Consider the following 91,228-nt stretch of genomic DNA (forward strand, 5'->3'; position numbering starts at 1 on the left):
GGCAAACAGGTATTGGGCATCGCAGCCCGTGCCCGCGCCCATCGACAGCATGATGAGCGAGGTGCGCTCGGAGATCGCCTTCGCCACCTCGACCGGCACGACTTCGATCTCGGCGCCGATCGCGCCTGCCGCCTCCAGCTGCTTCACCGCCTCGAACACTTTGATCGCCGTGTCGGCGGTCTTGCCGACGGCCTTGAAGCCGCCGGTCCAGGTCGCGCGGGAAGGAATGAGGCCGACGTGGCCAATCACGGGAATGGCATCGTCGGCCATGCGCTTGATGGTAGCGTAGCCAGCGCTGCAATAGACGGCGTCGGCGCCGGCCTTGTAGAGCCGGAAGGCCCAGCGCAGGAAATCGTCCGCCGTGCCGATCTCATAAAAATTGTCGCCCGGCATGGTGAAGAGGCTGGGTGCCGCATCGCGGTATTGCGGATTGAGCACCAGTTCCAGCGGCACCGAGACAATGTCGATGCCGGCGCGCTCGGCGGCTTCCGCCTCTTCCAAGGTCAGCACGCGCAGCATGGTCAGCTGCCGCTTGCCCTTCATGGCGCGCAGATCGGCAACGGTCGGTCTCTTTCGGCTCATCGAACTCTGTTCCTTCGTAGCTTGGCGGGCGGCTGATCAGCCGATTTCGATCAAGACCTTACCGGCCTCGACCTTAACCGGATAGGTCTTGAGGTTGACGCAGACCGGCGCGCCCTTGGCCTCGCCGGTCTTGTAGTTGAAGCGGCCATTGTGCTTGGGGCATTCGATGATGTCGTCCATCACCAGCCCGTCGGCCAGATGCGCCTTTTCATGCGTGCAGAAACCATCGGTGGCGAAGAACTCGTCGTCAGGCGAGCGGTAGATCGCGAAGGTGCGGCCGGCATGATCGAAGCGGATCACGTCCTCCTCGTCCACATCGTCCACCGCGCATGCTTCGACCCATTCCGCCATCGTCTCTCTCCGGATTGATAGACGCAGCCTATTCGGCGGCGGCCGCCGTTATGTCGAGCTCGTGAAATTCGCCGCGATAAGGCTTGGCCGTCGGCGGGAGTTCGCGCTTGAGGTAATAGTCCTCGTATTTCAGCTGCCTGAGCAGCACCGGCCAGACCTCGCGATAGGCATGCCATATCGACGGGTTCGGCTCCGGCAGATCGTGCTTGATCAGCTCATGCAGTTTCGGCAGCGCGTGATAGGGCACCATCGGGAACATGTGATGCTCCACATGGTAGTTCATGTTCCAGTAGATAAACCGGCTGATAGGGTTCATGTAGACCGTGCGCGTGTTGAGCCGGTGGTCGGTGACGTTGTCGGCGAGCCCGACATGCTGCAACAGGCCGGTCATCACCATATGCCAGGTGCCGTAGAGCCGCGGCAGGCCGATCAGCACCAGCGGTATCCATGACCTGAGTGCGATCGCGGTAGCGATCGTCGCGGCATACACGACCATATGCCAGCGCGCCGCGATCACTGCCTTATGCTGCTCCATCTCCGGGATATAGCTCTTCTCGTCGTCCGACAGCTTGCCGAGGGCCTGGCGCACCAGCGTCGGCAGCGAATAGCGGAAGTCGAGGATGCCGGTGAAGGCGAGCGCCGCCTTCAAGAGGTCCGGCGGCCGCATCACCGCGATTTCGGCATCGCGGCCGACGATGATGGTGTCGGTGTGGTGGCGGGCGTGGCTCCAGCGCCACTGCACCGGATTGCGCATCAGCATGAACGAGGCGATGTGATAGACGACATCGTTCATCCAGCGTGTGCGGAAGGCGGTGCCGTGGCCGCATTCGTGCCAGCGCGAGTCGCTCGACGAGCCGTAGAGCACGCCATAGACGAACAGGAACGGCACGACCCACCACGTACCCCAGAACCAGACGATGCCGGCGGCCGAGCCCAGGATCGCCGCAATCCAGATCATGGTGTCGCGAATCGCCGGTCCGTCGGAACGCTGCATCAGCTCCTTCATGCCCTTGCGCGCCACGTCGGTGTGATACCACTCGGCCGAGGCAAGCCCGGTCTCGATCGCCTTACGCGTGCTTTCGCCGACAAGGCTGTAGTCGCGCTTCTTTGCCGTCACATTTGCCTCCAATCTTCGCGCACCGCTGGCGATCCGGTCCGCCGGCCGGAGGGCTCGCCATGGATAATTGTCGCGCTCATGCCCTCGCCCGCTAGTCGTGGAAACTTGCCGGAGGGCTGAGGATAATCCTGCGCGGGCTGGCGGGCGATGGCCGCGATCCTACCTTCGGCGCCGGCGATCGCCCCCTTGCCATCGAGGACGCGGAACACCGCGTCATAGGAACGGCTCTCGTCATGCTCCAGCCAGATCATCTCGCCACGCTCGCGCGCGGCAAGGTTGCCGAGCACATGGTGGGTCGAGGGCTCGATGCCGAGCGCATACTGGCCGGCCTGGAAATTCTGCCACTGATAGCAGCAAGGCAACTGGTCCTTACGGGTGACGACCTCGAAGCCGAGACCGAGGCGATCGTTGACAACCGCGACCGGTACCTCGCCGTTGCCGTCAGCTCCGAGTTCGTGCTGCCAGACCTGCTCGCTGAAGCCGAGCTGCGGCGCCGGCACGGTATGGTAGCCGACCTTCTGTGCTTGATAGCGCTCGTCGCCATGCGCGGCCCAGACGACGTCGCGGATCGGCGCCAGATAGCGCGAGCCCTCGTCGAGCAACGGGTGCCCGACATTGACGTGGTAGAAATACATGTGCGGGGTGCGGTGGAAGCCGTGATTGACGACGCGGTCCGAAAGCCGGATCTCGTTGCCGCCGACATCGGCCTCGATGCGACGGATGAGATGCAGGTCCTCGCCGAACACGCTTGCCTGCTGGACGATGCCTTCCGCCCACAGCACGCAGCGGTCGCCGTCCCAGGCTTCGCCATAGCCTGTAAGCCGCGCCGGAATGGTGCCGATGCGTCCATGCAGCGAATGCGTCACGGTCTTGCGGCCGGGATAATTGTAGTTCTCGGCCGGCACCTCGTTGCGGCCGAGAATGTGATCGAGGCCGCAGGTGACCAGCAGGCCGGAGAAGGATCGCCCCCAGGCAAAACCGTCCTCGCCCTCATAGTCGTGCAGACCGGGATGGCGGAAGCCGCTCGGCGAGTGCCAGCCGATCGCCTGGCCCTTGTACTCGCAATCGGCGATGTCGAGCGCGCGATCGACGAGCGCGGTGAAGCGCAGGCCCGATCCCGTGCGGAATTCGAGCATGCGGATGCCGCGCTCGACGCCGTCGCCAAGTGTCATCAGCCGCACGCCGGCGAATTGCGACAGCATGCCGGAGCGTTCAGCCACTTGCCTTCGCGACAACGTCTTGCCGTAGAGATCTACCATGCAGCGCTCGGGTTTCTGACTTTCAACGTCGGTGCCCCATGCCTGTCTCAGAGGCCGTTCTCGCGGAATTTCCCGTCGAGGAATTTCTTGGCGCGCGGCACGTCGTCTTCCGACAGATGCTCGATGATGACCGGGATGTTCGGATGCTTCTCGGCGAGCCGCTGGAGATAGAGGTCGTAGTTCAGCGAGCCGAGGCCCGGCGCCGGTAGCTCGATCTCGCCGACGCCGCGGAAGGTATGGCTTTCCATCGCGTCGTCGTCGCCGATATCGGCATGCTTTTCCGACTTGTCGCTGCCCGAACGCTTCACGTCCTTGGCATGCGCTATTTTGATCTTGTCGGTCAGCGTATCGAAGACCTGGTTGAGGATCTGGTCCATCCGGTCGATGTTGTGGGTCTCGAAATAGTTGGTCGGATCCATCAAGAGGCCGAGACCAGGATGGTCGACCTGCGCGAACATCTTCACCGTCTCCTCGACCGACCCGACGACGTTGTTGACATAGGTTTCGAGCAGGAAGACCGCGCCGTGGTCGTAAGCGGTCTGGGCGAGGTCCGCGATCACCTTGCGGCATTCCTCAAAGCCTTCCTCGGTCTTGTTCTTCGGGTGGTGCACCCAGTCGGACTCGGTGTTGTAGGTGCCGGTTTCCGAGATCACATACGGCGAGCCGAAATGGCGGGCGTTGCGGATGATCTCCTTGAGATAGCCGACGCGCTTCTCGCGCTCCGCCTTGTCCGGATGGATGATGTTCGTGTAGCCCGACACGCAGCAGACCGGCAGATTGTGGTCGCGGAAGGTGTCACGCACCTTCTTCGCCTTGTCCTTGGTGATCTGGCCGGCCGACAGGTCGATGTCCTTGAAATGCAGGTCGAGCTGCACCGTGTTGAAACCGAGGCCGCGGATCTTCTTCGCCGTCTCTTCGAGGCCATACGGGAAATAGCCCGTGAAAATGCCTGCCTGCATCATGGTGTGAATTCCTCCCTGTAAGCGATTCAGTTGATTGGTTGATTCAGTTGCCAGTGTTTTCAGGTGATCGAGATTTCGGAGAGCTTGACCGTGCGGCCCGAGGCGATGGAGCGGTAGCCCGCCTCCACCAGCGCCATGGTCTTGACGTTGTCGGCGACGGAAAGCGCCGGTGGCGTGCCTGTCTTCACGGCATGCTGGAGCTGCTCCATCACGCCGATGAAGGCCTGCGGGAACCACATGGTGCTCCAGCTCGGGCTCACCCATTCGCCGCCGGTCGTCTCGGTCGAAGCATAAGTCAATGTCGAGGCCGCCCCGGTCGGCCAGCCGATCGTGCCCTTGGCGACACCCTTGGTGCCGTCGACGCGCCAATTGATGTGCTGGTCGTCCTTGTAACCTTCCTGGCGCGGGCCCGACCAAACGTCCTCCAGCGAAACCGCAAGCACGCCCGACGGGAAGCGCAGCGTCGACACCGTGATGCCGTCGGAATGGTCGAAGCGCGTGCGCGGGTCCTTGCGCGTCAGCGTCGTGATCTCGTCGGGATCGCCGAACAGGAAGCGCAACACGTCGAGATGGTGCACGCTCATATTGGCGAGCGTAAGCCGGTCATAGTCCTCGAGGAAAGTCTGCCAGTGCGGGATCGCATGCATGTCGATCTGCGCAAAGACGATGTCGCCGAGCTCGCCATTGTCGATGATCTGCTTCAGCACCCGCATCGACTGGTCGTACCGCATGTTCTGGTTGACCGAGAGGATCTTGCCGGCCTTGGTCGCCTCGTCGCGCAGCTTGACCGCCTCCTCCACCGTCAGCGCCAATGGCTTCTGCGCCAGGATCGCCTTGATGTGCTTCTGCTTCAGCGCGTGGCGGATCAGCGCCGGCTGCTGGTCGGGCGGGAAGGCAAGGTCGATGATCTCGACTTGTTCGTCCTCGATCAGCTTTTCCGGCGTGTCGTGCACCGTCGGGATGCCCCAGCGGGTGGCGACCTTCTGCGCATTCGCCTTGGTGCGCGAGGCGATCGCCACCACCGGAAAGCCCGCTTCCTTGTAGGCTGCCAGATGGCACTCGGCCATGATCATGCCGGCGCCGACGCAGCCTATTTTGTAGTCCTTGGTGCGAACCTTAACGTCCGGCTCGAAGCCTTTGCTTGCCATGTCCTCCTCCCGAAATTCTGTCGTCGCGGCTGCCGTCACAAAGCGTCTCCGTCCTGGCCGAAATAGTGCACTCTGGCCGGCTCGCAGGATATCGCCACCATCGCGTCCGGCCGGACGTCGGGCTGGCCGCGCAACAGTGCCCGCAGCTTTGACTGCCCGGCGGCAAGAGTCACGACCGTGTAGCCACCAAGCGGCTCGACCTCGAACACCCGCGCCGGGCGGCCCGCGCTCCCTTCCGCCGGCTCGCTGTCCACCCAAGGCCGGACCTTGATGTCCTCCGGCCGCAGCCCGATCTCGATCGCTTCGGCCGGCGCCTTGTCGTCGGCAATGCGGATTGCGCCTTCGGCCGCCTCGACCCCGCCGGCGCCACGCACCGACGGCAGGATGTTCATCATCGGCGAGCCGAGCATCCGCGCCACATAGGCGCTAGCCGGACGGTCGTAGATCTCGGCCGGCGCGCCGATCTGCCTGATCCGGCCGTTCTCCAGGATGGCCATGCGGTCGGCGACCGACATCGCCTCCTCCTGGTCGTGCGTGACGTAGATCATCGTCTTGCCGAGATCGCGCTGGATGCGCTTCAGCTCGACGCGTGTTTCCTCGCGCAGCCGCGCATCGAGCGCCGAGATCGGGTCGTCCATCAGATAGGCAGCAGGGTCGCGCACCAGGGCCCGCGCGATCGCCACGCGCTGCCGCTCGCCGCCGGAAAGCTGCGCCGGCGGCTTGTGCAGGATATGGCCGATATGCAGCTTGGCCGCTACATCGGCGAGGCGCTTTTCGATCTGCACTTCCGCCACCTTCCGCTCGACCAGCGGGAAGCGCACATTGTCGCGTGCGCTCATATGCGGAAACAGCGCCAGGTTCTGAAACACCATGGCGACGTTACGCTCGGCCGGCGAGACGCTGCTGACCGGCTTGCCGCCGATCAGGATCTCGCCCTCGTCCGGCGTTTCCAATCCGAGCACCAGTCGAAGGATGGTCGACTTGCCCGACAGCGGCGGACCGAAGAAGCAGAAGAACTCGTTGTCGTCGACGGTGAACGAGGCGTCGTTGACGGCAAGTGTGGTGGCGTAGCGCTTGGTGACATTGCGGAAGACGATATCGGCCATGGGTCAGCCCGCCCTATAGGTTGCGGACAGACTGCCAACCTTGGCCCTGCCCCTCATCCGCCTGCCGGCACCTTCTCCCCGTATGGTGACGGGGAGAAGGGAGCTGGCCGCAACGCTGGCGCCCCCCTCTCCCCGTTCTTCACGGGGAGAGGGTAAGGGTGAGGGGCGGCGCTGACGTGGAGATAGTTGCACGGACATTTTCAGCCTCCCGCCCTCAAAGCGAGTCCGCTGGCAGCGTCGAAGACGCGCACCGACGAAGCGGGCGGCGCGACAATCGCGGTTTCTCCGATCGACAGCCCGACGTCGTTCTCGAACACCGCCTTCACGGCGCTCTCGCCTTCGCCCAGATGCACGATGGTGCGCGCGCCGATCCGTTCGACGAAGCTCACCAGTATCGACAGCCCACGCGCGGCGAGCGTCACCTGTTCCGGCCGGAAGCCGTAGAGCACCTCTCCGCGCGCCGCGCGCACCGCCGGGACAAGCTGCTCCGGCAAGGGCGGCGTGACGCCGAGCGGACCGAGATCGATGACCAGGCCGCGATCGCTTTCAGCCGGCCGGCCTTTGAGCAGGTTCATGCCCGGTGCGCCGATGAAGCGGGCGACGAAGACATTGGCCGGATTGTTGTAGACCTCGAGTGGCGTGCCCACCTGCTGCAGCACGCCGTGATCCATCACCGCGATGCGGTCGGCCATGGTCATCGCTTCAAGCTGGTCGTGCGTGACATAGACCATGGTCTGCTTGAACTGGCGCTGGAGCTGCTTGAGTTCGGTGCGCATCACCGCGCGGAACGCCGCGTCGACATTGGACAGCGGCTCGTCGAGCAGGAAGATCGCCCGCTCCATGATCGCCGAGCGGCCGATCGCCACGCGCTGCAGGATGTTGACCGAAAGCCTGTCCGCCTTGCGGTCGAGCAGCGGCGAAAGCTGCAGCATCTTGGCGATGGCGCCGACGCGGCGGTCGATCTCGGCCTTGCCGGCGCCGCGCATCCTCGGCCCGTAGGCGAGGTTCTGGCGCACCGTCATATGGGTGAAGATGGCATAGTTCTGGAAGACGAAGCCGACGCCGCGCCGCCCCATCGGCACGCCGGCCATGTCGCGCTCGCCGAACAGGATTTTTCCGCCGGTCGGCTCCTCCATCCCGGCGATCATGTTCATCGTCGTCGACTTGCCGCAGCCCGAGGGCCCGAGCAGGGCCATGAACTCGCCGTCGGCGATTTCGAGGTCCATCGTCTTCAGCGCGGTGAAGTCGCCGAATTTCTTGACCAGGTTCTTGAGGTGGATCGCGCTCATGCCGTCATCTCCCGGGTCTTCGCCATGCGCTTCATGGCGTAGACCGCGACGATCGAGAGCACGATGAGGATGGCGAGAGCGATGGCCGCGACATAGCCCCAGATCAGGTCCTGCGTGGTGACCTTGTAGATGTAGACGGAGATCGTCTCGGTGGCGACGCCGGGGCCGCCGCCGGTCATGATGTAGAGCGTGTCGAAGATCTTGAAGTTCTCGATCACCCGGATCGCCAGCGCGATGACGATGATCGTCTTCATCTTTGGCAGCACGATGGTGGTGAAGCGCTGCCAGGCATTGGCGCCGAGCAATGTCGCCGCCTTCATCTGATCTTCCGGCACGCCGACGCGGCCTGCAAGCAGGACGAGGAACATCAGCGGCGTCCACTGCCAGATGTCGGCGATCATGACGGCGATCAGCGCCAGGTTCGGATCGGAAAGCCAGGCGATGGTGACGGGCGCGCCGATGATCCTCGACAGGATGTCGTTCACCGGGCCGCCCGACTGGAACAGCATGAAGAACATGTAGCCGGCGACCGCGGGCACGACCATCATCGGCATCAAAAGGATCGAATAGAAGATGCGCTTGCCCGGAAAGTCGTCGGCGAACAGCGTTGCCAGCGCTAGGCCCAGCAGGAACTCCGCCGGCACGCAGACCAGCATGACGACCGCCGTGCGCTTCAGCGCGCTCCAGAAGCGCGTATCGGCGGCAAGATCGGTGTAATTGGCGAAACCGTTCCACATCTCCCAGGCGTTCCACCAGCCGACGCCCGAAAGCGGCGACCAGTCGGTGACGCTGATGTAGAGCTGCATGAGCAGCGGAAAGGCCGAGATGAACAGCACCAGGATCTGCGCCGGCAAGGTCAGCCGGAAACCCAGCCGCGCGCCCTCGTCCCGCTGGGCCGGCTTGCCGGTCGCGGCGTCCATCTTGCCCTTCGAAATCGTCGCGGTCACCGCGCTCATTGCTTGAGCGCTCCGAAGGTCAGCCCACGCACCAGATGGCGCTGGATGGCGATGCCCATGATGACCGGCGGCACCGCCGCGATCAGGCCGAGCGCGGCCTTGGCGCCATAGAGCTGCCCGGTCATCGATGACGACAGCGAGGCCATGTAGACGGGGATCGTCACCCATTCGCGCGTCGTTAAGAGCAGCGCGATCAGATAATCCGACCAGTTGAGGATGAAGACGAAGAGCGCGGCGCTCGCCAGCGGGGCGCGCATCATCGGCAGCGTGATGCGGGTGAAGACACGCAATCGCGAGCAGCCTTCGACCAGCGCCGCCTCCTCGATCTCGCGCGGCATGTCGTCGAAGAAAGTCTTCATCAGCCAGAAGGCGAAGGGCAGCGTGACGATGCCGTAGACCAGCGCCAGCCCCCACCAGCTGTCGGTGAAGTTCAGGAACGACCACATGATCATCACGGGGATCATGACGGCCATCGGCGGAAACAGCCTCAGCTGGATCAGCGCCAGCGGCAGGTTCTGGCCGGAGCCGAAGCGCGACAGGCCGTAAGCGGCCGCGGTGCCGGCCGACATGGCGATCGCGGTTCCGAACACCGCCGAGAGCAGCGAAGACAGGATCGGCTTCAGCGCCGTGTGATCCAGCGCGACGATCAGGTCGTTGGTGGATTCACCGAACACAAACTGGAAGTTGGCGAGCGTCGGATGCTTCGGCCACCAGGTCAGGTCGGTGCCCGTAGCCGACCACTCGCCGATCGGCTTGAAGGCCATCGACACCATCCACAGGATCGGCACCAACGTGACCGCGATCGCCGCGAGAATCGCGGCGTAGCGGAAGATCTCGAATGGAACGGAACGCTTCATCTGGCTGCTTTGCTGGTGGCGTTGCTTGCGGAGGGGAGGAGCAGTCGCCCCTCCCCTCCAGTACTGATCCAGGGAGACGGATCAGGCGATCGAATCGAGAACCGTGGGCCAAGCCTCCTTGTTGGTCTTGATGGCTTCGAGGAGCTTGTCCTCGCCGGTGCGCCGCGCGATCTTCTTCCACTCGGCCTCGGTGTCGGCCATGGCCTGCTCGGGCGTCTTGGCCTTGGTCAGCGCGGCGACGAGGTTCTCGTCGAGCGCGTTGTGGAAAGCCGTAGCACCGGGATAGTTGATGGTCGGCACGGTGCGCGCCACCGTCTCGCGCACCACGTCCATGTGGTAGGCGTGATAGGTCTGGCGGACCAGCGGATCGGAGAAGTCGGACAGCCGGAACGGATCGAAATAGCCGCCCGGATTGGCCGTCATCCAGGCATAGATGCGGCTCGATCCGACCCATTGCAGGAAGAGGTAGCAGGCTTCCGGATTCTTGGACTGCGCCGAAACCGAAGCCGACAGGTTGAGCCACAGCACCGAGCGGCTGACCAGCTTGCCGTCGATCTCGCGGCCGGGCGGCAGCATCGAACCGATCTTGCCAGTGACCAGCGAATCCTTGTTGCCGGCATTGTCGAGGAATTTCGGCAGGTTGGAGAAGGCGCAGGTCATCGCAGCACCCCCCTTGGCGAAGTTGCCGTACTGTTCCGGCCAGCCCCATGAGATCGCATCCGGCGAATGGTGCGAGAGCGAATCGACATATTCCTTCGTCGCCGCGATGCCCTGCTCGGAATTGATCAGCGGCTTGCCTGCGTCGTCGAACAGGTACTGGTTCGGCGAGGCCATCGAGACATAGCGCTGATACCAGTTGGTGTAGCCCCAGCCCTGGTTGCGCAGGTCGGTCGAGCCGAACAGCCCCTTGTCTGGGCGGTGGAAGAAAGCGGCGATGTCGCCGTGCTGCTTCCAGGTCCTGGGCGGCGCGAGATCGTAGCCATACTTGTCCTTGAAGGCCTTCTTCTCGGCTTCGTCGCCGAACAGGTCGGTGCGGTAGACCCAGGTCTGGAAATCGCCGTCGAGCGAAACACCATAGGTCGAGCCGCGATACTGGTTGAGCAGCGACACGCCCTTGGCGCCGTTGACGTAGCCGCGCGCCGGATCGTCCCATGCCGGCTTGTGCTGGGCGACGAAGTCGTCGAGCTTGATGATGCCGCCGGTCTCGGCGAGATCGCCGAGGCGGTTCCATTCCACCGCGTAGATGTCATAGGCCCCACCCTTGGTGGAGATATCCTGCATCGTCTTGGTGAATTCCTGGCCGTTCGGCACGCCGACGATTTCGAGCGGAATGCCGGTTTCCTTTTCCCAGAGATCCTGATCGACGGCGCGCCGGCCGGGAACGGCTGCGTCAGCTGGCCGATCGAACCGTCCGAAAGGCCGAGCACGATCTTGGCCGGCGCCTTGCCGGCACCCTTCATCGCCTTGATCGCTTCGATGGCGCGCCCTTCCGGTGTATCGGGCCCGTATTGGTAGCGCTCGGCGCCATCGAAGCCGGTCGGGCCGCCGATCATGCCGGGCGCCAGCGCGTCCGCCGCAAAGGCGCGGCCGGGACGAATGAATTGCGGGGCGATACCTGTCGCGGCGACAAACACCGCCGCCTTTCCTCCGGACGCCAGCAGGCGGCGCCGCGAGACGCGGATCAAATCAGTCATTGGAACTCCTCCCTCAAGGGCCTGTTCCTCCATGGCCCTTATGAGGGATATTGACGGAACCGCATCGAGCCTGTCAACATCATAAATACTCAAAACACGTCATAAGATCGCAAATGAGGGAGAGAATGCAGTTCGCCGAGCTTGTCACGTCGCGCCCATTGCTTGGATTTGAGGGGCTTTCGCATCGATCCGGCCAATTTTTCCGGACCTTCTTTGCCTTGTGTAACGCGTCGGCTTGCGTACGAGCCAAGGCCGGTTACATCATTTCACATCAGAATCGCGGTCGCCGCTGAGGCGTTTTCCGGAGCTGATTGGGAGCTGCGGATTTTGATGCTTGCGATGAGGTGCTCGACGTGCGGTCAACCCTGACAGACATAGCCCGGGAAGCCGGCGTTTCTCCCGCCACGGTCGACCGTGTGCTGAACAACCGTCCCGGAGTGCGGGCCCGCACGCGCGAGATCGTCATCGAAATGGCGCAGCGCCTGGGCTACATTGCCGAAAGCCCGAACGGCACCCCGCAGCGAACCGTCCCGGGCCAGACGATCAGGCTCGACTTCGCGCTGCCGGCCGGCACCAACTCCTTCATCAAGCTGCTGCATCGCCACATCGAGGCCCAGGCGCAGACGCGGCCCGATCTCGACGTGCGCGTGACCACCATCGAGGGCTTCAATCCCGACCGGCTCGCGCGCCTGCTTCAGGACCTGCATGGCCAGACGCAAGGTGTCGGCGTCATCGCGCTCGACCACCCGACGGTGCGCGAGGCGATCCGCTCGCTGTCAGCCAGCGACGTCAAGGTCGTCACCATCGCCTCCGACATCCTGCATGTGCCGAGGGTTGCCTATATCGGCATCGACAATCGTGCCGCAGGCCGGCTGGCCGGCTATCTGCTCAACCGCTTCATGGGTGCCGGCCGCCCGGGCAAGGTCGCGCTGTTTGCCGGCTCGCTTGCCTATCGCGGCCATGAGGAACGCGAGATGGGCTTTCGCCATATCCTCGCGGAGGAATCCCCGAACCTCGAAATCGTCGAGATGCGCGAAATGCTCGACGACCGCGAGAAGGCCTATTCTGAGGCCTCGGCCCTGCTTGAGCGCCATCCCGACCTCGCGGCCATCTACAATGTCGGCGCCGGCAACACCGGCATCGCCCGCGCGCTCAAGGAACGCGGCCGGGCGAAGGAGGTTCTCTTCCTCGGCCATGAGGTGACGGACGGCACCAAGGAGCTCCTGCTCGACGGCACGCTCGATGCCGTGATCGACCAGAACCCACGCGTGGAGGCGCGCGAGGCGCTCAACATTTTGTCCCACGCCGTCAGGGGGCTGCCTTACGAACTGCACCAGCCGCGGCTGCAGGTGATTTTTCGCGAGAGCATCCCGGAGATTTAGGCCTCTCCCAAAACTTCACCGATCGGCTAGTTCCTCGACACAAGATTTTGAAAGGTTGCCGTTTGTCGGCGGGCACGATTTTCACTGTTCAGTTCTGTGAAATCAGCGCAAACGCTGGGGATTGGCTGACGTCTCCCCAACCTCGTCATCCCAGGGCGGAGCAGCGCGAAGCGGCGTCGCGGAGACCCTGGGATAACGACGGGATAGGAGTTTCGGCCAATCTCCAAGGCATGCCGCCTCCGTCTACCGGTCAAAATTTCTGTACTGGGGAACTAGACTAGCTCAAGCGGCGATAAGCACCGTGCTTTCGGACGACCAGCTGAGAACCACCGGCTGGCCTTCGGCGAGGCGTTCGGCGCCCGAGTTCTGGACGATGACTTTCAGCGTCTGCCCGTCGTGGTCGACAAAGTAAGTGCTGTTGTTGCCGGCGAAAATGCGTTTCGAGACCCGCCCCTTCAGCACATTGGCAATGTCGGCACCGGCAGTGGCAGCGCCGGTCGAAATCCGGATGCGCTCCGGCCGCACCGCACAGCTTGCTTTTGTGCCCACCGCGACAGACGCACCCGAAGCGGCGGCGATCGCCGTGCCGTCCGGCAGCCGGATCCCGTTGCCCGTGGCATCGCCGCGAAAGATGTTGGCGTCGCCAAGAAAAGTCGCGGCGAACTCGCTTTGCGGCCGGTCGTAGATTTCCTCCGGCGGTCCTTCCTGCACCAGCCGGCCGTCGCGCAGGATGCCGATGCGGTCGCTCATCGTCAGCGCTTCTTCCTGGTCGTGCGTGACGAAGATGGTGGTGATGCCGATCTCGCGCTGGATGCGCTTCAGTTCGATCTGCATGTCGACGCGCAGCGCCTTGTCGAGCGCGCCGAGCGGCTCGTCGAGCAGCAGCACGCGCGGCTTGGTGACGATGGCGCGCGCCAGCGCAACACGCTGGCGCTGGCCCCCGGAGAGCTGATGCGGCCGGCGGCCGCCAAGCTTGCCGAGCTGGACGAGATCGAGCGCGCGCTGCACCTCGGCAGCGATCGTCGCCTTCGGCTCGCCGCGCACCGAAAGGCCGAAGGCGACGTTCTCGGCAACGCTCATGTTGGGAAACAGCGCATAGTTTTGGAACACCATGCCGATGCGCCGCTTCTCGACCGGCACCCGCTCGACGCTTTCGCCGCCGATGGCGATGCGGCCCGTGTCCGGAAAATCGAAGCCGGCTATCTGGCGCAGCAGCGTGGTCTTGCCGCTGCCCGATGGCCCGAGCAGCGCATAGAAGCCGCCGTCAGGGAAATCGATCGAGACGTCGTCCAGCGCCTTGTGCGCGCCGAAGCTGCGAGAGACGTTCGCTACCTGGACGCCTGCCATTATTTTTCTCCGCCGAATTTGAAGAAGCGTGCCGTGAGCAGCATCAGCGCCATCGACACCACGATGATGATCGTTGAGACCGCATTGATCTCCGGCGTGAACCCCTTGCGGATCGCGGCGTAGATTTCGACCGGCAGTGTCGTCTGGCCGGGCGTCGACAAGAAGTACGAGACCACGAACTGGTCGAACGAGACGGCGAATGCAAACAGCCCGCCGGCAATGACGCCCGGCATGATCCACGGCAAGGTGACGCGGTTTGTAACCTGCCACTGGTTGGCGCCGAGCGAGCGCGCCGCCTCCTCCAGTTCAGGTGCAAAAGTCTGCAGCCGCGCGGACACGACGACGATCACATAAGGCAGCGCCAGCGCGACATGGCCGAGCAGGATGGCGACAAGCCCGCGACCGATGCCGATGCCGAAGAAGAAGATCAGCATCGCCGTGCCGGTGATCAGCCACGGAATGGCGATCGGCGGGAACAGCAGCGCCTGCAGGAACTTCTTGCCGCGGAACTCGTAGCGATAGAGCGCCAGCGAAGCCATCGAGCCCAGCAGCGTCGAGATGATGGTGGTGATGATCGCGATCTCGATGCTGTTCCAGGTCGCTGATATCAGCTGGTCGTTCTGCCAGAGCGAGGCATACCAGTCCGTCGTCCATTCGAACGGCAGCTGATAGAAGGGCGAGGCGTTGAACGACATCAGCGCCATGATGATGATCGGCAGGTAGAGAAAGGCGAGCAGCAGGAAGATGTAGAAGCGCCCGAGCCATTCGAGGATGCGCGTCGTCGTCATCAGCCGGCCCTCCGCAAGACCGGAGCGGCCAGCGCTAGGATGATCAGCACGACGGCGAGCAGGATGAAGGACAGCGCAGCACCCAGCGGCCAGTTGAAGACGGCGACGAACTGATCCTCGATGACGGTGCCGTAGAAGGTGCCGGTGCGGCCGCCAAGGATGCGCGGCTCCATGAAGGAGCCGACGACCGGCACGAAGATCAGCGCCGCTCCCGCGATCAAACCGGGCATCGACAGCGGGATGATCACTCGCTTGAGCACCTGCAGCCGCGAGGCGCCGAGCGAGCGCCCGGCCTCGAGCAGCGAGTCGTCGATCGCCTGCAGTGTGAGATAGCAGGTCAGCACCATGTAGGGCACATAGGAGTGCACCAGACCGATGATGACGGCCGGATAGGAATACATGAGGTCGATGTTGATCTTGAACGGCAGCACGGCGTTGAGCGCCGTATCGAGAATGCCGCCCTCGCGCAGCACCATCGCCCAAGAGAAGATGCGCACCAGCCCATTCGACCAGAACGGCAGGATGACAAGCAGGAAGATCGCCTCGCGGCTTCGGCCTTTGAGCACCTTGGCCAGCACATAGGCCGCCGGATAGCCGACAACGACGCACCATAGCGTCACCTCGAGCCCGAGCCGCAGTGACGCAAGAAGAAGCGTCGAATAGAGGCTTTGCGAGAAGAAGGCCGCGTAGTTGCCGAGCGTGAACGCCCATTCCTTCCCGGCCAGCGGCAGGTCGGTCATGAAGGAGAAGAACACCATGGCCGACAGCGGCAGGAAGATCGCCACCGTCAGCCACAGATAGGCAGGGAGGAGAAGCGGCAGGGCGGGCTTAAGTCCGCGGCGCGAACCGGTCGCGAGCTGGTCACCCATCTTGCTTCTCCTCCCCGAAAGGCGCCGATTACTTCACGTTGACCTTCAGCTCCTGCCAGAGCGCCAGATACTTCTCGCGCTGTTCGTCGGTGATCGGCGCCTGGAACTGGATGCGCTTGGCGACCTCGGGGCTGCCCATGACCTTGCGGTTGAAGGCATCCGCGGGCAGTGCGGCGACCGCCTTGGTGTTGGCCGAGACCGGAGCGCCGACCTTGGTGACCCACTCGACGTAGAATTTCGGGTCGATCATGTAGTTGATGAAGGCCTCGGCGCCGGCGACGTTCTTCGAGCCGGCGGGAATTGAGAAGGCGTCGAGCCAGGCGACGGCGCCTTCCTGCGGGATGACCAGCGAGACCGGCAGCTTGAAATGCGTCTTGGCGCGATCGGCCGAGCCGCTCCAGTAGGTGCCGATGTCGATCTGGTTGGAGGCGACCATCTGGTTCCAGTCATTCTCCGAGCTCCAGAAGGTCTTGATCTGCGGCATCAGCGAGGTGAGCTTCGCCTTGACCGCGTCCATGTCCTTGATGTCGTTGATGTTCTGCCCCGATGCAATCGCCCCGAACTGCACCGCCTCGACGGCATCGTCGCGGATGATGACGCGGCCCTTGTGCGCCGGGTCCCACATCTCGGCGATGCTCGTCGGCGGCTTGTCGAAAGACTTTTCGTTGATGGCAAGAGCGGTCAAGCCCCACACCCACGGCACGCCATAGACCTTGCCGTCATGGTTGAGCATCGGCGAGCCGGCCTTGTCCTTGCTGACGTCGGCATAGTTGGAAAGCTTCGAAACATCGATCGGCTGGATCAGCTTGCCGGCCATCGCCTGGTCGTTAAAGGCGGCATTGATCATCACGACGTCGTAGAGGCCGGGATTGGTCCTCAGCTTCGTCAGCATCTCCTGCTCGGAGTTGAAGAAGTCGTTGACCACCTTGAAGCCGGTCGCCTTCTCGAAGTTGGCGACAGCCCATGGCTCGTCGGCGCCATAGCCCTTCCAATTGAGCACATGCACTTCTTCGGCGGCCTGGGCGGAGAGCGTGAATGCTGAAACGACGACGGCGGTCGCCGTCAGAAAAGCGGTCAGTCTGGGCATGCGCATGTTTCTTTCCTCTCATTGTTTGCCCGGTTTGCGGGCTTGTTAAGTTGTGGCCTCTTGTTCCCGGCAATGCGCGACCGCCGCTTGATCGCGCTGGGCAAGGAATTCCCGGATTTCGTTGTCGGTCGGCGCCGACGACCCGCCATGGCGGGTGACCGAAAGCGCCGCCGCCGCGTTGGCGTAGCGAGCTGCCTCGGAAGGCGGCATGCCACGTGAAAGGCCGCTGACGAACGCGCCAATGTGGGTATCGCCCGCGCCATTCGTATCGACGGCAACAACCTCGAAGCCCGCGATCGCCCGCGTGCCGCTTTCGGTCATCCGCAGCAGGCAGCCATGGGCGCCGGAACGGATCACCACACCTGCCGCCTTTGGACAATGCTCGGCAAGCAGCCGTACAGCGACAGTCTGTGCGTCACCGGCGCCGGCGATTTCTGCGGCCTCATCGGTGTTGCAGCTCAGCCATGTCGTGCGCGTGAGCACCCGATCCAGGATCGGCCGCGGAATCTCGGCGATCACCGGCGTCGGGTCGAAGACGAAAGGAATTTCCGGCGGCAGCGCCTCTACCCAATCGGCGAGCGCATCGCGGCTGCCGGGATAGCTTAGCGTGTAGCCTGACGCGAACACCCAGTCGCCGGGAGCGACCTTGACGGGAGCCATCATGTCGAGCGTGAGCCGGCTTTCGGCACCGGGCCAGGAGACGAAAGTCCGTTCGGCGTCGCCGCTGATCATCGCAACGCAATTGCCGCTGTCCATCGAGGGTGACGGCGGCGTCAGCGTCTCGATGCCTTCGGCTGCGAAAGCGGCGCGCAGGAAGTCGCCGTCAGGTCCCGTTCCCAACTGGCCACCGAACACCACCTTCATGCCGGTGCGGCTTGCCGCGACCATCATGTTGAAGCCACCACCGGGGACACGCGCGTAGCTCGACGCGCTCTTTTCGGTGCCGGGAGCCGGCAAGGCATCGATTCGGTAGACATAGTCGACCACGGCGCTGCCGACATGGACGAGCCGCGCGCTCATCAGGCGGCCTCCTTGCCCGAGCCAGCTTTTGCCGTCCGCACAGCGACGAGATCACTGGCCAGCGCGCGAACTTCGGCGAGGTCGATGCCCTTCAGTCCAGCAATGCGGTCCTGCGGCAGGCGTGACACGCCGGTGCAGGCGCCCGCCATGCCTGCTGTGATGGCGCCAATTGTGTCGGTGTCGCCGCCGAGATTGGCGCTGATGACGGCCGCCCGCCACGCATCACCGCCAGCGACCTCCAGCACGGCGAACGCCGCCGGAACCGATTCCTGGCTGGCGACACCGGTTCCGATCAGATCGACGATCAGCCGGATCGCCTCGTTCTCCGACTTGCCGCGCACGAGTTCCTGCGCCCAGGCGATTCGGGCGGCGATGTCGCCGCCGGTGACCCAGTGTCCCAACGTGGCACCTAAACGCGCTGCAGCGACAGCGCGCTCGGAAGCCGCGCGCCAGTCACTGCCGGCAACGCCGCTGCTGACGGCCGCCGCGACGGCGGCAGCCGAGGCAATGGCGATCGAAGTGTTGTGCGTGGCGCGACAGGTTTCCGCCACCTTCGCAACCAGAGCCTGAAGTGGCTCCAGCGGCATCATGATGCCGACCGGGCCAATGCGCATCGCCGCGCCATTGGTGTCGCCGCCACTTCCGGCTTCCTCAGGCGGCACACCGTCATTTATGGCGTCGATGGCGCGCTTTGTCGAAGGGCCAAGCAGGTCGTAGCTGCCGCGCGCCTTCACGTCTCTTTCCCAGTCAAGCAGCGCGTTGACCCAGCGAGCATGGTCGAAGCGATCGCCGGATTCGACAAGGATGCGGCCAAGCAGCAGCGCCTGCTCGGTGTCGTCGGTGATGGTGCCGGCCGGCAGGCCTTTCGACACCGGATGATCGGCGGCAGGCGCGACGAAATCTTCGACATGGCCGTAGAGCTCGGCGATGCAGGCGAGCGACAGAAGCTGTGTCGGCATGCCGAGCGCATCGCCAAGCGCCCCGCCGATCAGCGCGCCCATCGCCCGGTCGATGATCTCGGCCGCATCCGCCATGCTCAGAACTCCAGATGCAGCGCAAAGTGCGCCGGGTTGAGCAGGCTGGTGACGAATTCGATGGCACGTCCGTCGGCGGCGCGCGTCAGCCGCCGCGTCCTGAGGAAGGGCGTGCCCACCGCGCAATCCAGAATGGCCGCGTCGGCGGTGCTCAACATTTCGATGTCGACCCACTCCTCGCCATGGTCGGGCACCAGCCCTGCCGCGCGCAGCGTCTGGTGCAGCGAGCCTTCTCGAAGTCCGCGCAGCGGCACGTCTTCCAGTTCGGGCGACAGCGGCAAGCGGCTGCGCTCGATCGAAATGGCATGACCGTCATCGGCATTGGTACGCACACGATCGACGGCGATGAAGGATGCGCTCTCGACGCCGAGTCTTGCCGCTAGCTCGGCATCCTCGATGATCTCGAGCCGCAACGTGCGGGTTTCGGCGTTGGCACCTGCATTGGCGAGCGCGCGTGACCAGCCGATCGCATCATCGACCGGCGTGCCGTCGAAGGTGACGAAGGAACCGATGCCGACCTTGGTGGTGATCAGTCCGCGGCTGGAAAGCTCTTCCAGCCCTTTGCGAACCGTATTGCGGCTGACGGAGAAGCGCTGGACAAGCTCGTTCTCGCTCTGCAGGCGATCGCCGAAGCCGAGCACGCCGGAGCGGATCTCGTGCTCCAGAACCGTCGCAATCTGCTCGGGCTTGCCCGTGCCGGGAGTGAGTTGCGTCGCGCGGCGGGCCATATCAATACCTGTTCAATGAACCTGTATAACCCTGTTCAATATTGGATTTGAAGGGCGACGTCAATCGCTAAAAATTCGCGAGGGAACGACAATCTTCGATCCTGAGTCCGGAAGACGCGTCAGCGTTCTTCCGGCGGCTTCAGCTCCCGGAACTGCATCAGCAACAGCAAATCGTAGACGATCTTCAGCACCCCGCAGACGAGCAGTGGCCATGCTCGGAACGAAGCCGCGAAGAGAGCGCCCGCAAGCACAGGGCTGGCCGAGGCGGCCAGACTGCGCGGCACCGACGTGAAGCTCGCGGCGGCTGCCCGCTCCGCATCCGTGACAACGGCCATTACGTAGGACGAGCGGGTCGGCACATCCATCTGCGACAGACCGGCCCGGATCAACAGGAGGACAAGCACCAATGGGAGCGTTGGCGCTAGCGCCGCCAAAATCAGAGCGATGCTGGACGGAATGTGCGTGAACACCATTGTGTTGATCAGGCCAATGCGACGCGACAGTCGGGCGGCCACAGGAAACGAGAGCGCCGACAGCACGCCCGACCAGAAGAAGAAAACACCTGCCTGCGAAAGCGATAGGTTGAATTGCTCGAAAAGCCAAAGGGCGAGCAGCGATTGGACGACGAAGCCTCCCGCGAAGGCATCGAGACTGAACAGGGCCGCAAGCTTGAAGACAACGTAGCGCGAGGGGCCAAGCGCGGCGGCTGTGCCGGTAGCCAACGCCGGGCGGCGCGGGATGCACGCGTAGAGCGAACCACCGAGCAGACCGAGAAGCGCGTAAAGGACGAACATGGCCTTGATGCCGGCAAGTCGGTCGAGGCCAACTGGCGCCAGAAGGTCAGGTATTCCCGCAGCGAGTCCGCCTGCGGCGCCTGCGAACGCGCCCACGAGACTGTAGCGTGCGAACATCCTGGTGCGCTCGCGCTCCGTGACCTCGCGCGTGAGCACGGCGTGCTCCAGTGGCACGAACACACTGACACTGCCGGCCGAGGGATTGATCGTGCCGGCGAGCGCGACGACCAACAGCAAAGCGTAGTCATGGACGACGGCAAAGGCCACGCCAGTAGCAATCATCAGACCAGCGCCAGCCAGCAGGAGTTGACGATGATCGTGTCTGGCGCCGAGGAACCCGACACCTATGGTCAGCAGCGCGGAACCAAGCAGCGATGCCGTGGCGATAACCCCGACCTGCAGAGGCGTGAATCCGAGGGCGAGCAGGTAGACGGGCAATAGTACGGCCACGAAACCGTCGCCGAAATCCCGCAGGGCACGGGCTGCAAAGAGAAAAATCGCCGGATGTATCTGCTCCACCGGTCTGGTCTCTCAACGGTTTGCTTCCAGCATCAGCGTCATGGCTTTTGCAGCCAGGCGCGCAGTGGGATGAAGATATCATGCTGGATGAGACTCAAACGTGCCTGCGAGCGGTATTGGCCGCCGTCAAACGAAGAAGAATTCCTCGACGCGCCGCTTTGCCCATGGAAAACTTGTGTTCGCAATGCGAACTTTCTGAATCCCCGGAGCCGCCACGATGGTCAAGTTCCTGCCGCTGAAAGAGGCTGTCGCGGAAAATTTGCATGATGGCGACACGGTCGCTTTCGAGGGTTTCACCCATCTGATCCCGACCGCCGCCGCGCATGAGGCGATCCGCCAGGACTTTCGCGACCTGACGCTGATCCGCATGACGCCCGACCTGATCTACGACCAGATGATCGGCATGGGCATGGCGAAAAAGATCGTCTTCTCCTATGTCGGCAATCCGGGCGTCGGCCTGCTCAGGCGCGCCCGCGACGCCATCGAAAACGGCTTTCCGCGCGCGATCGAGGTCGAGGAGCACAGCCACGCCGGCATGGCCAACGCCTATGAAGCAGGTGCGGCCGGCCTGCCCTGCGCGGTGTTTCGCGGCTATCGCGGCGCGGGTCTTGCCGCGGTCAATCCGAACATCAAGTCCGTCACCTGCCCGTTCACCGGCGAGGTGCTTGCCGCCGTTCCGGCGATCCGGCCCGACGTCACCTTCATCCACGCACAGAAGGCCGACCGGAAGGGCAACGTGCTGGTCGAAGGCATCATCGGCATCCAGAAGGAAGCCGTGCTCGCCGCCAGGCACGCGGTGGTGACGGTCGAGGAAGTGGTCGACAATTTCGACGATCTGCACCCGAACCTTACCGTGCTGCCAAGCTGGACGATCGCCGCGATCTCGGTCGTTCCCGGCGGCTCGCATCCCTCCTACACGCATGGCTATTACGAGCGCGACAACGCCGCCTATCTCGAATGGGACGAGATCGCCGCCGACCGCGACCGCTTTCAGGCGTGGATCAAGAAGAACGTCATCGACAGCAGCGCGGGCGATTTTGCCGCCCGCGTCGAGCATTTGAGGAAAGCCGCATGAGCGAGGATCTGGGCTTCACCCCCAACGAGATGATGACGATCGCCGCCAGCCGTGCGCTGAGAAACGACGATGTCTGCTTCGTCGGCATCGGCGCGCCGTCGGCCGCCTGCAATGTCGCACGGTTGACGCATGCGCCGGACATCACGCTGATCTACGAGAGCGGCACCATCGGCACCGCGCCGGACGTGCTGCCATTGTCGATCGGCGACGGCGAATTATGCGAGACGGCGGTCACCACGGTCGCGGTGCCCGAGATGTTCCGCTACTGGCTGCAGGGCGGCCGCATCTCGATCGGCTTCCTGGGCGCGGCGCAGCTCGACAAGTTCGGCAACATCAACACCACGGTGATCGGCGACTATGTGCATCCGAAGACCCGCCTTCCCGGCGGCGGCGGCGCGCCGGAGATCGCCACCTCGTCGAGAGAGGTTTACATCACCATGGCGCAGTCGAAGCGCAGCATGGTCGAAAAGATCGACTTCTTCACCTCCTTCGGCCACGGCGAAGGCGGCGACCACCGCAAGCGTCTCGGCATCGACACGGCCGGTCCGACCTTGCTGATCACCGACCTCGCCATCTGGAAGCCTGACCCGGCGACCAAGGAATTCACCGTGGTGTCGCTGCATCCCGGCGTCACCCGCGAGCAGGTGCAGGCGACCTGTGGCTGGGTCGTAAAATTTGCCGAGGCGCTTGACGAAACGCCGACGCCGACGGAACTCGAGCTGAAGACATTGCGCGACCTGCAGGCCCGCACCAAGGCGGCGCATGCGGGTACCGCCAAAGGGAAAGCTGCTTAAATGACTGACGCCTTCATCTGCGATTACATCCGCACGCTCATCGGCCGCTTCGGCGGTTCGTTGTCCTCGGTGCGCGCCGACGATCTCGGCGCCATCCCGTTGCGAGCGCTCATGGAGCGCAATCAAGGTGTCGACTGGGCCGCGGTCGACGACGTCGTCTATGGTTGCGCCAACCAGGCCGGCGAGGACAACCGCAACGTCGCGCGCATGGCGCTGCTGCTTGCCGGCCTTCCCCAGGATATCCCTGGCTCGACCGTCAACCGGCTCTGCGGCTCCGGCATGGATGCCGTCAGCATTGCCGCGCGCGCCATCAAGGCCGGCGAGGCCGAGCTGATGATTGCCGGCGGCGTCGAATCGATGAGCCGCGCGCCCTTCGTCATGCCCAAGGCCGACACCGCCTTCTCGCGCAATGCCGAGATCTACGACACCACCATTGGCTGGCGTTTCATCAACCCGCTGATGAAGAAGCAATACGGCGTCGATTCCATGCCCGAGACCGGCGAGAACGTCGCCGAGGATTTCTCCGTCAGCAGAGCCGATCAGGATGCCTTTGCCGTGCGCAGCCAGGACAAGGCCGTGGCCGCCCAAACCAATGGCCGGCTGGCGAAAGAGATCACGCCGGTGACCATCCCGCAGAAAAAGGGCGAGCCGGTCGTTGTCGCCAAGGATGAACATCCCCGCGCCGGCACGACGATCGAGGCGCTGGCCAAATTGCCGACGCCGTTCCGGCAGGGCGGCACTGTGACGGCCGGCAATGCCTCCGGCGTCAATGACGGCGCTGCCGCCCTCATCGTCGCCTCGGAAGCAGCGGCGAGGAAACATGGGCTGACGCCGATCGCCCGCATCCTCGGAGGTGCTGTCGCCGGCGTGGCGCCGCGCGTCATGGGCATCGGCCCGGCACCGGCCACGACGAAGCTCTGCGCCCGTCTCGGCCTGACGCCTGACCAGTTCGACGTTGTCGAATTGAACGAGGCTTTCGCCTCGCAGGGTATCGCCGTGCTGCGCCAGCTCGGCATCGCGGAGAATTCCGCGCACGTCAATCCGAATGGCGGCGCGATCGCGCTCGGCCACCCGCTCGGCATGTCAGGCGCCCGCATCACCGGCACGGCCGCACTCGAGCTTCGCGAGCGCGGCGGCCGCTACGCTTTAGCCACCATGTGCATCGGCGTCGGTCAGGGCATCGCGATTGCGCTTGAGCGGGTTTGATTGCTCCAGTCGATTAATACGGCAGGCCGACGTAGTTTTCCGCCAGCGCGGTCGACGCAGCCTTGGAGTGCACGAGATAGTCGAGCTCGGCCTCCTGGATGCGCTGGCCGAATTCGCCCGTCTCGGGAAAGCGGTGCAGGATCGTCGTCATCCACCAGGAGAAGCGCACCGCTTTCCACACCCTGGCCAGCGCCTTGGCAGAATAGGCGTCGAGCCCCACCTCCGATTTGTCGGAAAAGAATTCGCGAAGCCCGGCAAAGAGATAGCGCACATCGCTGGCAGCGAGGTTGAGGCCCTTGGCGCCGGTCGGCGGCACGATATGGGCGGCGTCGCCGATCAGGAACAGCCGGCCGAAACGCATCGGCTCGGCAACGAAGGAGCGCAGCGGCGCGATCGACTTCTCGAAGGACGGACCGGTGGTGATGGCGGCGGCCGTCTGCGGCGGCAGGCGCCGGCGCAACTCGTCCCAGAAGCGATCGTCCGACCAGGCTTCGACGCGCTCGTCGGCGGGGACCTGCACATAGTAGCGGCTGCGGCGCAGCGAGCGCATCGAGCACAGCGCAAAACCCCGCTCGTGATTGGCGTAGATCAGTTCATGGTCGGCCGGCGGCACTTCAGCCAGCACGCCCAGCCAACCGAACGGGTAAGTCCGCTCGAACGTTTTCAGCGCGCCTTCCGGCACCGACCTGCGGCTGACGCCGTGATAGCCATCGCAGCCGGCAATGAAGTCGCAATCGACACGATGGCTGACGCCATCCTTGTCATAGGTGACGAAGGGCGCTGCACCGTCAAAGTCGTGAAGCGCGACGTTCGCCGCCTCGTAGACGCTGACAAGCCCCGCCGCTTCGCGCTTGTCCATCAAATCATGCGTCACCTCGGTCTGGCCGTAGACGGTGACGTGCTTGCCGCCGGTCAGGCCAGTGAGGTCTATGCGGTGCAGGCGCCCATCGAAGGCGAGCGAGATGCCGGAATGCGGCAGACCTTCGGCATGGAGCCTGTCCGCCGCGCCTGCCTCGCCGAGCAGTTCGACCGTGCCCTGCTCGAGCACGCCGGCGCGTATGCGGCCGAGCACATGCTCGCGGCTCGATCGTTCGAGGATGATCGTCTCGACGCCGATGGTCGCGAGAAGCTGGCCAAGCAGCAGGCCCGACGGTCCCGAGCCGATGATGGCGACCCGTGTGCGCATCAAATCCCTTCCTACATGTCGTTGTCCCAAAACCGCTGCGCACTTTTGGGCGACATGCGTTAGTGGCCAAGGCTCTCGATCTGTCCGGCGAGTTCGGCGGCGAGCCTGAGCGCGGCAGCGGTGGCTACCACCATCTGCGGCAGGATGAGCCATTCCAGCGTCCAGGCCGCGCCCGAGCGCTCCTGTTCATGCACCAGCGCCTGATGCATGCCGGAAAGCTGCGTGGCGTTGAAGCGTGCAAGCGCCACCAGCGCTTCGGCCTTAACGGGGTTCTGCTTGTGCGGCATGGCCGACGAACCGCCACCGCCCGAGAGTTCGATGTCGGCTCCGGCCTGCGCCATAAGCGCGACGTCCTGCCCGAACTTGCCGAGGCTGCCGGTAACGAGCGACAGCCAAGCGGCGAACTCCGCAAGCGCATCGCGCTGGCTATGCCATTGCGGTGCATCGCCGAGGTCGAGCTTGGCCGCAAGCGCCACGCGCACTGCCGGCGCCTTGTCGCCGAGCTTGTCGAACGTGCCGGCGGCGCCGCCGAATTGTACCACCAGCAGCCGGCCGGACAGTTCCTTCAAGCGCTGCTGGTGGCGCTCGAGCGGTGTCCGCCAGGAAGCGATCCGGTCCGCTGCCGTGATCGGTATCGCCGGCTGCATGCGTGTCATCGCCGTCAGCGCCCTGTCCCCGAATTCTTCCTTGAGCCCGGCGAGCCGCACGATATTCTCGCTGAGCAGCAGGCCGATATGGTCGATGGCTTGGCGCAGGCGCAGCACCAGCGAGGTGTCGATGACATCCTGGCTGGTCGCGCCGAAATGAACGAATTCGCCGTGCTGCGCACCGGCCGCCGCCCTGATCTGGCGCACCAGTTCCGGCACCGCGACGCCGTCCTTGGCGACGCCGGCGCGCAGCTTTGCGGTGTCCGGCCGGAAGGCGGCCAGTGCTTTGACGATCGCCGCCCCGGCCTCGTGCGGGATCGCGCCGCACTCGGCTTCCGCCTCGGCCAGCGCCCGCTCGAAGGCGAGCATCGCGGCGATATCGGCTTCCACGGAAAAATGCCTCGCCGCCTCGTCGTCGCCGAGAAAGCCGGAAAGCAGCGGATGATCGAACGGCGAAACGGTCATGTCGGCCACGGTCAGCTGTCGAAGAAGACCGTCTCCTTCTCGCCCTGCAAGTGTACATCGAAAACGTAAGCGTCGCCCTGGCGCTCGGCGATCAGCGTCGGCACCCGCGCGCGATGCTCGATGCGGGCGAGGATCGGATCCTCGGCATTGGCCTTCTCCTCGTCGGAGAAATAGAGCCTCGTGTTGAGGCCGATATTGATGCCGCGCGCCACGATCCACAGCGTGATGTGCGGCGCCATCAGCCGGCGGTCGCGGAACGGCACACGGCCGGGCTTGATCGTCCGGAACAGGCAGATTCCGGTTTCCATGTCGGTCGGCTGCCGGCCCCAGCCTAAAAAGCTCGGATCGGCCGTACCGCGCAATTCGGCGGGCGAATTGTAGAGCCCGGCGGCATCCGCCTGCCAGATCTCGATCAGCGCATCCTTGAGCGGTGTGCCGGTGCCGTCGAGCACCCGGACACGCAGCTCGATCCGCTCACCCTTGGTCTGATCGTTGACCATGGTCGAGCCAAGATCGCTTTCGTAGACGCCGCCGATATCGCAGAAATTCGGCGTCAGCCCGATATGGACATAGGGTCCGGCGGTCTGCGAAGGGCTCTCCTTCAGCCGGTCGAGCGACTGCGCCATCAATTGCCCTCCGGCCTGTTCTCGAACAGCGTCGAGCGCCGCCCGCGCAGCACGATGTCGAACTTGTAGGCAAGCGCATCCATCGGGATCGTCGACTGCATGTCGAGCGCGGCGATCAGCGCTTCGATGGCGGCCCTGTTGGAGATGCCGCCGACGATCGGGCAGCGCCAGATCAGCGGGTCGCCTTCGAAATACATCTGCGTGATCAGCCGCTGCGCGAAGCCGTGGCCGAAGAGAGAAAAGTGGATATGCGCCGGCCGCCAGTCGTTCGGACCGTTCGGCCAGGGGTATGGCCCGGGCCGGACAGTGCGAAAGGCATAGCCGCCGTCCTCGGCGGTGATCGTGCGGCCGCAGCCGCCGAAATTCGGATCGAGCGGCGCCAGATAGCCGTCCTTCTTGTGGCGGTAGCGACCGCCGGAATTGGCCTGCCAGAACTCGAGCAGCACGCCGGGCACGCCCCTGCCGCGCTCGTCGAGCACGCGTCCATGGACGATGATGCGCTCGCCGATGGCGCTCTCGCCTGGCTTGGCGAAATTGTGGATCAAGTCGTTGTCGAGCTCGCCGAGCATGGCATGGCCGAACACCGGACCGGTGAGTTCCGACAGCGTATTGTCGAAGGCGACCAACGCCTTTTGCGGCGAGCGCAGGACCGAGCTCTTGTAGCCCGGCGTGAATGCCGGCGGGTGCCATTGGCGGTCGCGCTGGAAGAAGGCGCCGGTTTCCGGCGTCCGGTTGGAGCCCGGCTCAGGCATGAGGGGCTCCGTCCATCTGCGAGAACACCTCCTTGGCGATTCTGAAGGCGCGGTTGGCCGCCGGCACCCCGGCATAGATCGCGACATGCAGGAAGGCTTCGCGGATGTCGTCGCGCGAGGCCCCCGTGTTCGCGGTGGCGCGCACATGCATGGCCACCTCTTCGTCGTGGCCAAGGGCTGCGAGCAGCGCCAGCGTCACGATCGAGCGCTCGCGTTTCGACAGGCCGGGGCGCGCCCACACCGTTCCCCAGGCAGCCTCGGTGATCAGCTGCTGGAACGGCCGATCGAAATCGGTTGCCGCGTCCACGGCGCGGTCGACATGCTGATCGCCGAGCACGGAGCGACGGACCTCCAGTCCGGTCCGGTAGCGGCTGGTATTCTTGGGGTCCGCGACGGACCTCCAGTCCGGTCCGGTAGCGGCTGGTATTCTTGGGGTCGTCATCCATGGGCATGCGTTCCCTCAGGCAACGAGGCGACGAAGTCGCGGATCAGGGTGGTCAGTGCGTCGGGCTGCTCGATGCAGGGAATGTGCCCAGCGCCGCGGATCACCTCGAAGCGTGCCCCGGGGATCAGGTCGGCCAGCGAGCGCACGAGATCGGGCGGCGTCGAGCCGTCCTGGTCGCCGACGACGCAGAGCGTCGGCACAGCGATGCGTGAGGCAGCATCGGTGAAATCAGCGTCGCGCACCGCCATGCATGTGCCGATATAGCCGGGCAGCGCCTGCCGGGTCAGCATGTTGCGGCAGCCGGCCAGTTCGGCAGCGCGATTCGTATGGAAATCCGGCGTGAACCACACTTTCAGCACGCCATCGGCGATCGCCTCGATGCCGTCGCGCTCGACGGTCGCGATGCGGCTGTTCCAGCTCTCGGCGGTGCCGATCTTGTGCGCCGTGTCGCTGAGGATCAGCGCCTCGACGAGATCTGGCCGCCGGGCATAAAGCCCCTGGGCGACCATGCCGCCGACCGAGAGGCCGAAGAGCACCGCCTTGTCGAAGCCTAGGTGATCGATCAGCGCGCTCAGATCGTCGACATGGTCGTCGATCGAGCGCACACCGCCGCCGATGTCGGAAAGCCCATGGCCGCGCTTGTCGTAGACGAGCATCGGCATCTCGCCGGCAAGCCGCGCCACGACGTCGTCCCAGATCCGGAAGTCGGTGCCCAACGAGTTGATGAAGATGATCGGGCGCGAAGTGCCGGTCGCTTCGATCGTGCGATAGTGCAGCGTGACGCCGCCGGTGCTGACGAATGGCACGGTTTCGGTCCTCCAAGGTGACATTGCACCAGTTGGTGGCTCAAGAAAATGATATTTGGCCGCGTTTCATTACCTTCGCCGTTCTGGCATTACCGAGAGCCATTCCGACGGATAGCAATGACCTCAAAACGCAACGTCCTTTTCATCATGTGCGACCAGCTGCGGTTCGACTATCTGGGCTGCGCCGGACACAGGAGCCTGAAGACGCCGAATATCGACCGGCTCGCCGACCGCGGCGTGCGCTTCACCAACGCCTATGTTCAATCGACGGTGTGCGGTCCCTCGCGCATGAGCGCCTCTACCGGCCGCTATGTCCGCTCGCACGGCTCGACGCATAACGGCGTGCCGCTGAGGGTCGGCGAGCCGACGCTGGGCGATCACCTGCGCGAAATCGGCGTGCGCTGCGCTCTCATCGGCAAGACGCACATGAGCGCCGACGAGGAAGGCATGGAGCGCCTCGGCATCGCCAGGGATTCCATCATCGGCGTGCGTGTCGCCGAATGTGGCTTCGAGCCGTTCGAGCGCGACGACGGCTTGCATCCCTCGACCAGCTACGACCCCGATCCGGCCTACGACAGCTATCTGCGCGAGCAGGGTTTCGACGCCGCCAACCCATGGGAGCATTGGGCGAATTCCGGCGAAGGCACGAACGGCGAGAATTTCAACGGCTGGCTGCTCGTCCATGCCGACAAGCCGGCGCGCATTCCGGACGAGCATTCCGAAACACCCTACATGACCCGCCGTGCCATGCGCTTCATCGAGGAGGCCGAAGCCAATGGCGAAGCCTGGTGCGCGCATCTTTCCTACATCAAGCCGCACTGGCCCTATATTGTGCCGGCGCCCTATCATGACATGTACGGCAAGGCGGATATCCAGCCGCCGATCCGCAGCGAGGCGGAGCGCGCCTCGCCAAATCCGATCTTCGAGGCCTTCCAGCAGGAGCGCTACTCGAAGAACTTCTCACGCGACGAGGTCCGCGAGACCGTCATCCCCTGCTACATGGGCCTGATCAAGCAGATCGACGACCAGCTCGGCCATTTGTTTGACTTCATTGAGAAGCGCGGCCTGTTCGAGAACACGCTTGTCGTGTTCACCTCCGACCATGGCGACTATCTCGGCGACCACTGGCTCGGCGAGAAATACCTGTTCCACGATGTCGCGGTCAAAGTGCCTATGATCGTCTACGATCCGCGCCCGGAAGTCGACGCCACGCGCGGGACCAGCTCAGATGCGTTGGTCGAGATGATCGACCTCGCGCCGACTTTCCTCGACTATTTCGGCGGCAGGGCCAAGCCGCATATCCTCGAAGGCCGTTCGCTGTTGCCGCTCACTTCCGGCGAACGGACAAGCCTGCGCAACTTTGCTGTTAGCGAATACGACTACAGCGGCGACGCGGCGCGGCTGAAGCTCGCCATGCCGGTGTCGAACTGCAAGCTCTACATGATCACCGACGGCCGCTTCAAACTCGTCCATGGCGAAGGTGTCGAGCCGATGCTCTTCGACCTGCAGAACGACCCCGGCGAACTGTGCGATCTCGGCCGCGACCCATGGGCGGCCAGCGATATAGAGCGGTTGCGGCAAGCGCTGATGCGCTGGTTGGCGCTGCCCAACAACCGCATCACCGTTCCGGACGAATGGCTGACGGAGATCGACGACAAGATCGAGCATTTCGACCCTATCCTCGGCTCCGGCGTGCTCATCGGCTACTGGGACGAGGCCGAACTTGCCGAACAGCAGGAGGCGCGCCGCCGCTGGCTGGCGCGCCGAGACCGCAAGTAAACTTCGCTATCCGAGCGTCAATCCCGCCTTGCGCGCTTCCTCGCGCAGGAACGGCAGGCCCACCTCGATGACGTCGCGCGGGTCTTCCGCCACCGGGCGCCACACCGCCAGCCCACCGGCGATATCGACATCGACATGGTTCATGCTTTCGAGCGTGATCGCGCCCTGATAGCCGATGTCGGCGATCGCCTTCATGCAGGCCGCCCAGTTGAGCATGCCGCGCCCCGGCACGCCGCGATTGGCCTCCGACACATGCACATAACCGAGGAAGGGGGCCGCCGCCTCGAAGCCCGCGGCAAAGCTCTCTTCCTCGATATGCATGTGATAGGTGTCGAGATGGATGAAGATGTTGTCGGCACCGACGCGCTCGATGATCCGCGCCGCGTCGACACCGCGATTAATGAGATGCGTCTCGTAGCGGTTGCAGGGCTCGATGCCGAGCTTCAGGCTGCGGGCCTTCGCCGCCTTCGCCGCGCGTTCGAGGAAGCGGCACATGCCGTCGATCTCCTTGCGCGTCGGCGCCCGCCCTGTGGTCTTGCCGATCGTGCCGTAGGTGACGCCGCCAAGCGCCTCTGCGCCGACTTCGTTGCACACTTTGAAGGCCGGCTGCAGGAAGTCGAGCGCCTCCTCCGGCCGCTCGACCACGTCGAGCGCTCGCGGCAGGCCGAGCGACGGGATGAGCTGGACGCCATAGTGGTTGGCGAAGCCGCGCGTGTGCTTGGTGTCGATCTCCTCAGGGCGCAGCAGCGGAATCTCCATCAGACCGATGCCGAGTTCCTTCAGCCGGTCCATCTGCGGCTCGATGCGGGCGAGGTCCCAGACCGGAGCGATGGCGAAAGTGTGCAGTCCAAATGTATTCATGTCAGCCTCGTTGCTCATGCGCCGCCGCGGCGCTGATATCGCCGCCGCCGACGATGCGGCTGACGACTTCGTTCATGTTGGTCTTGGCGGTGACGAGATCGGCATCCGCCCTGCCGTGGCGCAGCACGACGATGCGGTCGGTAACCGACAGCACGTCGTTCAGCCGGTGCGAGATCAAAATGACTGCGATGCCTTCCGACTTCAGCCGCCGGATGAGATCGAGCACGCTCTGCACCTCCCGCACGGCGAGCGCCGCCGTCGGCTCGTCCATGATGACAAGCTTCGGGTTGAAGGTGAGCGCCCGCGCAATCGCCACCGTCTGCTGCTGGCCGCCGGAGAACGAGCCGACGGACCGGTTGATCGACGGCAGATGCGCGCCGAGCCGCTCGACCATTCGCGCCGCCTGGCGATCCATCTCGGCCTTGTCGACAAAGCCGGGGAACAGGCCGAGCAGCCTTTTCGTCGGCTCGCGGCCAAGGAAGATATTCGACGCAACGTCCTGCTGCTTGGCGAGGGAAAGATCCTGGTAGATCATCTCGATGCCGAGGCGGCGGCGCTGGCCGGGGTCGAGGGCGAGAATGTCCTTGCCGTCGAACTCGATCGAACCGGTGTCGGCGCGGTAGATGCCCGTTATGGTTTTCATCAGCGTCGACTTGCCGGCGCCATTGTCGCCGACCAGGCCGACCACTTCACCGGCCGCGACCGAGAGGTCGACGCCGTGCAGCACGTCGACAGCGCCAAAACTCTTGCGGATGCCGTGGAGCGAAAGAAGGGTCATACGCGCGACTCCTTCCGCACCTGGTACTGATCGATGAAGACCGCGAGGATCAGCACCGCGCCGATCGCCATCTGCTGGTAGTAGGACTGCACCGCAAGCAGCGTCAGCCCGTTCTGCAGCACGCCCATGATCAGCGCGCCGATCATCGTGCCGAGGATCGAGGCGCGGCCGCCGAACAGATTGGTGCCGCCGATGATCGCCGCGGTGATGGCGGTGAGCTCGTAGTTGATGCCGGCGGTCGGATCACCGGCATTGACGCGGGCGGTGAAGAGCAGGCCAGCAAGCCCGGCAAGCGCGCCGGAGAGCGTGTAGATGATGCGGCGATGTTGCTCGACACGGATGCCGGCGGCGCGCGCCGCACCCTCGCTGTCGCCGAGCGCCAGCGTGTGGCGGCCGAACCGCGTATAGGCGAGCACGCAATGCGCGACGATCGCGGTGAGCACGAAGATGATCACCGGCATCGGGACGCCGAGCGGTCGGCCTTGGCCGATATAGACGATCTCGGCCGGCAGGCCGTAGATCGCCCTGCCCTGCGAGATGACCAGCGCCAGCCCGCGGGCAAGGCCGAGCATGCCGAGCGTGACGATGAAAGCGGGCACGAAGGCGCGGGTGACCAGTTGGCCGTTGATGTAGCCAGCGATACTTCCAGCCAGAACGCAGGCTATCACCGCGAAGACCGAGGGCCAGCCGAGATTGACGGCGACGAAGGCGCCCGCCACGCCGGCCAACCCCATGACCGAGCCGAGCGACAGATCTAGCCCGCCCGAGCCGATGACGAAGGTGGCGGCGATCGCCAGCACGCCGATCGTCGATGTCGCCAAGAGGATGTTGAGGAAATTGCTGAGCGACAGGAAGAAAGGCGACAGCAGCGCCATCGCCGCGCTCAGCGCCACAAGCACCAGCAGCGACTCCAGCCTGATGTGGAGTCTCTCGACGGATGCGCGCTGCACCCGAGCCCAGAAGCCGGGCTGCGCCGTTTCGGAAGCCATGTTTTTGCCCTTCGGATAGGGGGTAAGGCAGTAGGGATTAGGCAGTAGGGCAGCAGGTAAGGAGTGTGACGCGGTCTGAGGGGCAGGACATGCCTCTTGCCCTACTGCCTACTGCCTATTCCCTTCCTACTTCACATACTGCAGCATCGGCTCCTTGCCGGCGTCGAGCACATCCTTGGTCAGCACCAGGGTGGGCACGGCGATGCTCTCTTCGACCTTCTCGCCGGCCAGCGCCTTCTTGACGTTCTCCACCGCCTGCTTGCCGACGAGATAGGGAAGCTGCGCGACGGAGGCGTTGAGCCGGCCTTCCTTGATCGACTTCACCGCATCGACATTGCCGTCGACGCCGATCATCGTCACCTGCTGGCCTTTGCCTGCCGCATAGACCGATTCCACCGCGCCCAGCGCCATGCCGTCATTGGCGCAGAAGATGGCGACGAGATCGGGATGCGCCGTCAGCGTGTCGGTGGCGATCGAGGCCGCCTTGCCGCGATCCCAGTCGCCCGGCAGTGAGGCGACAATCTGCAGCCCCGGTGCCAGTTCCTTGAGCTTGTCGGCAAAGCCCTTGGCGCGCTTCTCGCCGGTGATGTTGCCGGAGAGACCCTCGATCACAAGCACCGGACCCTTGGCGTCCTTGCCGAGCTTGGAGACGAGGTATTCCGCTCCTTGCGCGCCGGCCGCCACATTGTCGGAACCGATGTGGAAGGTGACCTTGACGCCTTCCTTGTCGAGCACCGCTTGGTCGAGATTATTGTCGAGGTCGACGATCTTGATGCCGGCGTCCTGCGCCGACTTCAGGCAGGGCAAAAGGTTGGTCGAGTTGATGGCGGCGGTGATCATCGCCACCGGCTTGCGCTCGAGCATCGTGTTGCAGAGGTTGAGCTGCGGCTCGGCCGCCTGGTCGCTTTCGGCCGCCTGCTGGAAATACTTCACGCCGGCTTCCTTGGCGCCATCCGCGACGCCCTGGGCCATCGCGCCCCAGAACGGATTGGCCAGCGTCTTCATCAGCACGCCATATTCGCCGTCCTCGGCCTTGGCGACACCGATGGCCGAAAATGCCAGAGCCACGCCCAATGCCAGAGTAAATCGATTCAACTTTGGGAAAAGCGATGTCATTCCATCCTCCGTTTGTTGTTTGCGCCGGATGCCGCGGCCAGGGCCGGCGCCCTTCTTCCGTTGTCGACAATGGGGGCTATTGTCGGTCTCCTCCCCCGGAATGCGGGACGCTGCCTGGCGAGCCAACGGATTCCCGCATTAACACCTTGCAAGGCTCGAGCCGCGCCCTCGGCGGCCCCCCCTCGCCTTCGATCCTGCGAAACAAGACCTCCATCGCGTTGCCGGCGATCTCGCGCACCGGCTGCACCACCGCGGCGATCGCCGGCCAGGTCACCTGCATCCATTCGGCGTCGTCGAAGCCGACCAGCGAGATGTCGTTGGGGCAATGCCAGCCGCGCCGCCGGAATTCCGACAGCGCCACCAGCGTGCCCTTGAGGAAGAGCGAATAGACCGCCGTCGGCCGGTCGCCGCCGGCTTCCCGCTTGCTGAAATAGTCGCGAAGCAGCGTCCGCAACGGCTCGACGTCGCTTTCGCAAAGCACGACGTCGATACGGACATCCGGCGCGAGATCGAGCGCCGTGTTGCGGAACCCCTCGAGACGGGCGCGCACCGTCGCCGCCTGCTGGCCGAGGCCGACGACAAGGATGTGGCGGTGGCCTTGGCCGACAAGCGCGCGCGCCACTTCAGCGCTTGCCGCCGCGCTATCGGCCGAAACCGTGTCGAAGGCGTCGTCGGCAAGCACGCGGTCGATCAGCACGCCGGTCATGCCGTTCGCCTTCATGAAACCGGCCGCTGGCCCGTGCTCGTTGCGCACCGGCGCCAGCACGACGCCGGCGACGCGCCAGTCATGCATGCGGGCAAGGATCTCTTTCTCGCGCGCTTCCGATTCACGGCTGGAAGCGGCGACAAGCGTATAGCCGCGCTGCTCGGCGAAGCCTTCGAGCTCGCTCACCATCTGGCCGAAGAACTCGCTTTCGAATTCCGGCATGATGGCGCCGATGATGCGGCGCTTGGCCCGCCGCATGTCGGAAGCGAGCGGGTCGACGCGGTAGCCCAGAAGCTCGACGGCATCGAGGACGCGCTGCGCGTTTTCCGGCTTAACCGTGGTGACGCCGGCCAGCACCTTGGAGACGGTCGCGGCGGACACGCCGGCATGGCTTGCCACATCGTGGATCGACGGACGTTGCCGCTGGACTTCCTGTTGCGCCATTGACCGCCTCCTGAGGGCAGACAGCCGCTTGCTGCCTTTCTAGTTTAATTCGATAAATCGATTTTTCGCAGTTGTAAATCGTTTAATCCTGAGTAAAGAACGCAAATCTGATTGACGCGATCCAATCGCACTGGGAGGATAAACGATGTCCGACAAGGCCCTGCCGCTGGTGATCAGCGCGCCCGAACCGCGCACGCTCGACCTGATCTTCACGCCGCCGCAGTTGGCGCTGTTTCGCAGGAAATATCGCATCGTCGAGACAACGCCCGAAGGCGTCGCTGGGTTGCCGCCTGATATACTGGCCGAGGCGCGCTACATCGTCGGCCAGCCGCCGATAGCGCCGGAGACGCTGGACAAGATGACGGCGCTGCGCTGCATCTTCAACGTCGAGACCAATCTCATCAACAACATGCCCTATGAGACGCTGTTTGCCCGCGGCATCCACGTCGTCACCACCGGCCTGGTCTTCGCCGAGCCGGTCGCCGAACTGGGTCTTGCCATGGCGCTCAACCTGGCGCGCGACATCGTCGATGCCGACCTCGCCTTCCGGCAAGGCAAGGAACTGTGGGGAGGCGACGGCAACCAGACGGCGCGTCTCCTCTCCGGCGCCGATGTCGGCATCATCGGCTTCGGCGATCTCGGCCGCGCGCTCAATCGCCTGCTGACCGGCTTCCGCACCCGCACCAGGGTCTTCGATCCGTGGCTGCCGCCTTCCGTCCTGGTCGAGCATGGCGTCGAGCCGGCCTCGCTCGACAAGGTGCTGTCGGAAAGCGATTTCGTCTTCGTCGTCGCTTCGGTGACCAGCGAGAACCAGGGTTTTCTCGGCGCCGACGCCTTCGCGAAAATGCGCAAAGGGGCTGCCTTCATCCTGCTAAGCCGCGCTGGCGTCGTCGATTTCCCGGCCTTGATGGAGGCCGTGCGAAGCGGCCATATCGTTGCCGCGAGCGACGTCTTCCCGGAAGAGCCGCTGGCAAAAAAGCATCCGGTGCGCGCCCTCCCCGGCTTCCTGCGCTCGGCCCACCGCGCCGGCGCGCTCGACGTCGCCTTCAAGCGCATGGGCGACATGGTGCTGGAAGACATGGACCTCGTGGATCGCGGCCTGCCGCCGATGCGCTCCAAACGCGCCGAGCGCGAGACCGTTTCCCGGATGCGCTCCAAGCCGGTCGACAGGAACTGATCGCGCCTTGTCACCTGGAAACGGCAGCGTTCCTGCTAGTGATTGCGTCCCGGCGTAGTGCAACCAAACCTAACGGCGGATGACGGAAAAGTTTCGGCTCTCGTGGGCACGTTTGTTTCAGAAACTTTTTCTGCACTGCATGGGAATGGAGGAACTTTGATCCAGACCTTCCGTTGGTAACATGATCGTTTCTCGAACGATCCGGAGAAACAGGAGGTCTATGTTATGAACATCAAGATGATCTGCTTCGGCGCCATGGCGCTTTCGATGGTCGCCGGCTCGGCTCTCGCCGCCGGACAGACCGGTACGTCAGCACTCGACGACCCGGCCAAAATGCAACCCTTCTACACAGACTCCAGCATGAAGACGATGGTCAGTAAGGATGCCTTCACAAAGGCGTGGAAGGCATTGTCGCCGGAAGACCAGACCGCGATGATGACTGCTTGCGCGGATGAGGCCAAGAATGCCAACGCAGCCAACAGCCATCCGGAGTTCTGCAGCAGCGTTAAGGAGAACGGCGGCAGCAAGTAGCCGCTTTGCAGTCTTGTGTAAAACGGTTCCCGTAGCGGGGCCGTTTTCGCGCACCTCGAATTGCTCTAGGCAACGAGATCGTCGCGGTTCGCCTGTCCGGCGCCGCCACCGAAATTGGCTTCAAGCCAGGCGATCGCGCCCGCGACATCGGCAATGGCGAAACGTGCCGTGGTCTCGCCCTGCGGTTTCACGCGGATCGAGATCCCGCCCGCGGCATTGACAGTCTCAAAGCCGTTTTCGTCGGACGTGTCGTCGCCGAGAAAGACCGGGCGCCGGCCGGTGAAGGGATCGAGCTGCATGAAGCGCCGGATCGCGGCACCCTTGGCCGCCTCCAGCGGCATCAGCTCGACACCTGCATTGCCGGCGATCACGCGGTAGCCTTGCGGCAGCCGGGCAAGTGCCGCCTCGACCAGTTCCGTCGCGCGGGTGAGCAAATGCGGCGCCGCCCTTGTGTGAATGGCCAGCACCGGGCCCTTGCGCTCGACATAGACGGCCTGGCTTGCCAGCTCCAGCTCGATCTCGTCGGCAAGTGCGGCCATATCCGCCGGCTCGTCGGCGGCCCCGATTTGCCCGTCCGGTGTCAGCCTGTGCTCCAGCCCGTAGAGACCGGCGATCCGCAGCTTCAAGGGCTCGAACAGTCCGTCGACTGCCGCGATCGAACGGCCGGTGATGAAGGCCAGCGCGCCGTCCAGCCGGCGCTCGACCGTCTCCAGAAGGAGCCGCAGGTCGTCGCTGACCGACACGCTATCCGGATGTGCGGCATGCTCCAGCAAGGTGCCGTCAATGTCGAGGAAGAGCGCCCACCGGCCGTCGGGAAGGCGCGGCGTCAAATCTGTCTGAATATTCATCGGTATCCGGCTGCCTGTTTGCGTTCGAATATGGAGACGACATTGTCGCCGTTGGCGTTCGCCGGCCGTTCGGATAATGCGGTGACCCGGTCGAGCTCGCCGCGCTTCCTCAGCCGCGCCGCGTCGAGCAGCATGCTGCCGGCCCAGCGATAGACGTTGTTGTCGCGCACGATCTCACGCATGCGCCGCATGCGCTCGCGCTGCTCGTCGGGTCCCATGATCAGCGCCTGCCGCATGGCTTCGCTCATCATAGCGGCGTCGTAAGGATTGACGATCAGCGCCTCGAGCAATTCGCGCGAGGCGCCGGCAAACGTGCTGAGCAGAAGCACGCCCTCTTCATCGTCGCGCGCGGCGACGAATTCCTTGGCCACGAGGTTCATGCCGTCATGCAGGCTGGTGACCAGGCAGATGTCGGCCGCGCGGTAGATCTTGTAGACGTCCTTCTGCGAGTGATGCTCGGCCACGAGCACGACCGGGCGATAGCTCCCACTGCCATAGCGCTCGTTGAGTTCCTCGGCGAGGCGCTGGCATTCGTCATGCAGCTGCTTATAGGCCGGCAACGTGCCCCGGCTGGGCGCTGCGATCTGCAGGAAAACCACTTTGCCGATCATTTCGGGGTAGCGAATGAACAGCTCCTCCAGCGCATGGAAGCGGTCGAGGATGCCCTTGGTGTAGTCGAGGCGCTCGACGCCGATGCACAGCTTGGCATCCGCCGGAATGCCGAACCGCTCGCGGATGCTCTGGCGGCATTCCTCGACCGGCGGCAGCCTGTTCAGGAGTTCGACAGGCCATTCGATCGAAATCGGATAAGCATGCACCAGCGTCGTCTGGCCGCCGTAGGATATGGCAGCATCCGCCCGCTCGATCCGGCTCTCCATGAAGCGGTCGACGCTCTCGGTGAAGTTGTTGGCATGGAACTGGGTGTGGAAGCCGATGATCGAGCTGCCCAGCAACCCGTCGAGAATGCGCTCACGCCACGGGCAGATGCTGAACACTTCCGAGTTCGGCCACGGGATGTGCCAGAAGGTGATGACGATCGCTTCCGGCAGGCGTTCGCGGATCATGCGCGGCAAAAGCGCGAAATGGTAATCCTGGACCAGCACGATCGGTCGTTCGTTGCGGGCCTCGGCAACCACCGTGTCGGCGAATTTGCGGTTGACGGCCTCATAGGCCTCCCAGTCCGACTCGCGGAAGGTCGGTCGGGTAAAGGCGATATGGCAGAGCGGCCACAGCCCTTCATTGGCGAAGCCGAGATAGTAGCCTTGATATTCCTCTTCGGTCAGCCAGACCCTGCGCAGTGCATAGGATGGATTTTCGGGCGGCACTTGCACTCGGTCGTCCCTGTCGACCATTTGGCGATCTGCGCTTCCGCCGCCATAGGCGATCCAGGTGCCGGCGCAGGCGCGCGTGATCGGCTCCAGCGCCGAAACCAGTCCGCTCGCCGGCACGACCAGTTCGATGTCACCGTTCTTTTCGTTATGGATGTAAGGCTCGCGGTTGGAGACGATGAGGACCTGCGCGTCCGGCAGATCCTCGGCGAGGATCTTGCGCAGCGTCTCCGGTGACCAGGTGACGAGGGCGGCGTCGACCGACTGCCCGTTCTTCTCGAATTCGCGCAATACCTTGCGCGCGGCTTCCGACGCGACGTCGTCACCCGAAGTGGGCGAGTTTACAGCCTTCGAATGCTGATGACGGTGCCTGGATACTGAAACGAAGATCGCGAGAGCGGAAAGTCCGAGACTCGCTAGGATAAGGACCCACAAGAGGTCGACGCCGTACTGTGTCATTGAATGCCAGGTTGCCTCAGGCTGTCCGCTATTTTGTTTTTCGTTCTTGCCGGCTGCGGACCGGTAGGCCGGTACCAGTTTGCAACGCACAAAGTTGCGATCGGTTCCGACATTTTTCGGTTTCCGGAGGTAACCTTGCCAGCCTTTGTTCTAGGTTCGTACGATAAGCGGGACCATGCCTTCATGCCGGTCGGCAAGGAAGGCAACGACCCGGTCACCGACCCGCTGGAAGGTCAGGTCGATGGATTTGTCGGCGACCGTCAAATGCCGGAGCGTGAGTGTATCGATACCGATCGGCAGCCTCGGGCGCGTGACGTGCAACTCGCCTTGCCATCCATCGATTTCCAGACCGAGGCAGGCCTGCATCAGCATGAAGGTGGAGCCTGCCGACCAGGCCTGCGGCAGGCAGGCGACCGGGTAGGCTATCGGCGCCTCGCCCGGCGCCCGGGTGAAGCCGCAGAACAATTCCGGCAGCCGCATGTTGAAGTGCACGGCCGACTCGAAAGTGCCGCTCATCAGCCGCACCACGCTGTCGCGCTCGCCGTAGCGCACCAGGCCGACGCCGCAGAGCGCGGTGTCGTGCGGCCAGATCGAGCCGTTGTGGTATGACATCGGGTTGAAGAACACCGCGTCGTCGGCGAGCGTCCTCAACCCCCAGCCGGAATGGAAAGAGGCCGAGAGCAGTTGGTCGGCGACCATCTTTGCGCGCTCCGGCTGCGGCAGCCCGACATAGAGGAGATGACCGGCGTTGGACGTGCGGACCTCGCAGGGCTTGCCCTCGCCGTCGATGGCCAGGGCGTAGAAGTTGAGATCGTCTATCCAGAAATCGCGCTCGACGGCAACCCGCATTTCTTCGGCGCGGTTTTCCCAATGCTCGGCCTCGGCATACTCGCCACGGCGGCGCGCCAGCGCCGCGAGCCCCCGGTAGGCGGCAAAGACATAGCCCTGCACCTCGACCAGGGCGATCGGCCCTTTGGGAATACGTCCGTCGGCATGGAAGACCGAGTCGATACTGTCCTTCCAGCCCTGGTTGGCCAGGCCAGACTCTGCGGCGCGCTGGTAAGTCACGAAACCCGTCGCCCGGCTTGCCTCTTCCGTCCATTCGGCGGCCGCCTTGAGCGATGGCCAGAGCGTGTCGATGAAGGCCATGTCGCCGGTGCGGTCGGCATAGGCGCAGGCGAGATGAATGTAGAGCGGGGTCGTGTCGACGCCGCCATAATAGCGGCCGAAGGGAAGCTCGCGCAGCGCCGCCATCTCGCCCTTGCGCGTCTCGTGCATGATCTTGCCCGGCTGGGAATCGATGAAGGGCGAGGTCTCGGTCGCCTGGTGCTCGGCGAGAAAGGCCAGCACGCCGCGCGCCAGACCGGGATTGAGCCACAGCATCTGCAAGCCGGAGATCACGCCGTCGCGGCCGAAGGCCGTCGAGAACCACGGGATGCCGGCATAGGGATAGGGACCGGTCGCGAGCTCTGTGGTGAGCAGAGCGACATCGGCGCGGGCGCGCTCGACCCAGTCGTTGAAGACGCGGCCGGAACTGCGCACCGTGGCGCCATGCCGGCGCTTGGCGCGCATGCCGAAACGCGCGCGGGCCGCGGCGGCGCGGAAGCGGTCGCGCCCGGGCGCGTCGGCGATCTCAGGACCGACCTCGACATACAGCACCTTGCTGCTGCGCTTGGTGACCGCGATCAGGAAGTCGGCGCGATTGTCGTGCAACTGGTCGGGCGCTTGCGAGAAGGAGATGGCCGACAGGCGCGGCAAGCCGTCGAGGCCGTCATAGCCGAGCAGCACCGACGCCTTGTCGGTCCTGGCGACATGGACCGTTCCGCGCCTTGGCCGTGTCGAGCCGCGCACCTCGAACATGTCGCGGAAGTCGGCGGCGAAATGGAGCGAGACGGCAATGGTCGAGTGCTCGCGGCTGTAGTTGGAAAGCGTGATGCGTTCGAACAGCCTGTCCTGCCAGATCAGTCTGACGCGCTCGATGTGGATCGCACCTTGCGGAATGTCGCGGCCGGCGGCGCTCTGAATCGGCAGGTTGGTCAGGTTGCTGGTGAACAGCACATTGTCCTGGCTGAGCGAGGCACCGAGCAGCGACATCTGCCTGCCGCCGACGGTCAGGCGGAATTCGGACAGGACGCGGGTGTCGTCACGAAAGAAACCGTCGCCGGCGCCCCTGATTTCGCCATAGGCGTCCGCGACGACAAAACAGTCGCCCTGCTTGAGCGCAAACAGCCGGTGTGGTTCCCGTGGCGCCGTTTCGTCCAGCGAGGCAAGGGCCACGGCGGGATCGAGCTTGCGCTCGTCGAGTTCCATCATTCGTAACCTCTTTCGCTAGCTGCGCCCCCTAAGGCATATAATTCACGAAGCCTTCACCGCATGAGCACCGATCAGCCGCATATAGGCGGCAAGGTAGTCGCGCGCCATCCTGGTGACAGAAAACCGCTTTTCGAAGACCGCCCTCACCTGCCGACGATCGAGTTCGAGGAGGGCGGGCATCGCAGTGACCGCCTCATCGACGGTATCCACGACGAAGCCGGTCACGCCCTGGTCGATGATCTCCGGCAAGGCGCCGCAATTCCAGGCGATCACCGGCGTGCCGCAGGCCATGGCCTCGATCGGGGCCAGGCCGAACGGCTCCGGCCAGTCGATGGGAAACAGCAGGCCCGCGGCGTTGCCGAGAAACTCGGCCTTCTCGTCTTCCGCGATCTCACCGACATAGTCGACGCGGTCGCCGTCGATGAGCGCCTCGATCTGGTCGTGAAAATAGGCGCGGTCGTCGTCGCCGATCTTGGCCGCCAGCTTCAGCTTCAATCCTGAAAGCCGCGCGATCTCGATCGCGCGATCCGGCCGCTTGTCGCGCGAAAGGCGTCCGAGAAAGGCCAGATAGGGCTCTCCGGCCGGCTTCTCGTAGGTCGGCGGATAGGCGCCGACCGGAATCCCGTGGTGGATCGTCGCCAGCCAATTGGCATCGGGCAATCCCCGTTTTTGGCTGTGCGAGATGGAGATCATCGGAAAGCGCGGAAAGCGCGTGTAGGCCGGCGCCAGGTCGACATAATCGAGCCTGCCATGCGGCGTCGTCACCGTTCGTTCCGCCATATGCTCGAAGAATGGAAAATGCACGAAATGGCTAAGATGGAAGTGGATGACGTCGAACTCGCCGGCTCGGCCGCGCACATCGCAGAGCATCGCCATATGCGCCGCGATCTCCGACTTCTTCGGCCGCGGATCGAGGCGGATCGCCTGGTCGCGGCCGGGCACCAGCCGCGCCGAGGTCTCGCTGTCGCCGCTCGCGAACAGCGTCACATCGTGCCCCAATTCCACCAGCGCCTCGGTGAGATAGGAGACGATCCGCTCCGTGCCGCCATAAAATCTCGGGGGGACGGATTCATAGAGCGGCGCGACATGGGCAATGCGCATGGATTCCCTCAACTGTTGAGGGAAGCAAAATGCATCAGCCGCGAGATCGTTCCTCTCAATCGACCTCGGCCGGCAGCGGAGCGCGAACCGTCCAGGTCCCGATTTCGCCACCGCGCGGACCTCAGAACCAAGGCGACGGGGTCTCTGGAGGCCTGCGAGCGCGCTGAACTAGGCGCAGGATTTGAACCGGGCGCCATCCGGCCGACCGCCATGCACTGATAACCGCGATGTCGCCCCGGGGAAATACTTGGTCTTGCTGCCGCAGGCGTCAACTCCATTTTGCCGCCAGTGTTAGCTGCTTCACAGTCAGTACCCGGCCGGGAGCAGAGATTGTCGGGTCTATTGATTTCATTTCTAAGTATTTTCTGCCCATTCCGCCTCGCGCTATCGGTCCCCTTCGATCGAGCAGGCCGGAAGCGCAATCGGGGGCGATGCGGATGCGGGTCTACGAGGCAATCGTCAAAGCGCTGGAAGGGATCGGCGTCGGCGCCGCATTCGGCGGCGCGGGCGAGAATGCCGCCGGATTGATGCTGGCGCTGAAACACTCCAAGTCGATCCGGCCGGTGATCACCCGGCATGAGCAGGCAGCATCCTTCATGGCCTGCGGCTATGCCATGTTCTCAGGCCGCCTCGGCGTCTGCTTCGCCACCGCCGGCCCCGGCGCGTTCAACCTTTTCTCCGGCCTTGCGGTCGCGATGTCGGATTCCTACCCGGTGCTTGCAATCTCCGGTTACGCCTCGCGCAGATGGACCGGCAAGGGCGCGCTGAACGAGACATCGGGAGTAAGCCGCACGCCGAACTCCCAGGCGATGTTTGCCGCGACGACGAAGAAATCCTTCCTGCTCACCGATGCCTCGAAGACCTGCGACGTGCTGGAAGAAGCCGTCAACATCGCCTTCGAAGGCAGGCCGGGTCCTGTCCACATCCATGTCCCGGAAGACCTCACCGATCACGGCGTCTCGGTCGACAATTTCCGCCCCATCGAGCTGCAGGTGAAGCCTATCCTGCCGGACCCGGCGCGGGTGCGGGACGCGGCCGAAACGCTTGTGGAGGCGCTGGAGAAAGGCAAGAAGGTCTTGGCCCTCATCGGCTTCGGCGCGGTGAAGAGCGGCGCCGGCCACGAGCTGAAGCAGCTCGTCGAGCGTTATCAGATACCCTTCGCGACCACGCTCGACGGCAAGGGCATCATTTCCGAGCGCCATCCGTTGTGCGTCGGCGTCTTCTGCGACAGCGGCCATAGCGCCGCGTGGGAAGCCTTCCTCGAAGCCGACCTCGTTCTCGCTGTCGGCAATTCCTTCGCCCAGCACGCCACCTTCGGTTTCCGCGACGACCTGTTCACGGACCGCAGGCTGATCCACATCAACATCGACATCGGCGAGATCGACAAGGTCTACAAGGCCGACGGCGCCGTCATCGGCGATGCCAGACTGGCGGTCGGCGCGCTGCTCAACAAGATGTCGGACATGCTCGAGCCGAGCACCACGGCAGACCGCGAGGCGACCGATTACAGCGACGAGCACATCCTCCATCTCACCGGCAAGATCCATCCCGGCCAGATGGCGCAGGCGCTATCCAAGCGCCTGCCGGACAATGCCATCGTTCTCGCCGATGCCGGCGCGCATCTCGCTTGGCTCGGCTACTATCTGCAGATCGCGCCGGGCCAGAATTTCCGCAAGCCCGGCGGCTTCGGCCCGATGGCCGGCAACGTCAACGGCGCGCTCGGCGTCAAGCTCGCCCATCCCGAGCGTACGGTGATCGTCGGCTGCGGCGACGGCTGCTATTTGCTTTCGGGCTTCGAGCTGCTCACCGCCGTCCAGTACGACATCCCGGTGATCTGGATCGTCTTCAACAACGCCGAGTTCCAGCTGATCAAGCTCTATCAGCTGCAATCCTATCACGAATACGGATTGGTCGATTTCGGCAATCCCGACTACGTCGCCCACGCCGAGGCCTGCGGCGCGAAGGGTTATCGCGTCGAGACTCTGGAGGAATTCGAAGCCGCGCTCGAGGACGCGCTGGCGCTCGGCAAGCCTGCAATCATCGACGCCCACATCACGCGCCTGGCGCTGCCGCATTACAGCGCCTCGCCCGAGGGCGTGGTCGCGGGCGTCGCCGAAATGATCGCGGGACGCATCCGCTCGAACTGACGAGGAGGCACGTCGTGTTGATGCAAGCAGGCCGGCAGGCAACAGCGATTTGGCGCGAAATACCGCAAGGCTCCGCGGAGGATGAGCGCCTGATGTTCGAGCGGCTGGCGCAGGACATGATGCATGTCCAGCTGAAGACCAAGCGGCGCTCCAAGGCGGCAGGCATCCAGCGCGCTTTCCACACCAAGCCGATCTTCGCCTCGATCGATGCGACGCTGCGCTTCAATGACGATCTTCCCGCTGACTTCCGCGCCGGCTTCGCCCAGCCGGGGAAATCCTATCCGGCGATCGTCCGCTTCTCCAACGCGAACGGCTCGGGCCAGGCCGACTACAAGCCCGACCTGCGTGGCGTGGCGCTGCGCGTCAAGGTCTCGGACGAGGAGCAGCACGACCTGCTCGCCACCAATTTTCCGGTCTCGCATGCCCGCGATGCCACGCAGTTCGTCGCCTTCGCCAAGGCGACCGCCGGCGGTACGGTCGGCAAGATCGTCGGCCTCCTCGGCCTCGCCTTCCGCTTCGGTCCGGCCGAAGTAATCCGCATGCTGAGGAACGTCTCCACGGGGCGCAATCGCAAGGTGCGCAGCGTCGCGTTGGAGACCTTCTGGAGCCGCGGCGCCATACGCTGGGGCGAAACGCTCGCAGTGCGCTATCTGCTGCGGCCGGTGCCGAGCGCAGCACCCGCGCCCGATCCGTCGGATACGGATGCGAGTTATCTGTCGAACGAATTCGCCGCGCGGCTGGCGGTTGGCGCCATCCGCTTCGAGCTATGCGTCCAGCCTTTCCTCGACGAGCGCTCGACGCCGATCGAGGACACGTCGGTCGAGTGGACCGAAACGGTCTCGCCGCCGGTGAAGGTGGCCGAGCTCACCATCACCCAGCCGTCGGCCGGTACCGCCGAAGCCTTCACCAACACGAGGGTGATCGACGAGCTGGCCTTCAACCCGTGGAACACGACCGACGAGTTCCGTCCGCTTGGCAATCTCAATCGGGCGCGCAAGGTCGTCTATGACGCGAGTGCCGCGCATCGGCTGGCCTATCGCTGGCGCACGGAAGCACCGCTGCGCAACCGATTGCTGGGCGCCATCGCGCGCCAGGCCTTCGTCGCTATCAATCGCCGTTTCGAATGGCACAAGCTGCCGCTTCGCCTCAGCCTGCTCAACCTTGACGCCTTCCGCTATGTGCTCAGGCAAAAGAACCTGATCGACACGGAAGTGGTCGAGGCGCCGCCCGAGGCGCGGCCGGAGCCGCAGACGCCGATCCCTGAGGTGGTGCGTCAGACGCGCACCTATGACGGCACCTATAACGACCTCTCGGCGCCGAAGATGGGCGCGGTCGGCGCCACCTTCGGCCGCAACCTGAAACCGGCCTACGCGCCCGACCTGTTCGACACGCCGAATCCGGTCGTCGTCGCGGAAAAACTGCTGCATCGCGAGACGTTCATCCCGGCGCGCTCGCTCAACATCCTCGCCGCAGCCTGGATCCAGTTCCAGGTGCATGACTGGGTCAATCATGCCCGCAATCCGCTCGGCACCAACGACATCGTGGTGCCGCTGCCTTCCGGCATGAAGTGGACGAATTCGGTCGGCGGCAAGCCGGAGCAGGTCATGCGCATTGCCGGCAACCAGGCGCTGGACCGCGGCCCCAGCTGGCCGCCGGTCTATTTCGGCAATGCCGCCTCGCACTGGTGGGACGGATCGGAGGTCTATGGTCCGAACAGCGCCAAGGCGAACATGCTGCGCGAAGGCGCCAAGATCAGGCTGGTCGACAACCACCTGCCCGTCGACATCAAGGGCTTCGAGGTCACCGGCTTCAACGAGAGCTGGTGGCTTGGCCTCAGCGCCATGCACACGCTGTTCGCGCGCGAGCACAATCTGCTCTGCGACGAATTGCGGTCGCGCTACAGGAATTGGGACGACGAGCGCATCTATCAGACGGCGCGGCTGATCGTGTCGGCGCTCATCGCCAAAATCCATACCGTGGAATGGACGCCGGCGATCCTCGCCACGCGGGCGATCGAGGTCGGCTTGTCCAGCAACTGGAATGGCCCGCCGACCAATGACTGGGTGACCAAATTCGGCCTGTGGCTGCTTGACGAGCATGCGTCGACCGGCATCCCGAAGACGATGCCGGACCATCACGCCGCGCCCTATTCGCTGACCGAGGATTTCACCACCGTCTACCGCATGCATCCGCTCTTGCCGGACGACTATTGCTTCTACCACCACCGGTCCGGCGAAAAGATCGCCGAGAAGGGCTTCCTCGACATACAGGGCGCCAACGCCGACGACATCATGCGATCCTTCGGCCTGCGCAACACGCTCTATTCCTTCGGTGTCGCGCATCCCGGCGCGATCGCGCTGCACAACTTCCCAAGATCGTTGCTGAAGCTTGAGCGCGACAAAGAGATCATCGACCTCTCGGTGGTCGACATCGTGCGCACCAGGCGGCGCGGCGTGCCGCGCTACAATGATTTTCGTGCCGGCCTGCACCGGCCACGCATCAGGAGCTTCGAGGAAGTCGCGGCAAGCCCCGAGGACGCGCGGCTGCTCGAGCAGATCTACGACGACGTCGACAAGATCGATACCGTGGTCGGCCTGCTCTCCGAGTCGGCGCCGGCGGGCTTCGGCTTCAGCGACACCGCCTTCCGCATCTTCATCCTGATGGCATCGCGGCGGCTTCAGAGCGACCGCTTCCTCACCGTCGACTACAGGCCGGAGATCTACTCGCCCTTCGGCATCGACTGGATCGCCAACAACGGCATGACCAGTCTGATCCTGCGCCACTGCCCCGACCTCGCCTCGGTGCTGCCAAGGACGCAGAGCGCCTTCGCGCCGTGGCGCCCGATCGTGCCCGCAAGCACCGATCCGGCCATGGCGGGAGCAAAGCCATGACGGCGCCGCTCAAGTCGACCGCGACCGCGAAGGGCAGCATCGCCTCCGGGCTCGATATGCTTTTGAAGCGGCCGCTGGTCGAGACGATCTTCCGCCGCCGCACGCACCGCGTCAGCCAGGGCAGCTCGGTGCTCGCCGGCAGCATGAGTTATCAGTCCGACCAGCCGCGCGAGCCGCTGTCGGAACTCGAGGAGGCGGTGCTGATCGCCATGACCGGCTGCACCGGCCTCACCATGCCCGACCGGCCCTTCCAGGATCCGGCGACGAAGCAGCCGGTCATGGCCAAGCCCAACCTCACCATGGCCGGCCGCACCGCGGGCAGTCCCGACAATGCGCAAGGCACGCACTTCTTCCTGATCAACGACAGCGGCACCTATTTCCTGCGCAAGCTGCCACCGCCCGCCGCCGGCAACACCGCCTTCACGCCCGAGCGGCTGATCGAGCGCGCGCGGGAAGCCAAGGTAAAAATCCTCGATCGCCGGCTCGACGTCGCCGAAGGCCAGCGCGACTTTCCGGCCTATCTCGATTCCAACCGCTTCCTGTCCAACCTGCCGGGCACCACCATCCTGCTGCCGGTCGTCGATCTCTCGCGCCAGTACATCAACGGCATGATGTACCTGCTCACCCAGCCCGATGGCGCGCGGCCCCACATCGTCGACGACCGCAACTTCTATCGCTCGGCCGGCGTCAAGCGCTGGGTCAAGAACGGCTTCCTCAACAAGGACCTGAAGATCCCGCTCGGCGCCATCGGCTCGCTGCGCACGCAGATCGAGGCCGATCTTCTGCTGCAGAACATCTTCCTCGTCGCCGATGCCATGGGGCTGGGCGCCTGGATCCATGGCTCGATCAGCCCGCCGGTGCTTCTCGGCGATCCGAAATTCTCAAAGACCTATGGCGCCATGCTCGGCTTCGACGTGGCGGTGCCGCGCTGGCGGCTCATGGACCTGTTGCGCTGGCATATTCCACTGCCGACATACGCCAATCTGCGTAGCAACCCGATCGGCCTGCGCTTCGAGGGCGAGCACCTGATCAAGGGCATGTCGCCGCCCTACTACGACTCGATGGCGGACGCCGTCGCCGAAGTCGTCGAGGAGAAGTTCGGCAAGAGCGGTCTTTACTCGGACGAGAAGCTTTTTGCCGAAATCTACAAAGGCGATTACGGCCACCGCTATCTCGGCGAGGCGGCGGTCTACACGCAGGACGTCATCGACTGCGTGCGCGACATCTGCACCTACATCTACGAGACGCACGGCCGCTTCCCGGCGCATTGCGACGCCATCCACGTGCCCGGCATCTGGCTGCAGGTTCACCACGTCGATGTCGGCTACTACCAGCGCTTCTTCCGCGACGGCCTGACCGACGCGCATCTCAACCACGCGCGCGACTGGCACTGATCCGGATGGCAGCGCCATAGCGCTCGCCAGCGGTCTCTGGGGCGACCGGGCTTTCGGCCGATCAGCTCATCCAGTTGCCGCCGTCGACATTGAGCGTCTGCGCCACGACGTAGTCGGCATCGCTCGACGCCAGGAAGACGGCCGCGCCCCGATAGTCGTCGGGATCGCCCATGCGGCCTGCCGGCACCGCCAGCCCGACCTGCCGCTTCTTCTCTCCGACCGGCAAGTTTTCGTAGCGCGCGAACAGCGCGTCGACCTGATCCCACATCGGCGTGTCGACCACGCCTGGCGCGATGCCGTTGACGTTGATGCCGTGCTTGATCAGCGCAAGGCCGGCCGATTGCGTGATGCTGATCACCGCAGCCTTGGTCGCGCAGTAGACGGCAACCAGCGCCTCGCCGCGTCGGCCCGCCTGCGAGGCCATGTTGATGATCTTGCCGCGACGCCCTTGCGCGACCATGCGTTTGGCCACCGCCTGCAGCGTGAACAACAGGCCTTTCACATTGACCGAGAATTGAAGGTCGAAGCTCTTTTCCGAGATTTCCAGAAGCGGTCCCATGTCGAAGACGGCGGCATTGTTGACCAGGATGTCGATGCCGCCATGCGTCCTTGTCACCGCATCGACCATCGCCTCTATCGAGGCGAGATCGCGCACGTCGAGCCGGACGGTGGAAGCTTGACCGCCCAACTCTTGAGCCAGCGCGTCCGCCTTGTCGATCGCCATATCGGCGATAACGACATGAGCGCCTTCGGCGGCGAAGCCGCGCACGATGGCCGCCCCGATGCCTTGCGCGCCGCCGGTGACGACGGCGACCTTATCCTTGAGTTTCATGCCGGTTCTCCTGTCTCAGCGGGTAGTATAGCCGCCATCGATGACCAGCACCTCACCGGTCACATAGCTCGAAGCAGGAGAGCACAGGAAAAGTGCGGCCGCGGCAACCTCCTCCGGCTGGCCGACGCGGCCCATCGGCGTCATGCCGCGCCAGATCGGGAACCATTCCGGATTCTCGATGCCGCCGCGCGAAAGGTCCGTTTCGATATAGCCGGGCGCGACGGCGTTGACACGGATGTTCTCGACCGCGACCTCGCTGGCGAGGCTCTTGGTCATCATGTGCACCGCCGCCTTGGAGTTGTTGTAGGCGACCTGGTTCTGCGGAATGTTGGAGACGATGCCGGAGATCGAGCCGACATTGAGGATCGCGCCGCCGCCCTGGCGCCGCATCGGCGCCAGCGCCGCCCTGCAGCAGCGGAAGACGGCATCGACATTGATCGCCATCGTCTGCCGCCAGATGTCCTCCGGATAGTCGCCGCTGTCGCCATGCACGGCGATGCCGGCGCTGTTGACCAGTATATCGAGCCGGCCGGCCTTGGCCAGTGTTTCGGCAACCAACCCGTCCGGCGCCTTTTCGTCCAGCATTTCCGCTGCGAGAAAATCGAAGGCGATACCCGAGAGTGCCTGCCGCGCATCATCCTTCATGGTTCGGCCCGCAACGACGACGCGCGCGCCGGCTTCGCCGAGCGCCTTGGCGATGGCGAGGCCGATGCCGCGCGTGCCGCCGGTCACCAGCGCGACCTTGCCGTCCAGTCGGAAGCGGTCGAGGATCATGATTGCGGCCCCATCATGCGGAGTTGGAAGGCTCAGATGTCGACGCTCTGCGGCAGGATGACGAGGTCGCGGATAGTGATGTTGCGCGGCCGCGTCAGCATGAAGAGCACGGCCTCGGCCACTTCCTTGGCCTCCATGAGGCTGCCGGCGGCCAACGCTTCTTCCATCTTGGCCTTCGGCCAGTCGCTCAGCAGCGCCGTCACCACCGGACCGGGAGCGACCGCGCCGACTCGGATGCCGTGCTTCAGCACCTGGCGGCGAAGCGTATGGACGAAGGCCTGCACGGCGAATTTCGAGGCGGTGTAGATCGGCTCCCAGACCACGGGAACGAAGCCGGCTACCGAACTGGTCACGATGATGTCGCCGCTCTTCCTCTCGATCATATGCGGCAGCACGGCGTGCACCGTGCGGAAGACAGCGTTGATGTTGAGGTTGAGCATCCTGTCCCATTGGTCGGGGTCGCCGGATGCCACCTCGCCGCCGACATAGGCGCCGGCATTGGCATGGAAGATGTCGAGCTTGCCCGCCTTTTCCAGGACCTCGGGCATCATGCGATCGACGCTCGCCGGGTCGAGCAGGTCGGTAACCACCGCTGAAGCATTGTCGCCCAGTTCCGCGACAAGTGCCTTCAGCCGGTCCTCGGCCCGATCGACCAGGACGACCTTGGCGCCGGCGGCGAGCATGGCGCGGGCGCATTCCAGCCCGATGCCGGAGGCAGCACCAGTGATTGCGGCAACCTTGCCGGAGAGACTTTCAGACATTGTGATCCTCTTCGATGAGCCGTCAGGCGCGGCCGTGTGAGACACGCGAGCGGCGGGCGAGAGAATCGACGATGACCGCGATCGCCAGCACGCAGCCGGTGATCATGTACCGGAGCGAGGATGACAGATCGAGCAGCGTCAGGCCGCTTGCGATGGATTGGATGACGATGATGCCGAGCAGCGCCGAATAGGCGCTGCCGCGGCCGCCGAACAGGCTGGTGCCGCCGATGACGGCCGCCGCGATGGCGTTGAGGTTGACGTCGCCGGTGCCGGCCTGCTGGCTGGCGGTTGCCAGGCGTGCCGCCGACAGCAGCCCGCCGGTGGCAGCCAGCGTGGCGCAGAGCGCGAAGGCGCTGGCGTAGATCAGGCGCACATTGATGCCGGCGCGGCGCGCCGCCTCGCGGTTGCCGCCGACCGCGGTCATGGAGCGGCCCCACTGGGTCCGCTTCAGCGCGTAGTTCATCGCCACGACCAGGCCGACGAACAGGGCGAACATCCAGGGCACGCCGCGCGACTGGTTGAGATAGTAGGTCACCAGTTCGAGCGCGACCGTGATCGCGACGGCCTGGAGCAATAGCCCGCCGAACGAGCGCGACGACAATCCGGCGGCCTGGCGGCGCTGCGCCTTGCGGTAGCCGAGCAGCAAAGCGAGCACGCCGGGTACCACCGCTAGCGTGTACGACACCCAATGCGGCATCACCAGCAGCTGGCCGAAATTCACCAGCGGCGAATCGTAGGGCAGGTTGATCGAGCCGGTCGGGCCGAGGATGTAGAGCTGCAGCCCTAGGAAGGCGAGCAGGCCCGAAAGCGTCGACACGAAGCTGGGCATCCCGAGCCGGTTGAGCAGCAGCGCATAGACGCAGCCGGTCACGAACCCGACCGCCATGGCCGCGAGGATGGCAAGCGCGACCGGCCAGCCCCACTGCACCCACAGCACGCCGAGCAGCGCCGAAGCCAGGCCGCTGACGGAGCCGACGGACAGGTCGATCTCGCCCACCATCAGCACGCAGACGATGCCGAGCGAGATGATGCCGACCGTCGAGCAGTCGAACAAAAGATTGACCAGGTTGTTCGGCGACAGGAATACCGGGTTGAGCGTCTGGAAGATCGTGCAGATCAGCACCAGTCCGACGACCACGGGCAGCGATCCCAGATCGCCGGAGCGGACGCGGTCGAGAAAGCCCCTGATGGCGCCCTTCGCGCCGCTGCGGTCCTTCAGCCGCTCGTCGCTGCGATCGAGCAGCGCGCCGGGATTTCGATCGGAAGCCGTCGTCATGGCTGCTCTCCCTGCACCTTCTCGGCTGTACGCCTGCCGCGCCGCGAGACGGCGTTGTCGTCGGCGCCGGTTATCGCGGTCACCAGTTCCTGGTTGGATGCGCCGGGCAGGAAGATGCCGTTGTTGCGGCCGAGCCTCAGCACCACGATGCGGTCGGCGACGGCGCGCACGTCCTCCATGTTGTGGCTGATCATGACGACACCCAGCCCGCGATCCCGCACGCGCTCGATGAGGTTCAGCACCTCGGCCGTCTGCGCGACGCCGAGCGCCGCTGTCGGCTCGTCGAGGAGAATGACCCTCGGCTCCATCAGCAGCGAGCGGGCGATCGCCACCGTCTGCCGCTGCCCGCCCGAGAGCGACGCCACTGGTTCGCGCACGCTGGGGATCCGCGCGGACAATTCCTTGAGCAGGGTCCAGGCGCGGACCTCCATCGAGACTTCGTCGAGGCGAAGGGGATGAAGCTCGCGGCCGAGGAAGATGTTGGCCACGACGTCGAGGTTCTCGCAGAGCGCCAGATCCTGGAAGACTGTCGCGATGCCGAGCTTCAGCGCCGCGGCGGGATTGGCTAGCGTCACCGGCTGGCTATCGAAAGTAATCGAGCCCGAACTCGGCATGTGTGCGCCGGCAAGGATCTTCACCAGCGTCGACTTGCCTGCGCCGTTGTCCCCGACCAGGGCCACGATCTCGCCGGCATTGATGTCGAGATCGACATCGGTGAGGGCCGACACGGCGCCGAAATTCTTCGAGATGCCGCGCAGGCTGAGCACCGGCGGCCGACTTGTCGTGGAGGGCGTATCGGGTATTGCCATGGCCTGTCTCTCTTCCCGCATTTGGTCGGTATGTCCGGCCGCCAGGAGGTAGCGGCCGGACAAGCCCGGCTGTCGCCTTGGCGACGTGCCGAGCGTATCGCATGCGACACGGCGTGTGCCGCATCGCTTTGGAGACGATACGGCTTGCGCCGCATCGCTCTGGAGACAATGCCGCCGGAGCGGCATTGCTCCTTATTCGATGCCGAGCTTCTTGCAGCCTTCGGCGTAGCGGTCGGTGCAGAGCTGCGCGGCGGTCTGGATCTTCTTGTCGATGATCTCGGCCTTGAGGTTCTCCTGCGTCACCACCGCCGGCACGAAGAGCTGCGAGGGCGTGTCGTAGAGCGTCGTCTCGGCTTTCGGAGTCTCGCCCTTGAGAAGCTGCACCGCAACGTTCGCCGCGGCCGCGGCGACGATTTCGCTAGGCTTGGAGATAGTGTTGTACTGGTCGCCGGCAATAACGAGCTGCAAGGCGGCGATCGTGGCATCGTTGCCCGTCACCGGCGGCACCGGATCGACGCCGGCGGCCTTGAACGCCGCGATGGCGCCGCCGCCCGTGCCGTCATTGGCGGCGACCACGCCGACGATCTTGTTGCCGAAGCGCGAGATCTGCCCCGCCGCCCATTGCTGGGCATTCGACGGCGCCCAGTTCGGCGTGTCGAACTCGGCGAGCGTCTTGTAGCTGCCGGTCTTGAGGCCGTCGTGGATACCGTCCTTGATCAGGCCGGCCGCGGCGTCGGTCGGAGAGCCGTTGATCTGCAGCACGCCGACATCGCCGTCGCTCGACACGCCCTTGGCCTTGAGATGCTCCACCAGCGAGGCGGCGATCGCCTTGCCGATGGCCTTGTTGTCGAATGACACGTAGAAATCGGCCTTGGTGGTGGGGATCGGACGGTCATAGGCGATGACCTTGACGCCCTGAGCCTGCGCATTGTGCACCAGCGATGCCGCCGCCGCGGAGTCGACCGGGTCGAGCACGACAACCTTGGCGCCCTGGGTGATGACCGAGTTGAACTGCTGTTGCTGCTTGGTGACGTCGGCGTCGGCGTTGAGATAGAGCACCTTGCAGCTGTCGCAGAGTTTCTTCATTTCGGCGACGAACCCTGGATGGTCATGCTCTTCGTAACGCGTCGAGCCCTGGTCGGGCATCAGAAACGCGACCGTGGAACCGGCGATATCCTGCGCGTTGGCAAAGGTCGCGCCGAGAGCGAGGCCCGAGACGGCCAAGGCGGCCGCAGTCAGTCTGGACATATATCTGGACATAAGGTCTTCTCCATTCCCGTTGTTGTGAACGGACCCCCGATGCCGGGCCGCGGATGTCTGCTCGCGCTGTCCGATCGGAAGTCTAACGAACTCGTGCAGCAGCCTCACGGCTTCCTCCCGCTGGCATGACACGAGGCAATACTCGTCCGTCGTTGGTTCGCTTGCGCGATCCATCGCTTGATCTTGGCTATTGTTTAAGGCTTGTTTCTCCTCCCGAACTCCTTTCTATGCGGCGCGCGCGGCCGCGAAATTGTCTGCAACCAATCGTCTGAACTGCGAAGGCGGCATGCCCTTCTCGGCCAGGAACTGGCGATTGAAGTTCGACAGATTGTTGAAGCCGACCTCGAAGCAGATGTCCGAGATCTGCGCCTGCTCGTCGCTCATCAGGATCTGACAGGCGAGATTGATGCGCAGGCGCTTGATGTATTGCAGCAGCGACATGCCGGTGTGCTTGCGGAACGAGCGCGAAAACGCGCTCGGCGTCTGCCCGGCGATCGCGGCAAGATCGCCTTCGTTGAATTGCTGGGTCAGGTTCTCGCGGATATAGGCGAGCGCCTGGTTCATGCCCGCCGACATGTATCCCGATGGATCCGGCACATAGTTTTCGCTGGCGAGCACGCGCGGCGCGCTCTCGCGGCTCAGCGCTTCCATGATCGACATGAAAAGGCTGATCCGGTGCACGCCATAGGCATGCGTGATCTCCGCCATCAACGGCATGACCTCCCTGCTCACTCCCTTGCTGAACAGGACGCCGCGCCGCGAGAGGTCGAGCAGCGGGGAAACAGCGCTAAGCTCGGGAAAGGTCGAGATCGCGCCGCCGATGAATTCCTCGCTGAACTGGATCAGCCTGCAGCGCAGCGGAACGGACTGGCCTTCTGGAACCTCGCTGATCCAGTTGTGCGGCAGGTTGGGACCGGCCAGCACGAGATTGCCGATCTCGAATTCGCCGATGAAGTCGCCGACGAAATAGCGGCCCTTGGTCGCGACGATCTGATGCAGTTCGTATTCGGGATGAAAATGCCAGCGCACCGTATGGTACGGATAGCCATGCCATTTCACCGCGAATGACTCGCCAGGCCTTATCTGTATGACTTCCAGATCGGGTCCCATGCTTCCTCCCGGAGGCTGTCGGGGTGCTTCAGCCTTCGAACCGCGGCCGTTTGTTTGGCTCATCTAGGGACAGGATAACGGCGACCAGGGATGACCGCCACCTCGCCACGCCGCGCCGACTGATACGTTTTTGACCATTTTGGGCCAGCGAACGGGGTATCTTCGAAAATCCGCAGGCCCAAATACCTGGATTTCACAAAAGGCGCATGGGCGCGGCAAACTTCGCCTCGGACAGCATTGCCGCATTGCACAATTCTGGTCCGGCTGCACAATAGGCGCATGTCCGCCGGTTCGTTGACCATCCTTGTTATCGACGAGAACCGCATCCGTGCCTCGATCATCGAGGCCGGATTGCGGGACGCCGGCCATCGCCATGTCACCGTGGTCCACGACGTGGCCGGTATCGCCAGGCGCATTGCCGAGATCGAGCCGGATGTCATCGTCATCGATCTCGAAAATCCCAACCGCGACATGCTGGAGAACATGTTCCAGCTTTCGCGCGCGGTGAAACGGCCGATCGCCATGTTCGTCGACCGCTCAGACCAGGCCTCGATCGAGGCGGCCGTCGATGCCGGTGTGTCCGCCTATGTGGTCGACGGGCTGAAGAAGGAACGCATCAAGCCGATCCTCGACATGGCCATCAGCCGCTTCAATGCCTTCTCGCGCATGGCGCGCGAACTGGAGGAGGCGCGAAGCGAGCTCGAGAACCGCAAGGTCATCGATCGGGCCAAGGGCATATTGATGAAGTCGCGCGGCTTGAGCGAGGAGGCTGCCTACGCGCTTCTGCGCAAGACCGCGATGAACCAGAACCGCAAGATCGCCGATATCGCCCAAAGCCTGGTGACGGCGGCGGGGCTGCTGGGTCCGCTGGAGGGCGAATGAGCATGACTGCTGCGCACGAGATCACCGCCGGCTTCATGCCCCTTTTCGACAGCGCCGTTCTGGTCGCGACCGGCGAGATGGGCTTTGCCGCTCGCGAGGGCATCGAACTCAAGCTGCATCGCGAGACCTCCTGGGCCAACATTCGCGACCGCATCGCCATCGGCCATTTCGATGTCGCCCATATGCTGGGGCCGATGCCGCTCGCCTGCAGCCTCGGCCTCACGCCGCTTGCGTCCGAGACCATCGTGCCCTTCTCGCTCGGGCTCGGCGGCAACTGCGTCACCGTCTCCAACGCGGTGTGGCAAGGCATGGCGGCGCATGGGGCCGCACCCGACCTCGATCCGGCGCGCGCCGGCGCGGCGCTTGGCGCGCTGATCCACGAGCGGGCGGCCGCTGGCCGCGAGCCGCTGCGCTTCGCCGTCGTGCACCCGCATTCCGGGCACAATTACGAGCTGCGCTACTGGCTCGCCGCCTGCGGCATCGATCCCGACCGCGATATCGAGATCGTCATTGTGCCGCCGCCCTTCATGGCCGATGCGCTCTCCGCAGGCCGCATCGACGGCTATTGCGTCGGCGAGCCCTGGAACAGCACCGCTGTCGCAGCCGGCACCGGCCGCATCGTCACCGTCAAGGCGCTGCTGTGGCGTAACAGCCCGGAAAAGGTGATCGGCGTGCGCAGGGCCTGGGCCGAGGAAAATCCGGACGCGCTGGCGGCACTGCTGAGGGCGCTGCATCATTCCGCCCGCTGGTGCCAGGATCCGGCAAACCGCGGCGACTTGGCCGCGCTGATGGCCAGGCCCGCCTTCCTCGGGCAGCCCGAGGCGATCCAGATGCCGGTCCTTACCGGACGCCTTCAACTGGGCGGCGGCGCGGAACGGAGCGTGGAGGATTTCTTCCTGCCCTTCGACAAGGCGGCGAACTTTCCCTGGAAGAGCCATGCGCTGTGGTTCTACACGCAGATGGTGCGCTGGGGGCAGTTGCCGCACACACCGGAGAACCTGGCCATCGCCCGCGACTGCTATCGGCCCGACCTCTACCGCTCGGCGCTGAAGCCGCTCGGCGTGGCCTTGCCCGGCGCCAATGCCAAGGTCGAGGGCGCGCTGAAGATCGCCACGCCAGTCGGCTCGGCCGGAGCGAGCCTTGTGCTCGGCCCCGACGGATTCTTCGACGGCCAGATCTTCGATCCGGACAAAATCGACGCCTACATCGCCGGCCAGAAACGCGCCTGATTATTTGCGCGCCAATCTTGTGCATTGCACAAAATTTATGCGTGCGCTTGCGCTAATGAACAATCTTTGCCCTGCTCGCCTTGCGGATCGGCGCGCGCACCATTGTATCATATAATTGATTTAATTGATGTTTTTCATCCAGTCCGAAACTGGCACAGATCCTGCTTTGCAATAGGCAGGCTCCTCAGGAGTCACGGAACAGGCGTCCAATGGCGGGCGCCAAAGGCAAAGCTGCCGCTCAGGTCGATACGCGATCCCGGATGGACGGACGCGCACGGCTTGGCCGGCAGCTTTTTGTTTTGACCGAACACGCAATCGACGCGCTGGTCCCAAGCGGCGCCCAATGGAGATGATGATGACGAGACGGATCGGAACTGGAACGACCCTCAAGGGCATGACGCGTCGCGACTTCCTTGCCAGAAGCGCCTTGACGGCGGGGCTGTTCGTGGCGGCGCGCAAGATCTTGCCCTCGGGCGCCTATGCGGCGACCGCCGCGCCCGAAGTGACCGCCGCCAAGCTCGGCTTCATCGCGCTGACCGATGCGGCGCCGCTGATGATCGCCAAGGAGAAGGGGCTGTTCGCCAAGTATGGCATGCCCGATGTCGAGGTGCTGAAGCAGGCCTCCTGGGGCGCGACGCGCGACAATCTGATGCTCGGCGGCGAGGCCAACGGCATCGACGGCGCCCATATCCTGACGCCGCTGCCCTATCTCATGCACACCGGCAAGGTGACGCAGAACAACCAGCCGATGCCGATGGCGATCGTGGCGCGGCTGAACTACGACTGCCAGGGCATTTCGGTGGCGCAGGAATATGCCGCCACCGGGGTCGGCCTCGACGCCTCCAAGCTCAAGGAAGCCTTCGCCGCCAAGAAGGCCGCCGGCAAGGAAGTCAAGGCTGCCATGACCTTCCCGGGCGGCACGCACGACCTCTGGATACGCTACTGGCTGGCCGCCGGCGGCATCGATCCCAACAAGGACGTCTCGACCATCGTCGTGCCGCCGCCGCAGATGGTGGCCAACATGAAGGTCGGCAATATGGACGTGTTCTGCGTCGGCGAGCCGTGGAACGAGCAGCTCGTCCACCAGGGCATCGGCTTCACCGCCGCCACCACGGGCGAGCTGTGGAAGGGCCATCCGGAAAAGGCGCTCGGCCTGCGCGCCGCCTTCATCGAGAAGAACCCGAACGCCACCAAGGCGATCCTGATGGCCGTCATGGAAGCCCAGCAATGGTGCGATGCCATGGAGAACAAGGAGGAGATGGCCTCCATCATCGGCAAGCGGCAATGGATGAACGTGCCCGTCGCCGACATCATCGGCCGCCTCAAGGGCGACATCAACTACGGCAACGGCCGCGTCGCCAAGGGCACCGACCTCTACATGAAGTTCTGGAAGGACGGGGTTTCCTATCCCTTCAAGAGCCATGATGCCTGGTTCCTCGCCGAGAACATCCGCTGGGGCAAGTTCGCGCCGACCACCGACATCAAGGCCTTGGTCGACCAGGTCAACCGCGAGGATCTCTGGCGCGAGGCGGCCAAGGACCTGGGCGTCGCGGCAAGCGACATCCCGGCCTCCTCGTCTCGCGGTGTCGAGACCTTCTTCGACGGCAAGACCTTCGATCCGGCCAACCCGTCCGCCTATCTCGACAGCCTGAAGATCAAGGCATCGGCTTAAGCGCAAACGGCGCCTTCGCGCCGTCGTCGCCAGAACCTGCCACGGAGTTTTTCTACGACATGTCCATCCAAACCGTCGAGGACACCAAGGTGAAGGCGTTTCCGGTAAAGCCCGCCGAGATCATCGCCTTCACCGCAAAGGCGAGGCGCCGCATCGACCCGCTCGCCATCGTCGGCCGGCTGGCAACGGCGCTGGTGCCGCCGGCCGTCGTCATCCTCATCCTGCTCGTCGTCTGGCAGATCGCCTGTTCCTCGCCGACGGCCAGCCTGCCGCCGCCGAGCCAGGTATGGAGCGAGGCCTATGACCTGATCGCGCATCCGTTCTTCGACAACGGCCCGCAGGATATCGGCCTTGCCTGGCGGGTGCTGATCTCGCTGCAGCGCGTCGCCATCGGCTTCGGTATGGCGGCCGTCGTCGGCGTGGCGCTGGGCGCGCTGGTCGGCCAGTCGGTCTGGGCGATGCGCGGCCTCGATCCGGTGTTCCAGATCCTGCGCACCGTGCCGCCGCTCGCCTGGCTGCCACTGTCGCTCGCCGCCTTCCGCGACTCCAACCCGTCGGCGCTGTTCGTGATCTTCATCACCTCGATCTGGCCAGTGATCATCAACACCGCAGTCGGCGTGCGCAACATCCCAGAGGACTACCGCAACGTCGCCCGCATCCTGCGGCTCAACCAGCTCGAGTTCTTCGTCAAGATCATGGTGCCGGCCGCCGCGCCCTACATCTTCACGGGCCTCCGGATCGGCATCGGGCTCTCTTGGCTCGCCATCGTCGCCGCCGAGATGCTGACCGGCGGCGTCGGCATCGGCTTCTTCATCTGGGACGCGTGGAATTCCTCGCGGCTGCCCGACATCATCGTCGCGCTCGTCTATATCGGCGTCACAGGCTTCTGCCTCGACCGGCTGGTCGCGACGGTCGGCGCCTTCGTTACCCGCGGCACAACGGCAAAGTGAGGAGGGCGCGATGACCGCCTATCTGAAGCTCGACCGTATCGACAAATCCTTCGCGCGCGGCAGCCAGGTCAGCGAGGTGCTGAAGGACATCAGGCTCACCATCGACAAGGGCGAGTTCGTCTCCATCATCGGCCATTCCGGCTGCGGCAAGTCGACCTTGCTCAACCTGATCGCCGGGCTGACCAAGGTTTCCAAGGGCGCCGTGCTGCTCGAGGACAAGGAGGTCGACAGCCCCGGACCGGAGCGCGCCGTGGTGTTCCAGAACCACTCGCTCTTGCCATGGCTCACCGTCTACGAGAACATCAACCTCGCTGTGTCCAAGGTCTTCGGCCGGACAAAGGTCCGGGCCGAGCGGCATGAATGGATCATGCGCAACCTCGACCTCGTCCAGATGGCGCATGCCAGGGACAAGCGCCCGGCCGAAATTTCCGGCGGCATGAAGCAGCGCGTCGGCATTGCCCGCGCGCTCGCCATGGAACCGAAGATCCTTCTGCTCGACGAGCCGTTCGGCGCGCTCGACGCGCTGACCCGCGCCCATCTCCAGGACGCGGTGATGGACATCCACGCCAGGCTGGGCTCGACCATGATCATGATCACCCACGATGTCGACGAGGCGGTGCTTCTGTCCGACCGCATCGTGATGATGACCAACGGTCCGGCGGCCACCATCGGCGAAGTGCTTTCGGTGCCGCTCGCCCGGCCGCGCCGGCGAATCGAGCTTGCCTCCGACCGCACCTTCCTGCGCTGCCGCGAGGCGGTGCTGAAGTTCCTTTATGAACGCCACCGCTTCGTCGAAGCCGCGGAGTAGCGCCATGACCGAGAAACCCGTCATTGGCGGCATGGGCAATCTGCACCGGCATCGGGCAATCTACCGCATTGCACAAATATTATGCTGCTATGCAAGGCACTCTGATTAATCTTTGACCCGCCGCCGGCCTCGGTTAAAAGTTGCGCGGCATTGATTTTATTCAACAATTTTGAGCGCTGTCGAATTGGCACGCTTCCTGCTTTTGAGAATGCAGGTCCGCAAGGACCAAGAGACACGGCGTCCAATGGCGGGCGCCACAGGCAAAGCTGCCGCTCAGGTCACCACGCGATCCCGGATGCACGGACGCGAGAGGCCTGGACGGCAGCTTTTTTGTTTTGGACCCGAACACGAAAATCGACGGTGCCGATCCCAAGCGGCGCCAACCGGAGACGACGATGACGAAACGGATCGGAACTGGCGCTTCGCTGAAGGACTTCACCCGCCGCGATTTCCTGGCGAGCAGCGCCCTGACGGCGGCGCTCTTCATCGCCGCGCTCCTGCTGTTTCCCGCCAGCCACGAAACGGAGGGCACGCCAGTGACCGCGCAAATCCCGGCCTCGCCGCGCTGACTGATGCCGAGCCTCTGATCAACACAACACGCGGCGCCTCCCACGCCGCAAACCGGAGCCGACCATGACCGCAAACCTCCCAGCCGCGCCCAGCCAGGACAGTAGCTCCCGGCAGGCGCTCGTCATGTCCACCATCGCCTTCACCGTGTGCTTCGCGGTGTGGACGATCTTTTCCATCATCGGCGTGCGCATCAAGCAGGAGCTCGGCCTCAACGAGACCGAATTCGGTCTGCTCGTCGGTACGCCGATCCTGACCGGCTCGCTCGTGCGCATCGTGCTCGGCGTCTGGACCGACCGCTATGGCGGCCGTCTGGTCTATACCGTGACCATGCTCGCGGCGGCCCTCGCGACCTTCCTGCTCGCCTTCGCACATACCTATGAGCAGATGCTGATCGCAGCCCTCGGCGTCGGGCTCGCGGGCGGCTCCTTCGCTGTCGGCGTCGCCTATGTCTCGCGCTTCTTCCCGGCCGGAAAACAGGGCACCGCACTCGGCATCTTCGGCGTCGGCAATGTCGGCGCCGCAGTCACCAAGTTCCTGGCGCCGCTGGTGCTGCTTGCCTGGGGCTGGCAGTCGGTCGCGCTGATCTGGGCCGCGGCGCTGGTCGTCATGGCCGCCGTGTTCTGGTTCACGACCGACGACGATCCGGTCATCCGCGAGCGCCGCGCCGGCAAGGCGGCGCCGGCGAGGAGCTTCTGGCAGGAATTCGCGCCGCTGAAGAACCTGCAGGTCTGGCGCTTCGCCTTCTATTACTTCTTCTCCTTCGGCGCGTTCGTGGCGCTGTCGCTCTGGCTGCCGCGCTACCTTATCGGCGTCTACGGTTTCGGCATCGCCACCGCCGGCATGGTCGGCGCCGCCTATTCAATTCCCGCAAGCATCTTCCGCGCCTATGGCGGCGTGCTTTCCGACCGCATCGGCGCGCGCACAGTCCTTTACTCGACCTTCACGGTCTGTGCCGTCGCGACCCTCGTTCTGTCTCTCCCCTCGGCAGACTACGTCGTGCGCGGCATCAGCGGGCCGATCCCCTTCCACTTCGAGATTGGCCCGCTCGCCTTTATCGCTGTCGCCTTCGTGCTCGGCTTCTTCATGAGCCTCGGCAAGGCCGCCGTCTACAAGCACATCCCCGTCTACTATCCACAGAGCGTCGGCGCGGTCGGCGGCGTCGTCGGCATGATCGGCGGCCTCGGCGGTTTCATCCTGCCGATCGCCTTCGGCGCACTGAACGACCTCAGCGGGGTCTGGTCGAGCTGCTTCATGCTGCTTTTCCTCATCGTCGTCTCGTGCCTGCTCTGGATGCACCTCTCCATCCGCCGGATGCAGCGCGCGGCGGAGGTCGAGACCGCGGCCCTCTCCTATGCCGCCGAATAGATCGGAGCAGACCGACATGACCGAAAAACTCGTCATCATCGGCAACGGCATGGCACCCGGCAGGATGCTCGAGCACCTGCTGGAAGCAGCACCCGACCGCTACGCCATGACCATCTTCAACGCCGAGCCGCGCGTGAACTACGATCGCATCATGCTGTCGCCGGTGCTTTCGGGCGAGAAGGAATTCGATGAAATCGTCATCCACGGCGACGGCTGGTACATCAAGCACGGCATCACCCTCTACAAGGGCCACAGGATCGTCGCCATCGACAGGGACGCGAAGACCGTCACCTCGGACCGCGGCGTGACCGAGAGCTACGACAGGCTCGTCATCGCCACCGGCTCGGTTCCCTTCATCATCCCGGTGCCGGGCAAGGACCTGCCCGGCGTGCTCACCTATCGCGACCTCGACGACGTCAACGCCATGCTGCTTGCCGCGCAGTCGCGCGCCAAGGCGATCGTCATCGGCGGCGGCCTGCTCGGGCTGGAAGCCGCGGCCGGGCTCAAGGAACGCGGCATGGACGTCACCGTGCTCCACGTCATGCCGACGCTGATGGAGCGCCAGCTCGATCCGGCCGCCGGTTACCTGCTGCAGAAGGCCGTCGAGGCGCGCGGCATCAAGGTCATGACCAAGGCCAACACCAAGGCCATTGTCGGCAACGGCAAGGTCGAGGGCGTCGAGCTCATGGACGGCACGGTCATCCCCGCAACGCTGGTCGTGATGGCGGTCGGCATCCGCCCGAACAGCGCCTTGGCCAAGGACGCAGGGCTGGAGGTGAACCGCGGCATCGTCGTCGATGACCGTATGGAGACCTCCGATCCGGCGATCATGGCGCTCGGCGAATGCGCGGAGGTCGGCGGCCATGTCTACGGGCTGGTTGCGCCTCTCTACGAGATGGCCCGCGTAGCGGCTGCCAGGCTGACGGACGGCGAGGACAAGCGCTTCGTCCATTCCGACACGCCGACCAAGCTCAAGGTCACCGGCATCGACCTCTACTCGCTGGGTGACTTCGCCGACGGCGACGATCGCGAGGAGATCATCCTGCGCGACGCATCCGCGGGCATCTACAAGCGCGTCGTGCTGCAGGACAACCGCATCATCGGCACGGTGCTGTTCGGCGAGACCGCCGACGGCGCCTGGTTCAACGACCTCAAGAAGGAGGCGACGGACATCTCCGAGATGCGGGACACGCTGATCTTCGGACAGGCGTTCCAGGGAGGCGCTTCCTCGGACCCTTTGGCGGCCGTTGCGGCACTGGCGGATGATGCGGAAATCTGCGGCTGCAACGGCGTCTGCAAGGGCAAGATCACCGGTGCGATCACAAGCAAAGGGCTGACCGGGCTCGACGACGTGCGCGCCCATACCAAGGCCTCGGCCTCGTGCGGCTCGTGCACGGGTCTGGTCGAGCAACTGCTGAAACTCACGCTCGGCGAGGCCTACAATCCGGCGGCGGTGCAACCCATGTGCGGCTGCACGAGCCTCGGCCACGACGACGTGCGACGCCTGATCAAGGCGAAGGGCCTGAAGACAATTCCGGCCGTCATGCAGGAGCTCGAATGGAAGACCTCCTGCGGCTGCGCCAAATGCCGGCCGGCGCTCAACTACTATCTGGTCTGCGATTGGCCGGACCAATATGCCGACGACTATCAGTCGCGCTTCATCAACGAACGCGTGCACGCCAACATCCAGAAGGACGGCACCTATTCGGTCGTGCCGCGCATGTGGGGCGGGGTGACCAGCGCCGACGAATTGCGCGCCATCGCCGACGTGGTCGACAAGTTCCGCATCCCGACCGTGAAGGTGACCGGCGGCCAGCGCATCGACATGCTGGGCATCCGCAAGGAAGACCTGCCGGCGGTGTGGGCCGATCTCGGCAAGGCCGGCTTCGTCTCCGGCCATGCCTATGCCAAGGGCCTGCGCACCGTGAAGACCTGCGTCGGCTCCGACTGGTGCCGTTTCGGCACGCAGGATTCGACCGGGCTCGGCATCCGCATCGAGAAATTCATGTGGGGTTCCTGGACGCCGGCCAAGGTAAAGATGGCGGTGTCGGGATGCCCTCGCAACTGCGCGGAAGCCACCTGCAAGGATGTCGGCGTGGTCTGCGTCGACAGCGGCTACGAGATCCACTTCGCCGGCGCCGCTGGTCTCGACATCAAGGGCACCGAGGTGCTCGGCCTGGTGAAGACCGAGAACGAGGCGCTGGAGGTGATCGTGGCGCTCGTCCAAATGTATCGCGAGCAGGCGCGCTATCTGGAGCGCATCTACAAATGGGCCAAGCGCATCGGCACCGCCGAGATCAAACGGCAGATCCTGGACGACGCCGAGCGCCGCAGGAGTCTCTTCGACCGCTTCGTCTTCTCCCAGAAATTCGCGCAGGTCGACCCGTGGTCGGAGCGTGTCTCCGGCAAGGACAAGCATGAGTTCCGGCCGATGGCGTCGGTTGGATTTGCGGAGGCGGCCGAGTGAGCCGACAGGACAGAAACAACATGAACTGGATCGCAATCGGCTCCCTTTCCGACATCCCACCGCGCGGCGCGCGTTGCGTGGCCGCCCCGCAAGGCAAGATCGCGGTCTTCCGCACGGCCGACGACCAGGTCTTCGCCATCGACGACCACTGCCCGCACAAGGGCGGGCCGCTCAGCCAGGGCATCGTCCACGGCGCTGCGGTGACCTGCCCGCTGCATAACTGGGTGATCTCGCTGGAGACGGGCAAGGCGCTCGGCGCCGACGAAGGCTCGGTCAGGACCATCCCTGTCAAGGTCGAGGGCGAGCGGCTCTTCATCGCGCTTGAAGCGCTGGCCTCGAAAGCGGCCTGAGGCATGGAAGAAGCACGCAAGGTGAGGACCACCTGCCCCTATTGCGGGGTGGGATGCGGCGTGCTGACCGAGATCGCCGCGGACGGCAAGACGACCGTCCGCGGCGATCCCGAGCACCCGGCCAATTTCGGGCGGCTTTGCTCGAAGGGTTCTGCGCTTGCCGAGACGCTCGGCCTCGAAGGCCGTTTGCTGCAGCCGGAAATCCAAGGCAGGCAGACGAGTTGGGACGAAGCGCTCAATCTCGTGGCTTCGAAATTCTCGCAGGCGATTGCCGAGCATGGACCGGACTCGGTGGCCTTCTACGTCTCCGGCCAGCTGCTCACGGAGGATTATTACGTCGCCAACAAGCTGATGAAGGGCTTCATCGGCTCGGCCAATATCGACACCAATTCGCGGCTCTGCATGGCCTCGTCCGTCGCCGGCCACCGCCGCGCTTTCGGCGAGGATATCGTTCCCGGCGTCTATGAGGATTTCGAGTGCGCCGATCTCATCGTGCTCACCGGCTCCAACACTGCATGGTGCCATCCCGTGCTCTACCAGCGCATGCTTGCGGCGCGGAGAGAGCGTGGGACGAAGATCGTCGTCGTCGATCCTCGGCGCACCGCCACGGCCGACGAGTGCGACCTGCATCTGGCGCTCGATCCCGGCACGGACGTGCTTCTGTTCAACGGCCTGTTCGCGCATCTGGTGCAAGCCGAAAAGATCGATGCCGATTTCACCCGCGATTCCACGTCCGGCTTCGACGCCGCGGCCGCGCTGGCCGGTGCCGATGCGCCGTCGATCGCGCGCGTCGCGAAAGGTTGCGGATTGGCTGCCGCCGATGTCCAGGCCTTTTACGATCTCTTCGCCGAGACCGAGCGGACGGTCACTGTCTATAGCCAGGGCGTCAACCAGTCGGCGCATGGAACCGACAAGGTCAACGCCATCATCAACTGCCATCTCGCCACCGGCCGCATCGGCAGGCCCGGCACGGGGCCGTTCTCGGTCACCGGTCAGCCGAACGCCATGGGCGGCCGCGAGGTGGGAGGCCTGGCCAACCAGCTTGCCGCGCATATGGATTTCGCGGATGAGGCCAACATCGACCGGGTCTCCCGCTTCTGGAACGCGCCCGACATTGCGCGGCGCGCCGGCCTGAAGGCCGTGGACATGTTCCAGGCGGTTGCTGACGGCCGCATCAAGGCCCTGTGGGTGATGGGCACCAATCCCGCCGTCAGCATGCCGGACGCTTCGCGCGTGCGCGCCGCTCTGTCCAAATGCGATTTCGTCGCTGTCTCGGATATCACCCGCACCGACACCACACGCTATGCCGACGTTCTGCTGCCGGCGGCCGCCTGGGGCGAGAAGGACGGCACGGTCACCAATTCGGAACGGCGCCTCTCGCGTCAGCGGCCGTTCCTGCCGCCACCCGGCCAAGCGAAAGCCGATTGGCGCATCGTCTGCGAGGTAGCCGCCCGCATGGGTTTTGGCGATGCCTTCGCCTACCGGGCGCCGGCCGAGATCTTCCGCGAGCATGCCGCGCTATCCATCTTCGAAAACAATGGCGAGCGCCTGTTCGACCTCGGCGGGCTCGCCGATCTCAGCGACGCGGACTACGCCGCCTTTGCGCCGCGCCATTGGCCCACGCCGGACCGACACGAGCGCCAGACGAGACTGTTTGCCGATGGCCGCTTCCCGACGCCGGACGGCCGCGCGCGTTTCGTGCCGGTGCGACAGGAGGCAACGGCTTTCACGGTCGATGCCGACTATCCGCTTGCCCTGAACACGGGCCGGCTGCGCGACCAGTGGCATACCATGACGCGCACCGGAAACGTGCCGCGCCTGATGGCGAACACGCCGGAGCCCGCGGTCGATCTCAATCCGGCGGATGCGGCCGCGCACCATCTCAAGGACGGCGACCTCGCCCATCTTTCGACGCGCTTCGGCTTCGTCCGCGCAAAGGTACACCTGACGGAAGCGCAGCGGCGCGGCCAAGCCTTCATGCCCATGCATTGGAGCGGCCATTTTGCAGCCAAGGCTGCGGCGGGTCTATTGTCCTCGCCCGTCACCGATCCGCATTCCGGCCAGCCGGAGCTCAAGCATGTCCCGGCGAGAATCGTGCGCGAACACACCGGCTGGGCCGGTGTCCTCATCACGCGACGCGATCTGCGGCCGACGGGCTTTGTCCACTGGAGCCGGTACGCGGTCGAGGGCGGCTGGGTCTACGAGCTGACCGGAACCGAGCCGCCGGACCAGGGCATTCTCTTGGCACGCAAGCTGCTCGGCGTCCGTCAGCAGGACCAGCTTCTGGAGTACACGGATCGCCGCGGCCTCGCCTATCGCGCCGCTGCGATCGACGAAAGCGGCGCCATGGCCGAAGCCCTGCTGGTTGCCGCTCCGGACCAGTTGCCGATGCGGGACTGGCTGGTGTCGCTCTTGGCCGCGCGCCAGCCGCTGTCGGCCGCCGATCGTCATGCCCTTCTATCAGGTCGCTCGCCGGCGCCGATGCCCGCGATCGGACGGGTCGTGTGCTCGTGCTTCCATGTCGGCGTCAACCAACTCGCCTCGGCGGTCGCTTCGGGGTGCGACAGTCTGGAGGCGATCGGCTCGACGCTGCGCGCCGGTACCAACTGCGGCTCGTGCCGCTCTGAGATCAGGGCCATCATCGACGCCCGTCAGGTGCAGGCGGCGGAGTGAATCAGAAGGCCACTCAGATCACCGCTTCCTCGAGGAGCGGCTCGTTGCGCGGGATGCGCTCGTAGCAGAACGGCGACAGGTCGAGCGTCTGGAAGGCGCCATGCAGGATCAGCTCGGACACCGCCCGGCCGACGGCCGGCGACTGCTGCAGGCCGTGCCCTGAGAATCCGTTGGCGAACATGAAGTTCTTCACTTCCGGGTGGAAGCCGACGATGCCGTTGTGGTCGAGCATGTTGTATTCATAGTGACCGGTCCAGCTCGTCTGGACCTTCAAGGCGTCGAAGGCCGGAATGCGGTGCCACAGCGCCGGCCAGATGTAGTCGTCGAACTCCTCGAAATGCATGTCGAAGTCGTCGTAATCGGCTGGCCCGTCGCCCTGCGGCGTGTTGCCGGTAAGGAAAAGCTCGCCCTCGGGACGCACGAACGTGCCGGAAAGATCGATGACATTGGGCATCCGGCCCGGGATCGGGTTGGCGCTGGCGAACACGAAGCTGTAGCGCTTGTAGGGCGCGACCGGGATGGATAGCCCGGCCATGGCAGCGACCTGTTGCGCTCGTGGGCCGGCGGCATTGACCAGGGTTCCGCAGTTGACCGTCTGGCCGGTCGCGAGGCGGGCCGAAATAACTCGGCCCTCGGAGATATCCAGTCCGGTCACCGCATTGTCGATGTACTCGACGCCGCTGCCGCGTGCGGCGCGGCGGAACCCGTTGAGCAGGCCCATGGAATCGAACCAGCCCTCTTCGCGAGCGCCCCAGGAGCCGCCGCCGAGGTCGTCGACATTCAGCCACGGGAAGCGTTCCTTCAGCGGACCGGGTTCGAGGAAGACCGTGTGGGCGCCGAGGCTGCGCTGCAACTCGACCCGTTCGCGCGCCGCTTCCACGCCCTCGGGCGAGCAGCAATAGAGATATCCGTGTTCCTTGAAGCCGAGATCGGGGGCCGGCTCATTCGTGTAAAACGGAGCCATCCGCTCCTGGAAGCCGCGGATGATCTCGATGCCGAACTGGCTGATCTTCACATTGATCGGATTGGAATATTGCTGGCGGATGGCGCTGGTGGAGAGCGCGGTCGAGGAAAACTCGTAGCTCGAGTCGCGCTCGACCACGAGGATCGAGGCGCGGTTGCCCAGCGCGTGACTCAGCCAATAGGCCGTCGACGAGCCGATGACCGCGCCGCCGACGATGACGATGTCATACGCGCTGCGCGAAGGTGCCTTGTAGGGAGGGATTGCCACGGCTGTCTCCGCTCTACTGGTTGAACGATGCGATCAGGGCATCCGAGCCCCGCGCCAGCAAGCCGAGATCGGATCCGACGGCAAACATGGTGAAGCCGTCGGCGAGATAGCGGTCCGCGTCGGCCTTCATCGGCGCCAGGATGCCGCTGGCTTTGCCTGCCGCAGCCGCGGCCCTGCGCACGGATGCGATCGCCTCCTGCACATGCGCCGCGCCGGGATTGCCCATCGCGCCCATATTCGTGGAAAGGTCACCGGGGCCTACGAAGAGAACATCGACCCCGTCGACCGCCGCGATCTCACTGGCATTGGCGACGCCGGTCTCATCCTCGATCTGCACGGCCAGAAGCTGCTGCTCGCGGGCCTTGGCATGATAGCCGGCGATGCGGCCGAAGGCGTTGCCGCGGTGGCCGACCGAGAAGCCGCGGAAGCCGCCCGGAGCATAGGTCATCGCCGCGACGATGCTGCGCGCCTGATCCGCCGTCCGCACATTCGGGATCATCAGGCTGCGGGCGCCGATGTCCAGCGCCTGCTTCATCAAGTTGGCATCGTCCGACGGCAGGCGCACCACGGCTTCGCAGGCAAATGCCGCCGCCACCTGAAGCTGCGCCATGATGCTGCGCAAATCGTTCGGGCTGTGCTCGCCGTCGATCAGCAGCCAGCCTGCTTCGGAGCCCGCCACGACCTCGGTGGTGAGGGCCGATGCCAGCGAACACCAGATGCCGATATGAGCCCGGCCGGCCTGTGCGGCCGCCTTCAGCGAATTGACGCGCTCCTGCATTTGCGTTCGATCTCCAGCTGGAAAAAAGATGCATTGAAATTTGTATGATGTCCTATATCATATGTCTTACTTGAGCCGCAAGACGCTCTGACGCCACGCGGGAGTTCGGGCATGAAAATTGGCTTCATCGGACTTGGTGTCATGGGCGCGCCGATGGCGCGGCACCTCGCCGATGCCGGGCACGAGATCGTCACGGGCAGCGCGGACGCCGACCATTCGTCCCTCGTGCGAACCCTCGAGGCCCTGAGCGATCATGAACTGTCAACGGAAAAGGAGTGAACCGATGCGCGGAACCGGCAAGGCCGACGTTTTCGTGATGCTGGCCCATCCCGTGGGCCACGCGAAGAGTCCCGGCATCTTCAACGATATCTTCGAGCAGAAGGGGCTCGACAGCCTGATGGTGCCGCTGAGCTGCCGTCCGGAAGATTTCGACACGTTTTGGGCCGGTATCACCGCGGTCGAGAACATCCGCGGCGTCATCATCTCGGTGCCGTACAAGGTCCCGGTCTACCACAAATGCGCGGCGGCTCACGACCGCGCCGCCCGCGTGCAGAGCGCCAACTCGGTGCGCCGGCAAGCGGATGGCAGCTGGTACGCCGACAATTTCGATGGCGTCGGCTTCATCGACGGCTTGAAGGCAGGCGGACACCAGATCGCCGGCAGGCGCATCCTCCAGGTCGGCGCCGGCGGCGCCGGATCGTCGCTGACCTACTGCCTGGCCGAGGAAGGCGCGGCGGAAATCCGCCTGGCCGACATTGACAAGGAGCGTGCGCAAAAACTCGCTTCGCTGGTCAACAAGTCGTTCCCCAATTGCCGCATCGAGGTTGGAGAACCCGATCCGTCCGGAATGGACATGGCGATCAACGCCACGCCGTCCGGCCTGAAGCCCACCGATCCGCTGCCGATGGATGTAAGCAGGCTGACGCCGGAGATGACGGTGGTCGACATCATCATGGAGCCGGCCGAGACGGCCCTGCTCAAGGCGGCAAAGGAGATCGGCTGTCGCATCCAGCCCGGACGGCCGATGATGGATTTCCAGGTCGAAGCCATGGCCGCATTCTTCGACATCGAGCGGAAGGACCGCCGCAATGGCTGAGACGTCGACAGCCGTCGTCATCGGCGGCACGTCCGGCATCGGCCGCGCCATCGCGCTGCGCTTCGCCGAGGACGGCTATCAGGTGGTCGTCGCCGGCCGCGATACCGTCCGAGGTAAGGAGGCGGCCGCCGCCTGCGAGAGTGCGGGCGCGCCACGCGCCATCTTTGTCCAGACCGATGTCGGCAGTCCCGCATCCGTCGAAGCGCTGGCGCAGTCTGTCAGCGACGCGTTCGGCACACCTCACGTCGTGGTCAACTGCGCCGGCATCCTGCAGAGCGGCAAGCACGTGCTCGACCAGGATCTCGACGAGGACGAGAAGATGTGGCGGATCAACTACCGCGGCACGCTGCTCGGCTGTCAGGTGTTCGGGCGGCTGATGTCGGCCGCCGGGCGCGGCGCGATCCTGAATGTCGGCTCGCTCGCCTCTTTCGCGCCGCTGTCGCTGCCGGCCTACACGCCCGGGAAACACGCGGTGCTGGCGCTGACGCAGATCCTGGCGGCCGAGCTCGGTCCACACGGCGTTCGCGTCAATGCGGTCGCGCCGGGTTACACGCTCTCGGATGGGCTGAAGGCCAGGATCGCCAAGGGCGAGCGCAATCCGGAAGCGATCCAGGCCACTACGGCGCTGCGCCGCTTCGTCGAGCCGCGCGATGTCGCCGCGGCGGCCCTGTTCCTCTGCTCCGATCGCGCCGCCTCGATCACCGGCGTCACGCTTCCCGTCGATGCCGGCTGGCTCGTTCAGGCGCCTTACACGCAGTATCTGCAGGGCAACCCCATCCGGCAGACGCCGGTTTGAATGGTCTTGCCGGATCGGGCATCATCCCGAATCTGAACTTGAACGGACGGACCTAAATGACGAAGCGCAAGCCGCTTTCCACCGTCGTGGCGGAGAGCCTGGCCGAAAAAATCCGCTCCGGTGAGTTGCAGCCCGGCGCGCAACTGCCGACCGAGGCGGAGCTTTGCGCGGAGTATGACGTCAGCCGCACCGTCGTGCGCGAAGCGGTGGCGCGGCTGCGCTCGGAAGGCATGGTGGTGCCGCAACAGGGGCGCGGCATGTTCGTCAGCGAAACGCCGGTGCCGCGCAATTTCTCGATACCGGACGAGGCGCTCCGGACTTTGCCGGAAACCATCGCGCTGCTCGAGCTCAGGTTGAGCGTCGAAGTCGAATCCGCAGGGCTCTGCGCGGAACGCCGCACCGACAAGGAGGCCCGCGATATCCGGGCCATGATGGATGAGATCGACGCCCGGCAGGCCGACCCCGCCGCCGTCCAGATCCACTACGACTACGATTTCCATCTCGCGATCGCCAAGGCTGCGCGCAACGAATTCATCCACGGCTTCCTCGCCTATCTCGGGCCGATGATCGTGCCGCGTCTCCAGCTCGGCTATGTGGTCGAGCCGACGCTCAAGGACAGTTACTACGCGCGCATCCACAGCGAGCACAAAGCCATCGTCGACGCCATCGAAAGGCAGGACGGCGGCAAGGCCCGCCAGGCCATGCGCAAGCATCTGCACAACAGCCTGGGACGCGTGCGCGCCCTGGCGCGGGCTTCAGGCGTCGAAGCAACGGACGCGGAGCAAAAGGCTGCCGCGGCCTCGCTCTTCACCAAAATGAAAAGGCCTGTGCCGACGGCCGGATAAGCGGCGACGATTTCGATCCCTTCGCGCGGGCGCTGAATGCGGCCTGCCCGGGCGATCGCGAAAGCCGTGTTTTTGTTCCACCGACGGCCGAGAACCCTTCCCCGCGCGCCGAAGGCATTGTTTTCCCTTGGTTTGCAGCCCCTGGAGATCGCGTAGGCAGCGTGGAATGTTTCACTGCCGGAAAGCCTTTCGAAAGTTTATCTTTCCTTTTTGCTGCTTTTCTTGGTTTCGCGGCATCGGCCAAGGCCTGCACACTGACGGTCAGGCAATCGGGGAAGCTCAGATGACGACAGCCTTCATCACTGGTGCGACGAGCGGCATAGGGCGAGCCATCGCCATCGCGTTGAGCGACGCGGGCTACGACGTCTATGCGGTCGGCCGCAGCCAGGCGGCGCTGAAAGAGCTGCAGGCCGAGCGTCCAGGCATCATCCCCATTGCCGTCGACGTCACCGACCGCGAGGCGTTGGAATCGGTCCTTGCCGATCTCACCATCGACGTGCTGATCAACAATGCCGGCATCATGCCGCCTCTTGGCAACTTCGCCGACATGAAGATCGCCGACATCGATACCACGCTGGAGGTGAACCTCAGCGCGGCGATCCTGCTCACCCGTCTCGTCGTGCCGCAGATGCGCGAGCGCCAATCCGGCCACATATTGTTCACTGGCTCCATCGCGGGCCACGCTGCATTTTCCAACATTGCCGTCTATGCAGCCACCAAGGCGGCGATCTCCGGCTTTGCCGCCGCGCTGCGCGCCGATCTCTCCCCGTCCGGCATACGCGTCACCGAGATCGTCGCCGGCCGTGTCGAAACGCAGCTCTACAAAGACATCCTAGACGCCGACGCCCGGGCGGCGATGTACGCCGGAAAGGTGGTGCAGCCGGACGACGTGGCCAGGATGGTCGTCGCGCTGCTCGCCTTGCCCGCATGGGCCGACGTTACCCGTTTCGACATCATGCCGACCTGGCCGACTTCGCCGAGCGGCACCAAGTAAGGAAGACTGGAATGAAAGACCTTTCCGTTCTGATCGTTGGCGGCGGCGCCGGCCTCGGCGCGCTTCTTGCCCGCATGGCCGTGGAGGCCGGGGCGGCCAAGATCGGCATCATTGACATCAATCAGGATGCCGCCGAATCCGCGCTGGAGTCCGCAAAGGCCAAGGGCCTGCCGACTGCTACCGCAACGTGCGACATCCAGATCGGCCCGCAGTGCCATGCGGCCTTCGATGCCGTCGTTGAAAAGCTCGGACGCGTCGACACGCTGATCAACTGCGCCGCGATCTATCCCCGCCGACCGCTCCTCGAAATCTGCGACGCCGAATGGGACGCTTCCAACGGCATCAACATCAAGGGCACCTACCACATGATGGTGGCGGCCGTTCGCCACATGCAGGCGCAGGAGCCGAAAGCCCATGTGCGCGGGCGCATCGTCAATCTGACCTCGGTCGACGCCTTCAAGGCGCATCCGCAGAACGCCCACTACGCAGCGACCAAGGCTGCCGTCGTCAGCCTGACGCGCTCCTTCGCCCATCACGTCGCCAAGGACGGCATCCTGGTGAACTCCGTAGCGCCGGCCGGCATGGCCACGGAGAAGGCAAAGGCCCTCGGCTTCCTCGATGAGCTCGCCAAGGCAAGCCCGCTCGGCCGCGGCGCCGAGCCCACCGAGATCGCCGAATGGGTACTGATGACCGGCGGACCCAAGAACACCTACATGACCGGCGAAAACGTAATTGTCTCAGGCGGTTACATTTACGCGTAAATCGAACTTCAGAAGCCGGCGGCATCTGAAACACAGCAGTGCATGATCAACGGAGTCTCGAACGAAAGGAGGCGGACTTCACCATGACCGGCAAGCTTCGCCTTCCTTCGCTGAATGCGCTTCGGGTCTTCCACGCCGTCGCGCAGCACAAGAGCTTCCGGCAGGCTGCCGATGAGCTCTTGGTGACGCCGCAGGCCGTCGGACAGCAGATCAAGCTCTTGGAAGACACGCTTCAGGTGACGCTGTTCGAGCGCAAGGGCCGGTCGATCGAGCTGACCGAGTCGGCGATCCTTCTCTCGCACTACGTCAAGGCCGGCTTCGACGAGTTTTCGGAAGGCGTTCGCCGCGTCACCAAATCGAACTACCGGGACCGCATCAATCTCAATGCGAGCCCATATTTCGCCACGCACTATCTGCTGCCCAGGCTTTCGCTGTTTCGCGAGATCCTGCCGGGCGCGGACCTTCGCCTGACGACGATGGTCGACCTGCCCGACTTCGGACGCGACGACATCGATATGACGGTGCAGTGGGGTTACGGCAACTGGCCGGACTACGAAACCACGCTGCTGGTGCCGGACCCGAAGATCATCTGCTGCACGCCGGCGATCGGCGAGAAGATCAAGTCGGCGCAGGATCTGACGCGGTTCACGCTACTCGACACGGTCAAGTCGAAGCGCCTGTGGCCGGACATATTGCATCACCTCGGAGTGGAGCTGACGGAGGGCGACCGCAGCGTCAGCTTCGACGACGCGGCGACCATGCGCCGGGCGACCCTGCAAGGCATCGGTGTGGGCCTGGTCTCCGTCATCGACGCCGAGGAGGATTTCCGGTCTGGCACGCTGGTGGCGCCGATCGGCCGCGACGCCATTGCCGATATGAGACCGGAGGAGGTCCCCGGCTTCTACCTTGTCGTCCCGCGCGGGCATCTGCGCGTGAAGGCGGTGGCCGCCCTCCATCGATGGCTGGCTCAGCAGGATTGGCGAAGCGATCTCAAGATTTCCCTGCCGAAACCGACCCCGCTTTCCGACTAGGAGCGGGGCTTCGCGACCGGGCTCCGAAAGGCATCTTGCGGGGCTCCAACAACAAGAAACGGAACAACCTCAACAGTGGAGACAACAACATGAAAATGATGCAATGGGGGGCCGCGGCCCTGGCCGTTGGCCTGGTTCATTTTGCGGCGCCGGCCGAGGCCGCGAGCGGTAAGACGCTCCAAACCGTTAAGGCACGCGGCGTGCTCAACTGCACCGGCCATGACGGCTCTTATCTCGGCTTTGCCGAGGTGGACGACAAGGGCAACTGGAAAGGCATGGACATCGACCTCTGCAAGGCGGTGGCGACCGCCGTGTTCGGCGATCCGGCGAAGCTGAAAGTCGTTCCGATCAGTTGGGCCCAGCGCTGGCCGTCCCTGCAGTCGGGCGATGTCGACATTGTCATCAAGGCCTCGGGCGGCACGCTCAGCCGCGATACCGAGCTGGGCCTGCAGTTCTCGATGTCCTATTATCTCGGCACGACCAAGGTGATGGCGCACAAGGAGCTCAATCTCAAGTCCCTCAAGGACGCCAACGGTGGCTCCATCTGCATTCCGGCTGGAACGACTATCGAGCAGCAGGTTGCCGCCTATGCGCAGAAAGTCGGGATCAAGCTGGAACCGGTCGTCATCGAAAAGACGGAAGAGCTTGAGCAGGCATACTTCTTGGGCCGCTGCGACATGTACGCCCAGTGGGGTCCGACGCTCGCCATCGCGCGTGTCGCCAAGGGCAAGGTCGACGAACACGTGATCCTGCCCGATGTGATCGCGGTCGAGCCCGAAGTGATGATCGTTCGGCAAGGCGACGACAACTGGGTCGACGTTGCCAACTGGACGCTCTCCGCCCTGCTCTTCGCCGAGCAGGAAGGCATCACGTCCAAGAATGTCGACGAGATCAAGGCCAAGCCGACGTCGCCGGCGGTAGCCAAGCTCCTCGGTGCCGCGCCAGGCATGGGCAAGGGTCTCGGACTTCCCGACGACTGGGCCTACAACGTGATCAAGAAGGTCGGCAATTACGGCGAGATCTTCGAGCGCAATCTCGGCAAGGAGTCGCCCTACAAGATGGATCGTGACCTGACCAACCTCTGGAACAATGGCGGCGTCCTGTTCCCGCTGGTGATCGACTGATCCACCTGAGCAGCCAAATCGCACCGTTTGGCGCCGCGGAAATGCGGCTGGAACGGATTTGAACGCACGCCGCCTCCGCCCTGCTCCTGCCGGGCGGAGCCGGCGGCAATTCAGGAAGGATTGGCAGATGGTCAGCCTGCTGAGAAATCAGAAGGCCCGCAACGTTTTGTTGCAGGTTCTCTATGTCGGCTCGCTTGCCGCGCTGGTGCTTGCCGGCGTGATGATCGCGCGGCGCAACCTTGCAGAGCAAGGGATCACTTCGGGATTCGACTTCTTGTATAAATCGACGGGCTGGGATGTGAACTTCTCGCTCCTGCCCGCCACGGCCAATGACCCCTATTGGTGGTTCTTCCTCATCGGGATCATCAACACGCTGTTCCTGGGCAGCGTCGGACTGATCCTGGCAACGGTCGTCGGGACGATCGTCGGTCTGGCGCGGACTTCCTCCAACGAATTGGCGCGACTGCTCGGCCGCACCTATGTCGATATCTTCCGCAACATCCCGCTGATCCTCCAGGTCTTCTTCTGGTACGCGATCATCACGCACCTGCCGACGCCGCGCGCCGCGCACGAAGCCTGGGGCATGCTGCTGACCAGCCGCGGGCTCTACGTCCCTGCTCCCAATGTCGGCGGAGTGGCAATGGCGCTGGCCATCTTGACGGTGATCGCCGCTGTCGTGCTGCCGGTCTGGCTGGGCAGGACATCGCGCCTTAGCCAGCCGATCGGCAAACGGCTCGCCATCCAGCTCGCCGGTATGGCAGCGGCGCTTGCCTGCGCGGTCCTCGTCCTGCTAGTTGCTCGTCTGCCTGACGCACCGCTGCTCGACTTCCCTGCCCTGCAAGGTCTCAACCTGAAGGGCGGCCTGCGCATTCCACCGGAGTTTTCCGCGCTTGCGATCGCCATCGCCATCTATGGCGGGTCGTATATCGCTGAGATCGTGCGTGGCGGCTTCAAGGCCATCGGCAAGGGCCAGGTGGAGGCGGCGCTCTCGATGGGCCTCAGCCCATGGCGGGTCTTCACGCTGGTCAAGCTGCCGCTTGCTCTGCGCGCCATGCTGCCGATCCTCGCCAACCAATATGTCTGGCTGATCAAGGCAACCACGATGGGCATCGCAGTCGGGTTCACCGACTTCTTCATGGTCGTGGCGCTGACCATCAACCACTCGGGCCAGACGCTTGAGGCGATCGGTATCCTGATGGCGGGCTTCCTGACCATCAACCTCAGCCTGGCCGCCGTGTTCAACCGTATCAACAAAGCAATCGCCCTCAAGGGCAATCAACTGAGGGGATGAGAGATGGAGATGGTCATTGTCGCTCCGCCTGCTCCCGGAAGGCTCGAGGATCTGAGACGGCGCTTCTTTGCGACGCCGCTTCAGGCCTTGTTGTCACTGGCCTCCCTAGCGATCATGGTTTTTCTCGCCTGGAACCTGCTCAACTGGGCGATCTTCTCGGCTGTCTTCACGACAAGCGGCGGCCCGGAGGCCTGCCAGGCGGCGGCAGGTGCCTGCTGGTCGGTCATTGCTGCAAGATGGCGGATTATCCTGTTCGGTCTTTATCCTTTCGAGGAGCAGTGGCGCTCGGCGCTGGCCTGCGTGACCGTGGTGGTCATGACGGTGCTGAGCTGCATACCGGCCTTCTGGACCGGACGCCGCATCGCGCTCGTATGGGGGGCCGGAGCAGTCCTCTATTACGTACTGATGAAAGGTGGCGTGCTTGGTCTTACCTATGTCGGCGAGGAAGCCTGGGGCGGACTGGCACTGACCCTTTTCATCTTCGTGACCAGTTGCCTGATCGGCTTCCCGCTGGCGATCTGCCTGGCTTTGATGCGCCGGTCAGAACTGCCCTGGATTTCCCGCACCACCGGTATCATCATCGACGGGGTGCGTTCGCTGCCGCTGATCTCGATCCTCTTTACCTTCGCCATCGTCCTGCCGTTCGCGCTGCCGCAGTGGCTGGCGGGCGACAAGCTCTACCGGGTGATCCTGGGCTCCGCCCTGTTCTTCTCCGCCTACCAGGCAGAGATCGTCAGAGGCGGCATGCAGGGCGTTCCGAACGGACAGGCGGAGGCCGCCATGGCACTTGGCATGAGCTATTGGCAGCGCATTAGCCGCATCCTTCTGCCGCAGGCCATGCGCAACGCGCTGCCGGCCACGATCAACCAGTTCGTGATCTCGTTCAAGGAAACCTCGCTGGTGGTCATCGTCGGCTTCTTCGAGATCCTGGCCTCCGGCAACGCCGCCTACGGAACCGGCGAGTGGCGGTTCGCCTATATCGAAGTCTACGCCTTCATCGCCTTCATCTATTTCGTCTTCGTCTTCAGCCTGTCCCGCTACGGCGCCTTCCTCGAACGGCGCATGTCGGTCGGCGAACGATAGGGAGGCGCGCAAATGATCTCAGGCAATGCGACCGAGTCCGGCGGACCTGCTGTCCGCATCGAAAACCTCGACAAATACTACGGCTCGTTCCACGCGCTGCGGAAGGTGAACCTGTCCGTGGAACGCGGGGAGAGGATCGTCATCTGCGGTCCCTCCGGCTCCGGCAAGTCGACCATGATCCGCTGCATCAACCGGCTCGAACAGCACAATGGCGGCCGCATCACCGTGCTTGGCACCGAGCTCAACGACGATGTCGGCAACATCGACGAGATCAGGCGGGAGGTCGGGATGGTGTTCCAGCACTTCAACCTGTTCCCGCATATGACGGTGCTGGAAAACTGCATGATCGCGCCGATGATCGTGCGCAAACGGCCGCGAACGGAAGCCGAGGCGACCGCCCGGCGCTATCTGGAGAAGGTCCGCATTCCCGAGCAGGCGATGAAGTTTCCCGGCCAGCTCTCCGGCGGCCAGCAGCAGCGGGTGGCGATCGCGCGGGCGCTCTGCATGCAGCCGCAGATCATGCTGTTCGACGAGCCGACCTCGGCGCTCGATCCGGAAATGATCGCGGAGGTGCTGGACGTCATGGTCACGCTTGCCTCCGAAGGCATGACGATGATCTGCGTCACGCACGAGATGGGGTTCGCGCGCCGGGTCGCCGACCGGGTGATCTTCATGGACGGCGGCGAGATCGTCGAGGAGGCGCCGCCGGAGGAGTTCTTCACCTCTTGCCGGAACGAGCGCACGCGGCAATTCCTGTCGCAGGTACTGGGTCATTGAGCCGGGCGACACACCTGTCTATACGCGGCTCGTCGCACATCGCAGGTATCCGAATGGCTGATCCCGTTAGCGCACTGCAGGCAATTCTCGGACCGAAAGGCTGGCTTTCGGGCATTGACGCCGAGCCCTATCAGCGCGACTGGCTCAACCGCTATGGTGTCGCGCCTCTGGGCGTTGCCAGGCCCGCCAACACGGCCGAAGCTGCGGCAGTCGTAAAGGCATGCCGGGAGGCAGGACTTGCCGTTGTGCCGCAAGGCGGAAACACGGGCCTTTGCGGCGGCGCCGTCGCCAATCAATCGAATGCGGTCATCGTCTCGCTTTCGCGCATGGCGGCGATCGGCGAACCGGATCCGGAGAGCGGATCGATTGTCGTCGAGGCTGGCGTCGTGCTCGCCGCCTTGCACGAGGCGCTGGAGCCGCACGGCCTGATGTTTCCGATGCATCTCGGAGCGGAGGGCAGCGCTCGGATCGGCGGCCTGATCGGCACCAATGCGGGCGGCAGCCAGGCTTTCCGATACGGGATGATGCAGGACCTTGTGCTTGGCCTCGAAGTCGTGACCCCGGACGGCGCGGTGTGGGACGGGCTTCGCGCGGTGCAGAAGGACAATGCCGGCTATCAGCTGCGCAAACTTTACTGCGGCGCCGAAGGCACGCTTGGCATCGTGACGCGCGCGCTATTGCGGCTCTATCCCACCCCACGCCAGCAAGCGAGCGCGCTTCTGGTGATGTCCGACTTCGCCGCTGCCGTTTCCTTCGGCGCCTACCTCCGCGGCGAGGCCGGCGAGTTCCTTGCCGGCCTCGAATTCTTCTCCGATGTCGGCCTGGCGCTGGCGCTCAAGCACTTGCCCGATCTCGCCTATCAGTTGGAGACAAGAGGCGATGTCTACCTGCTCGTCGAGCTGGCCTCGGGGTCGACGCGAGTCCCATTGGACGAGATCCTGAATTCGGCGCTGGAATGGGGCATGGAGCAAGGCCTGGTTGTGGATGGCGCGCTGGCCAATTCGGGCGCGCAGCGGGCGCAGTTCTGGCGCCTGCGCGAGGAACAGCCTGAGGGGCAGCGGCTGGAGGGCGAGCAGCTCAAGCACGACATCTCGGTGCCGCCAGGCGCGATCGCGCGTTTCATCGAAGCCGGCGCAAAACTCTGCGACGACATCCTGCCCGGCGTGCGGATCAACCCGTTCGGGCATCTCGGCGACGGCAACATCCACTACAATCTGTCGCCGCCGGAAGGCCGCGCCGATTTCGATGGTAAGGCCGGACAGTTCGCCGAGGCGCTGGCATCGCTCGCCACGGACATGGGCGGCAGCTTCGCAGCAGAGCATGGGCTTGGGCGGGCAAAGATCGCCATGGCTGACCGGAACAGAGGTCCGGTGGAGCGCGAGCTCATGGCGCGGCTGAAAGGCGCCTTCGATCCGCTGGGAACGATGAATCCCGGCGTTCTGGTGCACTCGCCACAGTAAAGAAAAACTTTCGAATAGACCGCATTTCTTGATTTCGCCCCGGTCCACCGGAGTGCAGGTATAGTCCGAAAAGCAGGCTCGGTTCGCCTGCCGCCAGCGTAAGAGGATGTCGAAGCATGGTCCGCAATGGCGGTCGCCTTCTTGTCGAGTGCCTGATCGCCCTCGGAGCGAGCAAGAGCTTCGGCGTTCCCGGCGAGAGCTATCTGGCCGTCCTCGATGCGCTGCACGACACGCACGGCAGGCTGGATTATGTGCTTTGCCGCAACGAAGGCGGCGCGGCGTTCATGGCCTCGGCCTACGGCAAGCTGACGGGCTCACCGGGCATCTGCTTCGTCACGCGCGGCCCTGGCGTGACCAATGCCAGCATCGGCGTCCACACGGCCATGCAGGACAGTTCGCCGATGATCCTGTTCGTCGGCCAGGTCGGCACCGACATGAAGGGGCGCGAAGCGTTCCAGGAGATCGACTACCGGGCGGTGTATGGGACTGTCGCCAAATGGGCGGTCGAGATCGATGACGTTTCGCGGCTACCCGAGATCGTGGCGCGTGCCTGGACCACCGCCTTGACCGGGCGGCCCGGTCCCGTCGTGGTCGCGCTGCCCGAAGACATGCTGACGACCGCGACCGAGGCGGGACCGCTCAGTGGTCCGGCAGCGATTTTCGAAGCCGCCCCGGCGCAGGATGCGATTAATTCGGCGTTCAAGATGCTGGCGGCAGCCGAAAAGCCGGTCCTTCTCATGGGCGGCGCCAATTGGACGGCGGACGGACGTGCTGCGCTCCAGGCTTTTGCCGAAGCCTCCGACATCCCCGTCGTCGCCGCCTTCCGCTACCAGGACCAGTTCGACAACCATTCGCCGGTCTTCGTCGGCGAGGCCGGCGTCGGCATGGTGCCGCACGTGAAAAACCTGATCCGCGACGCCGACGTGATCCTGGCCGTCAATGTCCGCTTCGGCGAGATGACGACGGACGGCTACACGTTGCTGGAAGTTCCCGTGCCGCACCAGAAGCTGATCCACGTGCACGGCTCCGATCGCGAGATCGGCAAGATCTATGTGCCCACGATCGGCATCCATGCCGGCCCGAACGCCTTCGCCAAGGCGCTTACCCCGGTCAAGGGCGCCTGGGCCGATTGGCGCGTGGCGGCGCGCAAGGCCTATGAGGGGACCTTCACTGCGCCCGTGCAGCCCGGCCCCGTCGATATGGTCGCGGTCAGCGCCTGGCTGCGTGAAACCCTTCCGGCCGATGTCATCCTCACCAATGGCGCCGGCAATTTCACGGTATGGCCGAACAAGTTCTTCAAGTTCGGGCCGAAAGCGCGGCTGCTTGCTCCACAATCGGGCGCCATGGGCTACGGCCTGCCGGCGGCGATCGCTGCGAAGGTCGCTTTTCCGGAACGCACGGTCGTCTGCTTTGCCGGCGACGGCGACTTCCAGATGAACTGCCAGGAGCTTGGCACCGCCATGCAGGCCGGCGCGCAGCCGATCGTGCTCATCATCAACAACGGCATCTACGGCACGATCCGCGCGCATCAGGAGCGCAACTATCCGGCCCGCGTTTCCGGAACCTCGCTCGAGAACCCTGACTTCGTGACGTTGGCAAAGGCCTACGGCTTCCATGCCGAGCGGGTCGAATCCACGCAGGATTTCGCGCTGGCGTTCGAGCGGGCGCTGAAGTCCGCGTCCGGCGCCGTCCTCGACATCGCCGTCTCGCCCGAAGCGCTCACGCCCCGGCAGACTCTTTCCCAGATGCGCGACGCAGCACTCGCTTCCCAGAAGGCCAAGGCATGACCTCCAGAACTGACGACATCCGTCTCGGCGCGGACATCGGCGGCACCTTCACCGACATCGCCCTCGACGTCAGGGGGGCGATGTTCTCCACCAAGGTGCTGACCAACTACGCGGCGCCCGAGCAGGCGATCCTCGACGGCATCGCCGTCGTCATCCGCGATGCCGGCATCTCGTCCGCCGAAATCGGCATGATCATCCACGGTACCACGCTCGCCACCAACGCGCTCATCGAGCGGCGCGGCGCGAAGACCGCGCTGGTCACGACGGAAGGATTCCGCGACGTGATCGAGATGCGGACCGAAAACCGCTTCGAGCAGTACGACCTCAGCCTGCAATTGCCGACGCCGCTGATTCCGCGCGAGGATCGCTTCACGGTCAGGGGCCGCATCGGCGCCGAAGGCCAGGAATTGCAGCCGCTCGACGAAGCTGCCCTGGAGGATATTGCTGACCGGATCGCCGCCGGCGGCTTCGGCTCGGTGGCGATCGGCTTCATCCACGCTTACGCCAATCCGGACCACGAACGCCGGGCCCGCGAGATCCTTTCCAGAAAGCTCAGTATCCCGATTTCGATCAGCGCGGAAGTCTCGCCGCAGATGCGCGAGTTCGAGCGCTTCAATACGGTCTGCGCCAACGCCTATGTGCGGCCGCAGATGGCCGACTATCTCGCCCGTCTCCAGACGCGCCTGAAGGACATGGGCGCCGACTGTCCGGTCTTCATGATCCATTCCGGCGGCGGGCTGATCTCGGTGGAGACCGCGTCGGAATTCCCTGTCCGGCTGGTCGAATCCGGTCCAGCCGGCGGCGCCATCTTCGCCGCCGACATCGCCAGGCGCTTCGGCCTGGAAAAGGTCGTCTCCTACGACATGGGCGGCACCACCGCCAAGATCTGCCTGATCGAGGACTACGCGCCGCGCACGGCGAGAACCTTCGAAGTGGCGCGCACCTATCGCTTCTCCAAAGGCTCCGGCATGCCGATCTCCATTCCCGTGATCGAGATGATCGAGATCGGCGCGGGCGGCGGCTCCATCGCCTGGGTCGATGCCATGGGCCGCATCCAGACTGGGCCTGAGAGTGCCGGATCCGAACCCGGTCCGGCCTGCTACGGTCGCGGTGGCAAGCGTCCGGCGATCACCGACGCCGACCTCGTGCTCGGCAAGCTCGACCCCGACAATTTCGCCGGCGGCGCGATCAGGCTCGATACCTCGGCCTCCGAACAGGCCATCATGCGCGACGTCGGCGAGCGCTTGTCGCTCAATGCCATGTCGACGGCCTTCGGCATCTGCGAGGTGGTGGACGAGAACATGGCCAATGCCGCCCGCGTCCATGCCGTCGAGAACGGCAAGAACATTTCCGACAATCTGATGATCGCCTTTGGCGGCGCCGCACCGCTTCACGCGGCAAGGCTCTGCGAGAAGCTCGGCATCGACCAATGCATCGTGCCGCGGGGCGCCGGCGTCGGATCGGCGATCGGCTTCCTCAAGGCGCCGTTCGGCTACGAGGCGCTGGCGTCGAAGCTGACGCGGCTGTCGCGGTTCAAGCCGGCCGAGGTCAACGCCCTGCTCGCCGAGCTCAAGGCCTCCGCCGAGGGTTTTGTGCGCACCGGCGCCAGCGGCAGGATCGTCTGCGAGATCACCGCCTTCATGCGCTATGCCGGCCAGGGCTGGGAAATCCCCGTGCCGCTGGCGGACGAGCCGTTCGGCGACGATGCCGTCGCAAAGCTCAAGGCGCTGTTCGAGGAGAATTACCAGCGCTTCTTCGGCCGCGCCATCGAAGGGCTCGACGGGCTGGAGATCGAGATCGTCACCTGGTCGGTCAAGGCGACGGATATTCGGCCGGCAGTTGCGAGACACGAACTCACCGCCGGCAGGAAGTCGAGCGAGCCGACAACGACGCGCTCGGTTTTCGATCCGGTCAGCGGCGCGCAGCGCAGCTACGGCATCATCGAGCGCGACACGCTCTGCGCCGGCGATCGGGTGTCCGGCCCGGCGGTCATCGTCGAGCGTGAAACCTCCACCGTCATCACTACGAGTTTCGACGCCGTCATCCAGAGCGACGGCGCAATCCTTCTGATCCGCAAAGGCAGCCAGGCATGAGCGACCCAGGCAAGAACAACATCGCCGAAATCCGCATGCAGGTCATGTGGAACCGGCTGATCTCTGTGGTCGAGGAGCAGGCGCTCACCCTCCTGCGCACCGCCTTCTCGACCTCGGTGCGCGAATCCGGCGACCTCTCGGCCGGCGTGTTCGATCCGCGCGGCCAGATGCTGGCGCAGGCGGTGACCGGCACGCCAGGCCATGTCAACACAATGGCTGAAGCCGTGCTGCACTTCATGAACGAAATCTCGCGCGAGAACATGTTCGAGGGCGACACCTATGTCACCAACGATCCCTGGCAGGGCACCGGCCATCTGCACGACATCACCATGGTGTCGCCGTCCTTCCTGAACGGCGAGTTGATCGCCTTCTTCGCCTGCACGGCGCATGTCGTCGATGTCGGCGGGCGCGGCTTCGGCGCCGACGGCAAGTCGGTCTATGAGGAAGGTATCCAGATCCCGATCATGAAGTTCGCGGAAAAGGGCAAGGTCAATCTCGACCTCGTCAGGATCCTGCGCGCCAATGTGCGCGAGCCGAACCAGGTCGTCGGCGACTTCTATTCGCTCGCCGCCTGCAACGAAGTCGGCCACCGCCGCCTCGTCGACATGATGAAGGAGATCGGGCTCACCTCGCTCGACGGTCTCGGCGAGTTCATCTTCTCGCGCACGCGCGACGCCATGCTCGAACGCATCGAGGCGCTGCCGAAAGGAAGCTGGTCGAACGAACTGGTGACCGACGGCTACGACGAGCCGGTGAAGCTCGCCGCGACCGTTTCGGTCCGTGACGATCATGTCGAGGTCGATTTCACCGGCACCGATCCGATGAGCCGCTGGGGCATCAACTGCCCGATCATCTACAGCAAGGCCTATGCCTGCTATGCGCTCAAATGCATGGTGGCGCCCGACATCCCGAACAATGCCGCCTCCCTCGCCTTCTTCACCGTGTCGTCGCCGGTCAACATCCTGAATGCGGTGCGGCCGGCGCCGGTGGCGCTCCGGCACATCTTCGGCCACATGGTTCCCGATCTGGTGCTGGGGGCGTTCGCCAAGGCGTTGCCGGGAAAAATCCTCGCCGAAGGCGCTGGCGCGCTGTGGAACATCCACATCTCCGCGCGCCCGGTCGCCGGCACATCCGGTCGGCGCGCCGAAGTGCTGATGTTCAACTCCGGCGGCATGGGCGCGCGTCCCGATCTCGACGGGTTGTCGGCGACGGCCTTCCCGTCAGGCGTGCACACCATGCCGATCGAGGCGACGGAGCATACCGGTCCGATCGTCATCTGGCGCAAGGAGTTGCGCCCGAACTCGGGTGGCGACGGCGAATTCCGCGGCGGCCTCGGGCAGATCATCGAGATCGCCGCGACCGACGGCCACGAGTTCGACTTCTCGGCCATGTTCGACCGCGTCAACCATCCGCCGCGCGGGCGCAATGGCGGCAAGCCCGGCGTCGCGGGCGTGGTCAAGTTGGACGACGGCACAAAGATGCGCCCCAAGGGTTGGCAGCATGTGCCGGCTGGGCGCAGGCTGATCCTGGAACTGCCGGGTGGCGGCGGCTATGGCGATCCGGCCAAGCGCAGTGTCGCCGCGCGGGTCAATGACCGATCCAAGGGATACGTCTCGGAGAACGACCGATGAGTTATGTTGCCTCGCGCCTGTCGGTGGTGAAGCCTTCGGCCTCGATGGCGGCCTCGCAGGCCGCAAAGGCGCTGCGCGCCAAGGGTGTCGATGTGATCGACCTCGGGCTGGGCGAGCCTGATTTCCCGACCCCGCTGCACATCATCGATGCCGCGCATTTCGCGGCCAAGGCTGGGCAGACCCTCTACACCGCCGCCGCCGGCACTGCCGAGGTGCGCGAAGCGGTTGCCGGCAAGTTCCGCCGGGAGAACGGGCTGGACTACACGGCCGACGATATCGTCGTCGCCAACGGCGCCAAGCAGATCATCTTCAACGCGCTGATGGCAACGCTGGAGCCAGGCGACGAGGCGATCCTGCCGGCGCCCTATTTCGTCTCTTATCCGGAAATGGTGAAGCTGCTCGGCGGCACGCCTGTCGTCGTCGAATGCCCGGAGACCACCGGCTTCCGGCTGACGCCCGCGCTGCTGGAAAAGGCAATCACACCAAAGACAAAGTGGCTTTTCCTCAACATGCCTGGCAACCCCTCCGGCGCGGTCTATTCGCAATCCGATCTCCAGGCGTTGGGCGCGGTGCTGGCAAAGCACCCGCAGGTGCTTGTCCTCTCCGACGAGATCTACGAGCACATCCTGTTCGACGGGCGCGAATTCGTGTCCTTCGGCAAGGCCTGCCCGGAACTCAAGGACCGCACCCTGATCGTCAACGGCGTGTCGAAATCCTATGCGATGACCGGCTGGCGGGTCGGCTATGCTGCCGGCCCCGCGCCGCTCGTCAAGGCGATGTCGACGATCCAGAGCCAATCCTGCACGTCCGTGTGCTCGATCGCGCAGGCCGCGACGGTCGCCGCGCTCAACGGCCCGCAGGACGAGGTCGCGCGTTTCCGCCAGGCCTTCGAGGCGCGCCGCGACCTGGTCGTGGACGGCATCCGGAAGATCAACGGGCTGACGCTGTCGCCGCCGGAAGGCGCCTTCTATGCCTATATCGGCTGCGCCAGCCTGATCGGCCGCAAGACACCGAAGGGCATCGTCCTGGAGGACGATGCCACTGTGGCGAACTATCTTCTCAACGAAGGCCGGGTGGCGTCGGTGCCGGGCGTCGCCTATGGACTGTCACCCTATTTCCGCATCTCGACGGCGACCAGCGAAGAGGTGCTGACCGAGGCGATCTCGCGGATCAATGCCGCCGTCGCACAAGTGGAGTAGAGAATGCCGCACTACGAACGTATCCTGATCACCGGCGCCGCCGGCCGGCTCGGCTCGCAACTGCGCAAGGGGCTGGTGCCGCTGGCAAGCAAGATCCGCCTGGCGGGGCGCGAACCATTCGGCGATCTTGCCCCTCACGAGGAAGAAGCGGTCTTCGACCTCGCCGACATGGAGGCGACGATCGCCGCCACCAAGGACTGCGATGCGATCGTGCATTTCGGCGGCGCGCCGCTCGAATGCGAGTGGCAGACCATCCTCGATTCCAGCATCCGCGGCTCGTACCACATCTACGAAGGCGCCAGGAAACACGGCGTGAAGCGCGTCATCTATGCATCCTCGGTGCATGCCATTGGCTATCACGAGATCGAGGCGCATATCGGCGTCGACGCGCCGGTGCGCCCCGACAGCCTCTATGGCGTGTCGAAGAATTTCGTCGAAAGCCTCAGCCGGCTCTACTGGGACAAGTTCGGCATCGAGACGGTTTGCCTGCGCATCTTCTCGTCCTTCCCCGAGCCGGCCGACCGCCGCATGCTCTGGTCATACCTCTCCTTCGCCGACTGTGTGCGCCTGGTCGAGGCGTCGCTGACGGCGGCGCGCGTCGGCCACACGATCTCGTTCGGCATTTCCGACAACAAGCTGAAGATGGTCGACAACAGAGGCGCCGACCATCTCGGGTTCATCCCACAGGACAGCGCCGAACCGTTCCGCGCCACAATCGAGGCGAAGACGCCGGTTCCCGATCCGAAAAGACCGTCGGTGAAGTATCTCGGCGGCTGGTTCTGCGAGCTCGGCCATCCGGACGATAAGCCTGCATAAGCTTTCCGGCCGGCATTTCAGTTTGAAATTGCCGACCTGACCTTGCTGGGTGGCAGGCCGAACGTCTCGCGAAACGCCCTGGAGAAATGCGAGGCGTTCTCGAATCCGACTTCGATCGCGATATCAAGCATCGGCGTGCTGGTTTCGAGGAGCAGCTGCTTTGCCCGTTCAAGGCGCAGTCGTTTGTAGATGAGGGCTGGAGAGCTTTTCGTTTTCTCCATGAACAAGCGCTCGAGCTGCCGTCGCGACAGACCAACCGAGGCAGCGATCTCGGAAATCGACAGCGTATTCTCGATATTGCTCTCCATCGTGATCAGCGCCGCCTGGAGCCGCGGATCGTCGCATTCGATGGCAAGCGGCCTGCGCGGCTGGATGTGCAAAGCCGAGCGTGCCTTGTCGATCTGCAGCACTTCGAGCGCGTTTCGCTCGGCACGTTCGCTGATGTGGCGTCTCACGATCGACGCCGCCATGTCGGCAGCGCTGCTGCCGCCGGCGCATGATCCCCTCGTCCGATCGAGATTGAAAATACGGTCGGCCCTGACTTCGTGATCCGGGAAACGCTGGCGGAACGCCTGGTAATGCAGCCAGCTGACGCAGGTCCGGTGATATTTCATCAGGCCGGCGTCCGCGAGGATGAAAGTACCTGTGCAAACGCCGATCAACGGAACCTTGGCTGCCGCGGCTTTCCTGAGATAGCGGACGGTTTCGTCATCGACCGGGAACTCATTGTTCAGCAGGCCGCCGACGATGACGATGTAGTCGAACAGGCCGGGATCCACGAAATCCGATGTCGGCGCGACCTGCACGCCGCAGCTGGCGGTGATCAGATGTCTGGTGCTCGCCGATATCGTTGAAAAAATCGGCCGCGTCTCGGCCACGACATCGACTGATGTT

Annotated in this window: 80 protein-coding genes and 1 pseudogene (1 of these 81 cut by a window edge); 37 read left to right on the top strand and 44 right to left on the bottom strand. The window is 64.5% G+C overall.

The window, feature by feature from the left end; all coding sequences use genetic code 11:
* From AU465_RS01690 to AU465_RS01740, 11 genes are all read right to left on the bottom strand, one after another.
* Window positions 1-582: the 5' portion of a 3-methyl-2-oxobutanoate hydroxymethyltransferase gene (locus AU465_RS01690; protein WP_192243389.1), read on the bottom strand. 222 nt of this gene lie to the left of the window's left edge; only the first 582 of its 804 coding nucleotides appear in the window; the start codon lies at window positions 580-582; the stop codon falls past the left edge of the window.
* 36 nt (window positions 583-618) lie between these two features.
* The gene (locus tag AU465_RS01695; protein ID WP_192243391.1) at window positions 619-933 is read right to left on the bottom strand and encodes a MocE family 2Fe-2S type ferredoxin; all 315 of its coding nucleotides are present in this window, start codon (window positions 931-933) and stop codon (window positions 619-621) included.
* A 28-nt stretch (window positions 934-961) separates the two neighbouring features.
* A complete protein-coding gene (locus tag AU465_RS01700; RefSeq protein WP_192243393.1) occupies window positions 962-2,050 on the bottom strand; it encodes a fatty acid desaturase family protein in 1,089 nt (362 codons plus the stop codon).
* Window positions 2,047-3,309 carry an aldose 1-epimerase family protein gene (locus AU465_RS01705; RefSeq protein WP_246505808.1) on the bottom strand — a complete coding sequence of 421 codons (1,263 nt, stop codon included), beginning with the start codon at window positions 3,307-3,309 and terminating at the stop codon, window positions 2,047-2,049. Before AU465_RS01705 ends, AU465_RS01700 begins: the two co-directional genes overlap by 4 nt.
* A gap of 47 nt (window positions 3,310-3,356) precedes the next feature.
* Window positions 3,357-4,271 carry a sugar phosphate isomerase/epimerase family protein gene (locus AU465_RS01710; protein ID WP_192243395.1) on the bottom strand — a complete coding sequence of 305 codons (915 nt, stop codon included), beginning with the start codon at window positions 4,269-4,271 and terminating at the stop codon, window positions 3,357-3,359.
* A gap of 59 nt (window positions 4,272-4,330) precedes the next feature.
* Window positions 4,331-5,419, bottom strand: coding sequence for a Gfo/Idh/MocA family protein (locus AU465_RS01715; RefSeq protein WP_192243397.1), 1,089 nt, complete (start codon window positions 5,417-5,419; stop codon window positions 4,331-4,333).
* 35 nt (window positions 5,420-5,454) lie between these two features.
* Window positions 5,455-6,525, bottom strand: coding sequence for an ABC transporter ATP-binding protein (locus tag AU465_RS01720; RefSeq protein WP_192243399.1), 1,071 nt, complete (start codon window positions 6,523-6,525; stop codon window positions 5,455-5,457).
* A gap of 200 nt (window positions 6,526-6,725) precedes the next feature.
* Entirely contained in the window at window positions 6,726-7,814 is a 1,089-nt protein-coding gene (locus AU465_RS01725; RefSeq protein ID WP_192243402.1) for an ABC transporter ATP-binding protein, read from the bottom strand.
* Window positions 7,811-8,770: a carbohydrate ABC transporter permease gene (locus AU465_RS01730; protein WP_192243404.1), complete on the bottom strand. Its 960-nt coding sequence runs from the start codon at window positions 8,768-8,770 to the stop codon at window positions 7,811-7,813. The genes AU465_RS01725 and AU465_RS01730 overlap by 4 nt, the downstream gene beginning before the upstream one ends.
* Window positions 8,767-9,627 carry a carbohydrate ABC transporter permease gene (locus AU465_RS01735; protein ID WP_192243406.1) on the bottom strand — a complete coding sequence of 287 codons (861 nt, stop codon included), beginning with the start codon at window positions 9,625-9,627 and terminating at the stop codon, window positions 8,767-8,769. The genes AU465_RS01730 and AU465_RS01735 overlap by 4 nt, the downstream gene beginning before the upstream one ends.
* 81 nt (window positions 9,628-9,708) lie before the next feature.
* Window positions 9,709-10,938 carry an extracellular solute-binding protein gene (locus tag AU465_RS01740; protein ID WP_312891173.1) on the bottom strand — a complete coding sequence of 410 codons (1,230 nt, stop codon included), beginning with the start codon at window positions 10,936-10,938 and terminating at the stop codon, window positions 9,709-9,711.
* 736 nt (window positions 10,939-11,674) lie between these two features.
* Between AU465_RS01740 and AU465_RS01745 the strand changes: the two genes are divergently transcribed.
* The gene (locus AU465_RS01745) at window positions 11,675-12,703 is read left to right on the top strand and encodes a LacI family DNA-binding transcriptional regulator (protein WP_192243408.1); all 1,029 of its coding nucleotides are present in this window, start codon (window positions 11,675-11,677) and stop codon (window positions 12,701-12,703) included.
* A 282-nt stretch (window positions 12,704-12,985) separates the two neighbouring features.
* On the opposite strand, the gene AU465_RS01750 is transcribed toward AU465_RS01745, so the two are convergent.
* The 8 genes from AU465_RS01750 to AU465_RS01785 all read right to left on the bottom strand — a co-directional run bounded on the left by AU465_RS01750 (window position 12,986) and on the right by AU465_RS01785 (window position 20,889).
* A complete protein-coding gene (locus tag AU465_RS01750; protein ID WP_192243410.1) occupies window positions 12,986-14,050 on the bottom strand; it encodes an ABC transporter ATP-binding protein in 1,065 nt (354 codons plus the stop codon).
* Window positions 14,050-14,838 carry an ABC transporter permease gene (locus tag AU465_RS01755; protein WP_192243412.1) on the bottom strand — a complete coding sequence of 263 codons (789 nt, stop codon included), beginning with the start codon at window positions 14,836-14,838 and terminating at the stop codon, window positions 14,050-14,052. The genes AU465_RS01750 and AU465_RS01755 overlap by 1 nt, the downstream gene beginning before the upstream one ends.
* On the bottom strand, window positions 14,838-15,707 hold the full coding sequence (locus AU465_RS01760; protein ID WP_192243414.1) for an ABC transporter permease: 870 nt from the start codon (window positions 15,705-15,707) through the stop codon (window positions 14,838-14,840). Before AU465_RS01760 ends, AU465_RS01755 begins: the two co-directional genes overlap by 1 nt.
* A 28-nt stretch (window positions 15,708-15,735) precedes the next feature.
* Window positions 15,736-16,800: an ABC transporter substrate-binding protein gene (locus AU465_RS01765; protein WP_192243416.1), complete on the bottom strand. Its 1,065-nt coding sequence runs from the start codon at window positions 16,798-16,800 to the stop codon at window positions 15,736-15,738.
* Between the two features lie 39 nt (window positions 16,801-16,839).
* Window positions 16,840-17,814: a PfkB family carbohydrate kinase gene (locus AU465_RS01770; protein WP_192243418.1), complete on the bottom strand. Its 975-nt coding sequence runs from the start codon at window positions 17,812-17,814 to the stop codon at window positions 16,840-16,842.
* Entirely contained in the window at window positions 17,814-18,848 is a 1,035-nt protein-coding gene (locus tag AU465_RS01775; RefSeq protein WP_192243420.1) for an ADP-ribosylglycohydrolase family protein, read from the bottom strand. Before AU465_RS01775 ends, AU465_RS01770 begins: the two co-directional genes overlap by 1 nt.
* Window positions 18,849-18,850: 2 nt before the next feature.
* The gene (locus AU465_RS01780; protein WP_192243422.1) at window positions 18,851-19,576 is read right to left on the bottom strand and encodes a GntR family transcriptional regulator; all 726 of its coding nucleotides are present in this window, start codon (window positions 19,574-19,576) and stop codon (window positions 18,851-18,853) included.
* Window positions 19,577-19,695: 119 nt separating this feature from the next.
* A complete protein-coding gene (locus tag AU465_RS01785) occupies window positions 19,696-20,889 on the bottom strand; it encodes an MFS transporter (protein WP_192243424.1) in 1,194 nt (397 codons plus the stop codon).
* A 217-nt stretch (window positions 20,890-21,106) separates the two neighbouring features.
* Here AU465_RS01785 and AU465_RS01790 point away from each other — a divergent pair, with 217 nt between their 5' ends.
* Genes AU465_RS01790 through pcaF form a run of 3 tightly spaced genes read left to right on the top strand, consistent with a single transcriptional unit; the run spans window position 21,107 to window position 23,964 of the window.
* On the top strand, window positions 21,107-21,964 hold the full coding sequence (locus tag AU465_RS01790; protein ID WP_192243427.1) for a CoA transferase subunit A: 858 nt from the start codon (window positions 21,107-21,109) through the stop codon (window positions 21,962-21,964).
* Window positions 21,961-22,758: a CoA-transferase subunit beta gene (locus AU465_RS01795; protein ID WP_192243430.1), complete on the top strand. Its 798-nt coding sequence runs from the start codon at window positions 21,961-21,963 to the stop codon at window positions 22,756-22,758. The genes AU465_RS01790 and AU465_RS01795 overlap by 4 nt, the downstream gene beginning before the upstream one ends.
* Window positions 22,759-23,964 carry a 3-oxoadipyl-CoA thiolase gene (gene pcaF / locus AU465_RS01800; RefSeq protein WP_192243432.1) on the top strand — a complete coding sequence of 402 codons (1,206 nt, stop codon included), beginning with the start codon at window positions 22,759-22,761 and terminating at the stop codon, window positions 23,962-23,964. It abuts the gene before it with no gap.
* Between the two features lie 13 nt (window positions 23,965-23,977).
* On the opposite strand, the gene pobA is transcribed toward pcaF, so the two are convergent.
* From pobA to pcaD, 6 genes are read right to left on the bottom strand one after another with little or no spacing between them, the layout of a single operon-like run.
* Window positions 23,978-25,150 (bottom strand): 4-hydroxybenzoate 3-monooxygenase, encoded by a 1,173-nt coding sequence (gene pobA / locus AU465_RS01805; RefSeq protein WP_192243434.1) that lies wholly within the window; start codon window positions 25,148-25,150, stop codon window positions 23,978-23,980.
* Window positions 25,151-25,209: 59 nt separating this feature from the next.
* Complete coding sequence (locus AU465_RS01810; protein WP_192243567.1) at window positions 25,210-26,262, bottom strand: 3-carboxy-cis,cis-muconate cycloisomerase; 1,053 nt, start codon at window positions 26,260-26,262, stop codon at window positions 25,210-25,212.
* Window positions 26,263-26,273: 11 nt separating this feature from the next.
* A complete protein-coding gene (pcaG, locus tag AU465_RS01815) occupies window positions 26,274-26,888 on the bottom strand; it encodes a protocatechuate 3,4-dioxygenase subunit alpha (RefSeq protein ID WP_192243437.1) in 615 nt (204 codons plus the stop codon).
* Complete coding sequence (pcaH, locus tag AU465_RS01820; protein ID WP_192243439.1) at window positions 26,888-27,640, bottom strand: protocatechuate 3,4-dioxygenase subunit beta; 753 nt, start codon at window positions 27,638-27,640, stop codon at window positions 26,888-26,890. Before pcaH ends, pcaG begins: the two co-directional genes overlap by 1 nt.
* Complete coding sequence (gene pcaC / locus AU465_RS01825) at window positions 27,633-28,082, bottom strand: 4-carboxymuconolactone decarboxylase (RefSeq protein ID WP_210324949.1); 450 nt, start codon at window positions 28,080-28,082, stop codon at window positions 27,633-27,635. The genes pcaH and pcaC overlap by 8 nt, the downstream gene beginning before the upstream one ends.
* Window positions 28,079-28,891, bottom strand: coding sequence for a 3-oxoadipate enol-lactonase (gene pcaD, locus AU465_RS01830; protein WP_312891174.1), 813 nt, complete (start codon window positions 28,889-28,891; stop codon window positions 28,079-28,081). Before pcaD ends, pcaC begins: the two co-directional genes overlap by 4 nt.
* Before the next feature lie 117 nt (window positions 28,892-29,008).
* On the opposite strand from pcaD, the gene AU465_RS01835 reads away from it, so the two are divergent.
* Complete coding sequence (locus AU465_RS01835; protein ID WP_192243443.1) at window positions 29,009-30,670, top strand: alkaline phosphatase family protein; 1,662 nt, start codon at window positions 29,009-29,011, stop codon at window positions 30,668-30,670.
* 6 nt (window positions 30,671-30,676) lie between these two features.
* On the opposite strand, the gene AU465_RS01840 is transcribed toward AU465_RS01835, so the two are convergent.
* The 5 genes from AU465_RS01840 to AU465_RS01860 all read right to left on the bottom strand — a co-directional run bounded on the left by AU465_RS01840 (window position 30,677) and on the right by AU465_RS01860 (window position 35,564).
* Window positions 30,677-31,531 (bottom strand): sugar phosphate isomerase/epimerase family protein, encoded by an 855-nt coding sequence (locus AU465_RS01840; protein ID WP_192243445.1) that lies wholly within the window; start codon window positions 31,529-31,531, stop codon window positions 30,677-30,679.
* A 1-nt stretch (window position 31,532) separates the two neighbouring features.
* Window positions 31,533-32,309, bottom strand: coding sequence for an ATP-binding cassette domain-containing protein (locus AU465_RS01845; RefSeq protein ID WP_192243447.1), 777 nt, complete (start codon window positions 32,307-32,309; stop codon window positions 31,533-31,535).
* A complete protein-coding gene (locus AU465_RS01850) occupies window positions 32,306-33,298 on the bottom strand; it encodes an ABC transporter permease (RefSeq protein ID WP_192243449.1) in 993 nt (330 codons plus the stop codon). The genes AU465_RS01845 and AU465_RS01850 overlap by 4 nt, the downstream gene beginning before the upstream one ends.
* 126 nt (window positions 33,299-33,424) lie before the next feature.
* Window positions 33,425-34,366, bottom strand: coding sequence for a sugar ABC transporter substrate-binding protein (locus AU465_RS01855; RefSeq protein WP_210324950.1), 942 nt, complete (start codon window positions 34,364-34,366; stop codon window positions 33,425-33,427).
* Window positions 34,367-34,490: 124 nt separating this feature from the next.
* Window positions 34,491-35,564 (bottom strand): LacI family DNA-binding transcriptional regulator, encoded by a 1,074-nt coding sequence (locus tag AU465_RS01860; RefSeq protein ID WP_192243453.1) that lies wholly within the window; start codon window positions 35,562-35,564, stop codon window positions 34,491-34,493.
* A 145-nt stretch (window positions 35,565-35,709) separates the two neighbouring features.
* Between AU465_RS01860 and AU465_RS01865 the strand changes: the two genes are divergently transcribed.
* Window positions 35,710-36,741, top strand: a complete 1,032-nt coding sequence (locus tag AU465_RS01865) for a hydroxyacid dehydrogenase (RefSeq protein WP_192243455.1) — start codon at window positions 35,710-35,712, stop codon at window positions 36,739-36,741.
* 225 nt (window positions 36,742-36,966) lie between these two features.
* Window positions 36,967-37,272 (top strand): hypothetical protein, encoded by a 306-nt coding sequence (locus AU465_RS01870; RefSeq protein ID WP_192243457.1) that lies wholly within the window; start codon window positions 36,967-36,969, stop codon window positions 37,270-37,272.
* 65 nt (window positions 37,273-37,337) lie between these two features.
* Here the strand turns inward: AU465_RS01870 and otsB are convergent, their stop codons facing one another.
* From otsB to AU465_RS01890, 4 genes are all read right to left on the bottom strand, one after another.
* On the bottom strand, window positions 37,338-38,120 hold the full coding sequence (gene otsB, locus AU465_RS01875) for a trehalose-phosphatase (protein WP_192243459.1): 783 nt from the start codon (window positions 38,118-38,120) through the stop codon (window positions 37,338-37,340).
* Window positions 38,117-39,907 carry an alpha,alpha-trehalose-phosphate synthase (UDP-forming) gene (locus tag AU465_RS01880; protein ID WP_192243461.1) on the bottom strand — a complete coding sequence of 597 codons (1,791 nt, stop codon included), beginning with the start codon at window positions 39,905-39,907 and terminating at the stop codon, window positions 38,117-38,119. The genes otsB and AU465_RS01880 overlap by 4 nt, the downstream gene beginning before the upstream one ends.
* A gap of 150 nt (window positions 39,908-40,057) precedes the next feature.
* On the bottom strand, window positions 40,058-42,220 hold the full coding sequence (locus AU465_RS01885; protein ID WP_192243463.1) for an amylo-alpha-1,6-glucosidase: 2,163 nt from the start codon (window positions 42,218-42,220) through the stop codon (window positions 40,058-40,060).
* Between the two features lie 42 nt (window positions 42,221-42,262).
* Complete coding sequence (locus AU465_RS01890; protein ID WP_192243465.1) at window positions 42,263-43,321, bottom strand: glycosyltransferase family 4 protein; 1,059 nt, start codon at window positions 43,319-43,321, stop codon at window positions 42,263-42,265.
* Between the two features lie 437 nt (window positions 43,322-43,758).
* Between AU465_RS01890 and AU465_RS01895 the strand changes: the two genes are divergently transcribed.
* Genes AU465_RS01895 through AU465_RS01905 form a run of 3 tightly spaced genes read left to right on the top strand, consistent with a single transcriptional unit; the run spans window position 43,759 to window position 49,753 of the window.
* Window positions 43,759-45,468 carry a thiamine pyrophosphate-binding protein gene (locus tag AU465_RS01895; RefSeq protein ID WP_192243467.1) on the top strand — a complete coding sequence of 570 codons (1,710 nt, stop codon included), beginning with the start codon at window positions 43,759-43,761 and terminating at the stop codon, window positions 45,466-45,468.
* Between the two features lie 20 nt (window positions 45,469-45,488).
* The gene (locus AU465_RS01900) at window positions 45,489-48,359 is read left to right on the top strand and encodes a peroxidase family protein (RefSeq protein ID WP_192243571.1); all 2,871 of its coding nucleotides are present in this window, start codon (window positions 45,489-45,491) and stop codon (window positions 48,357-48,359) included.
* Window positions 48,356-49,753 carry a hypothetical protein gene (locus AU465_RS01905; protein WP_192243469.1) on the top strand — a complete coding sequence of 466 codons (1,398 nt, stop codon included), beginning with the start codon at window positions 48,356-48,358 and terminating at the stop codon, window positions 49,751-49,753. The genes AU465_RS01900 and AU465_RS01905 overlap by 4 nt, the downstream gene beginning before the upstream one ends.
* Window positions 49,754-49,814: 61 nt before the next feature.
* Here AU465_RS01905 and AU465_RS01910 read toward each other — a convergent pair whose 3' ends face one another.
* From AU465_RS01910 to AU465_RS01940, 7 genes are all read right to left on the bottom strand, one after another.
* Entirely contained in the window at window positions 49,815-50,585 is a 771-nt protein-coding gene (locus tag AU465_RS01910) for an L-iditol 2-dehydrogenase (RefSeq protein WP_192243471.1), read from the bottom strand.
* 15 nt (window positions 50,586-50,600) lie between these two features.
* Complete coding sequence (locus AU465_RS01915; protein ID WP_192243473.1) at window positions 50,601-51,359, bottom strand: SDR family NAD(P)-dependent oxidoreductase; 759 nt, start codon at window positions 51,357-51,359, stop codon at window positions 50,601-50,603.
* Between the two features lie 32 nt (window positions 51,360-51,391).
* Window positions 51,392-52,120: an SDR family oxidoreductase gene (locus AU465_RS01920; protein WP_192243475.1), complete on the bottom strand. Its 729-nt coding sequence runs from the start codon at window positions 52,118-52,120 to the stop codon at window positions 51,392-51,394.
* Between the two features lie 22 nt (window positions 52,121-52,142).
* Window positions 52,143-53,396 carry a sugar ABC transporter permease gene (locus AU465_RS01925; RefSeq protein WP_192243477.1) on the bottom strand — a complete coding sequence of 418 codons (1,254 nt, stop codon included), beginning with the start codon at window positions 53,394-53,396 and terminating at the stop codon, window positions 52,143-52,145.
* A complete protein-coding gene (locus AU465_RS01930) occupies window positions 53,393-54,205 on the bottom strand; it encodes an ATP-binding cassette domain-containing protein (protein WP_192243479.1) in 813 nt (270 codons plus the stop codon). The genes AU465_RS01925 and AU465_RS01930 overlap by 4 nt, the downstream gene beginning before the upstream one ends.
* Window positions 54,206-54,397: 192 nt before the next feature.
* Window positions 54,398-55,465, bottom strand: coding sequence for an ABC transporter substrate-binding protein (locus tag AU465_RS01935; protein ID WP_192243481.1), 1,068 nt, complete (start codon window positions 55,463-55,465; stop codon window positions 54,398-54,400).
* A 225-nt stretch (window positions 55,466-55,690) separates the two neighbouring features.
* Window positions 55,691-56,575, bottom strand: coding sequence for an AraC family transcriptional regulator (locus AU465_RS01940; RefSeq protein WP_192243483.1), 885 nt, complete (start codon window positions 56,573-56,575; stop codon window positions 55,691-55,693).
* A gap of 279 nt (window positions 56,576-56,854) precedes the next feature.
* On the opposite strand from AU465_RS01940, the gene AU465_RS01945 reads away from it, so the two are divergent.
* The 10 genes from AU465_RS01945 (at window position 56,855) to AU465_RS01990 (ending at window position 69,541) form a co-directional block, all read left to right on the top strand.
* The gene (locus AU465_RS01945; protein WP_192243485.1) at window positions 56,855-57,457 is read left to right on the top strand and encodes an ANTAR domain-containing response regulator; all 603 of its coding nucleotides are present in this window, start codon (window positions 56,855-56,857) and stop codon (window positions 57,455-57,457) included.
* A gap of 2 nt (window positions 57,458-57,459) precedes the next feature.
* Window positions 57,460-58,686, top strand: coding sequence for a CmpA/NrtA family ABC transporter substrate-binding protein (locus AU465_RS01950; RefSeq protein WP_192243573.1), 1,227 nt, complete (start codon window positions 57,460-57,462; stop codon window positions 58,684-58,686).
* Between the two features lie 355 nt (window positions 58,687-59,041).
* Window positions 59,042-60,358 carry a CmpA/NrtA family ABC transporter substrate-binding protein gene (locus AU465_RS01955; RefSeq protein WP_192243487.1) on the top strand — a complete coding sequence of 439 codons (1,317 nt, stop codon included), beginning with the start codon at window positions 59,042-59,044 and terminating at the stop codon, window positions 60,356-60,358.
* A gap of 59 nt (window positions 60,359-60,417) precedes the next feature.
* Window positions 60,418-61,308, top strand: a complete 891-nt coding sequence (gene ntrB, locus AU465_RS01960) for a nitrate ABC transporter permease (RefSeq protein ID WP_192243489.1) — start codon at window positions 60,418-60,420, stop codon at window positions 61,306-61,308.
* A 10-nt stretch (window positions 61,309-61,318) separates the two neighbouring features.
* On the top strand, window positions 61,319-62,116 hold the full coding sequence (locus AU465_RS01965) for an ABC transporter ATP-binding protein (RefSeq protein ID WP_192243491.1): 798 nt from the start codon (window positions 61,319-61,321) through the stop codon (window positions 62,114-62,116).
* 395 nt (window positions 62,117-62,511) lie between these two features.
* Window positions 62,512-62,685: a twin-arginine translocation signal domain-containing protein gene (locus AU465_RS01970; RefSeq protein WP_192243494.1), complete on the top strand. Its 174-nt coding sequence runs from the start codon at window positions 62,512-62,514 to the stop codon at window positions 62,683-62,685.
* A gap of 64 nt (window positions 62,686-62,749) precedes the next feature.
* Window positions 62,750-64,051, top strand: coding sequence for an MFS transporter (locus tag AU465_RS01975; protein WP_192243496.1), 1,302 nt, complete (start codon window positions 62,750-62,752; stop codon window positions 64,049-64,051).
* Between the two features lie 16 nt (window positions 64,052-64,067).
* Complete coding sequence (nirB, locus tag AU465_RS01980) at window positions 64,068-66,518, top strand: nitrite reductase large subunit NirB (RefSeq protein ID WP_192243498.1); 2,451 nt, start codon at window positions 64,068-64,070, stop codon at window positions 66,516-66,518.
* A 20-nt stretch (window positions 66,519-66,538) separates the two neighbouring features.
* A complete protein-coding gene (gene nirD, locus AU465_RS01985) occupies window positions 66,539-66,868 on the top strand; it encodes a nitrite reductase small subunit NirD (RefSeq protein WP_192243500.1) in 330 nt (109 codons plus the stop codon).
* A 3-nt stretch (window positions 66,869-66,871) separates the two neighbouring features.
* Entirely contained in the window at window positions 66,872-69,541 is a 2,670-nt protein-coding gene (locus tag AU465_RS01990) for a nitrate reductase (protein WP_192243502.1), read from the top strand.
* Window positions 69,542-69,554: 13 nt separating this feature from the next.
* Here the strand turns inward: AU465_RS01990 and AU465_RS01995 are convergent, their stop codons facing one another.
* Both AU465_RS01995 and AU465_RS02000 read right to left on the bottom strand, forming a co-directional pair.
* Complete coding sequence (locus tag AU465_RS01995) at window positions 69,555-70,772, bottom strand: NAD(P)/FAD-dependent oxidoreductase (RefSeq protein WP_192243505.1); 1,218 nt, start codon at window positions 70,770-70,772, stop codon at window positions 69,555-69,557.
* 13 nt (window positions 70,773-70,785) lie between these two features.
* A complete protein-coding gene (locus AU465_RS02000; protein WP_192243507.1) occupies window positions 70,786-71,550 on the bottom strand; it encodes an HpcH/HpaI aldolase family protein in 765 nt (254 codons plus the stop codon).
* A gap of 111 nt (window positions 71,551-71,661) precedes the next feature.
* Between AU465_RS02000 and AU465_RS37615 the strand changes: the two are divergent.
* The 17 genes and pseudogenes from AU465_RS37615 to AU465_RS02085 form a co-directional block, all read left to right on the top strand.
* Window positions 71,662-71,745: pseudogene (locus tag AU465_RS37615) on the top strand (NAD(P)-binding domain-containing protein); the annotation flags it as partial.
* Window positions 71,746-71,833: 88 nt separating this feature from the next.
* The gene (locus AU465_RS02010) at window positions 71,834-72,646 is read left to right on the top strand and encodes a shikimate dehydrogenase family protein (protein WP_192243509.1); all 813 of its coding nucleotides are present in this window, start codon (window positions 71,834-71,836) and stop codon (window positions 72,644-72,646) included.
* A complete protein-coding gene (locus AU465_RS02015; protein ID WP_192243511.1) occupies window positions 72,639-73,442 on the top strand; it encodes an SDR family NAD(P)-dependent oxidoreductase in 804 nt (267 codons plus the stop codon). Before AU465_RS02010 ends, AU465_RS02015 begins: the two co-directional genes overlap by 8 nt.
* Window positions 73,443-73,498: 56 nt before the next feature.
* Window positions 73,499-74,287 carry a FadR/GntR family transcriptional regulator gene (locus AU465_RS02020; protein ID WP_192243513.1) on the top strand — a complete coding sequence of 263 codons (789 nt, stop codon included), beginning with the start codon at window positions 73,499-73,501 and terminating at the stop codon, window positions 74,285-74,287.
* Window positions 74,288-74,570: 283 nt separating this feature from the next.
* On the top strand, window positions 74,571-75,281 hold the full coding sequence (locus AU465_RS02025; RefSeq protein WP_192243515.1) for an SDR family oxidoreductase: 711 nt from the start codon (window positions 74,571-74,573) through the stop codon (window positions 75,279-75,281).
* Between the two features lie 11 nt (window positions 75,282-75,292).
* Window positions 75,293-76,042: an SDR family NAD(P)-dependent oxidoreductase gene (locus AU465_RS02030; protein ID WP_192243517.1), complete on the top strand. Its 750-nt coding sequence runs from the start codon at window positions 75,293-75,295 to the stop codon at window positions 76,040-76,042.
* 83 nt (window positions 76,043-76,125) lie between these two features.
* Window positions 76,126-77,073: a LysR substrate-binding domain-containing protein gene (locus tag AU465_RS02035; protein WP_192243519.1), complete on the top strand. Its 948-nt coding sequence runs from the start codon at window positions 76,126-76,128 to the stop codon at window positions 77,071-77,073.
* 89 nt (window positions 77,074-77,162) lie between these two features.
* Entirely contained in the window at window positions 77,163-78,197 is a 1,035-nt protein-coding gene (locus AU465_RS02040; protein WP_192243521.1) for an amino acid ABC transporter substrate-binding protein, read from the top strand.
* Between the two features lie 127 nt (window positions 78,198-78,324).
* Window positions 78,325-79,488, top strand: a complete 1,164-nt coding sequence (locus AU465_RS02045; RefSeq protein ID WP_192243523.1) for an ABC transporter permease subunit — start codon at window positions 78,325-78,327, stop codon at window positions 79,486-79,488.
* 9 nt (window positions 79,489-79,497) lie between these two features.
* A complete protein-coding gene (locus tag AU465_RS02050) occupies window positions 79,498-80,571 on the top strand; it encodes an amino acid ABC transporter permease (RefSeq protein ID WP_246505809.1) in 1,074 nt (357 codons plus the stop codon).
* Between the two features lie 12 nt (window positions 80,572-80,583).
* Entirely contained in the window at window positions 80,584-81,348 is a 765-nt protein-coding gene (locus tag AU465_RS02055; protein WP_192243527.1) for an amino acid ABC transporter ATP-binding protein, read from the top strand.
* Window positions 81,349-81,401: 53 nt separating this feature from the next.
* The gene (locus tag AU465_RS02060; RefSeq protein WP_192243529.1) at window positions 81,402-82,808 is read left to right on the top strand and encodes an FAD-binding oxidoreductase; all 1,407 of its coding nucleotides are present in this window, start codon (window positions 81,402-81,404) and stop codon (window positions 82,806-82,808) included.
* 116 nt (window positions 82,809-82,924) lie between these two features.
* Window positions 82,925-84,595, top strand: coding sequence for a thiamine pyrophosphate-binding protein (locus AU465_RS02065; RefSeq protein ID WP_192243531.1), 1,671 nt, complete (start codon window positions 82,925-82,927; stop codon window positions 84,593-84,595).
* Window positions 84,592-86,688 carry a hydantoinase/oxoprolinase family protein gene (locus AU465_RS02070; RefSeq protein ID WP_192243533.1) on the top strand — a complete coding sequence of 699 codons (2,097 nt, stop codon included), beginning with the start codon at window positions 84,592-84,594 and terminating at the stop codon, window positions 86,686-86,688. The genes AU465_RS02065 and AU465_RS02070 overlap by 4 nt, the downstream gene beginning before the upstream one ends.
* On the top strand, window positions 86,685-88,319 hold the full coding sequence (locus AU465_RS02075) for a hydantoinase B/oxoprolinase family protein (protein ID WP_192243535.1): 1,635 nt from the start codon (window positions 86,685-86,687) through the stop codon (window positions 88,317-88,319). The genes AU465_RS02070 and AU465_RS02075 overlap by 4 nt, the downstream gene beginning before the upstream one ends.
* Window positions 88,316-89,518, top strand: coding sequence for a pyridoxal phosphate-dependent aminotransferase (locus AU465_RS02080; protein WP_192243537.1), 1,203 nt, complete (start codon window positions 88,316-88,318; stop codon window positions 89,516-89,518). The genes AU465_RS02075 and AU465_RS02080 overlap by 4 nt, the downstream gene beginning before the upstream one ends.
* A gap of 3 nt (window positions 89,519-89,521) precedes the next feature.
* Window positions 89,522-90,334, top strand: coding sequence for an NAD-dependent epimerase/dehydratase family protein (locus AU465_RS02085; protein WP_192243539.1), 813 nt, complete (start codon window positions 89,522-89,524; stop codon window positions 90,332-90,334).
* A gap of 17 nt (window positions 90,335-90,351) precedes the next feature.
* On the opposite strand, the gene AU465_RS02090 is transcribed toward AU465_RS02085, so the two are convergent.
* Window positions 90,352-91,228: GlxA family transcriptional regulator (locus AU465_RS02090; RefSeq protein WP_192243541.1), on the bottom strand; the 877-nt coding region annotated here is incomplete at its 5' end.

It is taken from the genome of Mesorhizobium silamurunense (assembly GCF_014843905.1).
GTDB lineage: Bacteria > Pseudomonadota > Alphaproteobacteria > Rhizobiales > Rhizobiaceae > Mesorhizobium > Mesorhizobium silamurunense.

Coding starts and splice junctions, on each gene's coding strand:
- AU465_RS02070 (WP_192243533.1), top strand. CDS start 84,592: ATGACCTCCAGAACTGACGACATCCGTCTCGGCGCGGACATCGGCGGC.
- AU465_RS02025 (WP_192243515.1), top strand. CDS start 74,571: ATGACGACAGCCTTCATCACTGGTGCGACGAGCGGCATAGGGCGAGCC.
- AU465_RS02065 (WP_192243531.1), top strand. CDS start 82,925: ATGGTCCGCAATGGCGGTCGCCTTCTTGTCGAGTGCCTGATCGCCCTC.
- AU465_RS02080 (WP_192243537.1), top strand. CDS start 88,316: ATGAGTTATGTTGCCTCGCGCCTGTCGGTGGTGAAGCCTTCGGCCTCG.
- AU465_RS02000 (WP_192243507.1), bottom strand. CDS start 71,550: ATGCAGGAGCGCGTCAATTCGCTGAAGGCGGCCGCACAGGCCGGCCGG.
- AU465_RS01845 (WP_192243447.1), bottom strand. CDS start 32,309: ATGACCCTTCTTTCGCTCCACGGCATCCGCAAGAGTTTTGGCGCTGTC.
- AU465_RS01770 (WP_192243418.1), bottom strand. CDS start 17,814: ATGAGCGCGCGGCTCGTCCATGTCGGCAGCGCCGTGGTCGACTATGTC.
- AU465_RS01790 (WP_192243427.1), top strand. CDS start 21,107: ATGGTCAAGTTCCTGCCGCTGAAAGAGGCTGTCGCGGAAAATTTGCAT.
- pcaG (WP_192243437.1), bottom strand. CDS start 26,888: ATGGCGCAGTCGCTCGACCGGCTGAAGGAGAGCCCTTCGCAGACCGCC.
- AU465_RS01705 (WP_246505808.1), bottom strand. CDS start 3,309: ATGGTAGATCTCTACGGCAAGACGTTGTCGCGAAGGCAAGTGGCTGAA.
- AU465_RS02045 (WP_192243523.1), top strand. CDS start 78,325: ATGGTCAGCCTGCTGAGAAATCAGAAGGCCCGCAACGTTTTGTTGCAG.
- AU465_RS01885 (WP_192243463.1), bottom strand. CDS start 42,220: ATGATGGAACTCGACGAGCGCAAGCTCGATCCCGCCGTGGCCCTTGCC.
- AU465_RS01975 (WP_192243496.1), top strand. CDS start 62,750: ATGACCGCAAACCTCCCAGCCGCGCCCAGCCAGGACAGTAGCTCCCGG.
- AU465_RS01725 (WP_192243402.1), bottom strand. CDS start 7,814: ATGAGCGCGATCCACCTCAAGAACCTGGTCAAGAAATTCGGCGACTTC.
- AU465_RS01835 (WP_192243443.1), top strand. CDS start 29,009: ATGACCTCAAAACGCAACGTCCTTTTCATCATGTGCGACCAGCTGCGG.
- AU465_RS01795 (WP_192243430.1), top strand. CDS start 21,961: ATGAGCGAGGATCTGGGCTTCACCCCCAACGAGATGATGACGATCGCC.
- pcaF (WP_192243432.1), top strand. CDS start 22,759: ATGACTGACGCCTTCATCTGCGATTACATCCGCACGCTCATCGGCCGC.
- AU465_RS01810 (WP_192243567.1), bottom strand. CDS start 26,262: ATGACCGTTTCGCCGTTCGATCATCCGCTGCTTTCCGGCTTTCTCGGC.
- AU465_RS01880 (WP_192243461.1), bottom strand. CDS start 39,907: ATGACACAGTACGGCGTCGACCTCTTGTGGGTCCTTATCCTAGCGAGT.
- pcaC (WP_210324949.1), bottom strand. CDS start 28,082: ATGACGACCCCAAGAATACCAGCCGCTACCGGACCGGACTGGAGGTCC.
- AU465_RS01870 (WP_192243457.1), top strand. CDS start 36,967: ATGAACATCAAGATGATCTGCTTCGGCGCCATGGCGCTTTCGATGGTC.
- AU465_RS02075 (WP_192243535.1), top strand. CDS start 86,685: ATGAGCGACCCAGGCAAGAACAACATCGCCGAAATCCGCATGCAGGTC.
- AU465_RS01755 (WP_192243412.1), bottom strand. CDS start 14,838: ATGACGACGACGCGCATCCTCGAATGGCTCGGGCGCTTCTACATCTTC.
- AU465_RS02055 (WP_192243527.1), top strand. CDS start 80,584: ATGATCTCAGGCAATGCGACCGAGTCCGGCGGACCTGCTGTCCGCATC.
- AU465_RS01890 (WP_192243465.1), bottom strand. CDS start 43,321: ATGCGCATTGCCCATGTCGCGCCGCTCTATGAATCCGTCCCCCCGAGA.
- AU465_RS01935 (WP_192243481.1), bottom strand. CDS start 55,465: ATGTCCAGATATATGTCCAGACTGACTGCGGCCGCCTTGGCCGTCTCG.
- AU465_RS02085 (WP_192243539.1), top strand. CDS start 89,522: ATGCCGCACTACGAACGTATCCTGATCACCGGCGCCGCCGGCCGGCTC.
- AU465_RS01905 (WP_192243469.1), top strand. CDS start 48,356: ATGACGGCGCCGCTCAAGTCGACCGCGACCGCGAAGGGCAGCATCGCC.
- pcaH (WP_192243439.1), bottom strand. CDS start 27,640: ATGCCTGAGCCGGGCTCCAACCGGACGCCGGAAACCGGCGCCTTCTTC.
- otsB (WP_192243459.1), bottom strand. CDS start 38,120: ATGAATATTCAGACAGATTTGACGCCGCGCCTTCCCGACGGCCGGTGG.
- AU465_RS01760 (WP_192243414.1), bottom strand. CDS start 15,707: ATGGGTGACCAGCTCGCGACCGGTTCGCGCCGCGGACTTAAGCCCGCC.
- AU465_RS01895 (WP_192243467.1), top strand. CDS start 43,759: ATGCGGGTCTACGAGGCAATCGTCAAAGCGCTGGAAGGGATCGGCGTC.
- AU465_RS02060 (WP_192243529.1), top strand. CDS start 81,402: ATGGCTGATCCCGTTAGCGCACTGCAGGCAATTCTCGGACCGAAAGGC.
- AU465_RS01930 (WP_192243479.1), bottom strand. CDS start 54,205: ATGGCAATACCCGATACGCCCTCCACGACAAGTCGGCCGCCGGTGCTC.
- AU465_RS02030 (WP_192243517.1), top strand. CDS start 75,293: ATGAAAGACCTTTCCGTTCTGATCGTTGGCGGCGGCGCCGGCCTCGGC.
- AU465_RS01750 (WP_192243410.1), bottom strand. CDS start 14,050: ATGGCAGGCGTCCAGGTAGCGAACGTCTCTCGCAGCTTCGGCGCGCAC.
- AU465_RS02050 (WP_246505809.1), top strand. CDS start 79,498: ATGGTCATTGTCGCTCCGCCTGCTCCCGGAAGGCTCGAGGATCTGAGA.
- AU465_RS01735 (WP_192243406.1), bottom strand. CDS start 9,627: ATGAAGCGTTCCGTTCCATTCGAGATCTTCCGCTACGCCGCGATTCTC.
- AU465_RS01730 (WP_192243404.1), bottom strand. CDS start 8,770: ATGAGCGCGGTGACCGCGACGATTTCGAAGGGCAAGATGGACGCCGCG.
- AU465_RS01720 (WP_192243399.1), bottom strand. CDS start 6,525: ATGGCCGATATCGTCTTCCGCAATGTCACCAAGCGCTACGCCACCACA.
- AU465_RS01950 (WP_192243573.1), top strand. CDS start 57,460: ATGACTGCTGCGCACGAGATCACCGCCGGCTTCATGCCCCTTTTCGAC.
- AU465_RS01920 (WP_192243475.1), bottom strand. CDS start 52,120: ATGTCTGAAAGTCTCTCCGGCAAGGTTGCCGCAATCACTGGTGCTGCC.
- AU465_RS01970 (WP_192243494.1), top strand. CDS start 62,512: ATGACGAAACGGATCGGAACTGGCGCTTCGCTGAAGGACTTCACCCGC.
- AU465_RS01900 (WP_192243571.1), top strand. CDS start 45,489: ATGCAAGCAGGCCGGCAGGCAACAGCGATTTGGCGCGAAATACCGCAA.
- AU465_RS01955 (WP_192243487.1), top strand. CDS start 59,042: ATGACGAGACGGATCGGAACTGGAACGACCCTCAAGGGCATGACGCGT.
- AU465_RS01840 (WP_192243445.1), bottom strand. CDS start 31,531: ATGAATACATTTGGACTGCACACTTTCGCCATCGCTCCGGTCTGGGAC.
- AU465_RS01945 (WP_192243485.1), top strand. CDS start 56,855: ATGTCCGCCGGTTCGTTGACCATCCTTGTTATCGACGAGAACCGCATC.
- AU465_RS02040 (WP_192243521.1), top strand. CDS start 77,163: ATGAAAATGATGCAATGGGGGGCCGCGGCCCTGGCCGTTGGCCTGGTT.
- AU465_RS01940 (WP_192243483.1), bottom strand. CDS start 56,575: ATGGGACCCGATCTGGAAGTCATACAGATAAGGCCTGGCGAGTCATTC.
- AU465_RS01710 (WP_192243395.1), bottom strand. CDS start 4,271: ATGATGCAGGCAGGCATTTTCACGGGCTATTTCCCGTATGGCCTCGAA.
- AU465_RS01850 (WP_192243449.1), bottom strand. CDS start 33,298: ATGGCTTCCGAAACGGCGCAGCCCGGCTTCTGGGCTCGGGTGCAGCGC.
- AU465_RS01865 (WP_192243455.1), top strand. CDS start 35,710: ATGTCCGACAAGGCCCTGCCGCTGGTGATCAGCGCGCCCGAACCGCGC.
- pobA (WP_192243434.1), bottom strand. CDS start 25,150: ATGCGCACACGGGTCGCCATCATCGGCTCGGGACCGTCGGGCCTGCTG.
- AU465_RS02020 (WP_192243513.1), top strand. CDS start 73,499: ATGACGAAGCGCAAGCCGCTTTCCACCGTCGTGGCGGAGAGCCTGGCC.
- AU465_RS01775 (WP_192243420.1), bottom strand. CDS start 18,848: ATGGCGGATGCGGCCGAGATCATCGACCGGGCGATGGGCGCGCTGATC.
- AU465_RS02015 (WP_192243511.1), top strand. CDS start 72,639: ATGGCTGAGACGTCGACAGCCGTCGTCATCGGCGGCACGTCCGGCATC.
- AU465_RS01860 (WP_192243453.1), bottom strand. CDS start 35,564: ATGGCGCAACAGGAAGTCCAGCGGCAACGTCCGTCGATCCACGATGTG.
- AU465_RS01695 (WP_192243391.1), bottom strand. CDS start 933: ATGGCGGAATGGGTCGAAGCATGCGCGGTGGACGATGTGGACGAGGAG.
- AU465_RS02010 (WP_192243509.1), top strand. CDS start 71,834: ATGCGCGGAACCGGCAAGGCCGACGTTTTCGTGATGCTGGCCCATCCC.
- AU465_RS01925 (WP_192243477.1), bottom strand. CDS start 53,396: ATGACGACGGCTTCCGATCGAAATCCCGGCGCGCTGCTCGATCGCAGC.
- AU465_RS01715 (WP_192243397.1), bottom strand. CDS start 5,419: ATGGCAAGCAAAGGCTTCGAGCCGGACGTTAAGGTTCGCACCAAGGAC.
- nirB (WP_192243498.1), top strand. CDS start 64,068: ATGACCGAAAAACTCGTCATCATCGGCAACGGCATGGCACCCGGCAGG.
- AU465_RS01765 (WP_192243416.1), bottom strand. CDS start 16,800: ATGCGCATGCCCAGACTGACCGCTTTTCTGACGGCGACCGCCGTCGTC.
- nirD (WP_192243500.1), top strand. CDS start 66,539: ATGAACTGGATCGCAATCGGCTCCCTTTCCGACATCCCACCGCGCGGC.
- AU465_RS01780 (WP_192243422.1), bottom strand. CDS start 19,576: ATGGCCCGCCGCGCGACGCAACTCACTCCCGGCACGGGCAAGCCCGAG.
- AU465_RS01965 (WP_192243491.1), top strand. CDS start 61,319: ATGACCGCCTATCTGAAGCTCGACCGTATCGACAAATCCTTCGCGCGC.
- ntrB (WP_192243489.1), top strand. CDS start 60,418: ATGTCCATCCAAACCGTCGAGGACACCAAGGTGAAGGCGTTTCCGGTA.
- AU465_RS01990 (WP_192243502.1), top strand. CDS start 66,872: ATGGAAGAAGCACGCAAGGTGAGGACCACCTGCCCCTATTGCGGGGTG.
- AU465_RS01915 (WP_192243473.1), bottom strand. CDS start 51,359: ATGATCCTCGACCGCTTCCGACTGGACGGCAAGGTCGCGCTGGTGACC.
- AU465_RS02035 (WP_192243519.1), top strand. CDS start 76,126: ATGACCGGCAAGCTTCGCCTTCCTTCGCTGAATGCGCTTCGGGTCTTC.
- AU465_RS01910 (WP_192243471.1), bottom strand. CDS start 50,585: ATGAAACTCAAGGATAAGGTCGCCGTCGTCACCGGCGGCGCGCAAGGC.